This window comes from Streptomyces sp. 8N706, assembly GCF_052245415.1.
Classification (GTDB): Bacteria; Actinomycetota; Actinomycetes; order Streptomycetales; family Streptomycetaceae; genus Streptomyces.
Genome location: NZ_JBQQBW010000005.1, coordinates 55,631 through 141,633, shown reverse-complemented (window position 1 = coordinate 141,633; position 86,003 = coordinate 55,631). Strand labels below are relative to the sequence as shown.

The window sequence follows — 86,003 nt, the reverse complement described above, 5'->3', positions numbered from 1 at the left end:
GCACCGCCCGGGCCGGGGCCGGGGGCGCCGTCGTCCGGGCCGCCCGAGCCCGGGCCCTCAGGGCCCTCAGGGCCCTCAGGGCCCTCAGGGCCCTCAGGGCCCTCAGGGCCGTCCGGGCCGTCCGGGCCGAAGGGGCCCGAGGAGCCCGGGCCGGGGTCCGGCGGCCGCGGCACCGGGTCGTAGCCGCACAGCGCCTCCTCCGCCGCCCCCGCCGCGAGGCCCGTGAGTACGGCGCGGCCGTCGTCGCAGACCAGGACGGTCCGCGCCGTGATGTTGCGATGGGTCCACCCGTACGTGTGCAGGGCCCGGAGGGCCGTCAGGACGTCGGCCGCGACCTCGGCCGCGCGGTGCGGGGACATCGGCTTCTCGGCGAGGAGCGCCGCCAGCGGCCTGGCGGCCACCAGTTCGCTGACGACCCACAGACTGCCGCCGTCGGCGAAGACGTCGAAGACCTGGCTGAGCCGGGGGTGGTCGGGGATCGCCGCGGCCGCCGTCGCGGCGTCGATGGCGCGGCGCACGGTGGGGTCGCCGGGCTGCCGGGCCGTACGCCCCGGCGCCGCGGACCCGTACCGCCCGTCCACGCCCGCGACCTCGGCCTCGACGACCTCCGGCAGCGGTATCTGACGGACCAGGACCTCCTGGCCGCTGTACGTGTCGAAGGCGCGGGCCTCCACGAGGTCGTACGCGTCGGAGGGCGGCCGGGGCAGGCGGTAGCGGTCGGCGAGCACCCGACCCGCGTAGTCCTCCACGACGCCTCCCCGTAGCGCGCGACCCACACCTCACACAGCCGGACCCACAGCCGCCCCACGAACCGTCAATTCCCGTCGATTTCCGGGCGCGTTACGGCTGCGTACGGTCCGCGGGAACTCACGATACGTGCCTGAGCCGGGCCCTGCCGAGCGGACGGCACAACCCGATCGCCGAGCGGTCAGTCCTTGGGCTGGAAGGTCTTGAAGGCGGTGTCCCGGACCTTCGTGCACTCCTCGCCGTCCCACGCGTCCTTACGGCAGGTGATCATGATCGAATAGCCGTGCGCGCTGTCCGCCTTGAAGCCCCGGTTCAGCACGCGCACCTGACGGCCGTCCTGTTTCCGCTCGAAGGACCAGTCCGCCACGGTCGGGTAGCCGCGGTAGTCGACTTCCTTGATCCCCAGCAGCCGGTAGCCGGTGGACTGGCTGCGTACGGCGGGCTCCAGACTCCTCCACGCGGCAGCGGCGTCCGTGCCCGGCTCCGGGCTGTAGTCGATCTGGATGCGCGGGAAGCCGCCCGACTTGCTGAAGATCCCACCCGAGTTCCGGCCCGCGATGCCGGTGAGTTTCCAGTCCTCGGGCATGCCCATGGAGAAGTGGAACTGACGGTTGATCACCGTCTTGAAACCTTCCGGCAGCCCCTGGCCCTTCCCCTGGTCCTCGGGCTTCTGCTGCTCGCCCTTGGGCTTCTGCTCCTTGTCCTGCCCCTCACCGCCGGCCGTGTCACCCCGGGCGTCCGACGGCTGCCCCTTGCCCTCTTTCCCGTCTTTCCCGCCCTCGCCGCTCTTCTCGCCCGTGTCCTTCCGGCCGCTGTCACCGGACCCGGCCTGCGCTCCGCTCGAAGCCGCCTGGCCGTCCTTGGGACTGCCGCTGCCGCTGCTGCCGCTGTCACCGCCGTTGTTGAGCGCGAAGGCCAGCACGGCCCCGAGGACCGCAAGAGCAGCGATCACGGCCACGATCACCAGGGTGCGCCGGGGCACGACATCGGTGAGCGACACACCCGTCGTCCGCCGTGCCGGGTCGCCGCCCCCGGGCCCGGGCTCCGACGACGCCGCCGAGGGTCTCGACATGGACGCCGACTTGGCCTTCGCCGCCACGGCCGCGTTGCGCACCGACCGCAGGGCCCCGCGCAGCCGCTCCTCCACCTCGGCCCGGCTCACGGACGTGGCTTCCGGCTTCGCGTCCGGCCCCGCGGCCGGATCCTGCCCGGCGTCCGGGCCGGCGGCCCCGGGACCCGTCCCGGGGTTCGCCGCCGGTTCCGGAGACGCGGACTTCGCGGCCGCGGAGTGCGCGGACTCGGACTCCGCGGACGTTGACGTCGCAGACGTGGACTCCGGCTTCGCCGCCTTCGCGAGCGACGGCTTCGACAGCGACGGTTTCGAGAACGACGGTCTCCGGGACGCCGGCTTGCGCGCGGCCGCCTTCGACGACGCCGCCTGCGACGAGACCGGCTTCTCCTCGACGGACACCGTGGGCAGCATCATCGTCCTGGTCGGCTCCGGCGCCTGCGGGCCCTGGTCCTCCGGCGCGCTCAGCGCGTCCTCCAGCAGAGCACGTGCCCCCGCGTCGTCCAGCCGCTGCCCCGGGTCCTTGGCCAGCAGGCCGTAGATGACCTCCTCCAGCGGGCCCGCGTTCTTCGGCGGGTCCACCGGCTCCGTCATCACCGCGGTCAGCGTCGCGAGCGCCGAGCCCTTGTCGTACGGCGGCACGCCCTCCACACACGCGTAGAGCAGGCCGCCCAGCGACCACAGATCCGCGGGCGGGCCCGGCTTGTGGCCCCGCGCCCGCTCGGGCGAGATGTACGACGGCGCGCCGACGAGCATGCCGGTGGAGGTGACCGACGGATCGCCCTCGACCTGCGCGATACCGAAGTCGGTGAGGACGACCCGGCCGTCGTCGGAGATCAGCACATTGGATGGCTTCACATCGCGGTGCAGGATGCCCTCGCGGTGCGCCGCGCGCAGCACGTCGAGAACCGCGAGCCCGACCTCGGCGGTCCGGTGCGGGGTGAGTCCGCCCCTCTCCCGTACCACGTCCGCGAGGGAGGAGCCCTCGATGAGCTCCATGACGATCCAGGGCCGGTCGTCCTCGTTGACCACGTCATAGACGGTCACGGCGCCCGTGCTGCGGATACGGGCGATGGCCTTCGCCTCGCGGAGGGTGCGGGTGATCAGCCGCCTCTTCTCGTCCTCGTCGACCGTGGACGAGAAGCGCAGTTCCTTGACGGCGACCGTCCGGCCGAGGGTTTCGTCCTTCGCCCGCCAGACCGTGCCCATCCCACCGCGGCCGAGAACCTCGCCCAGCCGGTAGCGTCCGGCGAGGAGGCGTCCCGTGCTGCCCTGCGTCTGCTCCGCCTTCGACATGAATCCCCTCAGCGCTGCAATCAATCCACTACGGCGCCGAGTTGGCGTGCTTCATGGCGACTCCATCGGCGCTTCTGATTCCAACTCGGGCGCCCCGCCCCCGGCAGAGCCCTCATTGTCCCTCATACGCGGGGGTGGGGAAGGCCCGGGTCCGCCTGTGGGACCCCCTGACGTCCTGCGGGTAGGAGCGGGTCATGATGTCTGCGTACCAGACGAAAGGCCGTCCATGCCGAAGCGCACCGCACACCCGTCCGCAGCCGCGGCCCTGGTGGCGGCGCTGCTGACAGGCGCGGTGTCGACGGGTGGCTGTGCCCGCCCGGGCGACAGCGGGGCCGAACAGGCCCGCCCGGGCGTCCGGGCAGCCGTACGGCAACTGGTGACCGCGGGTGACGCGCCGGGCGCGGCGGCCCTGTCGCGGGACGGGCACGGGTCCCGGTTCGACACGGCGGGGGTCGCGGACCTCCGCAGCAACCGCCGGATCCTGGCCGGGGACCGCTTCCGGGCCGGGAGCGTCACCAAGACCTTCGTGGCCACGGTGGTGCTGCAACTGGCCGCGGAGCACCGGCTGGACCTCACCGACACCGTGGACGAACACCTGCCCGGGCTCGTCCGCGGCCACGGCAATGACGGCCGCCGGATCACCCTGCGCCAACTCCTCAACCACACCAGCGGACTGTTCGACTACATGCGGGACCCCGGGATGACGGACCGGTCCGTGGGGCGGGGCTTCCCCGAACACCGTCTCGACACGCACACCCCGGAGCAGCTCGTCCGTACGGCACTGCGCCATCCGCCGCGTTCCCGGGCGGGCGCCGGCTACCGTTACTCGAACACCGACTACATCCTGCTCGGGCTGGTCGTCGAGAAGGTGACCGGCCGCCCGTACGCGGAAGAGGTCGGACGGCGGATCATCGGGCCGCTCGGTCTGCGGGGGACGTCCTTCCCCGGTACGCGGGCCGGTCTGCCCGCGCCGCACGGCAGGGCCTACTCCGGCAGGTCGGCGGAGTCCGGGGCGGATGAGCGGAGGCCGGCGGACGTCACCGCGCTGGACCCGTCGAGCGCGGGCGCGGCGGGTGAGATGGTCTCCACCCTGGGCGACCTCGACCGCTTCCTCCGCGCTCTGCTCGGCGGCCGGCTGCTGCCGCCCGGACAGCTGCGCGGGATGCTGGACACCGCGGGAACCGGGGGCGCGTACGGGCTGGGGCTCTTCCCGGTGCGGCTCCCGTGCGGGGAGACGCTGTGGGGCCACAACGGCGTCATCAACGGCTCGTATGTCCAGATCGTCGGGACGCGCGGCGGCAGCCATGTACTCGGCTATCGCGTCAACACCGACGAGATCGGCAGCAGGCGGGCGGAAACCCGCCTCCTGGAAGCGGAGTTCTGCGCGAGGCACGGGCGTCGGGCCGGGCGTGGGAGTGAGGCGGGTGCGAGGCACGGGCGCGAGGCGGGCGCGAGGCACGGGCGGGGCGCGAGTCCCGGAGCAACACACGGTCATGAGGCCAGGGGGGAGCGCGGCACACGGGCATGAGACCGCCGGCGAGCCCGACGTACGGGCATAGGTCCGGCGAGACGCACGGGCATGGGGCCCGGCGAGACGCACGGGCATGGGGCCCGGCGAGACGCACGGGCATGGGGCCCGGCGAGACGCACGGGCATGGGGCCCGGCGAGACGCACGGGCATGGGGCCCGGCGAGACGTACAGGCATGGGGCCCGGCGAGACGTACAGGCATGAGGCCGGGCGCCTCGCCCGGCTCGCCGCACGCCGCACCGCGCTCGTCCCGCCTGCCGAACAGCCGGGACGCCAGAGCAGAGGGGGGACGGCGAGCAGCGACCCGTGGCGGCCCCTGACAGCCCGTAGCGCCCCCGCGGCGAGCCGCCCCGGCCACAGCGCCGCACCCGCCCCCCGCACCGCAGGAGGCGGCCGCGTGTCAGAGCGGGACGATGTCGCGTGCGCCCAGGCGCGCCGCGTCGGCCGTCTGGTCGTCCGGCTGGCGCTGCGACTCCCGCTCCGCCTCCACCCGCTTCTCGTAGTGTTCGACCTCTTTCTCGATCTGGTTCCGGTCCCAGCCGAGAACCGACGCCATCAGCTCGGCTGCCTCGTGGGCGCTGCGCGTCCCCCGGTCGAACGTCTCGATGGAGATCCGCGTCCTGCGCGTCAGCACATCGTCCAGATGCCGCGCCCCCTCGTGCGACGCGCCGTAGACGATCTCGGCGCGCAGATAGTCGTCCGCCGCGGCGAGCGGCTCGCCCAGGGACGGGTCCCGCGCCACCAGCTCCAGCACCTCCTCGGCCATCGAGCCGTAGCGGTTCAGCAGGTGCTCGATCCTTGCCACGTGCAGACCGGAGTGCGCGGCGATCCGCGCCCGTGCGTTCCACAGGGCCTTGTAGCCCTCCGCGCCGACCAGGGGCACGTCCTCGGTGACGCACTCCGCCACGCGCTGGTCGAGGCCGTGCACCGCCTCGTCCACGGCGTCCTTCGCCATCACCCGGTACGTCGTGTACTTGCCGCCCGCGACCACCACCAGGCCCGGCGCGGTGTGCGCGACCGTGTGCTCGCGGGAGAGCTTGCTGGTCGCCTCCGACTCCCCGGCCAGCAGCGGACGCAGCCCCGCGTACACCCCCTCCACGTCATCCCTGGTGAGCGGCGTCGCAAGCACGGAGTTGACATGCTCCAGCAGATAGTCGATGTCGGCGCTGGAGGCGGCCGGGTGCGCCTTGTCCAGGTCCCAGTCGGTGTCGGTGGTGCCGACGATCCAGTGCCTGCCCCACGGGATGACGAACAGCACACTCTTCTCGGTGCGCAGGATCAGCCCGGTCGTGGAGTGGATCCGGTCCTTGGGCACGACGAGGTGGATGCCCTTGGACGCCCGTACGTGGAACTGGCCCCGCTCGCCGACCAGCGCCTGTGTCTCGTCCGTCCAGACGCCCGTGGCGTTGACCACCTGCTTGGCCCGGATCTCGTACTCGCCACCGCCCTCCACATCCTTGACGCGGGCGCCGACGACGCGCTCCCCCTCGCGCAGCAGCCCGATGACCCGGGACCGGTTCGCCGCCTCGGCCCCGTACGCCGACGCCGTACGCACCAGGGTCGCCACATAGCGGGCGTCGTCCATCTGCGCGTCGTAGTACTGCAGGGCGCCGACGAGGGCGTCCTTCTTCAGGCAGGGGGCGACACGCAGCGCGTGCTTACGGGTCAGATGGCGGTGCGCGGGCAGTCCGCGCCCGTGTCCGGACGAGACCGACATGGCGTCGTAGAGGGCGACGCCCGTCCCTGCGTACAGGCGCTCCCAGCCTTTGTGCTGCAGCGGATAGAGGAAGGGCACCGGCTTCACCAGGTGCGGAGCGAGCCGTTCCAGCAGCAGACCGCGCTCCTTCAGCGCCTCCCGCACCAGCGCGAAGTCGAGCATCTCCAGATAGCGCAGACCGCCGTGGATGAGCTTGCTGGAACGGCTGGAGGTGCCGGAAGCCCAGTCCCGCGCCTCGACCAGCCCGGTCAGCAGACCGCGGGTGGCGGCGTCCAGCGCGGTGCCCGCACCGACCACTCCCCCGCCCACGACCAGAATGTCCAGCTCTCGTTCGGCCATTCGGGCGAGTGCCTCACTGCGCTCGGCCGGTCCAAGTGTCGCTGTCCTCACCGCTGCCTCCCGTGTGGTCCGGGTCGCCGATTCCGCCGTCGGTCGATTCTCGACGCGCCTCGCGGTCACAGCCAGCCTGCGCCCGCGGGAGCAACACCGAGGTCTCCACCATCACCCAATCCTCAATATCAGTCATATGTGTGCTTAGCCTTACATAAAGCCATAAAGAATCGTCTCGGGAAGGACAGATTCCAGCCATGCCCGCAGACCTCGCTGTCATCGGACTCGGCCATCTCGGTCTACCCCTCGCCCAGGCCGCCACTGCCGCCGGTATCCCCACGATCGGCTACGACACCGACGTCCACGCCATCGCCGAGTTGCGGGCAGGCCGCCCTCCGGTGGACGGTTCGCTCACGGCCGCCGAGCTCCGCCGTATGCTCTCCGCCGGCTTCCGGGCGACCACCGATCCGGCGGAGCTGGGGCGGGTCCGTACCGCCGTGATCTGTGCGCCCACGCCACTGGGCGAGGACCGGGCCCTGGACCTGTCCGCCGTCGGGGACGCGGCCCGCGCGCTGGCCGGGCGACTGCGCCCGCGCGCCGCTGTCGTGCTGGAGTCCACCGCCTACCCGGGCACCACCGAGGAATTCCTCCGCCCGATCCTGGAGGAGGGGTCCGGGCTGCGCGCCGGGCACGACTTCCACCTCGCGTACTCCCCGAGCCGTCTGGACCCGGGCAACCGCGCCCATGGGTACGCGGGCATCCCCAAGGTCATCGGCGGCCTCACGCCCGCGTGCACCGAGGCCGTCGCGGCCTTCTACGGGCGGTTCACCGACCGGGTGGTCCGCGCACGGGGCCCGCGCGAGGCCGAGGCCGTCAAGGTGCTGGAGACCAACTACCGGCACGTCAACATCGCCCTGGCCAATGAGATGGCGGTCTTCTGCCATGACATCGGCGTCGACCTCTGGGACGTGGTGCGCTGCGCCGAGACGAAACCGTTCGGCTTCCAGGCCTTCCGCCCGGGGCCCGGTGTCGGCGGACATGGCGTCCCGATCGACCCCAACTACCTCTCCTACACGGGCCGCAGCCTCGGCTACCCGCTGCGGATGGTCGAGCTGGCCCAGGAGGTCAACGGACGGATGCCGCGCTATGTGGTCCAGCGCTGCGCGACCCTCCTCAACGAGCACGGGAAGTCGGCGCGCGGTGCCCGGATCCTTCTGCTCGGGGTGACGTACAAACCCGATATCGGCGACCAGGAGGGCTCGCCCGCCCATGAGATCGGCTCCCGACTGCTCGGGATGGGCGCGCAGCTCAGCTACCACGACCCGTACGTTGCGCAGTGGCAGGTCATGGGCCGGCCGGTACCGCGGGCGGACGCCCTGTACGAGGCCGCGGCCGAGGCGGACCTGACGCTGCTGCTCCAGCACCACCGCACCTACGACCTGCAGGGACTCGCGGTCAAGGCGCAACTGCTGCTGGACACCCGCGGCGCGACGCCCGCCGGTGCGGCCGATCGGCTGTGAGCTCCGGGACCGGTCGTCGGACCCACCTGCTAGCGTCACACCGACGTGCCTTCAGGGGAGTTGACGATGGGCCAGTGCAGCCAGGAAACCGCCGCGGGGGCCGAGCCGGGCCGCCACCCCTCCAAGTGCCCCGAAGCCGCTGCATGAACGAATCCTCGGCGCCCGGTCGTACGGTGCGTGGCGCGAGCCTGGACAGTGGCCCGGGCGCGGGCTCGGGCTTCAGCTCGGGCGGGCGCGGCGGAGACTCCCGGGGCGGCGACGCGAGCGGCGGCGGCACCCGGGGCACCGGCGGAGAGGCCCGCCCGACGACCGGCATAGCCGCCGGGGCCGTCACCGCGGTCGTCGGCGCCCTGCTCCTCGGCACCCTCCAGGGTGCGCTCGGTCCGCAGGGGCATGAACTCGGCTACTGGGCCCTCGGGATCGGTCTGCTCGTCGGCGCGGTGCTCGGCAAGGCGGGCGGCCGCTCTCGGGCCGTGGCAGTGAGTGGCATCCCGCTGGCGATGGCGGGTGTCGCCATCGCCCAACTCCTGGCCGCAGCCATGCAGTCCGGTTCGGCCGGGCCCGGGTACTCCCCGCTCGACCTCCTCACCGGCCACGCCGGACCGGCCCTGGACTACTGGCGCAGCGAGATCCTGGGCAAGAACGACGTCACCTTCTACACCGTCGCCGCCCTCGAGGGCTTCCTGGTCGCCAAGCGCGTAGCCGAGTGACGGCGGTCGTCCCGTACCGCCCGGCCTCCCGACGGATCCCGAACGCGTGACCGAGTGACGGTGTTCCACCCCGTATCCCCGCAGCCTCTCTTCCGGCTCGCTTCCGCCCACCCGGACCAACCGGTACGTGCGGCCACGCCGTCGTGGGTCTCTGTCAGGTACCAGACATGTCACGGACCGTGAAAAGCCCTTGTCGGGTTGTCAGCACCGACTGTTAGCCTTCTGGCCGAAATTCAGTCGACCGCACTCCAGTCCGATTCGTCCCGAGCGCGGTCCCACACCTTCATAACGGGGGAACCATGAGCCAGCCCTGGCAGCAGCAGCCGCCGCAGCCCGGAAATCCGTACGGCCGGCAGCAGCCCGGCGGCCAACCGCCCCAGCAGCCCTACGGCGACCAGGGCGGCTTTCCGCCGCCCGCCCCGTCCCGCCAGGGCAACGTCGGCCTCGCGATCGGCGCGGGCGCCGTCGCCATGCTCGTCGGCGCCGGCGTCTACGGCGCGATCCTCAAGGCGTCGGACGGCGCCCAGATCGGCTATCTCGCCATCGGCGTCGGCGCCCTCATCGGCGCCGCTCTGGGCAAGCTCGGCGGCCGGAACCCCGCCCTGCCCGTCGTCGGCATCGTGCTCGGCCTGCTCGGCGTCTACTTCGGGCAGATCCTGGGCTACGCACTGGCAGTCAGCGACCTGGGCGACGTCTCGGTCGTCGAGGCGCTGACCAAGCACCTCGACATCATCTCGGAGGCGTGGAAGGAAGAACTCGAGCCCATCGACGCCCTGTTCTACGGGCTCGCGGGCTTCGCGGGCTTCAGCGTCACGAAGAAACTCGCGGGCTGACGCCCACCCCGCGCCCGGCGATTGTGGCCTCGTACGGATGCCACAGGCCACCGGTCGGCGTCAGAACGTAGGCAACCACCACCGCGGGGCCCGGCCGCATCCACGGCCGGGCCCCGCGTACGTACGCGCTCAGCGTGAGCGTCAGCGCTTGTCGTGCTGGGACGGCGCCACCGTCACCTCGACGCGCTGGAACTCCTTGAGCTCCGAGTAGCCGGTGGTGGCCATCGCACGGCGCAGCGCCCCGAAGAAGTTCATCGAGCCGTCCGGCGTGTGCGAGGGGCCGAGCAGGATCTCCTCCGTCGTACCGACCGCACCGAGGTTCATCCGCTTGCCGCGCGGCACCTCGTCGTGGACGGCCTCCATGCCCCAGTGGTGGCCCCGGCCCGGCGCGTCCGTCGCGCGGGCCAGCGGGGAGCCCATCATCACCGCGTCCGCCCCACAGGCGACGGCCTTCGGCAGATCGCCGGACCAGCCCACACCGCCGTCGGCGATGACGTGAACGTACCGGCCGCCGGACTCGTCCATGTAGTCCCGGCGCGCGGCGGCCACATCGGCGACGGCGGTCGCCATCGGCACCTGGATGCCGAGCACGTTCCGCGTGGTGTGCGCGGCCCCGCCGCCGAAGCCGACGAGGACACCGGCCGCGCCGGTGCGCATCAGGTGCAGCGCCGCGGTGTACGTGGCACAGCCGCCCACGATGACCGGCACGTCGAGCTCATAGATGAACTGCTTGAGGTTGAGCGGCTCCGAAGCGCCCGAGACATGCTCGGCCGAGACCGTGGTCCCGCGGATCACGAAGATGTCCACGCCCGCGTCCACCACGGCCTTGGAGAACTGGGCGGTCCGCTGCGGCGAGAGTGCGGCGGCGGTGACGACGCCCGAGTCGCGCACCTCCTTGATGCGCTGCCCGATGAGCTCTTCCCGGATCGGAGCGGCGTAGATCTCCTGCAGCCGGCGGGTCGCGGTCCGCTCGTCGAGCTCGGCGATCTCCGCGAGCAGCGGCTCCGGGTCGTCGTACCGGGTCCACAGCCCTTCGAGGTTGAGCACACCCAGGCCGCCCAGCTCGCCGATCCGGATGGCGGTCCGCGGGGACACGACCGAGTCCATCGGCGCTGCCAGGAACGGCAGCTCGAAGCGGTAGGCATCGATCTGCCAGGCGATCGAGACCTCCTTCGGGTCCCGGGTGCGCCGGCTGGGGACGACGGCGATGTCGTCGAACGCGTACGCCCTGCGGCCGCGCTTGCCGCGTCCGATCTCGATCTCAGTCACCTGTGTGGCCTTTCCCTCAACGTCTGCCGTTCCAGTATCCCCGACGCACATGCCGAAGCCCGCGGGCCGTCCGCCCGCGGGCTCAGAGCTCTGCTGGTCAGCGCCGGTTGTAGTTCGGCGCTTCCGTCGTCATCTGGATGTCGTGCGGGTGGCTCTCCTTGAGCCCCGCCGCGGTGATCCGCACGAAGCGGCCCTTCTCCTTCAGCTCCGGGACGTCGGCCGAGCCGACATAGCCCATCGACGCCCGCAGACCGCCCACGAGCTGGTGCGCCACGGACGCCAGCGGACCCCGGTAGGGCACCTGGCCCTCGATGCCCTCGGGAACCAGCTTGTCCTCGGACAGCACATTGTCCTGGAAATAGCGGTCCTTGGAGTACGACCGCCCCTGCCCGCGGGACTGCATCGCGCCCAGCGAGCCCATACCGCGGTAGGACTTGAACTGCTTGCCGTTGATGAAGACCATCTCGCCCGGCGACTCCTCGCACCCGGCCAGCAGGCTGCCCAGCATCACCGTGTCCGCACCGGCCGCGATGGCCTTGGCGATGTCACCGGAGTACTGCAGGCCGCCGTCGCCGATCAGCGGGACACCCGCCGCGTTGCACGCCCGCGCGGCCTCGTGGATCGCCGTCACCTGGGGTACTCCGATGCCCGCCACGACACGCGTCGTACAGATGGAGCCCGGTCCGACGCCGACCTTCACACCGTCCACGCCCGCGTCGATCAGCGCCTGCGCGCCGTCGCGGGTCGCGACATTGCCGCCCACGACATCCACGGTGACGTTGGACCTGACCTTGGCGATCATGTCGAGGATGCCCCGGCTGTGGCCGTGCGCGCTGTCCACGACCAGGAAGTCGGCACCGGCCTCGACCAGGGCCTGCGCCCGGTCGAACGCCTCGTCGCCGACGCCCACCGCGGCACCGACGACCAGCCGGCCCTCGGCGTCCTTCGCCGCGTTCGGGTACTTCTCGGCCTTCACGAAGTCCTTGACCGTGATGAGGCCCTTGAGCACACCGGCGTCGTCGACCAGCGGAAGTTTCTCGATCTTGTGGCGGCGCAGCAGCTCCATGGCGTCCTCGCCGGAGATCCCGACCTTGCCGGTGACCAGCGGCATCGGGGTCATGACCTCGCGGACCTGACGGCTGCGGTCCACCTCGAAGGCCATATCGCGGTTGGTGACGATGCCGAGCAGCTTGCCCGCCGCATCCGTCACCGGTACGCCGCTGATACGGAACTTCCCACAGAGGTCGTCCGCCTCGCGCAGCGTCGCGTCCGGCCGGACCGTGATGGGGTCGGTCACCATCCCGGACTCGGAGCGCTTCACCAGATCCACCTGGTTGGCCTGGTCCTCGATGGAGAGATTGCGGTGCAGCACGCCCGCGCCGCCCTGGCGGGCCATGGCGATGGCCATCCGGGCCTCGGTGACCTTGTCCATGGCCGCGGACAGCAGCGGGATGTTGACCCGTACGTTGCGCGATACACGGGACGAGGTGTCCACCGCATTGGGGAGAACTTCCGACGCGCCCGGCAGCAGGAGCACGTCGTCGTATGTCAGCCCGAGCATCGCGAACTTCTCGGGCGTTCCGTCGACGTTGTCAGTCATGACACCTTCCCAGTGCTCTTGCCCAGCGCGGACTCCCATGCTAACGGGCTCCGGCCACTGCTATGGCTACTGCTCGGCCAGGGCCCGCAGCCTGCTCAACGCGCGGTGCTGTGCCACCCGCACCGCACCCGGCGACATCCCCAGCATCTGGCCGGTCTCCTCGGCCGTCAGCCCGACCGCGACCCGCAGCAGCACCAGCTCGCGCTGGTGCTCGGGAAGGTTCGCCAGCAGCTTCTTGGCCCACTCCGCGTCACTGCTCAGCAGCGCCCGCTCCTCGGGCCCGAGCGAATCGTCCGGCTGCTCCGGCATCTCGTCGGACGGTACGGCCGTACTGCCCGGCCCGCGCATCGCCGCCCGCTGGAGATCCGCGACCTTGTGGGCCGCGATCGCGAAGACAAAGGCCTCGAAGGGCCGTCCGGTGTCCCGGTAACGGGGCAGCGCACACAGGACCGCCAGGCAGACCTCCTGCGCCAGGTCGTCCACGAAGTGCCGGGCGTCGCCGGGCAGCCGCGACAGCCGGGTCCGACAGTAGCGGAGCGCGAGAGGATGCACATGGGCCAGCAGATCGTCGGTGGCCCGCTCGTCCCCCTCGACGGCGCGGTGGACGAGCGCGCCGATTCCTCCAGGGCCTCCGGCCATGGGGGTACCCGGGTTCTCGTCCTCGCGCATCGGTCCATGGTGCCTTGGCCCCGGATGGTCCGTGGCACCGCGTCCGTGGTTGTGCACCGAAGCGTTATGAGCAGGTGCGCCGGTTGTCACGTCCTGCGCCCTCCCCCCGACTGAGCCGTCCCCGAGACACTCCATACCTCAAGGATGCGACAGTGCGCGCGAAACATGCTTACCCCGCCCGCTGGAGTGCGGACAGGGACCCCCGTACCCATGCCGCGCATCACCCGGCACGGCCCGGGATGCGCCGACCGGGCCACGTCGGGCCCGCGGCCCGAAGGTGACCTCGGGCGCGGCGACGGCGGGCCGCACCCGGCTGTGTCCAGCCGGTCGTCGTGGCCCGAGGCCCCCCGGGCAGGACTCCAGGCAGTGGCTGGGGGAGCACCCCCAGCCACCCCACTCCCCCAGCCCTCGGCCGGTGGGGGTCCTCCCGGCGGCAGTGGGAGGCGTACCCCCCGCACCGGACACCGCAGGACGACCGACGCGACATGAGAAACAGGCCCTAGCGGACCAGGCCCCAGCGGAAACCGAGCGCGACGGCGTGCGCGCGGTCCGAGGCGCCGAGCTTCTTGAACAGTCGCCGGGCGTGCGTCTTGACGGTGTCCTCGGAGAGGAACAGCTCACGGCCGATCTCGGCGTTGGAGCGGCCATGGCTCATACCTTCGAGCACCTGGATCTCCCGCGCGGTGAGCGTCGGCGCGGCGCCCATCTCCGCGGACCTCAGCCGACGCGGGGCGAGCCGCCAGGTGGGGTCGGCGAGGGCCTGCGTGACGGTCGCCCGCAACTCGGCGCGCGAGGCGTCCTTGTGCAGGTAGCCACGGGCGCCGGCGGCCACCGCAAGCGCCACACCGTCCAGGTCCTCCGCCACGGTGAGCATGATGATCCGGGCGCCGGGGTCGGCGGAGAGCAGCCGGCGCACGGTCTCGACCCCGCCGAGCCCGGGCATCCGTACGTCCATCAGAATCAGGTCCGAACGGTCGGCTCCCCAGCGGCGGAGGACTTCCTCGCCGTTGGCGGCCGTCGTCACGCGCTCGACGCCGGGCACGGTCGCGACCGCGCGGCGGAGCGCCTCTCGGGCAAGCGGGGAGTCGTCGCAGACGAGGACGGATGTCATGGCCGTCCTCCGCAGCTGATGCGCGTCACCTTGAGCCTCCAGGCTGGTACGTATCGTCACCTGAGCGATTGACCGCCTCGGACATCTGCCCGAGTACTTGTCTCGTCAACCGCCTCCGCACTCTCAACGACGGTCACCCGAAAGAGTTACGGGATCCGGCGACCACCTTCAACACTCTACGTGAGGGCACGGACACGCACCGAACGCAGCGCATGACCGGGCCCTCCGGATGGACTATGCCCTATTTGGCGGCTTTTCTTCACATCTGCAGGTGTCTGTCGCTAGATTCGCAATGAGTCATATTTACATCTACTTACACAGTGGATGTACGGTCGTGGGCACTGTATCCGCACCGGAACACCTCCGAGGGGATAAGCAATGGCAGATTTCTCCCGCCTTCCCGGCCCCAATGCCGATCTCTGGGACTGGCAGCTGCTGGCCGCCTGCCGCGGGGTGGACAGCTCGCTCTTCTTCCACCCCGAAGGCGAACGCGGTGCGGCCCGAAGCGCGCGCGAGGCCTCGGCCAAAGAGGTCTGCATGCGATGCCCGGTACGAGCGGAGTGTGCGGCGCACGCGCTGGCTGTGCGGGAGCCCTACGGCGTGTGGGGCGGGCTTACGGAGGACGAACGCGAAGAGCTGATGGGGCGAGCCCGGCACCGGATGATCGCCACCACCGGCACCTGAGAGGACAGCCGCAAACGCTGAAGAAACGATTCTTCTGGACCTGCTGACCGCTGACCGGAACCACTGCCGCCCGGGTCAGCCCTGCGAGGCGCGGGCCAGGTGGTCGAGCATGGCCCGGACCGCCGGCACCCGGGCGAGATCCGGCAGCGTGAGCGCCACGACCTCCCGCTGCACCACAGGTTCGACCTCCACCGTCGCGGCGCCCTTGGCCCGTACCGTCCCCCAGCTGCCGCCGGGCGGTGCCCCCACCAGTGCCAGCTCGGGCAGCAGCGCGACCCCCAGACCGGCCCCGACCAGCCCGATCACCGCCGGATAGGCGTCCGTGGCGAAGTCGATCCGGGGCGTGAATCCGGCGCTCTCGCACACCTCCACCAGATGCCGGCGACAGCGCGGACAGCCCGCGATCCAGGACTCCTCGGCCAGATCGGCGATGCGGACGCGGTCGGCGGCGGCGAACGCGTGTCCCTCGGGGACGACCCCCACCAGCCGCTCCGTGAGCAGCGGCCGCACGACCAGCTCGTCCCAGTCCCCGGCGGCGGCGGGACCGGATCCCCGCACCTCCGGATAGCGGAAGGCCAGCGCGATGTCGCAGTCACCCGCCCGGAGCATCTCCACCGAGCGAGGTGGTTCGGCCTCGACGAGGGAGACCCGGGTGCCGGGGTGGGCGGCGCGCATCTCGGCGAGCGCGATCGGTACGAGCGTGGAACTCCCGCTCGGAAAGGACACCAGCCGGACCCGCCCGGCACGGAGCCCGCCGATGGCCGCGACCTCCTCCTCGGCGGCGGTCAGCCCCGCCAGGATCCCGGCGGCGTGCCGGACCAGGGCCTCGCCGGCCTCGGTCAGGCGCATCTCACGGCCGGTACGGACCAGGAGCGGTGTGCCGGCGGACTGCTCCAGGGCCTTCATCTGCTGGCTGACGGCCGGCTGGGTGCAGCCGAGCTCCCGGGCGGCGGCCGAGAACGAGCCGGTGGCGGCCACGGCACGCAGCACTCTCAGATGGCGGGCCTCGATCATGCCTCAACCATAAGCGAGGCTTTGAGCCCACCCGGGAAGGAGACGTGAGCCCACCGGGAATGCTGTCGCGCCCGTCGAGAGGGGCCCGTACGGTGTCGAGTCATGCGTGTTCTCTCCGTGAACCTGGGCCGTCCGCACTTCGCCGACTACACCGACGCGCCTGGGGGCACCGGTATCGACAAGCGGCCGGCGGACGGGCCGGTACGAGTCGCCGCACCCGGCCCCAAAGGGACAGCGGGGAGCGCGCTCGCGGGGGACACGGTGGCCGACACCCGGCACCACGGCGGGAACGACCAGGCGGTCTACGCCTTCGCCCGGGAGGACCTGGACACCTGGGAGGCGGAGCTGGGCCGTCCGCTGAGCAACGGCGCCTTCGGCGAGAACCTCACCACCGCCGGACTGGACGTCAACGGGGCGCTCATCGGTGAGCGCTGGCGGATCGGCCCCGACCTGGTCCTGGAGGTGACCTCCACGCGTACCCCGTGCCGCACGTTCGCCGGGTGGCTCGACGAGGAGGGCTGGGTCGCACGGTTCACGCGGGCCGCCGCCCCGGGCGCGTACTTCCGGGTGATCGAGCCGGGCGGGATACGGGCCGGGGATCCGATCGAGATCGTGCACCGCCCGGACCACGAAGTGACCGTCAGTTTCCTCTTCCGCGCGCAGACTCTGGAACCCGCGCTGCTGCCGCGCGTCCTCGCCGCGGGTGAGGCGCTGCATCCGGAGGCCCGCGCCAAGGCGCTCCGGCGGACGGCTCCTCGGAGCTGATCCGCGAGGGGCCCCGCGCCAGGACCTGTCCGACGCATGGCGTCGTCCGCCGCAAGGCGGAGCCACGGCTCCCCCCGCCACCGCTGGGTGGAGGAGCTCGTGGGCCACGCGGGAGGTGTCAGACAGGGCATGCCACGTCAGCCGAGGGTTCGCCCGGTAGCGAGGTGAGCTGGTCAATCACCAGGCACGGACCGGCCTCTGGGGTCAGCCATGCCGAAGGCCGCGGGAGGGCGTCCTCGGTCGGTCCGGCAACGCAGCCGGGGGCACTCGCCCCGCCGCGTTGCCGGGGGAAGCCGTTGCCAGGGTGGCCGGCGGGGTGAACCTCGGCCGAGGCAGCGCTAGCGTTCGCGCATGACGACTGCATTGATTACGGGAGCCACGGCGGGCATCGGGGCGGCTTTCGCCCGGCGGCTGGCCGCCGACGGGCACAACCTGGTGCTGGTGGCACGTGACGCCGGACGGCTCAAGGCGCAGGCGACCGAGCTGCACGACCGGCACGGGATCGAGGCCGACGTCCTGGTCGCGGATCTGTCGGTGGACGACGGGATCGCGGCCGTCGAGGCGCGGCTCGCCCAGCGGAAGCACCCGGTCGACCTGCTGGTCAACAACGCGGGCTTCGGCAACAAGGGCACGTTCCTCGAGGTCCCGATGGACGATGAGCTGACGATGCTCAAGGTGCACTGCGAGGCCGTGCTGCGGTTGACGGCCGCGGCGGCGGCCGGGATGCGGGAGCGCGGGCGCGGCGGGGTGGTGAACGTGGCGTCGGTGGCGGCGTTCGTACCGCGCGGCACGTACGGCGCGAGCAAGGCGTGGGTCGTGCAGTTCACCCAGGGCGCGGCGCGGGATCTGGCCGGTACGGGCGTACGGCTGATGGCGCTGTGCCCCGGGTTCGTGCGGACGGAGTTCCACGAGCGGGCCGGGATGGAGACCGGCAATGTGCCCGGCTGGATGTGGCTGGACGCCGACCGCCTGGTGGCGGCGGCGATGAAGGATCTGGCGCGGGGCAGGACCGTCTCGGTGCCCGACCCCCGGTACAAGGCGCTCACCGGCCTGGCGAAGCTGGCCCCGCGGGGCGCGCTGAGCGGTATCACCTCCCGCACGGGACGCCGGTACGGACCGAGCTGACGGCGTGGCCCCGGCTGTACCAGGGGGGTGTTGGGGTTGAGGGGCCGGACAGACGGGCATTTCGTCACTAAGCGGACGAATCACCGACCCGCTCCAGGAGGCGCTCATGACATTCGTACAGATCATCGACTGCAAGACGGACAAGTTCGACGACATGAACCGGCTTCTGGACACCTGGGCCGAGCAGACGAAGGGCAAGCGGACCGCCACCCACGCCCTGGTGGGCCGGGATCGCTCCAACGGAGAGCACTATGTCGAGATCATAGAATTCCCGTCGTACGAGGAGGCGATGCGGAATTCGAGCCTGCCGGAGACCGAACAGATCTTCCGGGAGATGGTGGCGATCTGCGACGCACCGCCGACCTTCACCGACCTGGACGTGGTCCGCGACGAGGCGCTCAACAAGGAGACCGCCCGGCGCTTCTATGACGAGGTCGCCGTCGGCGGCCGTCTCGACCTGATCGACGAGCTGTTCGCGCCCGACGTCATTGACCATGACATGTCCAAGGAAGAGGACACCACGGTCGGTTCCGATGTCCTTCGGCAGGATGTCACCGGCTGGCGGAATGCCTTCGCCTTCGACTTCACGATCGAGAGCATGGTGGCCGAGGGCGACGAGGTCACCACCCTGTGGACCTGGCGCGGCACACACCGCGGGGATTTCATGGGCATCCGTCCCACGGGCAGGGACGTCACGATGACCGGCACCACCGTCTACCGGTTCCAGGACGGCAAGATCCAGGAAACCTGGTGGCACTACGACATCCCCCGGCTGCTCCGGGAGCTCAACGCGGCCCCGACGTAGGCCGCGGCGGTACCGGCGCGGATCCTGATGCCTTCCTCGTCAGGGCGCCCCGAGGGTCGTCGTCGTCAGGCACGGACACCGCCCCATGGACCGGGACGGCACGAGGCCCCCGGCCCCGCCGCTGAGCGGCGGGAGCGGGGGCCTTCGTGCAGCCGGAGCTGCGCGGCCGAGCGGGGCGCGGTCGGTGCCGCGTGCCCGGTGTCGGTGCGCGTGAGGCCGGCGCGAGGCCTGCGTCAGTGCGCGTGACCGTGGCCGTGGCCGTGACCCGCCTCGGCCTCCTCCTCGGCCGGCTTCTCGACGACCAGGGTCTCGGTCGTGAGCAGCAGCGACGCGATGGACGCGGCGTTCTCCAGGGCGGAGCGGGTGACCTTGACCGGGTCGATGACGCCGGCCTTCACCAGGTCGCCGTACTCGCCGGTCGCGGCGTTGAAGCCGTGGCCCTTCTCGAGCTCGGCCACCTTGGAGGTGATCACGTAGCCCTCGAGGCCCGCGTTCTCGGCGATCCAGCGGAGCGGCTCGACGACGGCGCGGCGGACGACGGCGACACCGGTGGCCTCGTCGCCCTCCTTGCCCAGGCTGCCCTCGAGCACCTTGGCCGCGTGGACGAGCGCGGAGCCACCACCGGAGACGATGCCCTCCTCGACCGCGGCGCGGGTCGCGGAGATGGCGTCCTCCAGACGGTGCTTCTTCTCCTTGAGCTCGACCTCGGTCGCGGCGCCGACCTTGATGACGCACACGCCGCCGGCCAGCTTCGCGAGGCGCTCCTGGAGCTTCTCGCGGTCCCAGTCGGAGTCCGTGGCCTCGATCTCGGCCTTGATCTGGGCGACCCGTGCCTGAGCGTCCTCGGGTTTGCCCGCACCGTCGACGATCGTGGTGTCGTCCTTGGTGATGGTCACGCGGCGGGCGGAGCCCAGCACGTCGAGACCCACCTGGTCGAGCTTGAGGCCGACCTCCTCGGCGACGACGGTGCCACCGGTGAGGGTGGCGATGTCGCCGAGCATGGCCTTGCGACGGTCACCGAAGCCCGGGGCCTTGACGGCGACGGCGTTGAAGGTGCCGCGGATCTTGTTGACCACGAGGGTGGACAGGGCCTCGCCCTCGACGTCCTCGGCGATGATCAGCAGCGGCTTGGAGGCACCGGCCTGGATGACCTTCTCCAGCAGCGGCAGCAGGTCCTGGATGGAGGAGATCTTGCCCTGGTGGATCAGGATGTACGGGTCGTCGAGGACGGCCTCCATACGCTCCTGGTCGGTGACGAAGTAGGGGGACAGGTAGCCCTTGTCGAAGGCCATGCCCTCGGTGAAGTCGAGCTCCAGACCGAAGGTGTTGGACTCCTCGACGGTGATGACACCGTCCTTGCCGACCTTGTCCATCGCCTCGGCGATCAGCTCGCCGACCTGCTTGTCCTGGGCGGACAGTCCGGCGACGGCGGCGATGTCGGACTTCTCGTCGATCGGGCGGGCGACGGCGAGCAGGTCCTCGGACACGGCCTTGACCGCGGCGTCGATGCCCTTCTTCAGGGCGGCCGGGGAAGCGCCGGCGGCGACGTTCTTCAGGCCCTCGCGGACCAGCGCCTGGGCGAGCACGGTGGCGGTGGTGGTGCCGTCACCCGCGATGTCGTTGGTCTTGGTCGCCACCTCCTTCACGAGCTGTGCGCCCAGGTTCTCGTAGGGGTCCTCGACCTCGACCTCACGGGCGATGGTCACACCGTCGTTGGTGATGGTCGGGGCACCGAACTTCTTGTCGATGACGACGTTGCGGCCCTTGGGGCCGATCGTCACCTTCACGGTGTCGGCAAGCTTGTTGACGCCACGCTCGAGGGCGCGACGGGCGTCCTCGTCGAACTTCAGGATCTTCGCCATGGTTCGGTATGTCCTCTCAACGAACTGCACCCCGGACGCCCGGTTGTTCAGACACGGGAGCCGGGGCGCAGATCAAAAAAGCTGGGGCGAATTACTTCTCGACGATCGCAAGAACGTCGCGAGCCGAGAGGACGAGGTACTCCTCGCCGTTGTACTTCACCTCGGTGCCGCCGTACTTGCTGTAGAGAACGACATCGCCGACGGATACGTCGAGCGGAAGGCGCTTGCCGTCCTCGAAGCGGCCCGGGCCCACGGCCAGGACGACGCCCTCCTGGGGCTTCTCCTTGGCAGTGTCCGGAATGACCAGGCCAGAGGCCGTGGTCTGCTCGGCGTCCAGCGGCTGGACCACAATGCGGTCCTCAAGCGGCTTGATGGCAACCTTGGTGCTGGCGGTCGTCACGATCCGACCTCCCCCTTCGGAGATCTCACGGGGTTAACTGTCTGAGGTGGCGACCTGGTAGATCCGTCGTCGCGGGTGCCGGACCTGCCCGTCGCTGTGTGGCTGGCACTCCCTGGTGGAGAGTGCCAATGCTGAGACTATGACGGCGTTAGCACTCAGTCAACTAGAGTGCCAACGAGCTTCGGGCGCGCCGCGCGGAAGGCGGCCGCGGTTTCAGATGTAGTCCTCCAGCCGGGCGATCGCGAAGCCCTGTGCGGTGGCCCTGGCCAGCACCCGGCGGACCATGTCCGGCATGGTGCCGGGCCACTCCCCGCGCCCCCGGAAGTGGGTGAGGATGATGTCGCCGGGATGCAGCTCGCCCTTCTCGTCGGCGGACTCGATCCGGTCCGGGAAGGCCTCCTCGGTCCAGAGCGGAACGGCGCGGACGCCGCAGCTCCGGGCGGCGCGCAGGGTCTCCTGGTCGTAGTTGCCGTACGGCGGGCGGAAGAGCCACGGCCGGACGCCGAACTCCCTCTCCAGGATGACCTGTTGGCGGCAGATCTCCTTGCGCTGGTCCTCGTACGACAGCTCGCGCAGGTCGGGGTGGGTGAGGGTGTGGTTGTTCAGGGAGACGCCGAGTTTCTGCAGCTCGCGGAAGTAGCCGTAGTCGTCGCGTACGACGTAGTCGCTCAGGAAGGCGCTGACCGGCACCTGGAGCTCGCGCAGCATACGGATCAACTGCGGGTCCTTGTGCGAGCCGTCGTCGATGGTGAGGAAGACGACGCGGTCGCGGGTCGGGACCCGGGTGAGCACCCGGGGCAGGTCCCGGCCGCCGGGGAGGCCCCGGGGGGAGCGCGGCCCCGTTGCGACGGTGGGCGGAGCCGGCGGAAGGAGGGGCGGGCGGCTCAGCCCCCAGCGCTTGGCCGCTGCGAGGCGGGCGCCCTCGGACCTCACCGCTCCCCGGTAGTAGATGACCAGGTCCCGGGGGAGCTCCGCGGGGGCCCCGGTGACGAAGCCCGGGCCCGTGCCGGCGCCCGGGCTCCCTCCGGCCCCGGGCCGGGCGACGAGTCCGTCGGCCGGGGTGGGACGCGGTACGGCTTCGGGGCCCGGATGCGGTACGGCCTCTGGCCCCGGTTTCCGGTCCGGGTGGCGGTCAGGCGGCTGGTCAGGGTGCGGGCCAGGCGGCTGGTCCGGCCTCCGCTCCGGGGGCCGGTCCGGCCGCCGGTCCGAGGGCGGAGCCCCATGAGGAGCTGCTCCGGCGTGCCCGGCACCGGGCGGCACTCCTCCCTCGGGGTCGGCACGCCCCCGCGGCCCGGCGCGATCGGGAGGCTGCGCGCAGGCTCCTCCGACGACGCCGATCAGGAGCAGGGCGGCGGCCCCGTAGGCGGTGGGGCGGAATCTGCGGTCGTGAGTGCTTTTTTCATTTTGTCGTACTAGTTTCATGGCGCCGCATCCTGCCAGGACGTGGGCCCGGCGACGGTGCGACAGCGCCGTGGCGCCCGGCCCGTCCCCCGCTTGGCCCACAATTGATCGAGTGGATGCCCTCGACTCCTTCTCCGCCCTGCTCACCGACGAGGGCCGGGCCCTGCTCGCGGACCTGCGCGACTACGAGCCCGCGCACGAACTCGCGACCGCCACCCGGCTGCGCCGGGAGCACCCGGCCGAACTCGTCTCCAGCGCGCTGGGCCAGGCACGGCTGCGGCAGCGAGCCGTGGCCAAGTTCGGCGCCGAGGACGCGGCCGCCATGTTCTTCACGCCCGACGGCGTCGAGCAGGCGACCCGTACATCCGTCGCCACGTACCGCGCGGAGCGGTTCGCCGCGCTGGGCGTCAGGCGGCTGGCCGACCTGTGCTGCGGTATCGGCGGCGACGCCATCGCGCTCGCGCGGGCGGGTGTGGAGGTGCTGGCCGTCGACCGGTCCCCGCTGACCTGCGCGGTCGCCCGGGCCAACGCCGAGGCACTGGGGCTGGCCGACCTCATCGAGGTGCGCTGCGCGGATGTCGCGGAGGTCGACACCTCCCGATTCGACGCCGTCTTCGCCGACCCCGCACGGCGGGGCGGCCGAGGGCGGATCTTCGACCCGGAGGCCTACTCCCCGCCGCTGTCCTGGGCGGTGGGCGCCGCCCGTACGGCTCCGTACGCGGCACTGAAGATCGCACCCGGCATTCCCCACGAGGCGGTGCCGGACGACGCGGAGGCGGAGTGGATCTCGGACGGCGGTGAGGTCAAGGAAGCCGTCCTCTGGTTCGGCACAGGCCCCGGCACCCGGCGCGCCACGCTGCTGCCCGGCCCGCGCACCCTGACCGGCGCCGGTCTGCCGGACCCCGTGCCGGGCCCGGTCGGGCGCTGGCTGTACGAGCCGGACGGCGCGGTGATCCGGGCCCATCTCGTGGCGGACGTGGCGGCGGCGGTCGGCGGCCGGCTGATCGATCCGACGATCGCCTACGTGACAGCGGACGAGCTCCGCCCGACCCCGTACGCGACGGCGTACGAGATCACCGACGCGCTGCCCTTCCACCTCAAGAAGCTGAAGGCGCTGCTCCGTGAGCGCGAGGTCGGGAAGCTGACGGTGAAGAAGCGCGGCTCGGCCGTCGAGCCGGAGGAGCTCCGCAGAAAGGTCAAGCCGCAGGGTCCGAACGCGGCCACGGTCTTTCTCACCCGCGCGGCGGGCGCCCCCACGATGCTGATCGGCCACCCGGCTCCGTCCTGACGCACCGCCCGGCTGTCCGGTCCGGGTACGACCCGACCGGTCAGGCATCCGGTCACGCGATCAGGGCAGGAATTCAGGAGCCGATGGACCGGCCGTACGGCGTCCGCGACTGTGCCTTCCGCGATCCCTCCGGCAATCCGTTGCGCCTCAGCCGGCCCCGGGGGCCAGTAGCCCGCCTTGTCGCCACGGCCGCCCGCGGGAGGTGTGGCACGGGAGCGGGTTGACCGGTGACCTGCACGGGCCTCAGCCGGACGCCCGATCGTGGTCGAGCGCCTCGAAGCGCCAGCGGTGGACCGGGCGGTGGAGCAGGCCCGCGGCGGGGGCAGGCAGTTCGGGGAGGGCGGCGTCGAACGGTGCGTCCCACCAGGTGATCACCAGGACCCGGTCCCCGGGCGCGCTGAACGTCTCACGCCGCAGCGGCGTCCGTACGAGCTGCTGCTCGCGCGCCCACGCCAGCAGCTCCGGGCCGCGGCCCTCGGCGGCCCGCGCCTCCCACATCAGGGCCACCGTCATGAGTACAGATTGCCCTTGCTCAGCTCATGGAAGTGGTCGTGGTCATGAGTGTGCACGGGGTCGTCGGCGTTGCCGTGGCCGGGAGCGTCGTCGTGATCCTGGCCGGGCACGTGCGTTTCCGTGACCGGGAGCGAGGAGTCCGCGGGCAGATCCCAGGACGAGGCCGGGCGCCCGCGGACCACCATCTCCGCACCCAGCGCCGCGACCATCGCCCCGTTGTCCGTGCACAGCTTCGGGCGCGGCACCCGCAGCATGAGGCCCGCGTCCTCGCAGCGCCGCTCGGCCAGCGCGCGCAGCCGCGAGTTGGCGGCGACCCCGCCGCCGATCATCAGATGCTCCACACCGCTGTCCCGGCAGGCCCGTACGGCCTTGCGGGTCAGCACATCGACGACGGCCTCCTGGAAGGACGCCGCGACATCCGCGACCGGTACCTCCTCGCCCGCGGCGCGCTTCGCCTCGATCCAGCGGGCGACGGCCGTCTTGAGACCCGAGAAGGAGAAGTCGTAGATCGCGTCGCGGGGGCCGGTGAGGCCGCGGGGGAAGTTGATCGCCTCCGGATCGCCCTCGCGCGCGTAGCGGTCGATGACCGGGCCGCCGGGGAAGCCGAGGTTCAGCACCCGCGCGACCTTGTCGAAGGCCTCGCCCGCGGCGTCGTCGATGGTGGAGCCGAGGGGGCGTACGTCGCTGGTGATGTCCGGTGCCAGCAGCAGCGAGGAGTGGCCGCCCGACACCAGCAGGGCCATCGTCGGCTCGGGCAGCGGGCCGTGCTCCAGCTGGTCCACGCAGATGTGCGAGGCGAGATGGTTGACCCCGTAGAGCGGCTTGCCGAGCGCGTACGCGTATGCCTTGGCCGCCGAGACGCCGACCAGCAGCGCGCCCGCGAGCCCGGGCCCGGCCGTGACCGCCACCCCGTCGAGGTCGCTCGCCGCCACCCCGGCATCCTTGAGCGCCCGCTGAATCGTCGGAACCATCGCCTCCAGGTGCGCCCGGCTGGCGACCTCGGGGACGACGCCGCCGAAGCGGGCGTGCTCGTCCACGCTCGAGGCGACGGCGTCGGCGAGGAGGGTATGGCCGCGGACGATACCGACGCCGGTCTCGTCGCAGGAGGTCTCGATGCCGAGGACAAGCGGCTCGTCAGCCATCGTTGGTCGTTCCCTGTTCGTCCGTACCGGTGTCTGTGTCCGTGCCGGTGTCTGTGTCCGTGCCGGTGTCTGTGTCGGTGTCTGTGCCGACGATCGCGGGCTCGTCGGTGTCCATGACGGGGACGGTGTCCGCAGAGGATTCGGTACGGCGCATCACCACCGCGTCCACGTTCCCCGGCTGGTAGTAGCCGCGGCGGAATCCGATCGGCTCGAAGCCGAAACGCTCGTAGAGCCGCTGGGCACGGGTGTTGTCGACCCGTACCTCCAGCAGCACCTCATGGCACTCGAAGGCGGTGGCGCCCCTCAGAAGGTCGGTGAGGAGGCGTGCGCCGAGCCCGGTGCCCCAGTGCTCACGGGCGGCGGCGATGGTCTGGATGTCACCGGTGCCGTCGACGGCGGAGAGCCCGCCGTAGCCGACGATCCTGCCGTTCTCCTCGGCGACGACGAAGCGGCGGGTGGCCGACGGCCCTCGGGCATGGGCGAGTTCGGACCAGAACAGCCCCCGCGACCAGGCGTCGTCGGGGAAGAGCTCACGCTCGAGCTCCAGCACCGGCTCGATGTCCCACCAGCGCATCTCACGCAAGGTCACGGTGCCGGGGGGTCCCGCGGTCGCGTCGGTCACGTCGGTCACTTCGGTGTGACCACCTTGTAGTTCGCGGGCACCTGGGCGTCGGGGCGGCGCAGATACAGCGGCCGGTCGGGCAGGAAGTCCCCGCCCGAGGCGAGCCGCTCCGCCGCGAGGGAGGCCAGCGCCGCCGCGGACTGGTACTCGGGCATGCCGTCGGGCACCTGCGGGAACACCTCGCGGTACAGCACCGCTCCCGCGCCGACGACCGGGTCCGAGGCGACCTGCCCGGCGATGTCGGCGGGCCGGTCGACGGCGGGCTCGGTGATACGGGTGCGCGGGTCGGCGTAACGGGCCCAGTAGACCTCCTTGCGCCGGGCATCGGTGGCCACGGTGAACGGGCCTGCCAGCCCGGCCCGCCCGGCGGCGTACGCGATGCCGTCGAGCGTGCACAGCCCGTGGACCGGGGCGCCGGTCGCGGCGCCGAAGGCGGCGGCGGTCGCGAGCCCGACGCGCAGCCCGGTGTACGGACCGGGGCCGACGCCGACGACGATGCCGGTCACGGAGTCGATCTTCGTCCCGGCCTCGCGCAGCACCCGGTCGACGGCGGGCAGCAGCAGCTCGCCGTGGCGTCGCGCATCGACCTGGTTCGACTCGGCGACGACACCGTCCCCGTCGTGGAGGGCGACGGTGACGGCGGGGGTGGCGGTGTCAAGAGCGAGCAGCAGCACGCGTACAGCCTACGGCGCGTTCCGGGGACCCTGACCCGGTCCGCAGGGGGCGAAACGAGCCCCGGGCCCGGCGCAGGCCGCGACCGGTGGCAGCGCGGGCGGAGCAGGCGGTGGCCATGCGATCCGATCGCACTGCACGCCCGGAGTCATCCGGCGAGGAAGCGGCCGGCAACAACAGGACGGTGCCGCGGCAGCCCCGCTGGGGGCGGCGGCGCCACCGGGTGGCGGGACGGGTGTTCGCGCGCCCATGCGCGTAGTCGCACGGGCGCTCGGTGCTACGGTCTGGCCGGTAGGCGCAGGTATGGCGGACAGGCAGGACGAGAGGCGGCACAGGGTGGCACGGAGCAACTCCGGGACGATCGTGGCCGGTCTCACCGCCGCCGCCCTCGCCGTGGTCGGCTTCCTCGCCTTCCAGGCGTCCGCCGGCGCCCCCGCTGTCGGGGCCAAACCCCGACCCTCCGCCGCGACGCACCACGAGCCCGGAAAGTCCGCCGGGTCCGGCAAGAAGCAGGAACATCCCGTTCCGGAGAACTCCGGCAGCGGGGTGCGGGTCGTCTACTCGCTCGGCGAGAAGCGGGTCTGGCTGGTGGGCAACGACGACCGGCCCACCCGCAGCTACCAGGTCACCCCGAGCACCGTCAGCCCCTCGCCGGGCCAGTACGCGGTCACCTCCCGCTCCGCGCGTATCCCCGGCTCGGACGGGATTCCCGTGGAGCACGTCGTACGGTTCACCACGGTCGACGGAGTCGTGATCGGCTTCAGCGCGGCCGTCGACGGGTCGATGCCCGACCCGGCCTCGACGAGGAAGACCGGGGGCATCCGCGAGCAACGCGCCGACGGCGAGGCGCTGTGGACCTTCGCCACGATCGGCACCAAGGTCGTCGTGGTCGCCTGAGCGCCGGGCCGCCCACATCTCCGGGCGGCCGCAGAGCACTTCACCCGAACGGAGTACGCCGCGTCCGGGCACTCGTTGCCGATGGCCACGGGAAGACCGCCCCAGGCCCGACCAGTTGGCCCGGGCCAACTCCTAGGGTGTCGGTCGAACTGTTCGTCGAACCGTGGGGGGCACCGTGCGAGCGGCCGTACGCACGGGAATCGCCGGCTACGCCGTCGTGCTGACGGCCCTTCTCACCGGATGCGGCAGCACGGAGGCACCGCCGGGTCCGGGACGTCCCGCCACCTCGGGGAACCCGTCGGGCGCCCCCTCCACGGCGCCCGGCGTCGACGGCGAGGCCGACCCGGACCGGGTCTTCACCGAAGCCGACCTGAAGGCTGCGCTCCTGCCCGCCGAGGCGTTCGGCAGGCGCGCGAGGGTGACCGGGACGGACCTGGGGCTCTTCGGCCGGTACGGGGGCGGTGACTGGAGCCAGTGCGAGCCCGCGGACGACCTGCGCGAGGAGCTGAGGGGCTTCGCGGGGGCCGGCGCCCAGCAAACCGTGCGACTCGCACCCGCCGCCGAGCACGGCCCGATCGTCACTGTCCAGCTGGTGTCGATGGCCGCCGAGCGCACCGAGCGGTATCTGGAGGTCCGGCGCCGGCTCCACGAGACCTGTGCCGACGTCACCGTCGACACGGAGGCCGCCCCCGTCCTCGAGCACCACGAGGCCCGGGACATCGCCGGTCTCGGCGACGAGGCGCTGCTGGAGATCTCACGGCTCACCGGCGGTGACGAGTACGACGGCACTCCGTCCTACGCGGTCGACGTCCGCGTCGGCGGCGTACTCGCCATCGTGAGGGTGGGCGGCGACAAGGTTGACAAGGACACCGGCCTCTCGCTCGCCACGCGGACCGCCCAGCGGATCCGCACCGAGCTGTACGGGGCGGACCAGGGAGTGTCCGGCGAGGATCAGGCGGCGTCCCGGCGTCCCGCTCCGTCGGCGCCGCCGGACGCCCGCTCCGCGGCCTCCGGAGAGTCGGGCGGCGTGGAGACCGCACTCGCCGCGGCGCATGCGGCCAGCAGCTGGCTCATCGAAGGTGAGGACGAGGGTGACTGCGTCCGCGACAGCGGCGGCAGCTGGTCGTCGCTCCGACGCCCCGGCCTCAGCGCGTCAGCAGCGGGCTCATGGCGCGGCATGGATGCCTCCTGGGGCTCCTGGTGCAGGCGAGGTTAGGTAGACCTAACCAGGTCTCTGTCTCCATGTGACCATGCCCGGCACCGACCGCGCAACATCTTGCCGACGCCTTGTCGGAACGTAAACAGCACCGCAACGAACCGGACGGTCCCCTTCAGCCGGCCAGCGGAGACAGGTCGGCAGCAGCCCAGCGGGGCCCGACACCGGTAATCGCGACGTCCCGCAGATCGTTCTCCACGGTCTCGTCGCCCTCGGTCCGCCCGATCACCACATGCAGCCGGTCCTCCGAAAGATCCTCGACCTTCCCGTCACCCCACTCGACGACCACCACCGACTCGGGCAGCGACACATCGAGGTCGAGGTCCTCCATCTCGTCGAGCCCGCCGCCCAGCCGGTACGCGTCCACATGCACCAGCGCGGGGCCGCCGCTCAGCGAGGGATGCACCCGGGCGATCACGAACGTCGGCGAGGTGACCGCACCCCGCACGCCCAGCCCCTCCCCCAGCCCGCGGGCCAGTGTCGTCTTGCCCGCGCCCAGCCGGCCGGTCAACAGCACCAGGTCACCGGGGCGCAGCAGTTCGGCCAGCCGCTGCCCCAGCTCCCGCATCTGGTCGGGGCTGTGGACGGTGAGCGTCACGGCGGCGCGGGCAGCACCGACAGCAGCAGCGGCATCAGCGGCACCGGGCGTAGCGGGATCATGGGTGCTGCCCGGGCTGTCCGCGGGCGTCGCGGTGGGCGGGTCGTACGGGGCGTTCATACCGGCCGATGGTACGGGGCGGACGGGCGCGGGCGGGCCGCTCAGCCCTGTGCCGAGCGCGTCGCCCGTACCGCCGTCACCGAGGTGGCCGCACCGGTCCGCGCCAGGAGCTCCGTCAGCCGGTTCGTCACCGTCTCCGGGTGCTCGAGCATCACCAGATGGCCGGCGTCCGGCACCAGCACCAGTTCGGCGGCCGAGGGCAGCAGATCCGCGATCGCCTCGCTGTGCGAGCTCGGCGTCACCAGGTCCTTGTCCCCCGCGAGGACCAGCACCGGCAGGCCCCGGAAGTGCGCCAGGGCGTCCGCCTTGTCGTGCTCCTGGAAGGCCGGGTAGAACTCCGCGACGACATCGATCGGTGTCGACTCGATCATCCGCTCGGCAAAGCGCGCGATGGCCGGGTCGACGTCCCGGGAGCTGAAGGAGTACCGCTTGACCAGGCCCGCGAAGAGGTCAGCGGTGGCCCGCCGCCCCCGCTCCACCAGTTCCACCTGCGAGCCCAGGGCCTTGAGCACACCGGGGAGGAAGCGCCGTACCGCGTTCACCCCCGCGACCGGGAGCCCGTAGTTCACCTCGCCGAGCTTGCCCGCCGAGGTGCCCACGAGGGCGACGCCCGCCACCCGCTCCCGTATGAACCGGGGATCGTGGTCGGCCAGCGCCATCACCGTCATGCCGCCCATCGAATGCCCCACGAGCACCACGGGCCCCTCGGGCACCGCCGCGTCGAGCACCGCCTTCAGATCGCGCCCGAGCTGATCGATGCTGACGGGAAGACCGTCGCCCTGGGCCAGGCCACGGGCCGAACGACCGTGGCTGCGCTGATCCCAGTGCACCGTCCGCACCACACCGCGCAGGGCGGCTCGCTGGAAGTGCCAGGAGTCCTGGTTGAGGCAGTAGCCATGGCAGAAGACCACGGTCATCGGCGCCGGCCGGCGGCGGCCGAAGAGGCGGCGCCTGCGCGGCCCTTCCTCCTCCGGCCCGAGGTCGTCGACCTCGTAGTAGAGCTCGGTGCCGTCGTCGGAGACCGTGTAACCGGGAGTGCCGCGCAACGTGCCGTACGGGCCGGTGGCATCCAGCGCCAGCCGCGCCTTGCGGCGTATGCCCCGGCCGACGGTGAGCCGTTCGATGGCGACCCCCGCGGCGGCGCCCGCCGCTACCACGCCTATCGCCGCCCCGGCCACACCGGCGCGGCGCCAGCCCCCGGCTGCCGCCGCTCCCGCCGCCGCGGCGACCGCGTTCCCCGCGCCCACCGCGCCCCCCGCGCCTCTCGCGGTGCTTTCACCCATGGTCGTGCCGCTCCTCGTCGATGCGGTGCTCAGTCGGTGCCGTGCCCAGTCGTGCCGTCATCACGTGCCCACTGGTGCGGTGGTGCCGTGGTGCCGTGCCCGGTGGTGCCGTGGTGCCGTGGTGCCGTGCCCAGTGGTGCCGTGCCCAGCCGCGCTTCGGCCTGAGGCCCGCTCCAGCCTGACAGCTCGCTTCAGTCCTGAAGGGCGTCCTCATGGACGTAGACGCGCGGCACCCGGGTCCCGATCCGGGTGACGATCTCGTACCCGATGGTTCCGGCCGCACGCGCCCAGTCCTCCACGGTCGGCTCCCCCCGGTCGCCCGGACCGAACAGCACCGCCTCGTCCCCCACTTCGACCAGGTCACCGCCGAGATCGACCACGAACTGGTCCATGGCGACCCGGCCCGCCACCGTCCGCCACTTCCCTCCCAGGAGCACCGGCCCGCTGCCCGAGGCGTGCCGGGGTACCCCGTCCGCATACCCCACCGGCACGAGAGCGAGGGTGGTCTCGCCCGGGGTGATGTAGTAGTGGCCGTAGCTGACGCCGTGCCCCGGCGGGACCCGCTTGACCAGCGCGATGTCCGCGGCGAGCGTCATCACCTGCCGGAGCCCGAAGTCGGACGGAAGTCCGATCTCCGGGCTCGGGGAGACACCGTAGACGGCGATTCCGGTCCGTACCAGGTCGAAGTGGGACTCGGGGATCGTCAGCGCCGCCGGGGAGTTGGCCATATGCCGCACCTCCGGCTCCAGCCCCGCTCGCCCGGCCTCCTCCAACGCCTCGCCGTAGACGGCGAGCTGGGCCTTGATCGACGGGTGCCCGGGCTCGTCGGCACAGGCGAAGTGCGACCAGATACCGGTCACCGTGAGCAGGCCCTCGGCCTCGGCGGCGCGGGCGGCGGCCGTCAACTCGGGCCAGGCCGCGGGCGGGCAGCCATTGCGGCCGAGACCCGTGTCGATCTTGAGCTGCACCCGTGCCGTACGGCCGCACGCGCGGGCCGCGTCGATGACCTCGCGCAGCGCCCACATACCGCTCACCGACACATCGACGTCGGCCTCGATCACCTCGCGCCATGGTCCGCCGGGTGTCCACAGCCAGCACAGCAGCCGACCGGTGTCCCCCGCCTCGCGCAGCGCCAGGGCCTCCTGAGGCGTGGCGGTGCCGAGCCAGCTCGCGCCCGCCTGGCGGGCCGCACGGGCACACGGCACCGCGCCGTGGCCGTAGGCGTCCGACTTGACCACGGCCATCAGCTCGGAGCGGGGCGCGCGGGCGCGCAGCGCACGGACATTGGCCCGCAGGGCGGCCAGGTCGACCACGGCTCGGGCACGCATCGGTGGGGCGGTGGGGCCGGTGCGCTCCCCGCCTGCATATGCAGTCATCGGGGACAGTGTCTCACCGGGCCCGCGGCGGGTGGGGGCCCGGTGAGACACTGCCCCGCGCACCGGGGCCGCCACCCGGGCATGTCCGGCGGGAGCGTCAGGTCCCGGGGCGCCGCCCCCAGGAGAAGACGCGGTCGTCCTTCTGCAGGACGTTCCACAACACCTTGGCGTCCTGGTACGTGAGGTTCACGCAGCCGTACGAGCCACCCTCCTGGTCGTAGATATTGCCGAAAACGCCGTGGAACGCCTGGCCGCCGTTGAAGAACTGGGCGAAGGGCATCGGGGACTGGTAGATCGTCGAGAAGTGGTCCTCGTGCTTCCAGAAGATCCGGTTCCAGCCGACGCGGGTCGGGTAGCCGGGCTTGCCGCTGCGGATCGCCACGGGACCGAAGACGACCCGCCCGCCGTACTGCACCCACATCAGCTGGCGCGGGAGGTCGACGCATGCGACGCGGCCGTCCACCACCGGGCACAGGCCCTCGGGGTCGGGGTCGCGCCGGGCCTCGGCGAGCCGCATACGGCCCCAGGTGCTCGGCCCGGCGAAGCCGATGGCGGGTTCGATGTTCTCCTTGGTCTGCCAAGCGCGGATGGCCTCGCAGTCCCGCTTCGACTGCGTGCCGTTCACCGTGAGTCGGAGGAACTCCTCGACCTCACGCTGGTACGGACCGGTGGAGTCGGTGCAGCGCAACGGGCCCGCGGCATCGTCGCCGGGCTGGACCTCATCCGGCGGTACCAACTCGACGACGGGGTCGTGCGTGTCGTCAGGCGGAGCGGGAGAGGGGGGCGGCGGGGCCTGGTCGTGCGTCTTCGGGCCACGGCCGGGCGTGTGGGCGGCCCCGGCCTCACGGCCCGGCGCCTCCCGGACGCTCGATGACGGACGGCCCGGCGGGCCTTCGGCACCGGGGGGCACGGCCCCGGTGTGGGCCCCGGGCGTTACGGGCCCATCGTGGGCATCGGGCGCTACGGACCCTCCGTGGGCATCGGGTGGCAGGGATACGTCGCCGGGGATCCGCGGTGGCAGCGCCTGATCGGGTGTGTCCACATGCCGCTCGCCCTCCCCGGGGGGAATGCCGGGCACGAGCGCTTCGAGGGGGACGGCGGTGCCACGGACGCCTTGTCCGCCCGGCGGCTCCGGACCGGCGGCCACCGCTTCGGTTCCGCCGATCACCAACGGCAGCAGGGCCGCGACGGCGAGCACCGCAGCGAAGGGCCGCCCGCTCCTCTTCACCGCTGAACGCATCCCGGTTGAACGCATCCCGTTCCTCTCCACGGCGGGCGTACCGCGGGCCCGCGCGTCGGGAGGGACGGCACACCGCAGAACGATCCGAACACGGTTACGGTCCCGTCCCGGGTGCCGCGACCCACCGCGGCGGCCCGGAGACCACCCCGATGCCGCAGGTTCTCCGCCCACGCGGCGGAGCAGGCCGGCGCGTTCCGCCCCGGCACCACCGACAGCGCGCCGGCGCCACCACACAGTGCTCCGACGACCCCGCCCCGGAACCTTCGAGCATCCTCCTTCCCGACGCCCGTGGAGCAGCGGGTCCGAGAACCCATCGGGCACGACGGGCATCGAGGCACACCGGACATCGGACGCTCCGGCCGGGAGGCCGGGCCTCCGTCGCGCACGAGAACGTGGCGCGCGAGAACAACTCAGCGCGACGATCGCACCCACCCCTCCCGCCGAGGGCGGTACGGTCCCGGACACCACACCGCCGAACCCTGCATGGACCCGCCATGCACGGCCTCGTACCGTGCACCAGCACGACGGACCGCCACCGGCCCGTCCGTCGCGGCGCGCTCACCGGGCCGTACGTCGCAGCCCCATATCCCTCACCGGGCCGTGCATCGCCGCGCGCTCAGCGGCGCGCATGTGGCGGCGCGCTCAGAGCGTCGTCCATCGCGCGTGCTCAACGACCGTACGCCGCAGCCTCCTCAGCGGGCCCGTACGTCGCGCCAGGCCGCAGCCAGGCACTCGGCCACCTCCGAAGCTCCCATCGGGCCTCCCTCCCGCCCCGCCGCGCGCCGACCCGCGAGGCCGTGGAGATACGCCGCCGCCGACGCCGCCTCCCGTGCCTCGAGCCCGGCCGCGAGCAGCGCTCCGGCCAGTCCGGACAGCACGTCGCCGCTACCCGCCGTGGCCAGCCATCCCGTGCCGGTGGGGTTGACCCGGACCGGGATGCCGTCGGACGTATCGGAGGCACGGGAGGCGCCGTCGGAGAGGGAGGAGGCGGCACTCACCAGCGTCGTCGAGCCCTTCAGCAGCACTGTCGTCCCGTACTCCGCCGCCAGCCTGCGCACCGAGGACAGCCGCGCCGCCTCGACCTCCTCGCGGGCGACCCCCAGAAGCACGGCGGCCTCCCCCGCGTGCGGCGTCAGCACCGTGGCCGCCCGGCGCGAGCGGAGCCGTTCGCGGTCCAGCAGCCGCAGCCCGTCGGCGTCCACGAGCACCGGGACGTCCGAGGCGAGCACATCGTCCAGCGCCTGCCGGGCATCCGGCCCGTCGCCCAGACCGGGCCCGACAACCCACGCCTGTACGCGCCCCGCCTTCGCCGGAGGCCCGGCGTGCACCAGGGACTCGGGGAAGCGGGCGATCACCGCGTCCGCGGCCGGGCCGACGTACCGTACGGCACCGGCCCCGCCCCGCAACGCTCCCGACACCGCGAGCACCGCCGCTCCCGGATAGCGGGCCGAACCTGCCACCACCCCCACCACACCCCGCCGGTACTTGTCGCTCTCCGGCAAGGGGACCGGCAGCCGCTCCGCCACATCCGCGTGCTGCAGCGCCTCCACGTCCGGGACAGCGGGCAGATACGGCTCGAGGCCGATGCCGATCAGCCGCAGCGCGCCCGTCCGTTCGGCGGCCGGGTCGATGAGCAGGCCCGGCTTGTAGGCGCCGAACGTGACGGTGGCGTCGGCGTACACCGCTTCGCCCGCCACCTCGCCGGTGTCCGCGTTCACCCCGCTGGGCAGGTCGACGGCGACGATGCCCGCCCCCGACTCCCGGGCCGTCCGGGCGAGCCGTGCGGCATCCGGGCGCAGCCCGCCCCGGCCCCCGATCCCCACGATGCCGTCGACGACGAGATCGGACCGTTCGATCACGCGTTCGCCGACGTCCCCCGGCACCGCGCGCCCGCCGGCCCGGCGCAGCGCGGCCAGTCCACCGGGGTGCGTACGGTCGGGGGCGAGCAGCACCGCCGTGACACCGGCGCCGCGCCCCGCCAGCCGGGCCCCGGCGTAGAGCGCGTCGCCGCCGTTGTCCCCGCTGCCGACGAGCAGCGCGACGCGCGCCCCGTACACCCGGCCGAGGAGATCGGCGCAGGAGGCGGCGAGTCCGGCCGCGGCGCGCTGCATGAGCGCCCCGTCCGGCAGTCGTGCCATCAGCTCCCGCTCGGCGGCCCGTACGGTCTCCACGCTGTACGCAGTTCTCATGGCCCCCAGTCTTCCCACGAGCGGGCCGGACCGCGCGCGATGGGGGTGCCGGGTGTCACCGGTGGTCCGTACACGGCGGCTTGCGCCGGGCGGTCCGCACCGGGTGTGAAACCGGCCACGCCGCCGCACGATCTCCCGTGGGACGACGGCGGGCTGAGCGTCCGTCAACTGACGGTCCATGGACGGTCGTCGCTCGTCATGGACGGTCCACGGTCCCGGCGCGGCGCTACCTTTCGGCGATCAGCAAGGCCGAGCGCTACCCTTCGGCGATCACCACGGCCGAGGCGACGCCCGCGTCGTGGCTCAGTGAGACATGCCAGGTGCGGACCCCGAGCTCCGCGGCCCGGGCGGCCACGGTTCCCGTCACCCGCAACAGCGGGCGGCCGCTGTCCTCGGTGAGGACCTCCGCGTCCGTCCACTGCAGACCGCCGGGGGCGCCCAGCGCCTTCGCCAGTGCCTCCTTGGCGGCGAAGCGCGCGGCCAGGGAGGCCACTCCGCGCCGTTCACCGCTGGGGAGCGAGAGCTCCCGCTCGACGAAGACCCGGTCCGCCAGCCCCGGCGTACGCTCCAGCGCGGCGGCGAAGCGGTCGATCTCCGCGACGTCGATCCCCACCCCGATGATCACGTGCGGCCCCTACGGGCCGAAGCACGAGCCCACGTACGGGCCGACGCACAGGCACGGCTCACTCGACCGTCACCGACTTCGCCAGGTTGCGCGGCTGGTCCACCTCGTTGCCGCGCGCCGTCGCCAGCTCGCACGCGAAGACCTGGAGCGGCACCGTCGCGACCAGCGGCTGGAGAAGCGTGGGGGTGGCCGGAATACGGATCAGGTGGTCGGCGTACGGGACGACCGTCTCGTCGCCGTCCTCCGCGATCACGATCGTCCGCGCCCCCCGGGCACGGATCTCCTGGATGTTGGAGACGATCTTGTCGTGCAGCACGGAGCGGCCGCGCGGCGACGGCACGACCACCACCACCGGCAGGTCGTCCTCGATCAGCGCGATCGGCCCGTGCTTCAGCTCGCCCGCCGCGAAGCCCTCGGCGTGCATGTACGCGAGCTCCTTGAGCTTGAGCGCACCCTCCAGCGCGACCGGGAAGCCCACATGCCGCCCGAGGAACAGCACCGTGTTCTTCCCCGACAGCGTCCGGGCCAGCTCCCGTACGGGCTCCATGGTCTCCAGCACCTGCTCGACCTGGGTGCTGATCTCCGACAGTTCACGGATCACGGACTGGATCTCATCGCCCCACTTGGTGCCGCGCACCTGGCCCAGATAGAGCGCCACCAGATAACAGGCGACCAGCTGGGTCAGAAACGCCTTGGTCGAGGCGACGGCGACCTCCGGCCCGGCGTGCGTGTACAGGACCGCGTCCGACTCCCTCGGGATCGTCGAACCGTTGGTGTTGCAGATGGCGAGGACCTTCGCACCCTGCTCCCTGGCGTGCCGCAACGCCATGAGGGTGTCCATCGTCTCGCCGGACTGCGAGATGGCGATCACCAGGGTCCGGGGGTCCAGAATCGGATCCCGGTACCGGAATTCACTCGCCAGCTCCGTCTCGCACGGGATCCGGGTCCAGTGCTCGATCGCGTACTTCGCGATCATGCCCGCGTGGAAGGCGGTCCCGCACGCGACAATGACGATCTTGTTGACCTCCCTGAGGACGGAGGCGGGGATGCGGACCTCGTCCAGGCTGAGGGTGCCCGCCCCGTCGATCCGGCCCAGCAGGGTGTCGGCCACGGCCTTCGGCTGCTCGGCGATCTCCTTGAGCATGAAGTAGTCGTAGCCGCCCTTCTCGGCGGCGGAGGCGTCCCAGTCGACGTGGTACTCGCGGACGTCCGCGGGCGCTCCGTCGAAGTCGGTGACCGTCACACCGTCCCGGCGCAGCTCGACGACCTGGTCCTGGCCGAGCTCGATGGCCTCGCGGGTGTGCGCGATGAAGGCGGCGACATCGGAGGCGAGGAAGGCCTCGCCGTCGCCGACGCCGACGACCAGGGGAGAGTTGCGGCGCGCTCCGACCACCACGTCCGGCGCGTCGGCGTGGACCGCGACGAGGGTGAAGGCCCCGTCCAGGCGGCGGCACACCAGCCGCATGGCCTCGGCGAGGTCATTGCAGGAGGAGAAGGACTCGGCGAGCAGGTGTGCCACGACCTCGGTGTCCGTCTCGGACTCCAGGGTGTGTCCCCGGTCGGCCAACTCGGCGCGCAGCGAGGCGAAGTTCTCGATGATGCCGTTGTGGACGACGGACACCCGGCCCGCGTTGTCCAGGTGCGGATGGGCGTTGGCGTCGTTGGGGGCTCCATGGGTGGCCCACCGGGTGTGGCCGATACCGGTACTTCCGCTCGGCAGCGGACGGCCGGCCAGCTCCTTCTCCAGGTTGGCGAGCTTGCCCGCCTTCTTGGCCGCGGCGAGCCCGCCGTCGGCGAGCACGGCCACCCCGGCCGAGTCATAGCCCCGGTACTCCAGCCGCTTCAGGCCGGCGATCACGACATCGAGGGCGGACTGCCCTCCCACGTACCCAACGATTCCGCACATGCGGGCAGCCTACGTGGCGTACGGGCGGCCATCGATCAGCGGCCGGGGGCGATCCGGCGGCGCCACCCGGGATCCGCTCGGCGGCAGGACGCGATCCGCAGCCCGGCGCCGTATCCGCCCGGCAGCCGGGCGCGATCCGAGGCGTCGCACCGTATCCGGCCCAGCAGCCGGTGCCGATCCGCAGGGCACCCGATGCGGACCCGCTTCAGCAGCCGGTGCCGGTCCGGCCGGGAACCGATGCGGACCCGCTCAGCAGCCGCGCGCGATGCGGTCGAGGGCCTCCTGTACCAGGTCCAGATACTCGACCTCCTCGCACCGGGGCTTGCTCCCCATCTCGTACAGGTCGAGACAGTCGGCGAGCTCCTCCCCCAGATCCTCGTCGGGCAGCGCGGCGGCGAGTTCACTGCACACCCGGCCCGCGAACTCCTCCCGGGTCAGCAGCGGCCCCGGCACGCGGTCCCCGCGCTCTTCCCCGCCCCGTCCGCCCCGGCCGCGTCTTCGCGGTCTGCCGCGGTCGCCGTCCTTGCCGTCGCCGCGGCTGACGAGGTCACGAAGGCGTGTGGACATAACGGGCCCCCTCCGGCACATGCAGTTCCACGGCTCGTCCCCCGACATCGGGGACGCTAGCGCCGAATATCGGCCAGGTATAGACCTCCGACGCGGAACGCTCAGAGCCGGTCAGGCACGCTCAAGGACGCTCGGCATGCCTCAAAAATTGCTCACCAGGACGCCCGGCACCCGTGCCGGCACCGGTGAAGGCCGTTCAGGGACACCCGGGACGCCGGGAACGCTCCCGGCACCCAGCAGACGCTCGTCCGCACCCCCGCTCAGACGCGGGCCCGGTAGGCACGCATGGCGAGCGGGATGAACACCGCCGCTATCGCCGCCGCCCACAGCAGCGACCAGAAGACCGGCCCGGCCACCTCCCCTCCGGTCAGCAGACCGCGGAAGGCATCGGACAGATGGGTGACGGGATTGATGTCCACCCACGCCTGGAGCCAGCCGGGCATCGTGTCGACGCGGACGAACGCACTGCTGGTGAACGTGATCGGGAAGATGATCGTGAAGGCGAAGACCTGCACCTTCTCGGGGTCGCCCGCCAGCATGCCGATGAGCACGGCGCTCCAGGACACCGCCGCGGCGAAGGTCATGAGCAACAGCGCGGCGGCGAGGAAGCCCCCGAGCCCGGTGGTGATCCGGAAGCCCAGGAGCGTGCCCAGGCCGATCATCAGCAGCATCGCCCACAGCTGCTTGGCCAGGTCGGCCGCGATCCGCCCGAAGAGCGGCGCCGACCGGGCTATCGGCAGGCTGCGCAGCCGGTCGAAGACACCCTTGGTCAGGTCGGAGTTGAGCGCCATCGCCGTGTACATGGTCATGAACAGGGTGTTCTGCACGATGATCCCGGCCAGCGCGTACTGCAGATAGTCCTTGGGCGAGCCGGCCATCTGACCGCCGAAGACATACGTGAAAAGAAACACGAACATGATCGGCGTGATGCTGAAGTCGACCAGCTCCAACGGGTTGTGCTTGACCGACACCAGACTCCGCCACGCCATGGTGCCGATCTGCTGGAGCGCGGCGCCCGGCCGCACCCGGCCGCTCTTGGTCAGCGGAGCCGTGATCGTGGCGGCACTCATGCCGAACTCCCCACCTTCTCGAACGCGTCCTCCTCTGAGGGCCCCTCCTCCGTCTCCGGCTCGGCACGGTGACCCGTCAGCGCCATGAACACCTCGTCGAGGCTGGAGCGCCGCAGCGTGAGCTCCCCCACCGCGATCCCGGCCTGGTCCAGCCGCCGTACGACTGCGGGCATCAGCTCGGGGTCCTTCACCGGAGCGGTGATCACCGCTCCCTCGATCTTGGTCTGGGCGCCTGCCGCCTCCACGATCAGAGCGTGCGCCGGGGCCAGATCCGTATCCCGCACCGGCCGCAGCTGCAGCACCTGGCCGCCGACCGCCGACTTCAGCTCATCGGGCGTGCCACCGGCTATCACCCGGCCCTTGTCGATCACCACGATGTCATCGGCGAGCTGGTCCGCCTCGTTCAGATACTGCGTGGTCAGCAGCGCCGTCACCCCCTCGGCCACCAGCCCGCGCACCATGTCCCAGAGTTCGCTGCGGCTGTGCGGGTCGAGGCCGGTCGTCGGCTCGTCGAGAAAGAGGATCTGCGGCCGTCCGACCAGGCTCGCCGCCAGGTCCAGACGCCGTCGCATACCGCCCGAGTACGTCTTCGCCGCGCGCCCCGCCGCGTCACTCAGCTGAAAGCGGTCCAGGAGCTCCCCGGCCCGCGCCTTCGACTCCCTCCTGGGCAGTCCGAGCAGCCGGCCGATCAGCAGCAGGTTCTCGGTGCCCGACAGATTCTCGTCGACCGCCGCGTACTGCCCCGTCAGTCCGACGACCGAGCGGACCAGGCCGGCCTCCCGCACCACGTCGTGCCCGGCCACCGTCGCTCGGCCGGCATCCGGGCGGATCAGCGTGGCGAAGATCCGGACCGCGGTCGTCTTGCCCGCCCCGTTGGGACCCAGCATGCCGAGCACGGTTCCGGTACGCGCGGCCAGATCCACTCCGGCCAGCGCCTGCGTCTCCTTGAACCGTTTGGCCAGGCCCTCCGCCTGGATCGCGTACGTCATGGACGTCCCCTCGGATTGACGAAGCCTGTCTCGGGATCCACACCTCCCACAACTGTGACGCACACCACTGACATTCCTCCCGGCGGCGGCCGCACCCGCACACCGCCGGTGGTTCGGCCCGCGTCCCGGCCCCCGGCCGGCAGGTGTCCGGGCCCCGCGGGGGGTGCGGGGCGTGAGCGACACCACGCCCCGCACCGCCCGCCGAACGCACACAATGAGACCTGTGATCACCTCTCCAGCGCGCAGCACCCAACGACGGGCCGAGACGAGCCCGTATGTGGACCTCACCCGCGCCGAGTGGAGTGCCCTCCGGGAACGGACGCCCCTGCCGCTGACCGCCGAGGAGGTGGAGCGGCTGCGCGGACTCGGCGACGTCATCGACCTCGACGAGGTGCGGGACGTCTACCTCCCGCTGTCCCGGCTGCTCAACCTCTATGTGGCCGCCACGGGCAATCTGCGGGGTGCGCTGAACACCTTCCTGGGCGACGCGGGCAATGGCCACGGCTCACAGCCCGGCACCCCGTTCGTCATAGGCGTCGCGGGCAGTGTCGCGGTCGGCAAGTCGACGACGGCCCGGCTCCTCCAGGCGCTGCTGGCGCGCTGGCCCGAGCACCCGCGCGTGGAGCTGATCACCACCGACGGCTTCCTGCTCCCCAACGCCGAGCTGCACCGGCGCGGTCTGATGTCCCGCAAGGGCTTCCCCGAGTCCTACGACCGCCGCGCCCTGACCCGCTTCGTGGCCGATGTGAAGTCCGGCAAGGACGAGGTCACCGCCCCCGTCTACTCCCATCTCATCTACGACATCGTCCCGGGTGAACAACTCACCGTGCGCCGCCCGGACATCCTCATCGTCGAGGGCCTCAACGTCCTCCAGCCCGCCCTGCCCGGCAAGGACGGTCGTACGCGCCTGGGTCTCGCGGACTTCTTCGACTTCAGCGTGTATGTGGACGCGCGCGCGGAAGACATCGAGCACTGGTACCTCGGCCGCTTCCGCAAGCTGCGCAGGACGGCGTTCCAGAAACCCTCTTCGTACTTCCGCAAGTACACCCAGGTCTCCGAGGAAGAGGCGCTGGACTACGCCCGCCTGATGTGGCGTACCATCAACCGCCCGAACCTCGAGCAGAACGTCGCACCGACCCGCGGCCGCGCCACGCTGGTGCTCCGCAAGGGACCGGACCACAAGGTCCAGAGGCTGAGCCTTCGCAAACTCTGACGCACTAGCGTGCTGCCATGCTGCATCTCCGCCTGATGGTCCCCGGCGACCGCACCGACGAGGTCGTCTCCCTGCTGCAACGGACCGTCGGCACCACGCACCTGGCGGTACTGGCGGGCGCCGCTCGCGATCCCGCCGGGGACGTCGTGCTGTGCGACGTCGCGCGGGAGGCGGCCGACGAGCTGCTGAGCGAGCTGCGCAAGCGGGGTATCGAGGAGTCCGGTTCGATCGCCGTCGAGAGCATCGACCTCTCGCTGTCCAGGAGGGCGGACCGGGCGGAGCTCGAGGCTCCGGGCGAGGGCGCCGACGCCGTGCTGTGGCAGCACCTCGAGGACGCCACCCATGAGGAGTCCACGCTCTCGGCCACCTACCTGGCGTTCCTGTCGCTCGCGACCATGATCGCGGCCTGTGGTGTGGTGCTCGACAACGCCATCCTGATCGTGGGCGCCATGGCCGTCGGCCCGGAGTTCGGTCCGCTCGCGGGCCTCTGCACGGCCATGGTGCAGCGGGCTCCCAGGCTCGCCTGGCGCTCGCTGATCGCACTGCTGCTCGGATTCGCGGTCGCCATGGTGCTGACCACGGGGTTCAGCCTGATGATGGACGGCCTCGGCCTCTTCCATCCCGACGACGTGACGGCCGACCGCCCGAACACCGACTTCATCTGGCAGCCGGACCCGTTCTCCTTCGTGGTGGCCGTACTCGCCGGGATCGCCGGAACGCTCTCCCTGACCTCCTCGAAGTCCGGAGCGCTGGTGGGAGTCGCGATCTCCGTGACCACCGTCCCGGCCGCCGCCAACGCCGCCGTGGCTCTGAGCTACGGCGAATTCACCCAGGCCCGGGGTTCCAGCGAGCAGCTGTTGCTCAACCTCGCCGGGATCGTCATCGCCGGGACACTCACGCTGATCGTCCAGAAGTTCCTCTGGAGGAAACAGCGCAAGCGCACGGTCAGCGCGGGCAGGGCCTCGTCCCGCCCGTAGTGGGCGGTACCCGGGGCACCGCCGCTCCTCGATCCGGTTCCCCGGGGAGTGTGCCGACAGCCGAGTGATCTCAGATCACGGGGATGCGGCGGGTGCCGTCAGCCCAGCGCGGACTTCACCACGTCGGCCAGCCGGCCGGCCACCGAACGGGCCTGGTCGATGTCGGCGGCCTCCACCATCACCCGCACCAGCGGCTCCGTACCGGACGGGCGCAGCAGCACCCGCCCCGTGGAGCCCAGCTCCCGCTCCGCGTCCGCCACGGCCACCGACAGCTCCTCCGACGTCGTGACCCGCGACCTGTCCACGTCCGGAACGTTGATCAGCACCTGCGGCAGCCGCTCCATGACACCGGCCAGCTCCGCGAGGCTACGGCCGGTGGCCGCCACCCGTGCCGCCAGCAGCAGCCCGGTCAGTGTGCCGTCCCCGGTGGTCGCGTGGTCGAGGACGATCACATGGCCGGACTGCTCGCCGCCGAGCGCGAAGCCGTGCTCCTTCATCGACTCCAGGACGTACCGGTCGCCGACCGCGGTCTGCACCAGCTCCACGCCCTCGCGCTCCATGGCCAGCTTGAAACCCAGGTTCGACATCACCGTGCCGACCACGGTGTTCTTCCGCAGGCCGCCGTCCTCGCGCATCGCCAGGGCGAGGACGGCCAGGATCTGGTCGCCGTCGACCTCGTTGCCGTCCGCGTCCACCGCCAGGCAGCGGTCCGCGTCACCGTCGTGCGCGATGCCCAGGTCCGCGCCGTGCTCGACGACCGCGGTCTTCAGCAGGCCCAGATGGGTCGAGCCGCAGCCGTCGTTGATGTTGAGGCCGTCCGGGTCCGCCCCGATGGTGATGACATCGGCACCGGCGCGTGCGAAGGCCTCCGGGGAGACCCGCGCCGCCGCGCCGTGTGCTTCGTCGAGGACGACCTTGAGACCGTCGAGCCGGTTCGGCAGCACCCCGATGAGATGCGCGACGTAGTTGTCGAAGCCCTCGTCGTACGTCCGTACGCGCCCCACGCCCGCGCCCGTCGGCCGGTCCCACGGCTCTCCCGACGCGTGCGCGCCGTACACCGCCTCGATACGGTCCTCCAGCTCGTCCGCGAGTTTGTGCCCGCCGCGCGCGAAGAACTTGACACCGTTGTCCGGCATCGGGTTGTGGCTCGCGGAGAGCATCACGCCGAGGTCGGCGCCCAGCGCACCGGTGAGATACGCCACCGCCGGGGTGGGCAGCACACCGACGCGCAGGACGTCCACGCCCGCGCTCGCGAGACCCGCCACGACAGCGGCTTCCAGGAACTCTCCGGACGCGCGCGGATCACGCCCCACCACCGCCGTCGGCCGATGGCCGTCGAACGTGCCCGCTTCGGCGAGCACATGCGCCGCCGCGACCGACAGACCGAGCGCGAGCTCCGCCGTCAGATCCGCGTTGGCGACACCGCGCACACCGTCCGTGCCGAAGAGTCGTACCACTGGTGTCCTCCGAGTTGCTTCGAAACTGTCGGCCTTGAGCGCTCTCTGTCTGTATACGCTCCTGGCTGGCCGTAAACGAACGCCCCGGCAGCACATGGTGTGCCGCCGGGGCGGTCCATCGAACGCCAGCGCGACAAAGCGCTGGATGATCGACTAGCGCTTGCTGTACTGCGGCGCCTTACGGGCCTTCTTCAGACCGGCCTTCTTCCGCTCGACCGCGCGGTCGTCGCGGCTCAGGAAGCCGGCCTTCTTCAGCGGTCCGCGGTTGTTGTCCACGTCCGCCTCGTTCAGCGCACGGGCGACACCCAGACGCAGCGCACCGGCCTGGCCGGAGACGCCGCCACCGGCGATACGGGCGATGACGTCGTAGCGGTCGTCCAGCTCGAGCACCTTGAAGGGCTCGTTGACTTCCTGCTGGTGCACCTTGTTGGGGAAGTACTCCTCGAGGGTGCGCCCGTTGATCTTCCACTGGCCGCTGCCCGGAACGATACGGACACGGGCGATGGCGTTCTTGCGACGCCCGAGGCCGGCGGCCGGCTGCGGGTCGCCGAAGCGGGACGCGAGCGACTCGGAGGTGTACTCCGACTCGACGGTCTCGGTGGTGTACTCCTCGACCTCGATGGGGGTCTCGGCGGTGGTCTCGGCCACGATTCTCCTCAGATTCTCTTCGTCTTAGGGGTGGCCGGGACTACTGCGCGACCTGGGTGATCTCGAACGGGACCGGCTGCTGGGCAGCGTGCGGGTGCTCGGCGCCCGCGTAGACCTTCAGCTTCGAGAGCATCTGGCGGCCCAGCGAGTTCTTCGGGAGCATGCCCTTGATGGCCTTCTCGACGGCCTTCTCGGGGTTCTTCTCCAGCAGCTCGTCGTAGCGGACGGACCGGAGGCCGCCCGGGTAGCCGGAGTGGCGGTAGGCCAGCTTCTGGCTGCGCTTGTTGCCGGAGAGGTGCACCTTGTCGGCGTTGATGACGATCACGAAGTCACCAGCGTCGACGTGGGGCGCGTAAACCGGCTTGTGCTTGCCCCGGAGAAGGGTCGCGGCCTGGGTCGCCAGACGGCCCAGGACAACGTCCTGCGCGTCAATGATGTGCCACTGGCGCTGGATATCGCCGGGCTTGGGGCTGTACGTACGCACGGTCGTAGCCTTCGCTTCTGCAGTGATGGGGTCTCCCCCAGCCCGCCAGGGCTGCGGGGGACAGGTCCTTACAAGGCCACCCGGACGATCACGACAGCCCTGGCGGCACCCGGGGACGCAACCCGTATGCCTGCCGCTGGTCATCGGCCCGGTGGACCGGCGTAACGGCCTCTCACGTGAGAACGAGCAAGCCAGTACGCATAACGAACTGGCAGAATACCGGCCCGGCCCCGCACGGGTCAAAACGCGCCCCGACCGACGATCCGGACCGGCGGAGCATGGCCGTCCGAGATCCGCGACCACCCGTACGGGTCACCGCGCGCAGCGAACGGACCACCGTACGCCGACGGACGGCCCTTCCTGGCGCCCTCCTCCCCCACCGGCTCCGCGCGAGAGCGTCCGGTGAGCGGCCCGCGTCCGTCGCCGAGGCGGTACGCCACCCGTACCGCTCCGGGACGGGACGGACCGTGGACCCGGATGGTCACCGCTGAACGCACCGTACTCCGAGCGGATTAAGATGCGCGCCATGAGCTTTGGGGATGGGGGGCCTTTCGGCCCTGGCGAATCGAGCCGGGCGACTCCGGACTGGGGCGCGCTGGCGGACCGCACGGCCGCCCGCAACCGGCGCCGTAAGTGGGTGCTGATCGGCGGCGGCGCGCTGGCGACGGCGGCGGTGGCCGTCGTGGTCGCGACGGCCGTGGTCAACTCCACGGGCGCGGACGACGGCGGGAAGGGGCTGCCGTCACCGCAGAGCCTGCCCAGCGAGCCGCAGCAGCCCGAGCCCTCCTTCTCCGACGTCACGCCGCCTCCCCCGCCGGACCCGCGGGAGTTCATAGCCAGCAAGGAGAAGGACACCGCGCCGCTCAGCGCGGGCACGCTGTTCCCCGCCGACACCATGTCGACCGGGGCGGGCTCGTACAAGAAGGGCGCCACCAGCGCCACCAAGAGCTGCGCGGCCGCCGCCTCCGGCCGCCTCGCCCCCGCCCTCACCGGCAACGACTGCACCCAGGTGATCCGCGCCACGTTCCAGAAGAGCGGCGTGGCCGTGACCATCGGCGTCGCGGTGTTCGACACCCAGGCGCAGGCGACCAAGGCCAAGGAGCAGGCGTCCGGCAACATCCAGTCGCTCGCAGGCAACGGTGTACCGGCCTTCTGCCGTGCGACGGCCTGCCGGCTCTCGGCCAACTCCATCGGCCGCTACGCCTACTTCACGGTCTCCGGCTACACCTCCGGCAAGGCCGTCGTGGACTCCGACACCAAGGCACGCCAGGCGGGCAAGGACATCGCCGACTACACCTTCGCCCGGATCGTCGAGCGCGGCGAACGCCAGGCTTCGGCGGCGGCCACGGCGCAGTCCCGCTGACCGGTCACCCCCGCGGCCACCGCGGGCCGGATGGCCGCCTCACCCGAAGGCGCGGCGGTAGGCGTGGGGGCTCGTACCCGTCACACGCTTGAAGCGGTCGCGGAAGGCCGTCGGTGATCCGAACCCGACCTGGGCGGCGATGCGGTCGACGGGGTGCGCGGTGGTCTCCAGCAGATGCTGGGCCCGGCGGATCCGTGCGCGATGCAGCCACTGCAGGGGCGTGGTGCCGGTCTGCTCCCGGAACCGCCGGTTGAGCGTACGCGTGCTCATCCCGGCGTGGGCGGCGATGTCGTCGAGGGTCAGCTCCTTGCCGCAGTTCTCCTCCATCCACCGCAGCACCGGCTCCATGAGGGACCCGCGGGGCGAGGGGGGCTGCTCGTGGACGATGAACTGGGCCTGCCCTCCCTCGCGCTCCAGCGGCATCACCGAGAGCCGGGCGGCGTCGGCGGCGACGGCCGAGCCATGGTCACACCGGATCATGTGCAGACAGAGGTCGAGCCCCGCGGCGGCCCCGGCGGAGGTCAGGAACTGCCCGTTGTCCACGTACAGCACATCGGGGTCCACCTCGACGGAGGGGTGCCGGGCGGCCAGGAGTCCGGCGGCGATCCAGTGGGTGGTGGCCCGCCGCCCGTCCAGCACACCGGTCGCGGCGAGAACGAAGGCCCCCGTGCAGATCGAGGCGATACGGGTGCCGGCCCCGGCGGCCCGTCGCAGCGCGTCGAGCACCTCACCGGCCACCGGAGCGGCGAGGTCGGCCACGCCCGGCACGATGATCGTGTGCGCCTCGGCCAGCTCCTCCAGGCCCCACGGCGCGCGGAGGGCGAACACTCCGGCGTCGACCTCCGGCGTCGCCGCACAGATCCGCACCCGGTAGGCGGCGCGCCCGTCGGGCAGCCGCGAACGGCTGAACACCTCCACCGGGGTCGACAGATCGAAGGCGATGACCCCGTCCAGAGCCAGAACAGCGACAGTGTGCATGGCCAGAACTATGCCGGTACCGGTTTCCCGCCAACGACCGGGGGCCGCGGCGGACTTACGCCTCGTCGGTGACGGGTCACGGCGTGACCGTCGTCCACCTCCACCCCCCGGCCACGGGGCTCACCGGCAGCGACCGGACGGCCCTCCGAGACCGGACGGCCGCGCCCGGTGAGACCGGACGGGCCGCGCGACAGGAGACCGGGCGCGGCCGAGCCCGCACCCGGCACTCCCCGTTTCAACGAGACCGGCATGCCCGTTTCAACCGACACCGGCACCCCCGTCTCACCGAGACCGGCACGCCCGCTCGCCCCGGTCAGCAGCAGCCCGCCCGAGCGCCCGCCTCCGCCGCGCCCGGCAGCGAGCGCTTGTTCCGCGCCGCGAGGTTACGGGCCGCGAGCTGGTCGTCGGGCGGATAGCCGACCTCCTCCAGCGTCAGCCCATGGGGCCGTACGACGTTGACAGCCGAGTGCCGTACCCGGCCCGCCAGGACTTCGCCGGGGAAGCCCACCGGCCGGTGCCCGTCGCCGACCAGCAACAGGGAGCCCACCAGAGCCCGCACCATGTTGTGGCAGAAGGCGTCGGCCCGTACGGTCGCGACCGCAAGCCCTCCCTCGGCCCGCTCCCAGCGCAGATCGAGCAGCCTACGGATCGTCGTCGCGCCCTCGCGCTTCTTGCAGTACGCCGCGAAGTCGTGCTCACCGAGGAGCCTCTCCGCCGCCTCGTTCATGAGGTCGATGTCCAGCGGCCAGTCGTGCCACAGCACATAGCCGCGCCGCAGCGGGTCCACGCCGCCCCTGTGGTCACCGACCCGGTAGGCGTAGCGCCGCCAGATCGCCGAGAAACGCGCGTCGAAGCCCGGCGGGGCCTCCTCCACCGACCAGACCCGGACATCGTGCGGCAGCCGCCCCGCCAGCCGCCTCAGCAGCTTCTCCCGGTGCTCGGCCCAGACGTCCTCCGCCAGGTCCACATGCGCGACCTGTCCGCGCGCGTGCACCCCCGCGTCCGTACGCCCCGCCACGGTCAGCTCGACCGGCTCGGGCAGCCGCATCACCGTCTGCAGGGCGCTCTCGACCTCGCCCTGCACCGTCCGCCGCTCCCGCTGCCGCGCCCAGCCCGAGAAGTCCTTGCCGTCGTACGAAAGATCCAGCCGGACCCGTACGCCGCGTTCTCCCGGGGGCCGCCCCCCGTTCCTGCCGGGCTCCACCCCGGGCCCCCCGGAAAGCCCTGTACTCACCCACACGATCCTCTCCATGCGGAACGGGCCCGCCCCCAGAAACTGGGAGCGGGCCCGTCCGTGTCAGCCATCGGGACGGCTCAGGCGTCCTTGGCGTCCTTGGCGTCCTCAGCCGCTTCCTCGGCGGACTCGGCCGGGGCCTCGTCCTTGACCTCGTCGGTCTTCTTGAGGTCCGCGGCGGCCTGGTCACCGGCGGCGTCCTTGGCGGAGCGCTTGGTGGCGGCCTCGGCCTCACCCACGGCGGTCTGCTGCACGGTCAGTGCCTCGACCAGCTCGATGACCGCCATCGGGGCGTTGTCGCCACGACGGTTGCCGATCTTGGTGATCCGGGTGTAGCCACCCGGACGGTTCTCGTAGCGCGGGCCGATCTCCGTGAAGAGGGTGTGGACGACACCCTTGTCGCGGACGGTCTGGAGCACCAGACGGCGGTTGTGAAGGTCGCCCTTCTTCGCCTTGGTGATCAGACGCTCGGCCACCGGGCGCAGGCGGCGGGCCTTGGCCTCGGTGGTCGTGATGCGGCCGTGCTCGAACAGCGCGGTGGCGAGGTTCGCCAGCATGAGCCGCTCGTGCGCAGCGCTGCCGCCCAGACGGGCGCCCTTGGCGGGCTTCGGCATGGTGTTTCTCCTCGGTGTCTGCACCGGCCGTATCAGGTACCGGTGTCAGGGTCCGTACGAGCGTTTGCCCGCACGGAATCTTGCGGTGGGGCCCACACCTGCCGGGCACGGTCGAGCCCGGCAGGGGCCCCTCCCGGCGTGAGCCGGGGAGGTCGAGGCCAGAGCCTCAGCCGCGGCGGAGCGGCAGCCCAGGGCGCCCCGGCGACGCCAGGACGCCCGAAACCCGGCCGCACCCGCAGCCGGCGGTCAGTACTGCTCGGTCTCCACGAAACCGGCGTCCGCGTCGTCGTCGGCACCGAAGGCGTCGGCGGCGGCGGTCGGGTCGAATCCGGGCGGGCTGTCCTTCAGGGCCAGGCCCATGCCGGCCAGCTTCGCCTTGACCTCGTCGATCGACTTCGCACCGAAGTTGCGGATGTCGAGCAGGTCCGCCTCGGAACGCGCCACGAGCTCACCCACGGAGTGGATGCCCTCGCGCTTCAGGCAGTTGTACGAGCGGACCGTGAGCTCGAGCTCCTCGATCGGCAGCGCCAGGTCGGCGGCCAGGGCGGCGTCCGTCGGCGACGGGCCCATGTCGATGCCCTCGGCGTCGATGTTGAGCTCGCGGGCCAGACCGAACAGCTCGACCAGGGTCTTACCGGCCGACGCCATGGCATCGCGCGGACGCATGGCCTGCTTGGTCTCGACGTCGACGATCAGCTTGTCGAAGTCGGTGCGCTGCTCGACACGGGTCGCCTCGACCTTGTAGGTGACCTTGAGCACCGGGCTGTAGATGGAGTCGACCGGGATCCGGCCGATCTCCTGGCCCAGCTGCTTGTTCTGCACGGCGGAGACATAGCCGCGACCGCGCTCGACGGTCAGCTCCATCTCCAGCTTGCCCTTGCCGTTCAGGGCGGCGAGGACCAGGTCGGGGTTGTGCACCTCGACACCGGCCGGCGGGGCGATGTCAGCAGCGGTGACCAGGCCGGGGCCCTGCTTGCGCAGGTACATCACGACCGGCTCGTCGTGCTCCGAGGAGACGACCAGCTGCTTGATGTTGAGGATGAGGTCGGTCACGTCCTCCTTGACGCCCGGCACGGTGGTGAACTCGTGCAGGACCCCGTCGATCCGGATGCTGGTGACAGCGGCACCGGGGATCGAGGAGAGGAGCGTACGACGCAGGGAGTTGCCGAGGGTGTAGCCGAAGCCCGGCTCCAGCGGCTCGATCACGAACCGGGAGCGGTATTCGTCGACGACCTCTTCGGTCAGCGAGGGACGCTGAGCGATGAGCATGGGATTTCCTCCAGTCTTCGGCGCCCGCTATTTGACGCCGATGGCCCCGGGCGGGAGCCCGGATACTGCAAGGGTACGGGCGATACGGCCCGTATGAGGCCGTACCGCCCGTCCGCCTTCGCTCTGCTACTTGGAGTAGAGCTCGACGATCAGCTGCTCCTGCACCTGGGTGTCGATCACCTGGCGCTCGGGCAGCGAGTGCACGAGGATGCGCATCTTCGACGGAATGGCCTCGAGCCACGCCGGGACGGTGCGCTCGCCGGCCTCCGCACGGGCGACCACGAAGGGGGTCATCTCGAGCGAGGACTTGCGAACCTCGATGATGTCGTTCGCGGCGACGCGGGCCGACGGGATGTCGGTCTTGCGGCCGTTCACATTGATGTGGCCGTGGCGGACCAGCTGACGGGCGTGGTCGCGGGACTTGGCGAAGCCGGCCCGGTAGACCACGTTGTCGAGGCGGGTCTCGAGGATGCGGAGCAGGTTCTCACCGGTCTTGCCGGACTTCCTGTTCGCCTCCTCGAAGTAGCCACGGAACTGCTTCTCAAGGACGCCGTAGATGCGGGCAGCCTTCTGCTTCTCACGCTTCTGCAGCAGGTACTCGCTGTCCTTGGTGCGCCCGCGACCGTGCTCACCCGGGGGGTAAGGACGGATCTCGATCGGGCACTTCGCGCTCTCGCACTTGCTCCCCTTGAGGAAGAGCTTCTGCTTCTCCCGACGGCAACGCTTGCAGTCGGCCCCGGTGTAACGCGCCATTGTGTGTCGTGTCTCCTACTTCAGATGGTCAGACGCGGCGGCGCTTGGGCGGGCGGCATCCGTTGTGCGGGGTGGGGGTGACGTCCTGGATCGAACCGACCTCGAGGCCGGTGGCCTGGAGGGAGCGGATCGCGGTCTCACGGCCGGAGCCGGGACCCTTCACGAAGACGTCCACCCTGCGCATGCCGTGCTCCTGCGCCCGGCGGGCGGCCGACTCGGCGGCCATCTGCGCGGCGAAGGGGGTGGACTTGCGCGAGCCCTTGAAGCCGACGTGGCCGGCAGAGGCCCAAGAGATCACATTCCCGGTCGGGTCGGTGATCGAGACGATCGTGTTGTTGAACGTGCTCTTGATGTAAGCGTGCCCGTGGGCGACGTTCTTCTTCTCCTTGCGGCGCACCTTCTTGGCGCCGGCCGTACGGCTCTTCGGAGGCATACTTGGTAACTCCCGTGGAGGTGGTCGGTCCTACAGCTCGGACCGCTTGGCAGCGTCCGGTGAGGACTACTTCTTGCCCGGCTTCTTCTTGCCGGCGATCGCGCGACGCGGGCCCTTGCGGGTACGGGCGTTCGTGCTGGTGCGCTGGCCGTGCACCGGCAGACCCCGGCGGTGGCGCAGGCCCTGGTAGCAGCCGATCTCGACCTTGCGGCGGATGTCGGCCTGGATCTCGCGACGGAGGTCACCCTCGGTCTTGATGTTGTTGTCCACGTACTCGCGGATCTTGACGAGGTCTTCCTCGGCCAGGTCGCGAACGCGGGTGTCCGGGTTCACACCGGTGGCGGCGAGAGTCCGCTGCGCCAGGGTGCGACCGATGCCGAAGACATAGGTGAGGGCGACCTCAACGCGCTTGTCGCGCGGGAGATCAACGCCTTCGAGGCGTGCCATGGATGTGGCTCCTGATGACTATTCGGAGGTCTTCCGCAGCACCGTTCCCGTAAGACTCTTCAGCATTACGAGCCGGGTCCCCGGCCTCCGAGCCGGGGGTGTCGTCCCCGCGCGGCGACGCGAGGGGTCGGGTGTCTGCGTATGTACGTGTTGTGCGTCGCGCGAAGATCTGCGAAAGGTGCAGGTCGTACGTCAGCCCTGGCGCTGCTTGTGGCGCAGGTTGTCGCAGATGACCATGACCCGGCCGTGGCGGCGGATCACCTTGCACTTGTCGCAGATCTTCTTGACGCTCGGCTTGACCTTCATGGGATGTGAGGTTCTCCGGGTCAGTGCCACCACCCGCACAGGGGTGTCGGCAAGATCTACTTGTAGCGGTAGACGATCCGGCCGCGCGTCAGGTCGTACGGAGACAGCTCCACCACGACCCGGTCATCGGGAAGGATACGGATGTAGTGCATCCGCATCTTGCCGCTGATGTGCGCGAGGACCTTGTGACCGTTCTGGAGCTCCACCTTGAACATGGCGTTCGGCAGGGACTCGATCACGGTGCCCTCAATCTCGATGGCACCTTGCTTCTTGGCCACGCTTCGCCCTTCGAATCGGCTACCTTGATCGGCCCTCGTACGCATGCGGACACACGGATGCACGAGAGCCGACGCATCAGTCTACGTCAGGGCATCCGGAAAGACGAATCGAGGGAGGATGCCCATAACCCTAGATCGTTAAGCCTGGGGACTTTCCCGGCCCTCAGGACCCGGAGACGGGGTCCGGCGCGGTCGTGATGCCGTACTCGGCGAGCTTGGCCCGGCCGCCGTCGACGGCCGTCAGCACCAGCGGGCCGTTCTCGGTCAGCGCGACCGAGTGCTCCCAGTGGCTGCTCCACGTCCCGTCGTCGGTCTTGACGGTCCAGTCGTCCTCGAGGACATGGGTCCGCGGTGTGCCGAGGCTCACCATCGGCTCGATCGCGATGCAGAAGCCGGGCACCAGCTTGGGGCCGCGGCCGCGCTTGCGCTCGACATAGTTCAGCAGGTGCGGGTCCATGTGCATCTCGGAGCCGATGCCATGGCCGCCGTAGTCCTCGATGATCCCGTACTTGCCGGTGGCCGGACGCGGCTGGCGGCGGATGTAGCCCTCGATGGCCCGCGAGATGTCGACGAGGCGGTTGCCGTTCCTGACCGCGGCGATCCCGGCCCACATGGACTCCTCGGTCACCCGGCTGAGCTCGTACAGCTCCGGCGCGTGGCCCGTTCCCACGAAGACGGTGATGGCCGCGTCGCCGTGCCAGCCGTCGACGATGGCGCCGGCATCGACGGAGAGCAGGTCGCCGTCCTTCAGGACCGTCGCGGTGTCGGGGATGCCATGGACCACGACATCGTTCACCGAGGTGCAGATGGTGGCGGGGAAGCCGCCGTAACCGAGGAAGTTCGACTTGGCGCCGTGCTCGGCGAGGACCTTCCGGGCCACGTCGTCCAGGTCCTTGGTCGTGGCACCCGGGACGGCGGCCTCACGGCACGCGGCGTGGATCTTCGCCACGACCAGCCCCGCCTCGCGCATCTTCGCGATCTGCTCCGGGGTCTTGATCTCCACCATGGGCCTGCCTGCTCCTCTGTGCGTCCGAACCACCGACGCTCTCGCGGAGGCGATTGCACTCCGCTGTGGTTGCTCGATTAAGGGGTTGCCGTCCTTACGGTAACCGGTCCGACAACACTACGGCCGCGGTGTCCGGGACACCGCGGCCTGTAGTCACACCCTCGTACGCTCAGGCGGTCCTCTGCCGGAGGGCTTCCATCGCCCGCTTGGTCACCTCGGTCACCTTGCCGAGCGCCGAGATGGTCACGACCAGGCCCTGGGCCTTGTAGTAGTCGATGATCGGCTCGGTCTCGCGGTGGTAGACCTCGAGGCGCTTGCGCACGGTCTCCTCGGTGTCGTCCTCACGCTGGTAGAGCTCGCCGCCGCAGATGTCACAGACACCCTCGGTCTTCGGCGGGCTGTAGGTCACATGGAAGACGTGGCTGCTGTCGTTGCGGCAGATACGGCGGCCCGCGATCCGCTTGACGACCTCGTCCTCCGGGACCTCCAGGTCCAGCACCGCGTCGAGCCGGATGCCCTTCTCGTCCAGGATCTCGTCCAGGACCTTGGCCTGGTGGAGGTTGCGGGGGAACCCGTCGAGCAGGAAGCCGTGCGCGGCGTCCTGCTCCTCCAGCCGGGATTTCGCCATCCCGATGGTCACCTCGTCCGGCACCAGCTGGCCGGCCTTCATGTACTCCTGCGCCTGCTTGCCCAGGGGAGTCCCCTGGCTGATGTTCGCGCGGAAGAGGTCGCCCGTGGAGATGTGCGGGATGGACAGGTTCTTGGCGAGGTACGCGGCCTGCGTACCCTTGCCCGCACCAGGCGGCCCGACGAGGACGATTCGCATCAGCGGAGGAACCCTTCGTAGTTACGCTGCTGAAGCTGGCTCTCGATCTGCTTCACGGTTTCCAGACCCACACCCACGATGATCAGGATGCTCGTCCCGCCGAACGGGAAGTTCTGGTTGGCTCCGAAACCTGCCAACGCCGTCGTTGGCACAAGTGCGATCAAGCCCAGGTACAGCGACCCCGGCCAGGTGATCCGGTTGAGCACATAGCTCAGGTACTCAGCAGTAGGTCGACCAGCCCGGATGCCCGGGATGAAGCCACCATACTTCTTCATGTTGTCCGCGACTTCCTCGGGGTTGAACGAGATCGCCACATAGAAGAACGCGAAGAAAACGATCAGGATGAAGTACGTGATCATGTAATACGGGTGGTCACCCTTGACGAGGTGGGTGCTGATCCAGGTCGCCCAGCCCGATTTCGACCCGCTGAATTGCACGAGCAGGGCCGGGATGTAGAGCAGCGACGACGCGAAGATGACAGGAATCACACCCGCCTGGTTCACCTTCAACGGGATGTACGTGGACGTACCGCCGTAGGACCTGCGACCGATCATGCGCTTCGCGTACTGCACGGGGATACGGCGCTGGGCCTGCTCCACGAAGACCACCAGACCGACCATCGCGAAGCCGACCAGCATCACGACACCGAACTCGACCCAGCCGTCGGCGATCTTGCCCTGCTGCTTGATCGACCAGAGCGCGGACGGGAAGCCGGCCGCGATCGAGACGAACATCAGGATCGACATGCCGTTGCCGATACCGCGGTCGGTGACGAGCTCACCGAGCCACATGATCAGCGCGGTGCCCGCGGTCATGGTGATGACCATCGTGATCGTGATGAAGACCGACGTGTCGGGGATGATCTGCCCGGCCCGGTCGCACTGCGGGAACAGCGAGCCGCTGCGGGCGGTGGCCACCAGACCCGTCCCCTGCAGCACCGCCAGCGCCACCGTCAGATAGCGGGTGTACTGCGTGATCTTGGCCTGGCCGGACTGGCCCTCCTTCTTGAGCGCCTCCAGCCGGGGGATCACCACGGTCAGCAGCTGCAGGATGATGCTCGCCGTGATGTACGGCATGATCCCGAGCGCGAAGATCGTCAGCTGGAGCAGCGCGCCACCGCTGAACATGTTGACCAGGCCGAAGAGCCCCTGGGCGCCCTCGGCCTGCTTCATACATGCGTTGACATCGGGGTAGCTGATCCCGGGCAGCGGGATGTGCGCCCCGAGCCGGAAGAGCACGATGATGCCAAGTGTGAACAGCAGTTTTTTGCGCAGGTCGGGCGTCTTGAACGCTCGGGCGAACGCGGTGAGCACGGTGCCTCCTGCGACCCCCGCGTATCGGCGCGAGAGGTGACGGTCGAAAAGATCGGCGTTTACAGGTCAGTCAAAAGCCGCACGGACGTACCGAGCGGCAAGGGCCCGGAAGCCCCGGAAAATACAGCAACAGTGCACGCCACCATACCGGCGGACGTGCCCCCCTTGGAACGACCAACCGGGGATGCCCCATTTGAGGGCATCCCCGGTTGGAGGAGTCATCGGGCTCAGACGAGCTCGGTGACGGTGCCGCCGGCGGCGGTGATCTTCTCCTTGGCGGAGCCGGAGACGGCGTCGACCGTCACCTGCAGCGCCACGGAGACCTCGCCGGTGCCCAGCACCTTGACGAGCTGGTTCTTACGCACCGCACCCTTGGCGACCAGGTCGGCCACCGTGACCTCGCCACCCTGCGGGTAGAGCGCGGCCAGCTTGTCCAGGTTCACGACCTGGAACTCGGTGCGGAACGGGTTCTTGAAGCCCTTGAGCTTCGGGAGACGCATGTGGAGGGGCATCTGCCCACCCTCGAAGCGCTCCGGAACCTGGTAGCGGGCCTTGGTGCCCTTGGTGCCACGACCAGCGGTCTTACCCTTGGACGCCTCACCACGACCCACACGGGTCTTGGCGGTCTTGGCGCCCGGGGCGGGCCGGAGGTTGTGGACCTTCAGCGGCTTCTGCTCCGCCATGTCAGTCGACCTCCTCGACCGTCACGAGGTGCCGCACGGTGTTGGCCATGCCGCGGATCTCGGGGCGGTCCTCCTTGACAACGACGTCGTTCAGGCGCTTCAGCCCGAGCGAACGCAGCGTGTCGCGGTGGTTCTGCTTGCTGCCGATGTACGACTTCGTCTGCGTGATCTTGAGGCGGGCCATGCTTACGCACCCACCCCGGCACGCGCACGCAGCAGGGCTGCGGGAGCGACGTCCTCGAGCGGCAGGCCACGACGGGCGGCGATCTCCTCGGGGCGCTGAAGGCCTCGCAGAGCGGCCACCGTGGCGTGCACGATGTTGATCGGGTTCGACGAGCCGAGCGACTTGCTCAGCACGTCGTGGATGCCCGCGCACTCCAGCACGGCGCGCACCGGGCCACCGGCGATCACACCGGTACCGGGGGAAGCCGGCTTGAGCAGGACGACGCCCGCTGCCTGCTCGCCCTGGATCGGGTGCGGGATGGTGCCCTGGATCCGGGGGACCTTGAAGAAGTGCTTCTTGGCCTCCTCCACACCCTTGGCGATGGCGGCCGGCACCTCCTTGGCCTTGCCGTATCCGACACCCACGGTGCCGTCACCGTCGCCCACCACGACCAGCGCGGTGAAGCTGAAGCGACGACCACCCTTCACAACCTTGGCGACGCGGTTGATCGCGACGACACGCTCGACGTAAGCGGTCTTCTCGGCGGCAGCGCCGCCGTCCCGCCGGTCCTTCCGGTCCCGCCGCTCGCCGCCACCGGCGCCGCCACCGCGGCGCTGGGGTCCAGCCATTGGATTTACCTCTCTCGTTGGTCCGCTAGCTACGCAGCGACACTCGGTCGCTGGCGCGACGGGCGGCTCAGAACTTGAGCCCGGCCTCGCGGGCCGCGTCGGCCAGAGCGGCGATGCGCCCGGCGTACTTGTTGCCACCGCGGTCGAACACGACGGCCTCGATGCCCGCAGCCTTGGCACGCTCGGCGACCAGGGCGCCGACCTGCTGGGCCTGCGCGCTCTTGTCGGCCTCGCCACCGCGGATGGAAGCGTCGAGCGTCGACGCCGACGCGAGCGTGTGGCCCGCGATGTCGTCGATGACCTGCGCCACCATGTGACGGTTGGACCGCGTCACGACCAGACGGGGGCGCTCCGGCGTACCGGAGATCCGCTTACGGACGCGGATGTGGCGACGCTTGAGAGCAGCGCCCTTGTAGGCCTTGCCCTTGGCGATCTTCACACCGTATGCCATGGCTTACTTACCAGCCTTTCCGACCTTGCGGCGGATGACCTCGCCCGCGTACTTCACGCCCTTGGCCTTGTACGGGTCGGGCTTGCGCAGCTTACGGATGTTCGCGGCGACCTCGCCGACCTGCTGCTTGTCGATGCCCTCGACGCTCAGCTTGGTCGGGGACTCCACCTTGAACGTGATGCCTTCCGGGGCCTCGACGAGGATCGGGTGGCTGTAGCCGAGCGAGAACTCCAGGTTGGAGCCCTTCGCCTGGACGCGGTAGCCGACACCGCTGATCTCGAGCGCCTTGGTGTATCCCGTGGTCACGCCGGTGATCATGTTCGCCACCAGCGTGCGGGACAGGCCGTGGAGGGCCTTGTTCTGACGCTCGTCGTTCGGGCGCGTGACGGAGATGACGCCGTCCTCACCCTTGGCGACCTCGATCGGCGCAGCGACGGTGTGGGAGAGGGAACCCTTGGGGCCCTTCACCGAGACCGTCCGGCCATCGATGGTGACGTCCACACCGGCGGGAACCTGGATGGGCAGCTTGCCAATACGCGACATGAGCTTTTCCTCCGTTCCCGACTACCAGACGTAGGCGAGGACTTCCCCACCCACGCCCTTCTTGCTGGCCTGCTTGTCGGTGAGGAGACCGTGCGACGTGGAGATGATCGCCACGCCCAGGCCGCCGAGCACCTTCGGCAGATTGGTGGACTTTGCGTAGACCCGCAGGCCCGGCTTCGAAATCCGCTTGATGCCGGCGATCGAGCGCTCGCGGTTGGGGCCGAACTTCAGCTCGAGGACGAGGTTCTTGCCGACCTCGGCGTCCTCGACCTTCCAGCCGGTGATGAAGCCCTCCTGCTGGAGGATCTCCGCGATGTGCGACTTGATCTTGCTGTGCGGCATCACGACGGTGTCGTGGTAAGCCGAGTTTGCGTTTCGCAGACGGGTCAACATGTCTGCGATCGGGTCGGTCATGGTCATGATGGCCTTCGGCCTCTCTCGCCGGGGTTTCCTATGTGCGCCATCCCTCTCCCCGATCGAGGTCGGGACGGGTGCGGCGCGGGGACCTACGGCGTAGTCGGTGTCAGTTGCGGGCTTCGCCCGCGGGCGGCCATGGGCGGCGAGCGCCCAACCCTTCCACTCTACGCGAGTGTCGGGGGCGGGCCTCGCCATCCATGTGCTTACCGAGAGAGTCCGGGTACCAGCCTCCTGTCTCCCGCCGTGACGCCCGTCGAGGGCGTTGGTGGGAGATCGGACGGGGCTGTTACCAGGAGCTCTTGGTCACGCCCGGCAGCTCGCCACGGTGAGCCATCTCACGAAGGCACACGCGGCACAGGCCGAACTTGCGGTAGACGGAGTGCGGCCGGCCACAGCGCTGGCAGCGGGTGTACGCGCGCACACCGAACTTCGGCTTGCGGGCGGCCTTAGCGATCAGAGCCTTCTTCGCCACGGTCAGTTCTCCTTGAACGGGAAGCCGAGGTGACGCAGCAGGGCACGGCCCTCGTCGTCGTTGGACGCCGTGGTGACCACGGTGATGTCCATGCCCCGTACCCGGTCGATCTTGTCCTGGTCGATCTCGTGGAACATGACCTGCTCCGTGAGACCGAAGGTGTAGTTGCCCCGGCCGTCGAACTGCTTCGGCGACAGACCGCGGAAGTCACGGATGCGCGGCAGCGCGAGCGACAGCAGCCGGTCCAGGAACTCCCACATGCGGTCACCGCGGAGGGTGACGTGGGCACCGATCGGCTGGCCCTCACGCAGCTTGAACTGCGCGATGGACTTACGGGCCTTGGTGACGGACGGCTTCTGGCCGGTGATCGTGGCGAGGTCGCGGATGGCGCCCTCGATCAGCTTGGAGTCGCGGGCGGCGTCGCCCACACCCATGTTGACCACGATCTTGGTCAGACCCGGGATCTGCATGACGTTCTCGTAGGAGAACTCCTCGCGCAGCTTGCCCTGGATGTCCTCGCGGTAGCGCTGCTTGAGGCGCGGCGCGTTGGTGGTGGTGGCAGTCATCAGATGTCCTCACCGGTCCGCTTGGCAACGCGGATCTTGTTGCCCTCGTCGTCGAAGCGGTACCCGACGCGGGTCACGACCTTGTTGCCGTCCTTCTCCACGACGAGCGACACATTGCTCACGTGGATGGGGGCCTCGGTCGTCACGATGCCGCCGGTCTTCGAACCACGGGCGGTCTGACCGGCCTTGGTGTGCTTCTTGACCCGGTTGACACCCTCGACGAGAACACGGTCCTCAGCGGGGAAGGCCTGAATGACCTTGCCCTGCTTGCCCTTGTCCTTGCCGGTGATGACCTGGACCAGGTCGCCCTTCTTGATCTTCATCGGTTACAGCACCTCCGGCGCGAGCGAGATGATCTTCATGAACTTCTTCTCGCGCAGTTCCCGGCCCACGGGGCCGAAGATTCGGGTGCCGCGGGGGTCGCCATCGTTCTTGAGGATGACGGCCGCGTTCTCGTCGAAGCGGATGTACGAGCCGTCGGGACGGCGGCGCTCCTTGACGGTGCGAACGATGACGGCCTTGATGACGTCACCCTTCTTCACGTTGCCACCGGGGATCGCGTCCTTGACGGTGGCGACAATGACGTCACCGATGCCCGCGTAGCGGCGACCCGAACCACCGAGAACACGGATGCAAAGGATCTCCTTCGCACCAGTGTTGTCGGCGACGCGCAGTCGCGACTCCTGCTGGATCACGTCTATCTCCTGATCGTCTGCCGGTTCCCGGCAGGGGCTGGATTACTCCGGCCCCTGCCGAGCCTGGCGGAACTGACCTTCGGGCTGCTGCCCTCAGGCTGGATATTCCGGAATTCCCTTGCGGGAATGTCCTACTTGGCCTTCTCGAGGATCTCGACGACGCGCCAGCGCTTGGTCGCGGACAGCGGCCGGGTCTCCATGAGGAGGACACGGTCGCCGATACCCGCGGCGTTCTGCTCGTCGTGCGCCTTGAGCTTGTTGGTACGGCGGATGACCTTGCCGTACAGCGCGTGCTTGACACGGTCCTCGACAGCGACGACGACGGTCTTGTCCATCTTGTCGCTGACGACAAGACCCTCACGGGTCTTGCGGAATCCGCGCTCCTGCTTTGTCTCAGTCACATTCGTCTCGCTCATCAGGCGCTCTCCACCGTCTCGATGCCGAGCTCGCGCTCCCGCATCAGGGTGTAGATCCGGGCGATGTCCTTGCGGACGGCCTTCAGCCGGCCATGGTTCTCGAGCTGTCCGGTCGCCGCCTGGAAGCGGAGGTTGAAGAGCTCCTCCTTGGCCTCACGCAGCTTCGCAACGAGCTCCTCGTTGTTCAGCTCACGCAGCTCGGACGCCTTGGTCGTCCCCGCCGCCATCACGACTCACCTGCCTCGCGCCGGACGATCCGGCACTTCATCGGAAGCTTGTGGGCGGCGCGGGTCAGCGCCTCCTTGGCAACCTTCTCGTTCGGGTAGGACAGCTCGAACATCACCCGACCGGGCTTCACGTTCGCGATCCACCACTCCGGCGAACCCTTACCGGAACCCATGCGGGTCTCGGCGGGCTTCTTCGTGAGCGGCCGGTCCGGGTAGATGTTGATCCAGACCTTGCCGCCACGCTTGATGTGCCGGGTCATGGCGATACGGGCCGACTCGATCTGACGGTTCGTCACATAAGCCGGGGTCACCGCCTGGATGCCGTACTCGCCGAACGCCAGCTCGGTGCCGCCCTTGGCCATGCCGCTGCGCTTCGGGTGGTGCTGCTTGCGGTGCTTGACCCTACGAGGGATCAGCATGGGTCAGCTCTCCTTTCCAGCAGCGCTGGGCTCGGCGGCTGCAGCGGCAGGAGCCTCGGCCTTGGCCTCGGCGCCCGTGGCCGACTGCTGCTGCGGCTTACGGCCGCGACCGCCACGCTCGCCACCGCGGCCACCACGGGCCGGGCGGTCGTTGCCACCGCGGGCCGGGCGGTTGCCGGCGCGGGCAGCGGCGTTCTCGGCGCGGACCTCGGCGATGTTCTTGACGTCGCCCTTGTAGATCCAGACCTTCACACCGATACGGCCGAAGGTCGTCTTGGCCTCGAAGAAGCCGTAGTCGACGTTCGCACGGAGCGTGTGCAGCGGCACACGGCCCTCGCGGTAGAACTCCGAGCGGGACATCTCGGCGCCGCCGAGACGGCCACCGCACTGGATCTTGATGCCCTTGGCGCCGGCCTTCATCGTCGACTGCATGCTCTTGCGCATGGCGCGACGGAAGGAGACGCGGGAGGACAGCTGCTCGGCGACGGCCTGGGCAACCAGCTGAGCGTCGGTCTCGGGGTTCTTGACCTCGAGGATGTTCAGCTGGACCTGCTTGCCGGTGAGCTTCTCCAGCTCGCCGCGGATACGGTCGGCCTCCGCGCCGCGACGGCCGATGACAATGCCCGGCCGGGCGGTGTGGATGTCGACGCGGACACGGTCGCGGGTGCGCTCGATCTCCACCTTGGAGATACCGGCACGCTCCATGCCCTTCGTCATCATCCGGCGGATGGCGACGTCTTCCTTGACGTAGTCCTTGTACAGCTTGTCGGCGTACCAGCGGGACTTGAAGTCCGTGGTGATGCCGAGCCGGAACCCGTGCGGGTTAACCTTCTGGCCCATTACCGGGTTCCTTCCTTGCTGCTGACGACCACGGTGATGTGGCTGGTCCGCTTGCGGATCCGGTAGGCACGGCCCTGGGCACGCGGACGGAACCGCTTCAGGGTCGGGCCCTCGTCGACGTACGCCTCGGAGATGACGAGGCTGTCGGCGTCGGTGTGGTCGTAGTTGTGCGCGGCGTTGGCAATGGCGCTGTCCAGCACCTTGCCCACCGGCACGCTCGCGGCCTGCGGGGCGAAACGCAGGACCGCCTGAGCCTCCGTGGCGTTCATGCCACGGATGAGGTCCACCACGCGGCGGGCCTTCATGGGCGTGACGCGGATGTACCGCGCCTGGGCCCTGGCTTCCATGGTTGTCCCTTCGGTGTCAGTCATAGTCTTCGCACCCCGCCTTGTCAGCGACGCTTCGACTTGCGGTCGTCCTTGACGTGGCCGCGGAAGGTGCGGGTCGGCGCAAACTCGCCGAGCTTGTGGCCGACCATCGACTCGGTGACGAACACCGGGACGTGCTTGCGGCCGTCGTGCACCGCGATCGTGTGGCCGAGCATGGCCGGGACGATCATCGAGCGGCGGGACCAGGTCTTGATGACGTTTTTGGTGCCGGCTTCGTTCTGCGTGTCCACCTTCTTGCTCAGGTGGTCGTCGACGAAGGGCCCCTTCTTGAGACTGCGCGGCATCTGAACCCGCTCCTAGCGCTTCTTGTTCGTCTTGCGGCGGCGGACGATGTACTTGTTGCTGGCCTTCTTCGGCGAGCGAGTACGACCCTCCTTCTGACCCCAGGGCGAGACCGGGTGGCGACCACCGGAGGTCTTGCCTTCACCACCACCGTGCGGGTGGTCAACGGGGTTCATGGCGACACCGCGGACGGTCGGGCGCACGCCCTTCCAGCGCATACGGCCGGCCTTGCCCCAGTTGATGTTCGACTGCTCGGCGTTGCCGACCTCGCCAACGGTGGCGCGGCAGCGGATGTCGACCAGACGGACCTCGCCGGAGGGCATACGGAGGTGGGCGTAGGTGCCCTCCTTCGCCAGCAGCTGGACGGAAGAGCCCGCGGAACGGGCGATCTTCGCGCCGCCGCCGGGGCGCAGCTCGATGGCGTGGATGACCGTACCCACCGGGATGTTGCGCAGCGGGAGGTTGTTGCCCGGCTTGATGTCGGCGCCTGCGCCGTTCTCAATCCGGTCGCCCTGGCCCAGCTTGGCCGGGGCGAGGATGTAGCGCTTCTCGCCGTCTGCGTAGTGCAGGAGCGCGATGCGCGCGGTGCGGTTCGGGTCGTACTCGATGTGCGCGACCTTGGCCGGCACGCCGTCCTTGTCGTGACGACGGAAGTCGATCACTCGGTAGGCGCGCTTGTGGCCACCGCCCTGGTGGCGAACGGTCACACGACCGGCGTTGTTACGGCCGCCCTTGCTGTGCAGCGGGCGGACCAGCGACTTCTCCGGCGTGGACCGCGTGATCTCGACGAAGTCGGCGACGCTGGAGCCACGACGGCCCGGGGTCGTCGGCTTGTACTTGCGGATACCCATTTCTCAGTCCTCGTCCGATTCCGGACGACTCGGACTCCTGATTAGGAGACCGGGCCGCCGAAGATGTCGATACGGTCGCCCTCGGCGAGGGTCACGATGGCGCGCTTGGTGTCCTTGCGCTTGCCGAAACCGGTACGGGTGCGCTTGCGCTTGCCCTGCCGGTTGATCGTGTTCACCCCGGTGACCTTGACCGAGAAGACCGCCTCGACGGCCTGCTTGATCTGGGTCTTGTTGGCACGCGGGTCGACGATGAACGTGTACTTGTTCTCGTCCAGCAGCGCGTAGCTCTTCTCGGACACCACCGGCTTGAGCAGAACGTCACGGGGGTCCGTGAAGGTCTTGCTGGTCACGGCAGTCTCTGCCTTGACGGCACTCGCCTCACTCATCAGGCGTCGCTCCCTTCGAGCTCAGCCTCGGAGGCGACGGCCTTGCCGGCCTTGGCCGGTCCGGCCACAAAGGCCTCGTAGGCGGCCTGCGTGAAGACCACGTCGTCGGAGACGAGCACGTCGTACGTGTTCAGCTGGCCCGGCTCCAGGATGTGCACCTGGGGCAGGTTGCGGGCGGACAGCCACGCGGCCTCGTCGGACCGGTCGGCGACCAGGAGCAGGTTCTTGCGCTCGCTGATCTTGCCGAACAGGGTCTTGGCGGCCTTGGTGGAGACCTCGCCCTCGACCACGCCGGAGACGACATGGATGCGGTTGTGACGCGCCCGGTCGGAGAGGGCACCGCGCAGGGCGGCGGCCTTCATCTTCTTCGGGGTCCGCTGCGAGTAGTCACGCGGCACGGGACCGTGCACGGTGCCACCGCCGGCGAACTGCGGCGCACGGGTCGAACCCTGACGGGCTCGGCCGGTGCCCTTCTGGCGGTACGGCTTCTTGCCACCGCCGCGGACCTCGCCGCGCGTCTTGGTCTTGTGCGTGCCCTGGCGGGCAGCGGCCAGCTGGGCGACGACGACCTGGTGGATCAGCGGAACGCTGACCTGCACGTCGAAGATCTCCGCGGGGAGCTCGACGGTCCCGGCCTTGTCGCCTGCCGGCGAAAGGATGTCAATGGTGCTCATCGGTTACCTCAGGCCCCCTTGGCCGCGGTACGGACCAGGACGAGGCCGCCGTTCGGACCAGGAACCGCTCCCTTGATCAGGAGCAGGCCCTTCTCCGCGTCAACGGCGTGGACGGTCAGGTTCTGGGTGGTGACCCGCTCGTTGCCCATGCGGCCCGCCATGCGCAGGCCCTTGAACACGCGGCCCGGGGTGGCGCAGCCACCGATGGAGCCCGGCGAGCGGTGCTTGCGCTGGGTGCCGTGGCCGGCGCCGAGGCCCGCGAAGCCATGGCGCTTCATGACACCGGCGGTGCCCTTGCCCTTGCTGGTGCCGGTCACATCGACCTTGACACCGGACTCGAACACCTCGGCGGTGACCTCCTGGCCGAGCGTGTACTCACCGGCGTCGGCGGTACGCAGCTCCACCAGGTGGCGGCGCGGGGTGACGTCCGCCTTGGCGAAGTGGCCCTTGAGGGGCTTGTTCACCTTGCGGGGGTCGATCTCGCCGAAGGCGATCTGGACGGCGTTGTAGCCGTCGGAGTCATCGGTGCGGACCTGGGTCACGACGCAGGGACCGGCCTTGACGACGGTGACCGGGACGACGCGGTTGTTCTCGTCCCACACCTGCGTCATACCGAGCTTCTCGCCCAGGACGCCCTTGATCTGCTTAGCCATCTCGCGCGTCACCTCAGAGCTTGATCTCGATGTCGACGCCGGCCGGCAGGTCGAGACGCATGAGCGAGTCGACGGTCTTCGGCGTGGGGTCGAGGATGTCGATGAGGCGCTTGTGCGTACGCATCTCGAAGTGCTCGCGCGAGTCCTTGTACTTGTGCGGCGACTTGATGACGCAGTACACGTTCTTCTCTGTGGGCAGCGGCACCGGGCCCGCGACCGACGCACCAGTACGGGTCACCGTCTCGACGATCTTCTTCGCCGAGGAGTCGATGACCTCGTGGTCGTAGGCCTTGAGCCGGATGCGGATCTTCTGTCCCGCCATGGCTGCTTCGTAGTCCTGTCTCTCGTAACGCTCTGGGACCCGGTGTGCCGAGCCTTGTGGGAAGGCCCCGCCCCCTCCGACCCACGCGGTCGGGCGTGTCGCAATCCTTCTCAAGGAGAACCCCGAAAGGATTTCCCTGCTAAGGGGCGCGGCGCCGAAACCGCTGGCCGGGGGAAGACACCCACCGGGTGCCTGGCTGGAACCCCGCTGACGCTTCCCGGAAGATTCCCGTACTTCCGCCCCTACATCTCGCGATGTAATACATGGGACGACGAGTACTGCGGGACTCGCTTCCAGTCCTCCCGGCGGGAGGCGCGCAGCATCGGCACTCAACCGAGCAACCTGGACAGTGTGCCATACCTGGGACTCCAAAGGCCAATCGGACCCAACTGTCAAGGAGCCCCGCCCACCTGACGGTGGGCGGGGCTCCTCTCAGGCGCTCTGCCGAGCTACCGGATCACGCAGCGTGTCAATTACTTGACGATCTTGGTGACCTGGCCGGCGCCGACGGTCCGGCCACCCTCACGGATGGCGAACTTCAGGCCCTCCTCCATGGCGACCGGCTGGATCAGCTGGACGGACATGGTGGTGTTGTCGCCCGGCATGACCATCTCGGTGCCCTCGGGGAGGGTCACCACGCCGGTCACGTCCGTGGTACGGAAGTAGAACTGCGGGCGGTAGTTGTTGAAGAACGGGGTGTGGCGACCACCCTCGTCCTTCGACAGGATGTAGGCCTGGGCCTCGAACTCGGTGTGCGGGGTGACCGAACCCGGCTTGATGATGACCTGGCCGCGCTCGACGTCCTCACGCTTGATGCCGCGGAGCAGCAGACCGACGTTCTCACCGGCCTGGCCCTCGTCGAGCAGCTTGCGGAACATCTCGATACCGGTGACCGTGGTGGTGGTCTTGTCCTGCTTGATGCCGATGATGTCGACGGTCTCGTTGACCTTGAGGACACCACGCTCGATACGGCCGGTGACGACCGTGCCGCGGCCGGTGATGGTGAAGACGTCCTCGATCGGCATCAGGAACGGCTTGTCGACGTCACGCTCCGGAGTCGGGATCGACTCGTCGACGGCCTTCATCAGGTTGAGGACGGACTCGCCCCACTCCTTGTCGCCCTCGAGCGCCTTGAGCGCCGAGACCTTGACGACCGGAACCTCGTCACCCGGGAACTCGTACTCGGAGAGGAGCTCACGGACCTCGAGCTCGACGAGCTCCAGGATCTCCTCGTCGTCCACCATGTCGGCCTTGTTCAGGGCGACGACGATGTACGGAACACCGACCTGGCGGGCCAGGAGCACGTGCTCCTTGGTCTGCGGCATCGGGCCGTCGGTGGCGGCGACCACGAGGATGGCGCCGTCCATCTGCGCCGCACCGGTGATCATGTTCTTGATGTAGTCCGCGTGACCCGGGCAGTCAACGTGGGCGTAGTGACGCGACTCGGTCTGGTACTCGACGTGCGCGATGGAGATCGTAATACCGCGCTGGCGCTCCTCAGGAGCCTTGTCGATCTGGTCGAAAGCCGAGGCCTCGTTCAGCTCCGGGTACGCGTCGTGCAGCACCTTGGTGATCGCCGCGGTAAGAGTGGTCTTACCGTGGTCGATGTGACCGATGGTGCCGATGTTGACGTGCGGCTTAGTCCGCTCGAACTTCGCCTTCGCCACTGGGGTCCTCCTGTGGACTGGTGCTGTACTCCACCCGCTCTTTACGGATGGGTTCAGGTGGTCTTACCGAACCGACCAGGACCCCGAGGGGACGCCCTTGGCCGTATTCGCTTGGGGGCCGGCGCCCGGGCCCGCCCCGGACCGCTGTGCGGTCTGCGACGGAATGCCCGGATGCCTTTGCTCCAGCCTAAACGCTGAGCAGCGGGTGCTACTCGCCCTTGGCCTTCGCGATGATCTCCTCGGCCACGTTCCGCGGAACCTCGGCGTAGGAGTCGAACTGCATGGAGTAGCTGGCGCGACCGGAGGTCTTGCTGCGCAGGTCGCCGACGTAGCCGAACATCTCCGACAGCGGAACCAGACCCTTGACGAGCTTGGCGCCGCTCCGGTCCTCCATGGACTGGATCTGACCACGACGGGAGTTGATGTCGCCGATCACGTCGCCCATGTAGTCCTCGGGGGTGGTGACCTCGACGGCCATCATCGGCTCCAGCAGAGCCGGCGACGCCTTGCGAGCACCCTCCTTGAACGCCATGGAACCGGCGATCTTGAACGCGAGCTCGGAGGAGTCGACGTCGTGGTAGGCGCCGTCGATCAGCGTCACCTTCACGCCGGTGAGCGGGTAGCCCGCCAGCACGCCGAACTCCATGGCCTCCTGGCAGCCCGCGTCCACGGACGGGATGTACTCCCGCGGGATACGGCCACCGGTGACCTTGTTCTCGAACTCGTAGCCGTCGCCCTCGAGGGGCTCCAGCGCGATCTGCACCTTCGCGAACTGGCCGGAACCACCAGTCTGCTTCTTGTGCGTGTAGTCGATCCGCTCGACGGCCTTACGGAGCGTCTCGCGGTAAGCGACCTGCGGCTTACCGACGTTGGCCTCGACCCGGAACTCCCGCTTCATACGGTCGACCAGCACGTCGAGGTGCAGCTCGCCCATACCCGCGATGATGGTCTGGCCGGTCTCCTCGTCGGTGTGGACCTGGAAGGACGGGTCCTCCTCGGCCAGCCGCTGGATGGCGACACCCAGCTTCTCCTGGTCGCCCTTGGACTTCGGCTCGATGGCGACCTGGATCACCGGAGCCGGGAAGTTCATGGACTCGAGGATCACCGGGTTCGACGCGTCGCAGAGGGTCTCGCCCGTGGTGGTCTGCTTCAGACCCATGACGGCGATGATGTCGCCGGCACCCACGCTGTCGATCTCCTCACGCTTGTTCGCGTGCATCCGGTAGATCTTGCCGATGCGCTCCTTCTTGCCCTTCACGGAGTTCTGCACCTGCGTGCCGGACTCCAGGCGGCCCGAGTAGACCCGGACGAAGGTGAGCTTGCCGAGGTGCGGGTCGCTCGCGATCTTGAACGCCAGCGCGGACAGCGGCTCGTCCTCGGACGGCTTGCGCGTGACGACCTCGTCCGGGTTGCTGACCGCGTGCCCCTCGATCGCCTCGATGTCGATCGGGGAGGGCAGGTAGCGCACAACGGCGTCGAGCAGCGGCTGGACACCCTTGTTCTTGAACGCGGTACCGCAGAACACCGGGGTGACCGTGGTGTCGCCGCCCTTGCCGGAGTTGATGGTGATACGGCGGATCGCCGCGTACAGCTGCTCCTCGGTGGGCTCCTCGCCCTCGAGGTACAGCTCCATCATCTCTTCGTCGTTCTCGGCGACGGCCTCGAGCAGCTTGCCGCGCCACTCCTCGGCAGCCTCGATGTGGGTGTCCGGGATGTCGACGGTGTCGTACATCTCGCCCTTGGTGGCCTCGGCGGACCACACCAGGGCCTTCATGGTGACGAGGTCGACAACGCCCTTGAAGTCGGCCTCGGCGCCGATCGGGAGCTGCATCACCAGCGGGGTCGCACCGAGACGGTCGACGATCATGTCGACGCAGCGGTGGAACTCGGCGCCGGTGCGGTCGAGCTTGTTGATGAAGCAGATGCGGGGGACGCCGTAGCGGTCAGCCTGACGCCACACCGTCTCGGACTGGGGCTCGACACCGGCGACACCGTCGAACACCGTCACGGCACCGTCGAGGACGCGCAGGCAGCGCTCCACCTCGACCGTGAAGTCGACGTGGCCCGGGGTGTCGATGATGTTGATGGTGTGGTCGACGTTCTCGAGCGGCCAGTGACAGGTCGTCGCGGCGGACGTGATGGTGATGCCGCGCTCCTGCTCCTGCTCCATCCAGTCCATCGTGGCGGCGCCGTCGTGGACCTCACCGATCTTGTACGAAACGCCGGTGTAGAACAGGATCCGCTCGGTGGTGGTCGTCTTGCCCGCGTCGATGTGGGCCATGATCCCGATGTTGCGGACCTTGGCCAGGTCAAGTGAAGTGGTGGCCATATGGCTCAGTCTTCTCTCGGATCTCGATGGGGTAGCGACTACCAGCGGTAGTGCGCGAAGGCCTTGTTGGACTCGGCCATCTTGTGGGTGTCCTCGCGACGCTTGACGGAGGCGCCCAGACCGTTGCTGGCGTCCAGCAGCTCGTTCATGAGGCGCTCGGTCATGGTCTTCTCACGACGGGCGCGGGAGTAGCCCACGAGCCAGCGGAGAGCGAGGGTGGAGGCGCGGCCGGGCTTGACCTCGACCGGCACCTGGTAGGTGGCGCCACCGACACGGCGGGACTTGACCTCGAGCGTCGGCTTGATGTTCTCGAGCGCGCGCTTGAGCGTGATGACCGGGTCGTTGCCGGTCTTCTCGCGCAGACCCTCCATGGCGCCGTACACGATGCGCTCGGCGGTGGAACGCTTGCCGTTCAGCAGCACCTTGTTGATCAGCGAGGTGACAAGAGGAGAGCCGTAGACCGGGTCGATGATGACCGGGCGCTTCGGGGCGGGGCCCTTACGAGGCATTCTTACTTCTCCTTCTTGGCGCCGTAGCGGCTGCGGGCCTGCTTGCGGTTCTTGACACCCTGGGTGTCGAGCGAACCGCGGATGATCTTGTAACGAACACCCGGCAGGTCCTTCACACGACCGCCACGCACGAGCACGATGGAGTGCTCCTGCAGGTTGTGCCCCTCACCCGGGATGTAAGCGGTGACCTCGATCCCGCTGGTCAGACGCACACGCGCGACCTTACGCAGGGCCGAGTTCGGCTTCTTCGGGGTGGTGGTGAACACGCGCGTGCAGACGCCGCGGCGCTGAGGGGAACCCTCGAGTGCGGGCGTCTTGTTCTTCTCGACCTTGTCCTGCCGGCCCTTGCGGACCAGCTGCTGGATCGTAGGCACCGTTTCTCCGGTTTCTGTGTGCCGTCTAGTAAAGCTAACCTGAGGATTGTCCGACCCACGTGGTCGGGTGTGTCGCGGACCCCATACGTTTCCCGCGAACGGAAGAAGCGCATGTGATCGGCGTATCGGCCTCGGTATCCCGTGCTGGGTGCACTCTCCGGCCGAAGGCGGGGGACTGCACGCACAAGAACCCGGGCACACCCCAGGCACAAGGTCTGAGCGTACCTACCTCATCGACTTCGGTCAAAACAAATGCCGTCGGCCCCGACACGCCGGACTTGTCCCCTCCCGCCTCGAGGCCGTGGGTACGAGCCGTGGACGAGGGTGACGACCGCCCCCATGGAACGCCGCAGGGCGGCCACCCCTCGCGGGATGGCCGCCCTGTGAGCGTTCGACCGGCTCCTACTGGTTGTACGGGCCGTAGTCGTAGTCCTCCAGCGGGACCGCCTGGCCGGAGCCCGTGCCGAAGGGCGAGTAGTCGATGTCGTCGTAACCGACGGCCGAGTACATCGCGGCCTTCGCCTCCTCGGTCGGCTCGACCCGGATGTTGCGGTAGCGGGACAGACCCGTACCGGCCGGGATGAGCTTACCGATGATCACGTTCTCCTTGAGGCCGATCAGGGAGTCCGACTTGGCATTGATCGCCGCGTCGGTGAGCACCCGGGTCGTCTCCTGGAAGGACGCCGCCGACAGCCACGACTCGGTCGCCAGCGAGGCCTTGGTGATACCCATCAGCTGCGGACGGCCGGAGGCCGGGTGGCCGCCTTCCTGCACCACACGACGGTTCTCACCCTCGAAGCGCGAGCGCTCCACGAGCTCGCCCGGCAGCAGCTCCGCGTCGCCGGACTCGATGATCGTCACCCGGCGCAGCATCTGCCGGATGATGATCTCGATGTGCTTGTCGTGGATCGACACACCCTGCGAGTTGTAGACCTTCTGCACCTCGCCGACCAGGTGGACCTGGACAGCGCGCTGGCCGAGGATCCGCAGCACGTCGTGCGGGTTGGTGGCACCCACGGTGAGCTTCTGGCCCACCTCGACGTGGTCACCCTCGCCCACCAGCAGACGGGCACGCTTCGAGATCGGGTACGCCGTCTCGTCGGAGCCGTCGTCCGGGGTGACGACCAGCTTCTTGGTCTTCTCGGTCTCCTCGATCCGGACGCGGCCCGCCGCCTCCGAGATCGGGGCGACACCCTTGGGCGTACGAGCCTCGAAGAGCTCGACGACACGGGGCAGACCCTGGGTGATGTCGTCACCGGCCACACCACCGGTGTGGAAGGTACGCATCGTCAGCTGGGTACCGGGCTCACCAATGGACTGGGCCGCGATGATGCCGACGGCCTCACCGATGTCGACCAGCTTGCCGGTGGCCAGCGAACGGCCGTAGCAGTACGCACAGGTGCCGACCGCGGACTCGCAGGTCAGGACCGAGCGGGTCTTGACCGTCTCGACGCCGTGCCGCACGAGCTGGTCGATGAGGACATCGCCCAGGTCGACATTGGCCGGCGCGATCACCTTGCCGTCGACGACGACATCCTCGGCGAGCATACGGGCGTACACGCTGGTCTCGACGTCGTCCGCCTTGCGGAGCACGCCCTCGGCGTCCTTGGAGGCGATCGTCAGCTTGAGGCCGCGCTCGGTGCCGCAGTCCTCCTCGCGAATGATCACGTCCTGCGAGACGTCCACCAGACGACGGGTCAGGTAACCCGAGTCGGCGGTACGCAGAGCGGTGTCCGCGAGACCCTTACGGGCACCGTGGGTGGAGATGAAGTACTCCAGCACGGAGAGACCCTCACGGAACGACGCCTTGATGGGCCGCGGGATGGTCTCGTTCTTCGCGTTGGACACCAGACCACGCATACCCGCGATCTGACGCATCTGCATCATGTTTCCGCGCGCACCCGAGTCGACCATCATGAAGATGGGGTTCGTCTTCGGGAAGTTCGCGTTCATCGCCTCGGCGACCTCGTTGGTCGCCTTGGTCCAGATCGCGATGAGCTCCTGCGTGCGCTCGTCCTTGGTGATCAGACCGCGCTCGTACTGCTTCTGGACCTTCTCGTCCTGCGCCTCGTAGCCCGCGACGATCTCCTTCTTCGCCGCCGGGACGACGACGTCGGAGATGGCCACGGTGACACCGGAACGGGTGGCCCAGTGGAAGCCCGCCGCCTTCAGGTTGTCGAGCGTCGCCGCCACGATGACCTTGGGGTAGCGCTCGGCCAGGTCGTTGACGATCTCGGAGAGCTGCTTCTTGCCCACCGAGTAGTCCACGAACGGGTAGTCCTCGGGCAGCAGCTCGTTGAAGAGCGCACGGCCCAGGGTCGTCCGCAGCCGGAAGCTGTCACCCTGCTGCCACTCCGGCTCACCCTCCTCCGGAACCGGCGGGGTCCAGCCACGCGGCGGGACGGTGCCGATCGGGAAGCGAATGTCGACCTTCGCCTGGAGCGAGAGCTCCCGGGCGTCGAACGCCATGATCGCCTCGGCGGTGGAGCCGAAGGACCGGCCCTCACCGACGACCTCGCGCTCCTCCTCGTCGGTGGTGAGGAAGAACAGACCGAGCACCATGTCCTGCGTCGGCATGGTGACCGGACGGCCGTCCGCCGGCTTGAGGATGTTGTTCGAGGACAGCATCAGGATGCGGGCCTCGGCCTGGGCCTCCGCGGACAGCGGCAGGTGTACGGCCATCTGGTCACCGTCGAAGTCCGCGTTGAACGCGGTGCAGACGAGCGGGTGAATCTGAATGGCCTTGCCCTCGACCAGCTGCGGCTCGAAGGCCTGGATGCCCAGACGGTGCAGGGTCGGCGCACGGTTGAGCAGCACCGGGTGCTCGGCGATGACCTCTTCCAGCACGTCGTACACGACCGTACGGCCACGCTCGACCATGCGCTTCGCCGACTTGATGTTCTGCGCGTGGTTGAGGTCCACCAGGCGCTTCATCACGAACGGCTTGAAGAGCTCCAGCGCCATCGCCTTCGGCAGACCGCACTGGTGCAGCTTGAGCTGCGGGCCGACGACGATGACCGAACGGGCCGAGTAGTCGACGCGCTTACCGAGCAGGTTCTGACGGAAGCGGCCCTGCTTGCCCTTGAGCATGTCGGACAGCGACTTCAGCGGGCGGTTGCCCGGACCGGTCACCGGACGGCCGCGGCGGCCGTTGTCGAACAGCGCGTCGACGGCCTCCTGCAGCATCCGCTTCTCGTTGTTCACGATGATCTCGGGGGCGCCGAGGTCGAGAAGCCGCTTGAGGCGGTTGTTCCGGTTGATGACACGGCGGTACAGGTCGTTCAGGTCGGAGGTCGCGAAGCGGCCACCGTCCAGCTGCACCATCGGACGCAGGTCCGGCGGGATCACCGGAACGCAGTCCAGCACCATGCCCTTGGGGCTGTTGCTGGTCTGCAGGAAGGCGGAGACGACCTTGAGGCGCTTGAGCGCACGGGTCTTCTTCTGGCCCTTGCCGGTCCGGATGATCTCGCGGAGGCGCTCGGCCTCCTCGTCGAGGTTGAAGGTCTCCAGGCGCTTCTGCAGGGCGGCGGCGCCCATGGAGCCGTCGAAGTACGTGCCGAAGCGGTCACGCAGCTCGCGGTAGAGCAGCTCGTCACCCTCGAGGTCCTGGACCTTGAGGTTCTTGAAGCGGCTCCACACCTCGTCGAGACGGTCGATCTCGCGCTGCGCACGGTCGCGCAGCTGCTTCATCTCACGCTCGGCACCCTCGCGCACCTTGCGGCGCACATCGGCCTTGGCGCCCTCGGCCTCGAGCTCGGCCAGGTCGGCCTCGAGCTTCTTGGCACGGGCCTCCAGGTCGGCGTCGCGGCGCTGCTCGACCTGCTGGCGCTCGACGGAGACATGGGCCTCCAGCGAGGGCAGGTCGCGCGTACGGCGCTCCTCGTCCACCCACGTGATCATGTAGGCGGCGAAGTAGATGACCTTCTCGAGGTCCTTCGGGGCGAGGTCGAGCAGGTAGCCCAGCCGCGACGGAACGCCCTTGAAGTACCAGATGTGCGTGACGGGAGCGGCCAGCTCGATGTGGCCCATCCGCTCACGGCGCACCTTGGCGCGAGTGACCTCGACGCCGCAGCGCTCACAGATGATGCCCTTGAAGCGGACGCGCTTGTACTTCCCGCAGTAGCACTCCCAGTCCCGGGTCGGACCGAAGATCTTCTCGCAGAAGAGTCCGTCCTTTTCGGGCTTGAGGGTGCGGTAGTTGATGGTCTCCGGCTTCTTGACCTCACCGTGCGACCACTGACGGATGTCGTCAGCAGTGGCGAGGCCGATCCGCAGCTCGTCGAAGAAGTTGACGTCGAGCACTTGTCGTCAATCCCTCTTTCGGGGTCGAGTCTTCAATGGTCTGACTGGGGTCCGGGGTTAGCCGGGACCTCACGAGGAGGTCCCGGCCAGACCCGTCAGACCTCTTCGACGCTGCTCGGCTCGCGCCGGGACAGGTCGATGCCGAGCTCCTCCGCAGCGCGGAAGACGTCCTCGTCGGTGTCGCGCATCTCGATGGACATGCCGTCCGAGGACAGCACCTCCACGTTGAGGCACAGGGACTGCATCTCCTTGATGAGCACCTTGAAGGACTCGGGGATGCCGGGCTCAGGGATGTTCTCGCCCTTGACGATGGCCTCGTAGACCTTCACGCGGCCGGTGACGTCGTCGGACTTGATGGTCAGCAGCTCCTGGAGGGCGTACGCGGCGCCGTATGCCTCCAGCGCCCACACCTCCATCTCACCGAAGCGCTGGCCACCGAACTGGGCCTTACCACCCAGCGGCTGCTGGGTGATCATCGAGTACGGACCGGTCGACCGGGCGTGCAGCTTGTCGTCGACCAGGTGGTGCAGCTTGAGGATGTACATGAACCCGACGGAGATCGGGTCCGGGAACGGCTCACCGGAGCGGCCGTCGAACAGCCGTGCCTTGCCGGACGGAAGGACCATCCGCTCGCCGTCCCGGTTCGGGACCGTCGCCTCGAAGAGACCGGCGATCTCGTCCTCGCGCGCACCGTCGAACACCGGGGTGGCGACGTTGGTGCCGGGGGCGACCTCGTCGGCGCCGATCGCCTGGAGGCGCTGCATCCAGTCGTCGTTGCCCTCGACCTTCCAGCCCTGGGAGGCGAGCCAGCCCAGGTGGATCTCCAGGACCTGTCCCGGGTTCATTCGGGACGGGACACCCAGCGGGTTGAGGATGATGTCGACCGGGGTGCCGTCCTCCAGGAACGGCATGTCCTCGACCGGCAGGATCTTCGAGATGACGCCCTTGTTGCCGTGACGGCCGGCGAGCTTGTCACCGTCGGTGATCTTGCGCTTCTGGGCGACGTAGACGCGGACCAGCTGGTTCACGCCCGGGGGCAGCTCGTCGCCCTCCTCGCGGTCGAAGACCCGGACGCCGATGACCTTGCCGGTCTCGCCGTGCGGCACCTTCAGCGAGGTGTCACGGACCTCACGGGCCTTCTCACCGAAGATCGCGCGGAGCAGCCGCTCCTCCGGGGTCAGCTCGGTCTCACCCTTCGGGGTGACCTTGCCGACCAGGATGTCGCCGGCGACGACCTCGGCACCGATACGGATGATGCCGCGCTCGTCGAGGTCCGCGAGGACCTCCTCGGAGACGTTGGGAATGTCCCGGGTGATCTCCTCGGGGCCGAGCTTGGTGTCACGGGCGTCGACCTCGTGCTCCTCGATGTGGATCGAGGAGAGGACGTCGTCCTGCACCAGACGCTGGCTGAGGATGATCGCGTCCTCGTAGTTGTGGCCCTCCCACGGCATGAACGCCACGAGGAGGTTCTTGCCGAGCGCCATCTCGCCCTCGTCCGTGGACGGCCCGTCGGCGAGGACCTGGCCCTCGATGACGCGCGCGCCCTCGTCGACGACGACCTTCTGGTTGAAGGAGGTGCCCTGGTTGGAGCGGGAGAACTTCGCCACCCGGTAGGTGGTGTACGTGCCGTCGTCGTTGGCGACGGTGACGTAGTCCGCGGAGACCTCCTGGACCACGCCGGGCTTCTCGGCCTTGATGACGTCACCGGCGTCGACCGCGCAGCGGTACTCCATGCCGGTGCCGACCAGCGGGGCCTCGGCCTTGATGAGCGGCACGGCCTGGCGCATCATGTTCGATCCCATGAGCGCGCGGTTGGCGTCGTCGTGCTCGAGGAACGGGATCATGGCGGTCGCGACCGACACCATCTGGCGCGGCGAGACGTCCATGTAGTCGACCTCGTCGCCCGGGATGTAGTCGACCTCGCCACCACGGCGGCGGACCAGGACACGGCCCTCGGCGAAGCGGAGGTCGTCCGTCAGCGGGGCGTTGGCCTGCGCGATGACGAAGCGGTCCTCCTCGTCGGCGGTCAGGTAGTGCACCTCGTCGGTGACCTGGCCCTCGACGACCTTGCGGTACGGCGTCTCGACGAAGCCGAACGCATTGACCCGGCCGTAGGAGGCGAGGGAGCCGATCAGACCGATGTTCGGGCCTTCCGGCGTCTCGATCGGACACATGCGGCCGTAGTGCGACGGGTGGACGTCACGGACCTCGAAGCCCGCCCGCTCACGGCTCAGACCACCGGGGCCCAGCGCCGACAGACGGCGCTTGTGGGTCAGGCCCGACAGCGGGTTGGTCTGGTCCATGAACTGCGACAGCTGGCTGGTGCCGAAGAACTCCTTGATGGAGGCGACGACCGGCCGGATGTTGATCAGGGTCTGCGGCGTGATCGCCTCGACGTCCTGGGTGGTCATCCGCTCGCGGACGACACGCTCCATCCTGGCCAGACCCGTACGGACCTGGTTCTGGATGAGCTCGCCGACGTTGCGCAGACGACGGTTGCCGAAGTGGTCGATGTCGTCGGTCTCGACGACGATCGTCTGGCCGTTCTCACCGATCGTCTCGGTCTCACCGGCGTGCAGCTTGACCAGGTACTTGATGGTCGCGATGACATCGTCCGTGGTCAGCACGCCCGCGTCGAGCGGCTCGTCCCCGCCGAGCTTCTTGTTCACCTTGTAGCGGCCGACCTTCGCGAGGTCGTAGCGCTTGGGGTTGAAGTAGAGGTTCTCGAGCAGGGTCTGCGCGGCCTCGCGCGTCGGCGGCTCCCCCGGACGCAGCTTGCGGTAGATGTCGAGCAGCGCGTCGTCCTGGCCCTGGGTGTGGTCCTTCTCCAGGGTGGCGCGCATCGACTCGTACTGGCCGAACTCCTCGAGGATCTGCTCGGTGGTCCAGCCGAGAGCCTTCAGGAGCACGGTCACGGACTGCTTGCGCTTGCGGTCGATGCGGACACCGACCATGTCGCGCTTGTCGACCTCGAGCTCCAGCCAGGCACCCCGGGACGGGATGACCTTGGCCGAGAAGATGTCCTTGTCGGACGTCTTGTCGATGGAGCTGTCGAAGTAGACGCCCGGCGAGCGGACCAGCTGCGACACGACGACACGCTCGGTGCCATTGATGCAGAAGGTGCCCTTGGGGGTCATGAGCGGGAAGTCGCCCATGAAGACCGTCTGGGACTTGATCTCACCGGTCTCGTTGTTGGTGAACTCGGCGGTGACGAAGAGCGGCGCCGCGTACGTGAAGTCGCGCTCCTTGCACTCGTCGATGGAGTTCTTCGGCGGCTCGAAGCGGTGATCGCGGAAGGTCAGCGACATCGACCCGGAGAAGTCCTCGATCGGCGAGATCTCTTCGAAGATCTCCTCCAGACCGGACTTGGTGGGGACGTCCTGTCCACTCTCCAGGGCCGACTCGACACGAGCCTTCCAGGCGGCATTGCCGAGCAGCCAGTCGAAGCTCTCGGTTTGCAGCGCAAGGAGGTTCGGAACCTCGAGGGGCTCCTTGATCTTCGCAAAGGAGATGCGCAGCGGGGCGGTGCTGGCGCCGTTGTTCGTATTGGCAGTCGAGGCGTTGCGCGAGGCGGCCAAGAGGGGGTCCTTCCGAGGGCTCGGACTCACTACGCGCGTACCGGTCCAGTCCGCACACACAGAGAGAAATCCCAGGTGAGGGATCTTCATTCAGTAATGCTCGAACGTGGGCGTGCCCCTGGTGACGGGCAGGGAGCAGCTAACAGGCAGCGCAAAGGGTCAGTGTAGCCACTTGGCCCACTGATGTCCAGAGCGGATTCGTGGAGACCGGCAGAGCCAATCTCTCCCTCCGGTGAGGGGTCGCCCCCTCGTTGTTCTTCATCCTGCGGCAAGCCACGCGCTGGAAGCGCAAATCGATACTTCCCTCTTCGTCTGCGATCCATGCCTCGGATCCTGGATCGGCGGAAGACGCGTCCTGAGAATTGCGCGCTGCGTGCCGTTCGTCAAGGCCCCCCACCCCGGCGGGATCCTCGCGGGGCCCTCAGGCCGGACAACGAAGATCACCATACCCGCCGCTGGGCGAGAGGCAAGGGAACCGCTGCGGGAACGACCGAGAGCGACCAACCTTATGGGTGATCGCTCTCGATACGACCGGGTTCACCGGGGTGGTGGCGCCGGTGTCCGACGCCCCCGCGGCCCCAGGGTCCGGTGTCAGATGACCCGGAAGGTCACTTGACCTCGACAGCCGCGCCGGCGGCCTTGAGGGACTCGGCAGCCTTCTCGGCGGCCTCCTTGCTGACCTTCTCGAGGACCGGCTTCGGAGTGCCGTCGACGAGGTCCTTGGCCTCCTTCAGACCCAGGGAGGTCAGCTCACGCACGACCTTGATGACCTGGATCTTCTTGTCGCCGGCGCCGGTGAGGACGACGTCGAACTCGTCCTTCTCCTCGGCGGCCTCGGCGGCCGGGGCACCCGGGGCGCCGGCGGCGGCGACGGCGACCGGGGCGGCGGCCTCGACGTCGAACTTCTCCTCGAAGGCCTTCACGAACTCGGAGAGCTCGATGAGGGTCATCTCGCTGAACTGCTCGAGCAGCTCGTCCTGGCTGAGCTTCGCCATGGTGGCGGTCCTTCCACTAATTCGGCTGGTGCCGGATGTACATGTCGGCGGGCGTACGGGCCCGCTGCGACCGAACGAGGAGAGTTACTCCGCCGCCTCGGCCTCGGCGGGAGCCGGCGTACCGGCACCGCCCTGCTCGACCTTGCCGCGAAGGGCGTCCGCGGTGCGGACGAACTTCGAGAGCGGGGCCTGGAAGGTCGCCGCGGCCTTGGCCATGGACGCCTTCATGCCACCGGCAAGCTTGGCGAGCAGCACCTCGCGGGACTCGAGGTCCGCGAGCTTCTTGATCTCATCGGCGGACAGCGCCTTGCCGTCAAGGACACCGCCCTTGATGATGAGGTTCGGGTTTTCCTTGGCGAAGTCACGGAGACCCTTGGCCGACTCCACCGGGTCACCGGTGACGAAGGCAACAGCCGTCGGACCCGCGAACAGGTCGTCGAGCTGGTTGATCCCGGCCTCATTGGCCGCAATCTTGGTCAGCGTGTTCTTCACCACGGCGTACTGGGCGTTCTCACCGAGCGAACGGCGCAGCTCCTTGAGCTGAGCCACGGTGAGACCGCGGTACTCGGTCAGCACGGCGGCGCTCGAGCTGCGGAACTTGTCCGTCAGCTCGGCAACCGCGGCAGCCTTGTCGGGCCTCGCCATGAGCCTCGGCCTCCTTCCGGGTGATGATCCTCGACTGACCTTCCGATCAGCCGCGACACGTCTCTTCGCTCCGTCCGTGCTCTGTTCAAGCCTTTGGAAGCAAAGCAGCCGGACCGCCCACATCGGGCACACTGCGCTTCGCTCCGCCCGGGCTCTGTCATGAGCCTTCGGAAGAGAAGCAGGAAGGGGGCTGCACAAAGCGAAACGCCCCGGTGCAGGTGCACGGGGCGTGACTCGACCGCAGGGACCCGGAGGTCTCGCGGGAGTTCCATCCTCATTCACCTGCACGGGCCGTCCGCGGAAGCGGATCCTTCGGCCACCGTATGCCCGTCAAGGCACCCGGCAACGACCAGCGGTCTTTGGCTACTCGGGCAGCTTACGCGGACCGCCCGCGGGCAGGCAAATCGATCCCCCCGGCTGGGCCGGGGGCGGCGTTGCGTGAACGGGCCGGGCCCCGTACCTCCGGGGAGGTACGGGGCCCGGCCCGACGTGTACGCGCCGCCGCTGCCTGGATCCTTCCGGATCAGACGGAGGCGGGGTCCTCCTCGACGAGGAGGTTGCGGGTGCGGTTGGCGTCCAGCGGGATGCCGGGACCCATGGTGGTGGTCAGGGACGCCTTCTTGATGTAGCGGCCCTTGGCGGCGGACGGCTTCAGACGGAGGACCTCCTCCAGCGCCGCGCCGTAGTTCTCCACCAGCTTCGTCTCGTCGAAGGAGACCTTGCCGATGATGAAGTGGAGGTTCGCGTGCTTGTCGACACGGAACTCGATCTTGCCGCCCTTGATCTCGGTCACGGCCTTGGCCACGTCCGGGGTCACGGTGCCGGTCTTCGGGTTCGGCATCAGACCACGGGGGCCGAGCACGCGGCCCAGACGGCCGACCTTGCCCATGAGGTCCGGGGTGGCGACGACGGAGTCGAAGTCCAGGCGGCCCTTCGACACCTCGTCGATGAGCTCGTCGGCGCCGACGATGTCGGCGCCCGCGGCACGCGCGGCCTCGGCACGGTCACCGGTCGCGAAGACCAGGACCCGGGCGGTCTTACCGGTGCCGTGCGGAAGGTTCACGGTGCCACGGACCATCTGGTCGGCCTTGCGCGGGTCGACGCCCAGACGCATGGCGACCTCGACGGTCGCGTCGAACTTCGTAACGGAGGTCTCCTTGGCGAGACGGACGGCCTCGAGCGGGGCGTACAGGCGCTCCGCGTCGACCTTGGCGTCCGCAGCGCGGAGAGTCTTGCTGCGCTTCACTGCTGCTCCAGTGTGACTTATGCGGCTGGCGCCGCGTGGCGTTTGGAGTTGTGGTACGGGCCGGCGCGTGGCCCCTCCACAGCGGTGGTGCGGCTGTCAGCCCTCACCACCGGGTTGGTGCGGTTGTCAGCCCTCGACCGTGATGCCCATGGAGCGGGCGGTGCCGGAGATGATCTTCTCGGCGGCGTCCAGGTCGTTGGCGTTCAGGTCGGGCATCTTGGTAGTGGCGATGTCGCGGACCTGGTCGCGGGTGATCTTGGCGACCTTGGTCTTGTGCGGCTCGCCGGAGCCCTTCTCCACACCCGCGGCCTTGAGGATCAGCTTCGCGGCCGGCGGAGTCTTGGTGATGAAGGTGAAGGAGCGGTCCTCGTAGACCGTGATCTCCACCGGCACGACCATGCCACGCTGCGACTCGGTCGCGGCGTTGTAGGCCTTGCAGAACTCCATGATGTTGACGCCGTGCTGGCCCAGCGCGGGGCCGACCGGCGGAGCCGGGTTGGCGGCACCGGCCTGGATCTGGAGCTTGATCAGCCCCGTGACCTTCTTCTTCTTGGGAGGCATGCTCTCTCCGGGTCCTAGTGAGAGTTTCTTCGCCTCCGAACCGGATCATCCGGATGGAGGCATACCGCACAACGATAGCGGGTATAGCTGTGCGGCCAAAAACCGAGCAGGTCAGACAGTCCCCCGGCATTCCACGAGGGAACGCCGAGAGCCGGTCTGACCTGGTCGGTGGCGGATGGTCCGGAGAACCGGGTCCGGAGACTCAGTTCTTCTGGATCTGGTCGAAGCTCAGCTCGACCGGGGTCTCGCGACCGAAGATCTCGACGAGGCCCTTGACCTTCTTCGAGTCGGCGTTGATCTCGTTGATCGTCGCCTGGAGGGTCGCGAACGGGCCGTCGGTGACGGTGACGGAGTCGCCGACCTCGAAGTCCAGCACCTGGACCTCGACCTTGCGGCTCGGCGCCGGGACACCGGCCTCCTCGGCGGCCTGCTTCGCGGCGGCCTCCTCGGCCTCCGGGGCGAGCATCTTGACGATCTCGTCCAGCGTCAGCGGGTACGGGTCGTAGGCGTTGCCCACGAAGCCGGTGACGCCCGGGGTGTTCCGGACGACGCCCCACGACTCGTTCGTCAGGTCCATGCGCACCAGCACGTAGCCGGGGAGCTTGTTCTGACGGACGGTGCGGCGGTCGCCGTTCTTGATCTGGACGACCTCTTCCTGCGGCACCTCGGCCTGGAAGATGTAGTCCTCGACGTTGAGCGATACGGCACGCTGCTCGAGGTTGGTCTTCACGCGGTTCTCGTAACCCGCGTAGGTGTGGATCACGTACCACTCGCCCGGGAGGGTGCGCAGTTCCTCACGGAGGGCCGCGACCGGGTCGGCCGGAGCCTCCTCCTCACCGGCGGCGGTGGCGTCCTCGTCGGTCTCGGCGAGCGCGGCGGCGTCGTCCTCGATGTGCAGGGCGGCCTTCTCGGCCGACTCCCCCACGGCGGCGTCGGCAGCTTCGGCGAGGTCGACCTCGTCGGCACCTTCGACGATGTCCAGTGCGTCGTCGTCGAGCCGGTCCTCATCGACCGTGTCCGGGGCATCCACGGCCGCCTCGGCCGTCGCCGCAGCCTCTTCGCCCTCGACGGGCTCGACGGCGTCGTTCAGGTTCGGGTCAGACACGGTGGCTGCTTCTTCCTGGCTTCAATGGGTGGAACAGGCGGAGGAAAACCTCGCGGGCGCCCTCCGCGGGATCAGCCGAAGACGTACTTGACGGCCTCGGAGAATCCATAGTCAATCACGGTTACAAGACCGATCATGATGACAACGAAGACAATGACGACTGTCGTATAAGTCGTCAGCTGGCTGCGCGTGGGCCAGACGACCTTGCGCAGTTCCGCGATGATCTGTCGGTAGAACAGCGCGAGCCGGGCCATGGGGCCCTTCTTCCCACGCTTTCCGCCGCGACGGCTCTTCTTGGCCGGAAACTCGTCCTCGTCTTCGGGACGACCGCTTTCAGGCGTCGCGGTGGAGCCAGGGGCTGCCGTCACTCGTCCTCACCTGAATCCCGGGTCGTGGCCGTGCCGCGCCCGGTGGAGCCGCACGGCGATGCATTTCGTACGTACATGCGCACACATCCTGGCGAAGGTGTGTGTAGCAGGGCCGGAGGGACTTGAACCCCCAACCGCTGGTTTTGGAGACCAGTGCTCTACCAATTGAGCTACGACCCTTTGTGTGCCCCCAACGTACCGCATCCGCCCGGGTGCACGGAGTGCGCAGGGTGGAGCGGCCGGTGAAGGCCAACGACGAGTGAGTGTACGTGTTCGCGGGCTGGGCGTCGAACAGGTACTGCCGGATCCCGGCCGCAAACCCCTGTGCCAGGTCTCGCCGTGGTCTGCGACGATGCTGTTATGAGCGCTGCTACTCCACCCGCACACACCCCCGAATCCGCGCCCGGCCCCACGGACCGACGGGTCTCGGCCCGTATCGGCGCGATCTCCGAGTCCGCCACCCTGGCCGTGGACGCGAAGGCCAAGGCCCTCAAGGCCGCCGGCCGCCCCGTGATCGGTTTCGGCGCGGGCGAGCCCGACTTCCCCACGCCCGACTACATCGTCGAGGCTGCGGTGGAGGCCGCCCGCAACCCGAAGTACCACCGCTACACCCCGGCCGGCGGCCTCCCCGAGCTCAAGGCCGCGATCGTCGCCAAGACCCTCCGCGACTCCGGCTACGAGATCGAGCCGGCGCAGGTCCTGGTCACCAACGGCGGCAAGCAGGCGATCTACGAGGCGTTCGCCACGGTCCTCGACCCGGGTGACGAGGTCATCGTCCCGGCGCCGTACTGGACGACCTACCCCGAGTCGATCCGGCTGGCGGGCGGCGTCCCGGTGGACGTCGTCGCCGACGAGACCACCGGCTACCGCGTCTCCGTGGAGCAGCTGGAGGCCGCCCGTACGGACCGTACGAAGGTGGTGCTGTTCGTCTCCCCCTCCAACCCGACGGGTGCCGTCTACTCGCGCGAGCAGGTCGAGGAGATCGGCCGCTGGGCCGCCGAGCACGGCCTGTGGGTGATGACGGACGAGATCTACGAACACCTGGTGTACGGGGACGCGGAGTTCTCCTCGCTGCCGGTCGTCGTACCGGAGCTGCGTGACAAGTGCATCGTGGTCAACGGTGTCGCCAAGACGTACGCCATGACCGGCTGGCGGGTCGGGTGGGTCATCGCTCCCCAGGACGTGATCAAGGCCGCGACCAACCTGCAGTCGCACGCCACCTCGAATGTCTCCAACGTGGCCCAGGTCGCGGCGCTCGCCGCCGTCTCGGGTGACCTGGACGCCGTGCGGCGGATGGGCGAGGCCTTCGACCGGCGGCGCCGGACCATCGTGCGGATGCTGAACGAGATCGACGGCGTGACGTGCCCGGAGCCGGAGGGTGCCTTCTACGTCTACCCGACGGTGAAGGAACTGCTCGGCAAGGAGATCCGGGGCAAGCGGCCGCGGACGAGCGTGGAGCTGGCCGAGGTCATCCTGGAGGAGGCCGAGGTCGCGGTGGTGCCGGGCGAGGCTTTCGGCACGCCGGGCTACCTGCGCCTGTCGTACGCACTGGGCGACGAGGACCTGGTCGAGGGCGTGTCGCGGCTCCAGAAGCTGCTGGGTGAGGCGCGCGCGTAGCGCCCCTCCGCATGGCTGTGTGCCGCGGGCTTCCGGCTTCGGCCGGAAGCCCGCGGGCGTTTGGAGGGCCTCTGCGGCGACGGGTCTGCGGAGGGGCCTCTGCGGAGCGGGCTGTCCGGAGGCGGGTCCGCCTGCGCGGGCCTGCGTAGGGGATCCGGCTCCGCGGGTCCGACCGCGCGGGCCGGTCGGGGCCGGCGGTCGGGGCTGGCCGGTCGGGGCCGCTGGGTCGAACGCTTCTGTGGGCAACCCCTCGATCGGGCA

At 69.6% G+C, this 86,003-nt stretch carries 88 protein-coding genes and 1 tRNA gene; 15 read left to right on the top strand and 74 right to left on the bottom strand.

Annotated features, from left to right (window positions below):
• Positions 1-749: protein kinase (locus ACTWQE_RS04185; protein ID WP_443327414.1), on the bottom strand; the 749-nt coding region annotated here is incomplete at its 3' end.
• Positions 750-928: 179 nt separating this feature from the next.
• Positions 929-3,112, bottom strand: coding sequence for a protein kinase domain-containing protein (locus tag ACTWQE_RS04180; RefSeq protein ID WP_443327413.1), 2,184 nt, complete (start codon positions 3,110-3,112; stop codon positions 929-931).
• A 226-nt stretch (positions 3,113-3,338) separates the two neighbouring features.
• Here ACTWQE_RS04180 and ACTWQE_RS04175 point away from each other — a divergent pair, with 226 nt between their 5' ends.
• Positions 3,339-4,640 carry a serine hydrolase domain-containing protein gene (locus ACTWQE_RS04175; protein ID WP_443327412.1) on the top strand — a complete coding sequence of 434 codons (1,302 nt, stop codon included), beginning with the start codon at positions 3,339-3,341 and terminating at the stop codon, positions 4,638-4,640.
• Between the two features lie 401 nt (positions 4,641-5,041).
• Here the strand turns inward: ACTWQE_RS04175 and ACTWQE_RS04170 are convergent, their stop codons facing one another.
• Complete coding sequence (locus tag ACTWQE_RS04170; protein ID WP_443327411.1) at positions 5,042-6,748, bottom strand: glycerol-3-phosphate dehydrogenase/oxidase; 1,707 nt, start codon at positions 6,746-6,748, stop codon at positions 5,042-5,044.
• Between the two features lie 197 nt (positions 6,749-6,945).
• Here ACTWQE_RS04170 and ACTWQE_RS04165 point away from each other — a divergent pair, with 197 nt between their 5' ends.
• From ACTWQE_RS04165 to ACTWQE_RS04155, 3 genes are all read left to right on the top strand, one after another.
• Positions 6,946-8,208 (top strand): nucleotide sugar dehydrogenase, encoded by a 1,263-nt coding sequence (locus ACTWQE_RS04165; protein ID WP_443327410.1) that lies wholly within the window; start codon positions 6,946-6,948, stop codon positions 8,206-8,208.
• A 143-nt stretch (positions 8,209-8,351) separates the two neighbouring features.
• Complete coding sequence (locus ACTWQE_RS04160) at positions 8,352-8,918, top strand: hypothetical protein (protein WP_443327409.1); 567 nt, start codon at positions 8,352-8,354, stop codon at positions 8,916-8,918.
• 299 nt (positions 8,919-9,217) lie between these two features.
• Complete coding sequence (locus ACTWQE_RS04155) at positions 9,218-9,751, top strand: hypothetical protein (protein ID WP_443327408.1); 534 nt, start codon at positions 9,218-9,220, stop codon at positions 9,749-9,751.
• 141 nt (positions 9,752-9,892) lie between these two features.
• On the opposite strand, the gene ACTWQE_RS04150 is transcribed toward ACTWQE_RS04155, so the two are convergent.
• The 4 genes from ACTWQE_RS04150 to ACTWQE_RS04135 all read right to left on the bottom strand — a co-directional run bounded on the left by ACTWQE_RS04150 (position 9,893) and on the right by ACTWQE_RS04135 (position 14,400).
• Complete coding sequence (locus tag ACTWQE_RS04150) at positions 9,893-11,020, bottom strand: GuaB3 family IMP dehydrogenase-related protein (protein WP_443327407.1); 1,128 nt, start codon at positions 11,018-11,020, stop codon at positions 9,893-9,895.
• Positions 11,021-11,117: 97 nt separating this feature from the next.
• Positions 11,118-12,620, bottom strand: a complete 1,503-nt coding sequence (gene guaB, locus ACTWQE_RS04145; protein WP_443327406.1) for an IMP dehydrogenase — start codon at positions 12,618-12,620, stop codon at positions 11,118-11,120.
• 66 nt (positions 12,621-12,686) lie between these two features.
• Positions 12,687-13,289: a sigma-70 family RNA polymerase sigma factor gene (locus ACTWQE_RS04140; RefSeq protein WP_443327405.1), complete on the bottom strand. Its 603-nt coding sequence runs from the start codon at positions 13,287-13,289 to the stop codon at positions 12,687-12,689.
• Positions 13,290-13,788: 499 nt separating this feature from the next.
• The gene (locus ACTWQE_RS04135; RefSeq protein WP_003948568.1) at positions 13,789-14,400 is read right to left on the bottom strand and encodes a response regulator transcription factor; all 612 of its coding nucleotides are present in this window, start codon (positions 14,398-14,400) and stop codon (positions 13,789-13,791) included.
• A 378-nt stretch (positions 14,401-14,778) separates the two neighbouring features.
• Here ACTWQE_RS04135 and ACTWQE_RS04130 point away from each other — a divergent pair, with 378 nt between their 5' ends.
• A complete protein-coding gene (locus tag ACTWQE_RS04130) occupies positions 14,779-15,084 on the top strand; it encodes a WhiB family transcriptional regulator (RefSeq protein ID WP_443327404.1) in 306 nt (101 codons plus the stop codon).
• A 75-nt stretch (positions 15,085-15,159) separates the two neighbouring features.
• Here the strand turns inward: ACTWQE_RS04130 and ACTWQE_RS04125 are convergent, their stop codons facing one another.
• Entirely contained in the window at positions 15,160-16,098 is a 939-nt protein-coding gene (locus tag ACTWQE_RS04125; RefSeq protein ID WP_443327403.1) for a LysR family transcriptional regulator, read from the bottom strand.
• Positions 16,099-16,200: 102 nt separating this feature from the next.
• Here ACTWQE_RS04125 and ACTWQE_RS04120 point away from each other — a divergent pair, with 102 nt between their 5' ends.
• From ACTWQE_RS04120 to ACTWQE_RS04110, 3 genes are all read left to right on the top strand, one after another.
• The gene (locus ACTWQE_RS04120) at positions 16,201-16,863 is read left to right on the top strand and encodes an MOSC domain-containing protein (RefSeq protein ID WP_443327402.1); all 663 of its coding nucleotides are present in this window, start codon (positions 16,201-16,203) and stop codon (positions 16,861-16,863) included.
• Between the two features lie 351 nt (positions 16,864-17,214).
• Positions 17,215-17,988 carry an SDR family NAD(P)-dependent oxidoreductase gene (locus ACTWQE_RS04115; protein ID WP_443327401.1) on the top strand — a complete coding sequence of 258 codons (774 nt, stop codon included), beginning with the start codon at positions 17,215-17,217 and terminating at the stop codon, positions 17,986-17,988.
• A gap of 106 nt (positions 17,989-18,094) precedes the next feature.
• Positions 18,095-18,793 carry an ester cyclase gene (locus tag ACTWQE_RS04110; protein ID WP_443327400.1) on the top strand — a complete coding sequence of 233 codons (699 nt, stop codon included), beginning with the start codon at positions 18,095-18,097 and terminating at the stop codon, positions 18,791-18,793.
• A 233-nt stretch (positions 18,794-19,026) separates the two neighbouring features.
• Here ACTWQE_RS04110 and groL read toward each other — a convergent pair whose 3' ends face one another.
• The 3 genes from groL to ACTWQE_RS04095 form a co-directional block, all read right to left on the bottom strand.
• Positions 19,027-20,655, bottom strand: coding sequence for a chaperonin GroEL (gene groL, locus ACTWQE_RS04105; protein WP_443327399.1), 1,629 nt, complete (start codon positions 20,653-20,655; stop codon positions 19,027-19,029).
• A 91-nt stretch (positions 20,656-20,746) separates the two neighbouring features.
• Positions 20,747-21,055, bottom strand: a complete 309-nt coding sequence (gene groES / locus ACTWQE_RS04100; RefSeq protein ID WP_037912436.1) for a co-chaperone GroES — start codon at positions 21,053-21,055, stop codon at positions 20,747-20,749.
• 213 nt (positions 21,056-21,268) lie between these two features.
• A complete protein-coding gene (locus ACTWQE_RS04095; protein WP_443327398.1) occupies positions 21,269-21,847 on the bottom strand; it encodes a polysaccharide deacetylase family protein in 579 nt (192 codons plus the stop codon).
• Between the two features lie 712 nt (positions 21,848-22,559).
• Here ACTWQE_RS04095 and ACTWQE_RS04090 point away from each other — a divergent pair.
• Positions 22,560-23,744, top strand: coding sequence for a THUMP-like domain-containing protein (locus ACTWQE_RS04090; protein ID WP_443327419.1), 1,185 nt, complete (start codon positions 22,560-22,562; stop codon positions 23,742-23,744).
• Positions 23,745-23,987: 243 nt separating this feature from the next.
• On the opposite strand, the gene ACTWQE_RS04085 is transcribed toward ACTWQE_RS04090, so the two are convergent.
• Genes ACTWQE_RS04085 through tsaB form a run of 4 tightly spaced genes read right to left on the bottom strand, consistent with a single transcriptional unit; the run spans position 23,988 to position 26,695 of the window.
• Positions 23,988-24,257, bottom strand: coding sequence for a hypothetical protein (locus tag ACTWQE_RS04085; RefSeq protein WP_443327397.1), 270 nt, complete (start codon positions 24,255-24,257; stop codon positions 23,988-23,990).
• Complete coding sequence (tsaD, locus tag ACTWQE_RS04080; RefSeq protein ID WP_443327396.1) at positions 24,254-25,399, bottom strand: tRNA (adenosine(37)-N6)-threonylcarbamoyltransferase complex transferase subunit TsaD; 1,146 nt, start codon at positions 25,397-25,399, stop codon at positions 24,254-24,256. The genes ACTWQE_RS04085 and tsaD overlap by 4 nt, the downstream gene beginning before the upstream one ends.
• The gene (gene rimI, locus ACTWQE_RS04075; protein ID WP_443327418.1) at positions 25,392-25,973 is read right to left on the bottom strand and encodes a ribosomal protein S18-alanine N-acetyltransferase; all 582 of its coding nucleotides are present in this window, start codon (positions 25,971-25,973) and stop codon (positions 25,392-25,394) included. Before rimI ends, tsaD begins: the two co-directional genes overlap by 8 nt.
• Before the next feature lie 53 nt (positions 25,974-26,026).
• Entirely contained in the window at positions 26,027-26,695 is a 669-nt protein-coding gene (tsaB, locus tag ACTWQE_RS04070) for a tRNA (adenosine(37)-N6)-threonylcarbamoyltransferase complex dimerization subunit type 1 TsaB (RefSeq protein ID WP_443327395.1), read from the bottom strand.
• Between the two features lie 334 nt (positions 26,696-27,029).
• Here tsaB and ACTWQE_RS04065 point away from each other — a divergent pair, with 334 nt between their 5' ends.
• Both ACTWQE_RS04065 and ACTWQE_RS04060 read left to right on the top strand, forming a co-directional pair.
• Positions 27,030-27,590, top strand: coding sequence for a hypothetical protein (locus ACTWQE_RS04065; RefSeq protein WP_443327394.1), 561 nt, complete (start codon positions 27,030-27,032; stop codon positions 27,588-27,590).
• A 163-nt stretch (positions 27,591-27,753) separates the two neighbouring features.
• Complete coding sequence (locus tag ACTWQE_RS04060; RefSeq protein WP_443327393.1) at positions 27,754-28,806, top strand: hypothetical protein; 1,053 nt, start codon at positions 27,754-27,756, stop codon at positions 28,804-28,806.
• A gap of 115 nt (positions 28,807-28,921) precedes the next feature.
• On the opposite strand, the gene tsaE is transcribed toward ACTWQE_RS04060, so the two are convergent.
• The 10 genes from tsaE to ACTWQE_RS04010 all read right to left on the bottom strand — a co-directional run bounded on the left by tsaE (position 28,922) and on the right by ACTWQE_RS04010 (position 40,769).
• Positions 28,922-29,524, bottom strand: a complete 603-nt coding sequence (gene tsaE, locus ACTWQE_RS04055) for a tRNA (adenosine(37)-N6)-threonylcarbamoyltransferase complex ATPase subunit type 1 TsaE (protein WP_443327392.1) — start codon at positions 29,522-29,524, stop codon at positions 28,922-28,924.
• A gap of 41 nt (positions 29,525-29,565) precedes the next feature.
• Positions 29,566-30,807: an alpha/beta fold hydrolase gene (locus ACTWQE_RS04050; RefSeq protein ID WP_443327391.1), complete on the bottom strand. Its 1,242-nt coding sequence runs from the start codon at positions 30,805-30,807 to the stop codon at positions 29,566-29,568.
• Positions 30,808-30,998: 191 nt separating this feature from the next.
• Positions 30,999-32,183, bottom strand: coding sequence for an alanine racemase (gene alr / locus ACTWQE_RS04045; RefSeq protein ID WP_443327390.1), 1,185 nt, complete (start codon positions 32,181-32,183; stop codon positions 30,999-31,001).
• 97 nt (positions 32,184-32,280) lie between these two features.
• A complete protein-coding gene (locus tag ACTWQE_RS04040) occupies positions 32,281-33,438 on the bottom strand; it encodes a L,D-transpeptidase family protein (protein ID WP_443327389.1) in 1,158 nt (385 codons plus the stop codon).
• 677 nt (positions 33,439-34,115) lie between these two features.
• Complete coding sequence (locus ACTWQE_RS04035) at positions 34,116-35,612, bottom strand: NAD(P)H-hydrate dehydratase (protein ID WP_443327388.1); 1,497 nt, start codon at positions 35,610-35,612, stop codon at positions 34,116-34,118.
• A 256-nt stretch (positions 35,613-35,868) separates the two neighbouring features.
• Complete coding sequence (locus tag ACTWQE_RS04030; RefSeq protein WP_443327387.1) at positions 35,869-36,237, bottom strand: holo-ACP synthase; 369 nt, start codon at positions 36,235-36,237, stop codon at positions 35,869-35,871.
• A gap of 58 nt (positions 36,238-36,295) precedes the next feature.
• The gene (glmS, locus tag ACTWQE_RS04025) at positions 36,296-38,143 is read right to left on the bottom strand and encodes a glutamine--fructose-6-phosphate transaminase (isomerizing) (RefSeq protein WP_443327386.1); all 1,848 of its coding nucleotides are present in this window, start codon (positions 38,141-38,143) and stop codon (positions 36,296-36,298) included.
• Between the two features lie 249 nt (positions 38,144-38,392).
• Positions 38,393-38,710, bottom strand: coding sequence for a hypothetical protein (locus ACTWQE_RS04020; protein ID WP_443327385.1), 318 nt, complete (start codon positions 38,708-38,710; stop codon positions 38,393-38,395).
• 260 nt (positions 38,711-38,970) lie between these two features.
• Complete coding sequence (locus ACTWQE_RS04015) at positions 38,971-39,780, bottom strand: ABC transporter permease (protein WP_443327384.1); 810 nt, start codon at positions 39,778-39,780, stop codon at positions 38,971-38,973.
• Positions 39,777-40,769, bottom strand: coding sequence for an ATP-binding cassette domain-containing protein (locus tag ACTWQE_RS04010; protein WP_443327383.1), 993 nt, complete (start codon positions 40,767-40,769; stop codon positions 39,777-39,779). The genes ACTWQE_RS04015 and ACTWQE_RS04010 overlap by 4 nt, the downstream gene beginning before the upstream one ends.
• Before the next feature lie 223 nt (positions 40,770-40,992).
• On the opposite strand from ACTWQE_RS04010, the gene coaA reads away from it, so the two are divergent.
• Positions 40,993-41,982, top strand: a complete 990-nt coding sequence (gene coaA / locus ACTWQE_RS04005; protein WP_443327382.1) for a type I pantothenate kinase — start codon at positions 40,993-40,995, stop codon at positions 41,980-41,982.
• 17 nt (positions 41,983-41,999) lie between these two features.
• Positions 42,000-42,959: a DUF389 domain-containing protein gene (locus ACTWQE_RS04000; protein WP_443327381.1), complete on the top strand. Its 960-nt coding sequence runs from the start codon at positions 42,000-42,002 to the stop codon at positions 42,957-42,959.
• Positions 42,960-43,057: 98 nt separating this feature from the next.
• On the opposite strand, the gene glmM is transcribed toward ACTWQE_RS04000, so the two are convergent.
• From glmM to rplM, 3 genes are all read right to left on the bottom strand, one after another.
• On the bottom strand, positions 43,058-44,416 hold the full coding sequence (gene glmM / locus ACTWQE_RS03995) for a phosphoglucosamine mutase (protein WP_443327380.1): 1,359 nt from the start codon (positions 44,414-44,416) through the stop codon (positions 43,058-43,060).
• Positions 44,417-44,569: 153 nt separating this feature from the next.
• Positions 44,570-45,064, bottom strand: a complete 495-nt coding sequence (rpsI, locus tag ACTWQE_RS03990) for a 30S ribosomal protein S9 (protein ID WP_443327379.1) — start codon at positions 45,062-45,064, stop codon at positions 44,570-44,572.
• A 40-nt stretch (positions 45,065-45,104) separates the two neighbouring features.
• Entirely contained in the window at positions 45,105-45,548 is a 444-nt protein-coding gene (gene rplM / locus ACTWQE_RS03985) for a 50S ribosomal protein L13 (RefSeq protein WP_443327378.1), read from the bottom strand.
• 526 nt (positions 45,549-46,074) lie between these two features.
• On the opposite strand from rplM, the gene ACTWQE_RS03980 reads away from it, so the two are divergent.
• Positions 46,075-46,911, top strand: coding sequence for a hypothetical protein (locus ACTWQE_RS03980; RefSeq protein WP_443327377.1), 837 nt, complete (start codon positions 46,075-46,077; stop codon positions 46,909-46,911).
• Positions 46,912-46,950: 39 nt separating this feature from the next.
• On the opposite strand, the gene ACTWQE_RS03975 is transcribed toward ACTWQE_RS03980, so the two are convergent.
• From ACTWQE_RS03975 to ACTWQE_RS03750, 46 genes are all read right to left on the bottom strand, one after another.
• The gene (locus tag ACTWQE_RS03975) at positions 46,951-47,889 is read right to left on the bottom strand and encodes a GlxA family transcriptional regulator (RefSeq protein WP_443327376.1); all 939 of its coding nucleotides are present in this window, start codon (positions 47,887-47,889) and stop codon (positions 46,951-46,953) included.
• A 313-nt stretch (positions 47,890-48,202) separates the two neighbouring features.
• Complete coding sequence (gene truA, locus ACTWQE_RS03970; RefSeq protein WP_443327417.1) at positions 48,203-49,093, bottom strand: tRNA pseudouridine(38-40) synthase TruA; 891 nt, start codon at positions 49,091-49,093, stop codon at positions 48,203-48,205.
• 110 nt (positions 49,094-49,203) lie between these two features.
• Positions 49,204-49,737 (bottom strand): 50S ribosomal protein L17, encoded by a 534-nt coding sequence (rplQ, locus tag ACTWQE_RS03965; RefSeq protein WP_443327375.1) that lies wholly within the window; start codon positions 49,735-49,737, stop codon positions 49,204-49,206.
• Positions 49,738-49,983: 246 nt separating this feature from the next.
• Positions 49,984-51,006, bottom strand: coding sequence for a DNA-directed RNA polymerase subunit alpha (locus tag ACTWQE_RS03960; RefSeq protein WP_443327374.1), 1,023 nt, complete (start codon positions 51,004-51,006; stop codon positions 49,984-49,986).
• A gap of 126 nt (positions 51,007-51,132) precedes the next feature.
• Complete coding sequence (rpsD, locus tag ACTWQE_RS03955; RefSeq protein ID WP_443327373.1) at positions 51,133-51,759, bottom strand: 30S ribosomal protein S4; 627 nt, start codon at positions 51,757-51,759, stop codon at positions 51,133-51,135.
• Positions 51,760-51,787: 28 nt separating this feature from the next.
• Positions 51,788-52,192, bottom strand: a complete 405-nt coding sequence (gene rpsK, locus ACTWQE_RS03950) for a 30S ribosomal protein S11 (protein WP_443327372.1) — start codon at positions 52,190-52,192, stop codon at positions 51,788-51,790.
• A 66-nt stretch (positions 52,193-52,258) separates the two neighbouring features.
• A complete protein-coding gene (gene rpsM, locus ACTWQE_RS03945; protein WP_443327371.1) occupies positions 52,259-52,639 on the bottom strand; it encodes a 30S ribosomal protein S13 in 381 nt (126 codons plus the stop codon).
• Between the two features lie 192 nt (positions 52,640-52,831).
• Positions 52,832-52,945: a 50S ribosomal protein L36 gene (rpmJ, locus tag ACTWQE_RS03940; protein ID WP_003956441.1), complete on the bottom strand. Its 114-nt coding sequence runs from the start codon at positions 52,943-52,945 to the stop codon at positions 52,832-52,834.
• Positions 52,946-53,001: 56 nt separating this feature from the next.
• Complete coding sequence (gene infA / locus ACTWQE_RS03935; protein WP_003956442.1) at positions 53,002-53,223, bottom strand: translation initiation factor IF-1; 222 nt, start codon at positions 53,221-53,223, stop codon at positions 53,002-53,004.
• A gap of 163 nt (positions 53,224-53,386) precedes the next feature.
• The gene (gene map, locus ACTWQE_RS03930) at positions 53,387-54,229 is read right to left on the bottom strand and encodes a type I methionyl aminopeptidase (RefSeq protein ID WP_443327370.1); all 843 of its coding nucleotides are present in this window, start codon (positions 54,227-54,229) and stop codon (positions 53,387-53,389) included.
• Positions 54,230-54,398: 169 nt separating this feature from the next.
• Positions 54,399-55,055: an adenylate kinase gene (locus tag ACTWQE_RS03925; protein WP_443327369.1), complete on the bottom strand. Its 657-nt coding sequence runs from the start codon at positions 55,053-55,055 to the stop codon at positions 54,399-54,401.
• The gene (secY, locus tag ACTWQE_RS03920; protein ID WP_443327368.1) at positions 55,055-56,368 is read right to left on the bottom strand and encodes a preprotein translocase subunit SecY; all 1,314 of its coding nucleotides are present in this window, start codon (positions 56,366-56,368) and stop codon (positions 55,055-55,057) included. Before secY ends, ACTWQE_RS03925 begins: the two co-directional genes overlap by 1 nt.
• A gap of 227 nt (positions 56,369-56,595) precedes the next feature.
• Positions 56,596-57,051: a 50S ribosomal protein L15 gene (gene rplO, locus ACTWQE_RS03915; RefSeq protein ID WP_443327367.1), complete on the bottom strand. Its 456-nt coding sequence runs from the start codon at positions 57,049-57,051 to the stop codon at positions 56,596-56,598.
• Between the two features lies 1 nt (position 57,052).
• On the bottom strand, positions 57,053-57,235 hold the full coding sequence (gene rpmD, locus ACTWQE_RS03910) for a 50S ribosomal protein L30 (protein ID WP_351511179.1): 183 nt from the start codon (positions 57,233-57,235) through the stop codon (positions 57,053-57,055).
• Between the two features lie 2 nt (positions 57,236-57,237).
• Positions 57,238-57,843: a 30S ribosomal protein S5 gene (gene rpsE / locus ACTWQE_RS03905; protein ID WP_443327366.1), complete on the bottom strand. Its 606-nt coding sequence runs from the start codon at positions 57,841-57,843 to the stop codon at positions 57,238-57,240.
• 67 nt (positions 57,844-57,910) lie between these two features.
• Positions 57,911-58,294 (bottom strand): 50S ribosomal protein L18, encoded by a 384-nt coding sequence (gene rplR, locus ACTWQE_RS03900; RefSeq protein WP_443327365.1) that lies wholly within the window; start codon positions 58,292-58,294, stop codon positions 57,911-57,913.
• Between the two features lie 3 nt (positions 58,295-58,297).
• Entirely contained in the window at positions 58,298-58,837 is a 540-nt protein-coding gene (gene rplF, locus ACTWQE_RS03895; protein ID WP_443327364.1) for a 50S ribosomal protein L6, read from the bottom strand.
• A 21-nt stretch (positions 58,838-58,858) separates the two neighbouring features.
• Complete coding sequence (gene rpsH / locus ACTWQE_RS03890; protein ID WP_443327363.1) at positions 58,859-59,257, bottom strand: 30S ribosomal protein S8; 399 nt, start codon at positions 59,255-59,257, stop codon at positions 58,859-58,861.
• Positions 59,258-59,540: 283 nt separating this feature from the next.
• Complete coding sequence (locus ACTWQE_RS03885; RefSeq protein WP_003956452.1) at positions 59,541-59,726, bottom strand: type Z 30S ribosomal protein S14; 186 nt, start codon at positions 59,724-59,726, stop codon at positions 59,541-59,543.
• A 2-nt stretch (positions 59,727-59,728) separates the two neighbouring features.
• On the bottom strand, positions 59,729-60,292 hold the full coding sequence (gene rplE, locus ACTWQE_RS03880) for a 50S ribosomal protein L5 (protein WP_443327362.1): 564 nt from the start codon (positions 60,290-60,292) through the stop codon (positions 59,729-59,731).
• A complete protein-coding gene (gene rplX, locus ACTWQE_RS03875; protein WP_443327361.1) occupies positions 60,292-60,615 on the bottom strand; it encodes a 50S ribosomal protein L24 in 324 nt (107 codons plus the stop codon). Before rplX ends, rplE begins: the two co-directional genes overlap by 1 nt.
• Before the next feature lie 3 nt (positions 60,616-60,618).
• Positions 60,619-60,987 carry a 50S ribosomal protein L14 gene (gene rplN, locus ACTWQE_RS03870; RefSeq protein WP_003992364.1) on the bottom strand — a complete coding sequence of 123 codons (369 nt, stop codon included), beginning with the start codon at positions 60,985-60,987 and terminating at the stop codon, positions 60,619-60,621.
• 131 nt (positions 60,988-61,118) lie between these two features.
• Complete coding sequence (gene rpsQ / locus ACTWQE_RS03865) at positions 61,119-61,403, bottom strand: 30S ribosomal protein S17 (RefSeq protein ID WP_443327360.1); 285 nt, start codon at positions 61,401-61,403, stop codon at positions 61,119-61,121.
• Positions 61,403-61,630: a 50S ribosomal protein L29 gene (rpmC, locus tag ACTWQE_RS03860; RefSeq protein ID WP_443327359.1), complete on the bottom strand. Its 228-nt coding sequence runs from the start codon at positions 61,628-61,630 to the stop codon at positions 61,403-61,405. The genes rpsQ and rpmC overlap by 1 nt, the downstream gene beginning before the upstream one ends.
• A complete protein-coding gene (rplP, locus tag ACTWQE_RS03855; RefSeq protein ID WP_356186927.1) occupies positions 61,630-62,049 on the bottom strand; it encodes a 50S ribosomal protein L16 in 420 nt (139 codons plus the stop codon). Before rplP ends, rpmC begins: the two co-directional genes overlap by 1 nt.
• Positions 62,050-62,052: 3 nt before the next feature.
• Positions 62,053-62,889, bottom strand: coding sequence for a 30S ribosomal protein S3 (rpsC, locus tag ACTWQE_RS03850; RefSeq protein WP_443327358.1), 837 nt, complete (start codon positions 62,887-62,889; stop codon positions 62,053-62,055).
• Positions 62,889-63,236, bottom strand: a complete 348-nt coding sequence (gene rplV / locus ACTWQE_RS03845; protein ID WP_044571671.1) for a 50S ribosomal protein L22 — start codon at positions 63,234-63,236, stop codon at positions 62,889-62,891. The genes rpsC and rplV overlap by 1 nt, the downstream gene beginning before the upstream one ends.
• Positions 63,237-63,280: 44 nt before the next feature.
• Entirely contained in the window at positions 63,281-63,562 is a 282-nt protein-coding gene (rpsS, locus tag ACTWQE_RS03840) for a 30S ribosomal protein S19 (protein WP_443327357.1), read from the bottom strand.
• Positions 63,563-63,574: 12 nt separating this feature from the next.
• Entirely contained in the window at positions 63,575-64,411 is an 837-nt protein-coding gene (rplB, locus tag ACTWQE_RS03835; protein ID WP_351511158.1) for a 50S ribosomal protein L2, read from the bottom strand.
• Between the two features lie 41 nt (positions 64,412-64,452).
• Positions 64,453-64,797, bottom strand: coding sequence for a 50S ribosomal protein L23 (gene rplW, locus ACTWQE_RS03830; protein WP_443327356.1), 345 nt, complete (start codon positions 64,795-64,797; stop codon positions 64,453-64,455).
• Complete coding sequence (gene rplD, locus ACTWQE_RS03825; RefSeq protein ID WP_443327355.1) at positions 64,797-65,471, bottom strand: 50S ribosomal protein L4; 675 nt, start codon at positions 65,469-65,471, stop codon at positions 64,797-64,799. The genes rplW and rplD overlap by 1 nt, the downstream gene beginning before the upstream one ends.
• A gap of 8 nt (positions 65,472-65,479) precedes the next feature.
• A complete protein-coding gene (gene rplC / locus ACTWQE_RS03820; protein WP_443327354.1) occupies positions 65,480-66,124 on the bottom strand; it encodes a 50S ribosomal protein L3 in 645 nt (214 codons plus the stop codon).
• Positions 66,125-66,137: 13 nt separating this feature from the next.
• Entirely contained in the window at positions 66,138-66,446 is a 309-nt protein-coding gene (gene rpsJ, locus ACTWQE_RS03815) for a 30S ribosomal protein S10 (protein ID WP_003948644.1), read from the bottom strand.
• A gap of 473 nt (positions 66,447-66,919) precedes the next feature.
• On the bottom strand, positions 66,920-68,113 hold the full coding sequence (gene tuf / locus ACTWQE_RS03810) for an elongation factor Tu (protein WP_443327353.1): 1,194 nt from the start codon (positions 68,111-68,113) through the stop codon (positions 66,920-66,922).
• A 208-nt stretch (positions 68,114-68,321) separates the two neighbouring features.
• Entirely contained in the window at positions 68,322-70,442 is a 2,121-nt protein-coding gene (gene fusA / locus ACTWQE_RS03805) for an elongation factor G (RefSeq protein ID WP_443327352.1), read from the bottom strand.
• A gap of 38 nt (positions 70,443-70,480) precedes the next feature.
• Positions 70,481-70,951, bottom strand: a complete 471-nt coding sequence (gene rpsG / locus ACTWQE_RS03800; protein WP_019707816.1) for a 30S ribosomal protein S7 — start codon at positions 70,949-70,951, stop codon at positions 70,481-70,483.
• Positions 70,952-70,953: 2 nt separating this feature from the next.
• Positions 70,954-71,325: a 30S ribosomal protein S12 gene (gene rpsL / locus ACTWQE_RS03795; protein WP_003948652.1), complete on the bottom strand. Its 372-nt coding sequence runs from the start codon at positions 71,323-71,325 to the stop codon at positions 70,954-70,956.
• A gap of 402 nt (positions 71,326-71,727) precedes the next feature.
• Complete coding sequence (locus ACTWQE_RS03790) at positions 71,728-75,627, bottom strand: DNA-directed RNA polymerase subunit beta' (protein ID WP_443327351.1); 3,900 nt, start codon at positions 75,625-75,627, stop codon at positions 71,728-71,730.
• 95 nt (positions 75,628-75,722) lie between these two features.
• On the bottom strand, positions 75,723-79,205 hold the full coding sequence (rpoB, locus tag ACTWQE_RS03785) for a DNA-directed RNA polymerase subunit beta (protein WP_443327350.1): 3,483 nt from the start codon (positions 79,203-79,205) through the stop codon (positions 75,723-75,725).
• A 608-nt stretch (positions 79,206-79,813) separates the two neighbouring features.
• On the bottom strand, positions 79,814-80,200 hold the full coding sequence (gene rplL, locus ACTWQE_RS03780) for a 50S ribosomal protein L7/L12 (protein ID WP_443327349.1): 387 nt from the start codon (positions 80,198-80,200) through the stop codon (positions 79,814-79,816).
• An 84-nt stretch (positions 80,201-80,284) separates the two neighbouring features.
• Complete coding sequence (gene rplJ, locus ACTWQE_RS03775; protein WP_443327348.1) at positions 80,285-80,845, bottom strand: 50S ribosomal protein L10; 561 nt, start codon at positions 80,843-80,845, stop codon at positions 80,285-80,287.
• Between the two features lie 523 nt (positions 80,846-81,368).
• Positions 81,369-82,091 carry a 50S ribosomal protein L1 gene (gene rplA / locus ACTWQE_RS03770; RefSeq protein WP_443327347.1) on the bottom strand — a complete coding sequence of 241 codons (723 nt, stop codon included), beginning with the start codon at positions 82,089-82,091 and terminating at the stop codon, positions 81,369-81,371.
• 126 nt (positions 82,092-82,217) lie between these two features.
• Entirely contained in the window at positions 82,218-82,652 is a 435-nt protein-coding gene (rplK, locus tag ACTWQE_RS03765; protein WP_443327346.1) for a 50S ribosomal protein L11, read from the bottom strand.
• Between the two features lie 202 nt (positions 82,653-82,854).
• Positions 82,855-83,757 (bottom strand): transcription termination/antitermination protein NusG, encoded by a 903-nt coding sequence (gene nusG / locus ACTWQE_RS03760; RefSeq protein WP_443327345.1) that lies wholly within the window; start codon positions 83,755-83,757, stop codon positions 82,855-82,857.
• A 71-nt stretch (positions 83,758-83,828) separates the two neighbouring features.
• A complete protein-coding gene (gene secE, locus ACTWQE_RS03755; RefSeq protein WP_443327344.1) occupies positions 83,829-84,125 on the bottom strand; it encodes a preprotein translocase subunit SecE in 297 nt (98 codons plus the stop codon).
• 107 nt (positions 84,126-84,232) lie between these two features.
• Positions 84,233-84,305, bottom strand: a tRNA-Trp gene (locus ACTWQE_RS03750).
• Positions 84,306-84,485: 180 nt separating this feature from the next.
• Here ACTWQE_RS03750 and ACTWQE_RS03745 point away from each other — a divergent pair.
• Positions 84,486-85,742 (top strand): pyridoxal phosphate-dependent aminotransferase, encoded by a 1,257-nt coding sequence (locus ACTWQE_RS03745; RefSeq protein WP_443327343.1) that lies wholly within the window; start codon positions 84,486-84,488, stop codon positions 85,740-85,742.
• Positions 85,743-86,003: the final 261 nt, after the last annotated feature.

Bases quoted from the DNA above. Each gene is read 5' to 3' on its own strand.
- ACTWQE_RS04180 (WP_443327413.1), bottom strand. From the start codon at position 3,112: ATGTCGAAGGCGGAGCAGACGCAGGGCAGCACGGGACGCCTCCTCGCC.
- ACTWQE_RS04175 (WP_443327412.1), top strand. From the start codon at position 3,339: ATGCCGAAGCGCACCGCACACCCGTCCGCAGCCGCGGCCCTGGTGGCG.
- ACTWQE_RS04165 (WP_443327410.1), top strand. From the start codon at position 6,946: ATGCCCGCAGACCTCGCTGTCATCGGACTCGGCCATCTCGGTCTACCC.
- ACTWQE_RS04160 (WP_443327409.1), top strand. From the start codon at position 8,352: ATGAACGAATCCTCGGCGCCCGGTCGTACGGTGCGTGGCGCGAGCCTG.
- ACTWQE_RS04155 (WP_443327408.1), top strand. From the start codon at position 9,218: ATGAGCCAGCCCTGGCAGCAGCAGCCGCCGCAGCCCGGAAATCCGTAC.
- guaB (WP_443327406.1), bottom strand. From the start codon at position 12,620: ATGACTGACAACGTCGACGGAACGCCCGAGAAGTTCGCGATGCTCGGG.
- ACTWQE_RS04140 (WP_443327405.1), bottom strand. From the start codon at position 13,289: ATGCGCGAGGACGAGAACCCGGGTACCCCCATGGCCGGAGGCCCTGGA.
- ACTWQE_RS04135 (WP_003948568.1), bottom strand. From the start codon at position 14,400: ATGACATCCGTCCTCGTCTGCGACGACTCCCCGCTTGCCCGAGAGGCG.
- ACTWQE_RS04130 (WP_443327404.1), top strand. From the start codon at position 14,779: ATGGCAGATTTCTCCCGCCTTCCCGGCCCCAATGCCGATCTCTGGGAC.
- ACTWQE_RS04125 (WP_443327403.1), bottom strand. From the start codon at position 16,098: ATGATCGAGGCCCGCCATCTGAGAGTGCTGCGTGCCGTGGCCGCCACC.
- ACTWQE_RS04120 (WP_443327402.1), top strand. From the start codon at position 16,201: ATGCGTGTTCTCTCCGTGAACCTGGGCCGTCCGCACTTCGCCGACTAC.
- ACTWQE_RS04115 (WP_443327401.1), top strand. From the start codon at position 17,215: ATGACGACTGCATTGATTACGGGAGCCACGGCGGGCATCGGGGCGGCT.
- ACTWQE_RS04110 (WP_443327400.1), top strand. From the start codon at position 18,095: ATGACATTCGTACAGATCATCGACTGCAAGACGGACAAGTTCGACGAC.
- groL (WP_443327399.1), bottom strand. From the start codon at position 20,655: ATGGCGAAGATCCTGAAGTTCGACGAGGACGCCCGTCGCGCCCTCGAG.
- ACTWQE_RS04085 (WP_443327397.1), bottom strand. From the start codon at position 24,257: ATGACGGTGGCCCTGATGTGGGAGGCGCGGGCCGCCGAGGGCCGCGGC.
- tsaD (WP_443327396.1), bottom strand. From the start codon at position 25,399: ATGGCTGACGAGCCGCTTGTCCTCGGCATCGAGACCTCCTGCGACGAG.
- rimI (WP_443327418.1), bottom strand. From the start codon at position 25,973: ATGCGCTGGTGGGACATCGAGCCGGTGCTGGAGCTCGAGCGTGAGCTC.
- tsaE (WP_443327392.1), bottom strand. From the start codon at position 29,524: ATGAACGCCCCGTACGACCCGCCCACCGCGACGCCCGCGGACAGCCCG.
- ACTWQE_RS04050 (WP_443327391.1), bottom strand. From the start codon at position 30,807: ATGGGTGAAAGCACCGCGAGAGGCGCGGGGGGCGCGGTGGGCGCGGGG.
- alr (WP_443327390.1), bottom strand. From the start codon at position 32,183: ATGACTGCATATGCAGGCGGGGAGCGCACCGGCCCCACCGCCCCACCG.
- ACTWQE_RS04040 (WP_443327389.1), bottom strand. From the start codon at position 33,438: ATGCGTTCAACCGGGATGCGTTCAGCGGTGAAGAGGAGCGGGCGGCCC.
- ACTWQE_RS04035 (WP_443327388.1), bottom strand. From the start codon at position 35,612: ATGAGAACTGCGTACAGCGTGGAGACCGTACGGGCCGCCGAGCGGGAG.
- glmS (WP_443327386.1), bottom strand. From the start codon at position 38,143: ATGTGCGGAATCGTTGGGTACGTGGGAGGGCAGTCCGCCCTCGATGTC.
- ACTWQE_RS04020 (WP_443327385.1), bottom strand. From the start codon at position 38,710: ATGTCCACACGCCTTCGTGACCTCGTCAGCCGCGGCGACGGCAAGGAC.
- ACTWQE_RS04015 (WP_443327384.1), bottom strand. From the start codon at position 39,780: ATGAGTGCCGCCACGATCACGGCTCCGCTGACCAAGAGCGGCCGGGTG.
- ACTWQE_RS04010 (WP_443327383.1), bottom strand. From the start codon at position 40,769: ATGACGTACGCGATCCAGGCGGAGGGCCTGGCCAAACGGTTCAAGGAG.
- ACTWQE_RS04000 (WP_443327381.1), top strand. From the start codon at position 42,000: ATGCTGCATCTCCGCCTGATGGTCCCCGGCGACCGCACCGACGAGGTC.
- ACTWQE_RS03980 (WP_443327377.1), top strand. From the start codon at position 46,075: ATGAGCTTTGGGGATGGGGGGCCTTTCGGCCCTGGCGAATCGAGCCGG.
- ACTWQE_RS03975 (WP_443327376.1), bottom strand. From the start codon at position 47,889: ATGCACACTGTCGCTGTTCTGGCTCTGGACGGGGTCATCGCCTTCGAT.
- rplQ (WP_443327375.1), bottom strand. From the start codon at position 49,737: ATGCCGAAGCCCGCCAAGGGCGCCCGTCTGGGCGGCAGCGCTGCGCAC.
- ACTWQE_RS03960 (WP_443327374.1), bottom strand. From the start codon at position 51,006: ATGCTCATCGCTCAGCGTCCCTCGCTGACCGAAGAGGTCGTCGACGAA.
- rpsD (WP_443327373.1), bottom strand. From the start codon at position 51,759: ATGGCGCGTTACACCGGGGCCGACTGCAAGCGTTGCCGTCGGGAGAAG.
- rpsK (WP_443327372.1), bottom strand. From the start codon at position 52,192: ATGCCTCCGAAGAGCCGTACGGCCGGCGCCAAGAAGGTGCGCCGCAAG.
- rpsM (WP_443327371.1), bottom strand. From the start codon at position 52,639: ATGGCACGCCTCGAAGGCGTTGATCTCCCGCGCGACAAGCGCGTTGAG.
- rpmJ (WP_003956441.1), bottom strand. From the start codon at position 52,945: ATGAAGGTCAAGCCGAGCGTCAAGAAGATCTGCGACAAGTGCAAGGTG.
- map (WP_443327370.1), bottom strand. From the start codon at position 54,229: ATGGTGGAGATCAAGACCCCGGAGCAGATCGCGAAGATGCGCGAGGCG.
- ACTWQE_RS03925 (WP_443327369.1), bottom strand. From the start codon at position 55,055: ATGCGAATCGTCCTCGTCGGGCCGCCTGGTGCGGGCAAGGGTACGCAG.
- rplO (WP_443327367.1), bottom strand. From the start codon at position 57,051: ATGGCGGAGCAGAAGCCGCTGAAGGTCCACAACCTCCGGCCCGCCCCG.
- rpmD (WP_351511179.1), bottom strand. From the start codon at position 57,235: ATGGCCCGCCTCAAGATCACGCAGACGAAGTCGTACATCGGCAGCAAG.
- rpsE (WP_443327366.1), bottom strand. From the start codon at position 57,843: ATGGCTGGACCCCAGCGCCGCGGTGGCGGCGCCGGTGGCGGCGAGCGG.
- rplR (WP_443327365.1), bottom strand. From the start codon at position 58,294: ATGGCATACGGTGTGAAGATCGCCAAGGGCAAGGCCTACAAGGGCGCT.
- rplF (WP_443327364.1), bottom strand. From the start codon at position 58,837: ATGTCGCGTATTGGCAAGCTGCCCATCCAGGTTCCCGCCGGTGTGGAC.
- rpsH (WP_443327363.1), bottom strand. From the start codon at position 59,257: ATGACCATGACCGACCCGATCGCAGACATGTTGACCCGTCTGCGAAAC.
- rplE (WP_443327362.1), bottom strand. From the start codon at position 60,292: ATGACTGCCACCACCACCAACGCGCCGCGCCTCAAGCAGCGCTACCGC.
- rplX (WP_443327361.1), bottom strand. From the start codon at position 60,615: ATGAAGATCAAGAAGGGCGACCTGGTCCAGGTCATCACCGGCAAGGAC.
- rpsQ (WP_443327360.1), bottom strand. From the start codon at position 61,403: ATGAGCGAGACGAATGTGACTGAGACAAAGCAGGAGCGCGGATTCCGC.
- rpmC (WP_443327359.1), bottom strand. From the start codon at position 61,630: ATGGCGGCGGGGACGACCAAGGCGTCCGAGCTGCGTGAGCTGAACAAC.
- rplP (WP_356186927.1), bottom strand. From the start codon at position 62,049: ATGCTGATCCCTCGTAGGGTCAAGCACCGCAAGCAGCACCACCCGAAG.
- rpsC (WP_443327358.1), bottom strand. From the start codon at position 62,889: ATGGGCCAGAAGGTTAACCCGCACGGGTTCCGGCTCGGCATCACCACG.
- rplV (WP_044571671.1), bottom strand. From the start codon at position 63,236: ATGGAAGCCAGGGCCCAGGCGCGGTACATCCGCGTCACGCCCATGAAG.
- rpsS (WP_443327357.1), bottom strand. From the start codon at position 63,562: ATGCCGCGCAGTCTCAAGAAGGGGCCCTTCGTCGACGACCACCTGAGC.
- rplB (WP_351511158.1), bottom strand. From the start codon at position 64,411: ATGGGTATCCGCAAGTACAAGCCGACGACCCCGGGCCGTCGTGGCTCC.
- rplW (WP_443327356.1), bottom strand. From the start codon at position 64,797: ATGAGTGAGGCGAGTGCCGTCAAGGCAGAGACTGCCGTGACCAGCAAG.
- rplD (WP_443327355.1), bottom strand. From the start codon at position 65,471: ATGAGCACCATTGACATCCTTTCGCCGGCAGGCGACAAGGCCGGGACC.
- rplC (WP_443327354.1), bottom strand. From the start codon at position 66,124: ATGGCTAAGCAGATCAAGGGCGTCCTGGGCGAGAAGCTCGGTATGACG.
- rpsJ (WP_003948644.1), bottom strand. From the start codon at position 66,446: ATGGCGGGACAGAAGATCCGCATCCGGCTCAAGGCCTACGACCACGAG.
- fusA (WP_443327352.1), bottom strand. From the start codon at position 70,442: ATGGCCACCACTTCACTTGACCTGGCCAAGGTCCGCAACATCGGGATC.
- rpsG (WP_019707816.1), bottom strand. From the start codon at position 70,951: ATGCCTCGTAAGGGCCCCGCCCCGAAGCGCCCGGTCATCATCGACCCG.
- rplL (WP_443327349.1), bottom strand. From the start codon at position 80,200: ATGGCGAAGCTCAGCCAGGACGAGCTGCTCGAGCAGTTCAGCGAGATG.
- rplJ (WP_443327348.1), bottom strand. From the start codon at position 80,845: ATGGCGAGGCCCGACAAGGCTGCCGCGGTTGCCGAGCTGACGGACAAG.
- rplK (WP_443327346.1), bottom strand. From the start codon at position 82,652: ATGCCTCCCAAGAAGAAGAAGGTCACGGGGCTGATCAAGCTCCAGATC.
- ACTWQE_RS03745 (WP_443327343.1), top strand. From the start codon at position 84,486: ATGAGCGCTGCTACTCCACCCGCACACACCCCCGAATCCGCGCCCGGC.